This window comes from Glutamicibacter halophytocola (assembly GCF_001302565.1).
GTDB lineage: Bacteria > Actinomycetota > Actinomycetes > Actinomycetales > Micrococcaceae > Glutamicibacter > Glutamicibacter halophytocola.
This window is the reverse complement of sequence record NZ_CP012750.1, coordinates 1,487,042-1,602,384: the sequence shown is the minus strand read 5'-3', so window position 1 is coordinate 1,602,384 and position 115,343 is coordinate 1,487,042. Positions and strand designations below refer to the sequence as shown.

General features: G+C 58.0%; 85 protein-coding genes, 4 tRNA genes and 1 pseudogene (2 of these 90 running past the window's edge). 40 read left to right on the top strand and 50 right to left on the bottom strand.

The window, feature by feature from the left end:
• Both AOZ07_RS07370 and AOZ07_RS07365 read left to right on the top strand, forming a co-directional pair.
• On the top strand, positions 1-467 hold the 3' end of the coding sequence (locus AOZ07_RS07370) for a glycosyltransferase (RefSeq protein WP_075972443.1). Its footprint begins 1,945 nt before the window's first position; the window shows 467 of its 2,412 coding nt (coding positions 1,946-2,412); its start codon lies off the left edge, out of view; its stop codon occupies positions 465-467.
• Between the two features lie 22 nt (positions 468-489).
• Entirely contained in the window at positions 490-4,080 is a 3,591-nt protein-coding gene (locus AOZ07_RS07365; protein ID WP_060701415.1) for a bifunctional glycosyltransferase/CDP-glycerol:glycerophosphate glycerophosphotransferase, read from the top strand.
• 470 nt (positions 4,081-4,550) lie between these two features.
• On the opposite strand, the gene AOZ07_RS07360 is transcribed toward AOZ07_RS07365, so the two are convergent.
• The 3 genes and pseudogenes from AOZ07_RS07360 to AOZ07_RS07350 form a co-directional block, all read right to left on the bottom strand.
• Positions 4,551-5,297 carry an ATP-binding protein gene (locus AOZ07_RS07360; RefSeq protein ID WP_060701414.1) on the bottom strand — a complete coding sequence of 249 codons (747 nt, stop codon included), beginning with the start codon at positions 5,295-5,297 and terminating at the stop codon, positions 4,551-4,553.
• 5 nt (positions 5,298-5,302) lie between these two features.
• Positions 5,303-6,856 (bottom strand): annotated as a pseudogene (gene istA, locus AOZ07_RS07355) (IS21 family transposase).
• 910 nt (positions 6,857-7,766) lie between these two features.
• The gene (locus AOZ07_RS07350) at positions 7,767-10,160 is read right to left on the bottom strand and encodes a polysaccharide pyruvyl transferase family protein (RefSeq protein ID WP_084793168.1); all 2,394 of its coding nucleotides are present in this window, start codon (positions 10,158-10,160) and stop codon (positions 7,767-7,769) included.
• A 1,608-nt stretch (positions 10,161-11,768) separates the two neighbouring features.
• Here AOZ07_RS07350 and AOZ07_RS07345 point away from each other — a divergent pair.
• Positions 11,769-12,944: an alpha/beta hydrolase gene (locus AOZ07_RS07345; RefSeq protein WP_060701412.1), complete on the top strand. Its 1,176-nt coding sequence runs from the start codon at positions 11,769-11,771 to the stop codon at positions 12,942-12,944.
• Between the two features lie 339 nt (positions 12,945-13,283).
• Here AOZ07_RS07345 and AOZ07_RS07340 read toward each other — a convergent pair whose 3' ends face one another.
• Both AOZ07_RS07340 and AOZ07_RS07335 read right to left on the bottom strand, forming a co-directional pair.
• Positions 13,284-15,107, bottom strand: a complete 1,824-nt coding sequence (locus AOZ07_RS07340; protein WP_060701411.1) for a glycosyltransferase family protein — start codon at positions 15,105-15,107, stop codon at positions 13,284-13,286.
• Between the two features lie 35 nt (positions 15,108-15,142).
• Positions 15,143-17,746, bottom strand: a complete 2,604-nt coding sequence (locus AOZ07_RS07335) for a polysaccharide pyruvyl transferase family protein (protein WP_207758472.1) — start codon at positions 17,744-17,746, stop codon at positions 15,143-15,145.
• A 266-nt stretch (positions 17,747-18,012) separates the two neighbouring features.
• Between AOZ07_RS07335 and glf the strand changes: the two genes are divergently transcribed.
• A complete protein-coding gene (gene glf / locus AOZ07_RS07330; RefSeq protein WP_060701409.1) occupies positions 18,013-19,185 on the top strand; it encodes a UDP-galactopyranose mutase in 1,173 nt (390 codons plus the stop codon).
• 408 nt (positions 19,186-19,593) lie between these two features.
• Here glf and AOZ07_RS07325 read toward each other — a convergent pair whose 3' ends face one another.
• The 4 genes from AOZ07_RS07325 to AOZ07_RS07305 all read right to left on the bottom strand — a co-directional run bounded on the left by AOZ07_RS07325 (position 19,594) and on the right by AOZ07_RS07305 (position 26,156).
• A complete protein-coding gene (locus AOZ07_RS07325) occupies positions 19,594-20,568 on the bottom strand; it encodes a glycosyltransferase family 2 protein (RefSeq protein WP_060703358.1) in 975 nt (324 codons plus the stop codon).
• Between the two features lie 1,416 nt (positions 20,569-21,984).
• Positions 21,985-23,580 carry a phosphoglycerate dehydrogenase gene (gene serA / locus AOZ07_RS07315; protein WP_060701407.1) on the bottom strand — a complete coding sequence of 532 codons (1,596 nt, stop codon included), beginning with the start codon at positions 23,578-23,580 and terminating at the stop codon, positions 21,985-21,987.
• A gap of 265 nt (positions 23,581-23,845) precedes the next feature.
• Positions 23,846-24,655 (bottom strand): class I SAM-dependent methyltransferase, encoded by an 810-nt coding sequence (locus AOZ07_RS07310; RefSeq protein ID WP_335334228.1) that lies wholly within the window; start codon positions 24,653-24,655, stop codon positions 23,846-23,848.
• A gap of 1,252 nt (positions 24,656-25,907) precedes the next feature.
• On the bottom strand, positions 25,908-26,156 hold the full coding sequence (locus AOZ07_RS07305) for a hypothetical protein (protein WP_194943831.1): 249 nt from the start codon (positions 26,154-26,156) through the stop codon (positions 25,908-25,910).
• Here AOZ07_RS07305 and AOZ07_RS07300 point away from each other — a divergent pair.
• The 4 genes from AOZ07_RS07300 (at position 26,137) to AOZ07_RS07285 (ending at position 31,946) form a co-directional block, all read left to right on the top strand.
• Positions 26,137-28,647, top strand: a complete 2,511-nt coding sequence (locus AOZ07_RS07300) for a SpaA isopeptide-forming pilin-related protein (protein ID WP_060701404.1) — start codon at positions 26,137-26,139, stop codon at positions 28,645-28,647. The two genes, AOZ07_RS07305 and AOZ07_RS07300, sit on opposite strands and share 20 nt — an antisense overlap.
• An 87-nt stretch (positions 28,648-28,734) precedes the next feature.
• On the top strand, positions 28,735-30,141 hold the full coding sequence (locus AOZ07_RS07295) for a SpaH/EbpB family LPXTG-anchored major pilin (protein ID WP_060701403.1): 1,407 nt from the start codon (positions 28,735-28,737) through the stop codon (positions 30,139-30,141).
• Positions 30,142-30,286: 145 nt separating this feature from the next.
• Entirely contained in the window at positions 30,287-31,189 is a 903-nt protein-coding gene (locus AOZ07_RS07290; protein ID WP_060701402.1) for a class C sortase, read from the top strand.
• Positions 31,190-31,457: 268 nt separating this feature from the next.
• Complete coding sequence (locus AOZ07_RS07285) at positions 31,458-31,946, top strand: sunset domain-containing protein (protein ID WP_236995289.1); 489 nt, start codon at positions 31,458-31,460, stop codon at positions 31,944-31,946.
• 191 nt (positions 31,947-32,137) lie between these two features.
• On the opposite strand, the gene ilvC is transcribed toward AOZ07_RS07285, so the two are convergent.
• From ilvC to ilvD (AOZ07_RS07265), 4 genes are all read right to left on the bottom strand, one after another.
• Complete coding sequence (ilvC, locus tag AOZ07_RS07280) at positions 32,138-33,169, bottom strand: ketol-acid reductoisomerase (protein ID WP_060701400.1); 1,032 nt, start codon at positions 33,167-33,169, stop codon at positions 32,138-32,140.
• Positions 33,170-33,273: 104 nt separating this feature from the next.
• On the bottom strand, positions 33,274-33,792 hold the full coding sequence (gene ilvN / locus AOZ07_RS07275; protein WP_060701399.1) for an acetolactate synthase small subunit: 519 nt from the start codon (positions 33,790-33,792) through the stop codon (positions 33,274-33,276).
• A 3-nt stretch (positions 33,793-33,795) separates the two neighbouring features.
• Positions 33,796-35,679 (bottom strand): acetolactate synthase large subunit, encoded by a 1,884-nt coding sequence (locus tag AOZ07_RS07270; protein ID WP_060701398.1) that lies wholly within the window; start codon positions 35,677-35,679, stop codon positions 33,796-33,798.
• Positions 35,680-35,967: 288 nt separating this feature from the next.
• A complete protein-coding gene (gene ilvD / locus AOZ07_RS07265; RefSeq protein WP_417935212.1) occupies positions 35,968-37,680 on the bottom strand; it encodes a dihydroxy-acid dehydratase in 1,713 nt (570 codons plus the stop codon).
• A gap of 108 nt (positions 37,681-37,788) precedes the next feature.
• Here ilvD (AOZ07_RS07265) and AOZ07_RS07260 point away from each other — a divergent pair, with 108 nt between their 5' ends.
• On the top strand, positions 37,789-38,250 hold the full coding sequence (locus AOZ07_RS07260) for a hypothetical protein (RefSeq protein ID WP_060701396.1): 462 nt from the start codon (positions 37,789-37,791) through the stop codon (positions 38,248-38,250).
• 114 nt (positions 38,251-38,364) lie between these two features.
• Here AOZ07_RS07260 and idi read toward each other — a convergent pair whose 3' ends face one another.
• The 8 genes from idi to AOZ07_RS07220 are packed head-to-tail and all read right to left on the bottom strand — an operon-like array spanning position 38,365 to position 44,602.
• A complete protein-coding gene (idi, locus tag AOZ07_RS07255; RefSeq protein WP_060701395.1) occupies positions 38,365-38,883 on the bottom strand; it encodes an isopentenyl-diphosphate Delta-isomerase in 519 nt (172 codons plus the stop codon).
• 25 nt (positions 38,884-38,908) lie between these two features.
• Positions 38,909-39,772, bottom strand: a complete 864-nt coding sequence (locus tag AOZ07_RS07250) for a prenyltransferase (protein ID WP_060701394.1) — start codon at positions 39,770-39,772, stop codon at positions 38,909-38,911.
• 2 nt (positions 39,773-39,774) lie between these two features.
• On the bottom strand, positions 39,775-40,113 hold the full coding sequence (locus AOZ07_RS07245; RefSeq protein WP_060701393.1) for a lycopene cyclase domain-containing protein: 339 nt from the start codon (positions 40,111-40,113) through the stop codon (positions 39,775-39,777).
• 1 nt (position 40,114) lies between these two features.
• Positions 40,115-40,477 (bottom strand): lycopene cyclase domain-containing protein, encoded by a 363-nt coding sequence (locus AOZ07_RS07240; RefSeq protein WP_060701392.1) that lies wholly within the window; start codon positions 40,475-40,477, stop codon positions 40,115-40,117.
• Positions 40,474-42,066 carry a phytoene desaturase family protein gene (crtI, locus tag AOZ07_RS07235; RefSeq protein WP_060701391.1) on the bottom strand — a complete coding sequence of 531 codons (1,593 nt, stop codon included), beginning with the start codon at positions 42,064-42,066 and terminating at the stop codon, positions 40,474-40,476. Before crtI ends, AOZ07_RS07240 begins: the two co-directional genes overlap by 4 nt.
• Positions 42,067-43,008, bottom strand: coding sequence for a phytoene/squalene synthase family protein (locus AOZ07_RS07230; protein WP_075972440.1), 942 nt, complete (start codon positions 43,006-43,008; stop codon positions 42,067-42,069).
• Positions 43,005-44,114 (bottom strand): polyprenyl synthetase family protein, encoded by a 1,110-nt coding sequence (locus AOZ07_RS07225; RefSeq protein WP_060701390.1) that lies wholly within the window; start codon positions 44,112-44,114, stop codon positions 43,005-43,007. Before AOZ07_RS07225 ends, AOZ07_RS07230 begins: the two co-directional genes overlap by 4 nt.
• Positions 44,111-44,602 (bottom strand): MarR family winged helix-turn-helix transcriptional regulator, encoded by a 492-nt coding sequence (locus AOZ07_RS07220; protein WP_194943830.1) that lies wholly within the window; start codon positions 44,600-44,602, stop codon positions 44,111-44,113. Before AOZ07_RS07220 ends, AOZ07_RS07225 begins: the two co-directional genes overlap by 4 nt.
• Positions 44,603-44,717: 115 nt before the next feature.
• Between AOZ07_RS07220 and AOZ07_RS07215 the strand changes: the two genes are divergently transcribed.
• Positions 44,718-45,557: a tryptophan-rich sensory protein gene (locus tag AOZ07_RS07215; protein WP_060701388.1), complete on the top strand. Its 840-nt coding sequence runs from the start codon at positions 44,718-44,720 to the stop codon at positions 45,555-45,557.
• The gene (locus AOZ07_RS07210; RefSeq protein ID WP_060701387.1) at positions 45,554-47,026 is read left to right on the top strand and encodes an SDR family oxidoreductase; all 1,473 of its coding nucleotides are present in this window, start codon (positions 45,554-45,556) and stop codon (positions 47,024-47,026) included. The genes AOZ07_RS07215 and AOZ07_RS07210 overlap by 4 nt, the downstream gene beginning before the upstream one ends.
• Before the next feature lie 6 nt (positions 47,027-47,032).
• On the opposite strand, the gene AOZ07_RS07205 is transcribed toward AOZ07_RS07210, so the two are convergent.
• From AOZ07_RS07205 to AOZ07_RS07180, 6 genes are all read right to left on the bottom strand, one after another.
• Entirely contained in the window at positions 47,033-47,590 is a 558-nt protein-coding gene (locus AOZ07_RS07205) for a MarR family winged helix-turn-helix transcriptional regulator (protein ID WP_060701386.1), read from the bottom strand.
• A 139-nt stretch (positions 47,591-47,729) separates the two neighbouring features.
• A tRNA-Leu gene (locus tag AOZ07_RS07200) sits at positions 47,730-47,811 on the bottom strand.
• Between the two features lie 91 nt (positions 47,812-47,902).
• Positions 47,903-48,394 carry a thioredoxin-dependent thiol peroxidase gene (gene bcp, locus AOZ07_RS07195; protein WP_060701385.1) on the bottom strand — a complete coding sequence of 164 codons (492 nt, stop codon included), beginning with the start codon at positions 48,392-48,394 and terminating at the stop codon, positions 47,903-47,905.
• 65 nt (positions 48,395-48,459) lie between these two features.
• Positions 48,460-48,532 (bottom strand) — tRNA-Lys (locus AOZ07_RS07190).
• 437 nt (positions 48,533-48,969) lie between these two features.
• A tRNA-Lys gene (locus tag AOZ07_RS07185) sits at positions 48,970-49,045 on the bottom strand.
• Between the two features lie 47 nt (positions 49,046-49,092).
• A tRNA-Lys gene (locus AOZ07_RS07180) sits at positions 49,093-49,168 on the bottom strand.
• A gap of 173 nt (positions 49,169-49,341) precedes the next feature.
• Here AOZ07_RS07180 and AOZ07_RS07175 point away from each other — a divergent pair.
• From AOZ07_RS07175 to AOZ07_RS07165, 3 genes are all read left to right on the top strand, one after another.
• On the top strand, positions 49,342-50,274 hold the full coding sequence (locus AOZ07_RS07175; RefSeq protein WP_060701384.1) for a 2-hydroxyacid dehydrogenase: 933 nt from the start codon (positions 49,342-49,344) through the stop codon (positions 50,272-50,274).
• Between the two features lie 151 nt (positions 50,275-50,425).
• Positions 50,426-52,270 carry an ABC transporter substrate-binding protein gene (locus tag AOZ07_RS07170; protein WP_194943829.1) on the top strand — a complete coding sequence of 615 codons (1,845 nt, stop codon included), beginning with the start codon at positions 50,426-50,428 and terminating at the stop codon, positions 52,268-52,270.
• A gap of 78 nt (positions 52,271-52,348) precedes the next feature.
• Positions 52,349-53,839 (top strand): malate:quinone oxidoreductase, encoded by a 1,491-nt coding sequence (locus AOZ07_RS07165; protein ID WP_194943828.1) that lies wholly within the window; start codon positions 52,349-52,351, stop codon positions 53,837-53,839.
• Between the two features lie 137 nt (positions 53,840-53,976).
• Here the strand turns inward: AOZ07_RS07165 and AOZ07_RS07160 are convergent, their stop codons facing one another.
• Positions 53,977-55,011, bottom strand: a complete 1,035-nt coding sequence (locus AOZ07_RS07160; protein ID WP_236995288.1) for an Ltp family lipoprotein — start codon at positions 55,009-55,011, stop codon at positions 53,977-53,979.
• A gap of 518 nt (positions 55,012-55,529) precedes the next feature.
• Between AOZ07_RS07160 and mgrA the strand changes: the two genes are divergently transcribed.
• The 5 genes from mgrA (at position 55,530) to AOZ07_RS07135 (ending at position 61,608) form a co-directional block, all read left to right on the top strand.
• Entirely contained in the window at positions 55,530-56,561 is a 1,032-nt protein-coding gene (gene mgrA / locus AOZ07_RS07155; protein WP_060701381.1) for an L-glyceraldehyde 3-phosphate reductase, read from the top strand.
• A gap of 196 nt (positions 56,562-56,757) precedes the next feature.
• Positions 56,758-60,105 carry an efflux RND transporter permease subunit gene (locus tag AOZ07_RS07150; protein ID WP_060701380.1) on the top strand — a complete coding sequence of 1,116 codons (3,348 nt, stop codon included), beginning with the start codon at positions 56,758-56,760 and terminating at the stop codon, positions 60,103-60,105.
• 180 nt (positions 60,106-60,285) lie between these two features.
• Positions 60,286-60,726, top strand: coding sequence for a MarR family winged helix-turn-helix transcriptional regulator (locus AOZ07_RS07145; protein ID WP_194943827.1), 441 nt, complete (start codon positions 60,286-60,288; stop codon positions 60,724-60,726).
• 47 nt (positions 60,727-60,773) lie between these two features.
• On the top strand, positions 60,774-61,193 hold the full coding sequence (locus AOZ07_RS07140; protein WP_060701379.1) for an organic hydroperoxide resistance protein: 420 nt from the start codon (positions 60,774-60,776) through the stop codon (positions 61,191-61,193).
• Positions 61,186-61,608 carry a DoxX family protein gene (locus AOZ07_RS07135; RefSeq protein ID WP_060701378.1) on the top strand — a complete coding sequence of 141 codons (423 nt, stop codon included), beginning with the start codon at positions 61,186-61,188 and terminating at the stop codon, positions 61,606-61,608. Before AOZ07_RS07140 ends, AOZ07_RS07135 begins: the two co-directional genes overlap by 8 nt.
• Before the next feature lie 91 nt (positions 61,609-61,699).
• Here AOZ07_RS07135 and AOZ07_RS07130 read toward each other — a convergent pair whose 3' ends face one another.
• From AOZ07_RS07130 to AOZ07_RS07115, 4 genes are all read right to left on the bottom strand, one after another.
• The gene (locus AOZ07_RS07130) at positions 61,700-62,314 is read right to left on the bottom strand and encodes a DUF305 domain-containing protein (RefSeq protein ID WP_060701377.1); all 615 of its coding nucleotides are present in this window, start codon (positions 62,312-62,314) and stop codon (positions 61,700-61,702) included.
• A gap of 91 nt (positions 62,315-62,405) precedes the next feature.
• Positions 62,406-62,858, bottom strand: a complete 453-nt coding sequence (locus AOZ07_RS07125; protein ID WP_060701376.1) for a DUF6153 family protein — start codon at positions 62,856-62,858, stop codon at positions 62,406-62,408.
• A gap of 53 nt (positions 62,859-62,911) precedes the next feature.
• Positions 62,912-63,706, bottom strand: coding sequence for an ABC transporter permease subunit (locus AOZ07_RS07120; protein ID WP_060701375.1), 795 nt, complete (start codon positions 63,704-63,706; stop codon positions 62,912-62,914).
• A 4-nt stretch (positions 63,707-63,710) separates the two neighbouring features.
• Positions 63,711-64,628: an ATP-binding cassette domain-containing protein gene (locus AOZ07_RS07115; protein WP_060701374.1), complete on the bottom strand. Its 918-nt coding sequence runs from the start codon at positions 64,626-64,628 to the stop codon at positions 63,711-63,713.
• A 137-nt stretch (positions 64,629-64,765) separates the two neighbouring features.
• Between AOZ07_RS07115 and AOZ07_RS07110 the strand changes: the two genes are divergently transcribed.
• The 6 genes from AOZ07_RS07110 (at position 64,766) to AOZ07_RS07085 (ending at position 70,081) form a co-directional block, all read left to right on the top strand.
• Positions 64,766-66,115: a sensor histidine kinase gene (locus AOZ07_RS07110; protein WP_194943826.1), complete on the top strand. Its 1,350-nt coding sequence runs from the start codon at positions 64,766-64,768 to the stop codon at positions 66,113-66,115.
• 9 nt (positions 66,116-66,124) lie between these two features.
• Complete coding sequence (locus tag AOZ07_RS07105) at positions 66,125-66,799, top strand: response regulator (RefSeq protein WP_060701372.1); 675 nt, start codon at positions 66,125-66,127, stop codon at positions 66,797-66,799.
• A 205-nt stretch (positions 66,800-67,004) separates the two neighbouring features.
• Positions 67,005-68,138 (top strand): LLM class flavin-dependent oxidoreductase, encoded by a 1,134-nt coding sequence (locus AOZ07_RS07100; protein ID WP_060701371.1) that lies wholly within the window; start codon positions 67,005-67,007, stop codon positions 68,136-68,138.
• Entirely contained in the window at positions 68,122-68,580 is a 459-nt protein-coding gene (locus AOZ07_RS07095) for a MarR family winged helix-turn-helix transcriptional regulator (RefSeq protein ID WP_060701370.1), read from the top strand. The genes AOZ07_RS07100 and AOZ07_RS07095 overlap by 17 nt, the downstream gene beginning before the upstream one ends.
• Positions 68,581-68,698: 118 nt before the next feature.
• Positions 68,699-69,391 carry a hypothetical protein gene (locus AOZ07_RS07090; protein ID WP_060701369.1) on the top strand — a complete coding sequence of 231 codons (693 nt, stop codon included), beginning with the start codon at positions 68,699-68,701 and terminating at the stop codon, positions 69,389-69,391.
• 96 nt (positions 69,392-69,487) lie between these two features.
• A complete protein-coding gene (locus AOZ07_RS07085) occupies positions 69,488-70,081 on the top strand; it encodes a dihydrofolate reductase family protein (protein WP_060701368.1) in 594 nt (197 codons plus the stop codon).
• A 13-nt stretch (positions 70,082-70,094) separates the two neighbouring features.
• On the opposite strand, the gene AOZ07_RS07080 is transcribed toward AOZ07_RS07085, so the two are convergent.
• Both AOZ07_RS07080 and AOZ07_RS07075 read right to left on the bottom strand, forming a co-directional pair.
• Positions 70,095-70,571, bottom strand: a complete 477-nt coding sequence (locus tag AOZ07_RS07080) for an SRPBCC domain-containing protein (protein ID WP_060701367.1) — start codon at positions 70,569-70,571, stop codon at positions 70,095-70,097.
• Between the two features lie 68 nt (positions 70,572-70,639).
• Positions 70,640-71,149: a GNAT family N-acetyltransferase gene (locus tag AOZ07_RS07075; protein WP_075972439.1), complete on the bottom strand. Its 510-nt coding sequence runs from the start codon at positions 71,147-71,149 to the stop codon at positions 70,640-70,642.
• Between the two features lie 519 nt (positions 71,150-71,668).
• On the opposite strand from AOZ07_RS07075, the gene AOZ07_RS18135 reads away from it, so the two are divergent.
• Positions 71,669-73,045 carry a D-alanyl-D-alanine carboxypeptidase family protein gene (locus AOZ07_RS18135; protein WP_194943825.1) on the top strand — a complete coding sequence of 459 codons (1,377 nt, stop codon included), beginning with the start codon at positions 71,669-71,671 and terminating at the stop codon, positions 73,043-73,045.
• Positions 73,046-73,155: 110 nt separating this feature from the next.
• Here AOZ07_RS18135 and AOZ07_RS07065 read toward each other — a convergent pair whose 3' ends face one another.
• The 4 genes from AOZ07_RS07065 to AOZ07_RS07050 all read right to left on the bottom strand — a co-directional run bounded on the left by AOZ07_RS07065 (position 73,156) and on the right by AOZ07_RS07050 (position 78,560).
• The gene (locus AOZ07_RS07065; protein ID WP_060701365.1) at positions 73,156-74,562 is read right to left on the bottom strand and encodes an SH3 domain-containing protein; all 1,407 of its coding nucleotides are present in this window, start codon (positions 74,560-74,562) and stop codon (positions 73,156-73,158) included.
• 441 nt (positions 74,563-75,003) lie between these two features.
• Positions 75,004-76,482: an MFS transporter gene (locus AOZ07_RS07060; RefSeq protein WP_060701364.1), complete on the bottom strand. Its 1,479-nt coding sequence runs from the start codon at positions 76,480-76,482 to the stop codon at positions 75,004-75,006.
• Positions 76,483-76,683: 201 nt separating this feature from the next.
• Complete coding sequence (locus tag AOZ07_RS07055) at positions 76,684-77,502, bottom strand: IclR family transcriptional regulator (RefSeq protein WP_060701363.1); 819 nt, start codon at positions 77,500-77,502, stop codon at positions 76,684-76,686.
• On the bottom strand, positions 77,502-78,560 hold the full coding sequence (locus AOZ07_RS07050) for a D-2-hydroxyacid dehydrogenase (protein WP_236995286.1): 1,059 nt from the start codon (positions 78,558-78,560) through the stop codon (positions 77,502-77,504). The genes AOZ07_RS07055 and AOZ07_RS07050 overlap by 1 nt, the downstream gene beginning before the upstream one ends.
• A gap of 124 nt (positions 78,561-78,684) precedes the next feature.
• Between AOZ07_RS07050 and AOZ07_RS07045 the strand changes: the two genes are divergently transcribed.
• Positions 78,685-79,629: an NAD(P)-dependent oxidoreductase gene (locus AOZ07_RS07045; RefSeq protein WP_060701361.1), complete on the top strand. Its 945-nt coding sequence runs from the start codon at positions 78,685-78,687 to the stop codon at positions 79,627-79,629.
• 244 nt (positions 79,630-79,873) lie between these two features.
• Positions 79,874-81,007 (top strand): hypothetical protein, encoded by a 1,134-nt coding sequence (locus AOZ07_RS07040; protein WP_060701360.1) that lies wholly within the window; start codon positions 79,874-79,876, stop codon positions 81,005-81,007.
• 43 nt (positions 81,008-81,050) lie between these two features.
• Here the strand turns inward: AOZ07_RS07040 and AOZ07_RS07035 are convergent, their stop codons facing one another.
• From AOZ07_RS07035 to AOZ07_RS07015, 5 genes are read right to left on the bottom strand one after another with little or no spacing between them, the layout of a single operon-like run.
• Complete coding sequence (locus AOZ07_RS07035; RefSeq protein ID WP_060701359.1) at positions 81,051-82,199, bottom strand: cysteine desulfurase family protein; 1,149 nt, start codon at positions 82,197-82,199, stop codon at positions 81,051-81,053.
• Positions 82,196-83,062, bottom strand: coding sequence for a carboxylating nicotinate-nucleotide diphosphorylase (gene nadC / locus AOZ07_RS07030; protein ID WP_236995285.1), 867 nt, complete (start codon positions 83,060-83,062; stop codon positions 82,196-82,198). Before nadC ends, AOZ07_RS07035 begins: the two co-directional genes overlap by 4 nt.
• Positions 83,059-84,666: an L-aspartate oxidase gene (locus tag AOZ07_RS07025; RefSeq protein ID WP_060701358.1), complete on the bottom strand. Its 1,608-nt coding sequence runs from the start codon at positions 84,664-84,666 to the stop codon at positions 83,059-83,061. The genes nadC and AOZ07_RS07025 overlap by 4 nt, the downstream gene beginning before the upstream one ends.
• Positions 84,663-85,943, bottom strand: coding sequence for a quinolinate synthase NadA (gene nadA, locus AOZ07_RS07020; RefSeq protein ID WP_084793164.1), 1,281 nt, complete (start codon positions 85,941-85,943; stop codon positions 84,663-84,665). Before nadA ends, AOZ07_RS07025 begins: the two co-directional genes overlap by 4 nt.
• A gap of 46 nt (positions 85,944-85,989) precedes the next feature.
• A complete protein-coding gene (locus tag AOZ07_RS07015; RefSeq protein ID WP_060701357.1) occupies positions 85,990-86,715 on the bottom strand; it encodes an NUDIX hydrolase in 726 nt (241 codons plus the stop codon).
• 117 nt (positions 86,716-86,832) lie between these two features.
• On the opposite strand from AOZ07_RS07015, the gene AOZ07_RS07010 reads away from it, so the two are divergent.
• Positions 86,833-87,582 (top strand): alpha/beta fold hydrolase, encoded by a 750-nt coding sequence (locus tag AOZ07_RS07010; protein ID WP_060701356.1) that lies wholly within the window; start codon positions 86,833-86,835, stop codon positions 87,580-87,582.
• Positions 87,583-87,615: 33 nt separating this feature from the next.
• On the opposite strand, the gene AOZ07_RS07005 is transcribed toward AOZ07_RS07010, so the two are convergent.
• Positions 87,616-88,395 (bottom strand): helix-turn-helix transcriptional regulator, encoded by a 780-nt coding sequence (locus AOZ07_RS07005; protein WP_060701355.1) that lies wholly within the window; start codon positions 88,393-88,395, stop codon positions 87,616-87,618.
• Positions 88,396-88,479: 84 nt separating this feature from the next.
• Here AOZ07_RS07005 and ilvD (AOZ07_RS07000) point away from each other — a divergent pair, with 84 nt between their 5' ends.
• The gene (gene ilvD, locus AOZ07_RS07000; RefSeq protein ID WP_060701354.1) at positions 88,480-90,402 is read left to right on the top strand and encodes a dihydroxy-acid dehydratase; all 1,923 of its coding nucleotides are present in this window, start codon (positions 88,480-88,482) and stop codon (positions 90,400-90,402) included.
• Positions 90,403-90,487: 85 nt separating this feature from the next.
• Here ilvD (AOZ07_RS07000) and AOZ07_RS06995 read toward each other — a convergent pair whose 3' ends face one another.
• Positions 90,488-97,795: a prealbumin-like fold domain-containing protein gene (locus AOZ07_RS06995; protein ID WP_194943824.1), complete on the bottom strand. Its 7,308-nt coding sequence runs from the start codon at positions 97,793-97,795 to the stop codon at positions 90,488-90,490.
• Between the two features lie 103 nt (positions 97,796-97,898).
• On the opposite strand from AOZ07_RS06995, the gene AOZ07_RS18755 reads away from it, so the two are divergent.
• Positions 97,899-98,360 (top strand): hypothetical protein, encoded by a 462-nt coding sequence (locus tag AOZ07_RS18755; protein WP_194943823.1) that lies wholly within the window; start codon positions 97,899-97,901, stop codon positions 98,358-98,360.
• Between the two features lie 801 nt (positions 98,361-99,161).
• On the opposite strand, the gene AOZ07_RS06990 is transcribed toward AOZ07_RS18755, so the two are convergent.
• The 5 genes from AOZ07_RS06990 to AOZ07_RS06970 are packed head-to-tail and all read right to left on the bottom strand — an operon-like array spanning position 99,162 to position 104,284.
• Positions 99,162-100,043, bottom strand: a complete 882-nt coding sequence (locus tag AOZ07_RS06990) for an ABC transporter ATP-binding protein (protein WP_060701352.1) — start codon at positions 100,041-100,043, stop codon at positions 99,162-99,164.
• The gene (locus AOZ07_RS06985) at positions 100,040-101,140 is read right to left on the bottom strand and encodes a FecCD family ABC transporter permease (protein WP_236995284.1); all 1,101 of its coding nucleotides are present in this window, start codon (positions 101,138-101,140) and stop codon (positions 100,040-100,042) included. The genes AOZ07_RS06990 and AOZ07_RS06985 overlap by 4 nt, the downstream gene beginning before the upstream one ends.
• Complete coding sequence (locus tag AOZ07_RS06980; protein ID WP_084793384.1) at positions 101,137-102,261, bottom strand: FecCD family ABC transporter permease; 1,125 nt, start codon at positions 102,259-102,261, stop codon at positions 101,137-101,139. The genes AOZ07_RS06985 and AOZ07_RS06980 overlap by 4 nt, the downstream gene beginning before the upstream one ends.
• 2 nt (positions 102,262-102,263) lie before the next feature.
• Entirely contained in the window at positions 102,264-103,280 is a 1,017-nt protein-coding gene (locus AOZ07_RS06975) for a siderophore-interacting protein (protein ID WP_194943822.1), read from the bottom strand.
• Between the two features lie 14 nt (positions 103,281-103,294).
• A complete protein-coding gene (locus tag AOZ07_RS06970) occupies positions 103,295-104,284 on the bottom strand; it encodes an ABC transporter substrate-binding protein (protein WP_060701350.1) in 990 nt (329 codons plus the stop codon).
• Positions 104,285-104,409: 125 nt separating this feature from the next.
• Here AOZ07_RS06970 and AOZ07_RS06965 point away from each other — a divergent pair, with 125 nt between their 5' ends.
• The 9 genes from AOZ07_RS06965 to hpaE form a co-directional block, all read left to right on the top strand.
• Entirely contained in the window at positions 104,410-106,146 is a 1,737-nt protein-coding gene (locus AOZ07_RS06965; protein WP_060701349.1) for an ABC transporter transmembrane domain-containing protein, read from the top strand.
• Entirely contained in the window at positions 106,143-107,924 is a 1,782-nt protein-coding gene (locus AOZ07_RS06960; protein WP_075972436.1) for an ABC transporter ATP-binding protein, read from the top strand. Before AOZ07_RS06965 ends, AOZ07_RS06960 begins: the two co-directional genes overlap by 4 nt.
• A 486-nt stretch (positions 107,925-108,410) precedes the next feature.
• Positions 108,411-109,145 (top strand): hypothetical protein, encoded by a 735-nt coding sequence (locus AOZ07_RS06955; protein WP_060701347.1) that lies wholly within the window; start codon positions 108,411-108,413, stop codon positions 109,143-109,145.
• 317 nt (positions 109,146-109,462) lie between these two features.
• Positions 109,463-110,542, top strand: a complete 1,080-nt coding sequence (locus AOZ07_RS06950) for an efflux RND transporter periplasmic adaptor subunit (RefSeq protein ID WP_060701346.1) — start codon at positions 109,463-109,465, stop codon at positions 110,540-110,542.
• Complete coding sequence (locus AOZ07_RS06945) at positions 110,542-111,249, top strand: ABC transporter ATP-binding protein (RefSeq protein WP_060701345.1); 708 nt, start codon at positions 110,542-110,544, stop codon at positions 111,247-111,249. Before AOZ07_RS06950 ends, AOZ07_RS06945 begins: the two co-directional genes overlap by 1 nt.
• Positions 111,246-112,481, top strand: a complete 1,236-nt coding sequence (locus tag AOZ07_RS06940) for an ABC transporter permease (RefSeq protein WP_060701344.1) — start codon at positions 111,246-111,248, stop codon at positions 112,479-112,481. The genes AOZ07_RS06945 and AOZ07_RS06940 overlap by 4 nt, the downstream gene beginning before the upstream one ends.
• Positions 112,482-112,689: 208 nt before the next feature.
• Positions 112,690-114,216: a fumarylacetoacetate hydrolase family protein gene (locus tag AOZ07_RS06935; protein WP_060701343.1), complete on the top strand. Its 1,527-nt coding sequence runs from the start codon at positions 112,690-112,692 to the stop codon at positions 114,214-114,216.
• On the top strand, positions 114,204-114,875 hold the full coding sequence (locus AOZ07_RS06930; RefSeq protein ID WP_060701342.1) for a GntR family transcriptional regulator: 672 nt from the start codon (positions 114,204-114,206) through the stop codon (positions 114,873-114,875). The genes AOZ07_RS06935 and AOZ07_RS06930 overlap by 13 nt, the downstream gene beginning before the upstream one ends.
• Before the next feature lie 75 nt (positions 114,876-114,950).
• Positions 114,951-115,343, top strand: the 5' portion of a protein-coding gene (gene hpaE / locus AOZ07_RS06925) for a 5-carboxymethyl-2-hydroxymuconate semialdehyde dehydrogenase (protein WP_060701341.1). The gene runs 1,104 nt beyond the window's last position; only the first 393 of its 1,497 coding nucleotides appear in the window; the start codon lies at positions 114,951-114,953; its stop codon lies beyond the right edge, outside the window.

Here is a 115,343-nt window from a genome sequence, read left to right as displayed (position 1 = left end):
TGTCACCTGAGAAAAACCAGGCACGAATGATTCGCGCAATGAAGCAAGTGGTATCTAAGTTTGAAAATGTTCATCTATATATTGTTGGTGATGGACCACTTTTCAATAGTTTAGATGCACTCATTTCTAACCTGAATCTAAAGTCAAATATTCACCTTCTCGGATACCATCGAAACCCTCACGCTCTCGTTGCTAAGTGTGATTATTTCCTTTTTTCAAGCATCTACGAAGGACAAGGGCTGGCCGTGATTGAGGCTATGGTTCTAGGAAAACCCATCGTCACCACGCGGTATAACGTCGTCGAAAGCGTTGTTGGCAATGACGATGGAATTATTACGGAAAATTCTGATGATGCTCTGGCTCAAGGCATGCTGAAGATGATTGATTCCCAGCATCCGGGCCCTAAATTTAGTGCTGAGCTACACAACCAGGCAGCATTACTCGAACTCCGAGATCTCATTAGCTGATCATTCTACAAAGGGAACAATAATGATTAGAACCTTCATAAGTAAGTTCAACGCCAAACAAGAACCGGCATCGTTGGACACAGATATTGCGCAAAACACTGACGCCCTCGTTTCACCAATAGAGAAAACTAATAGTGTGCCTATATTGAGTGTCGTCGTACCGTGCTACAAGGTCGAATCCTACCTTCGCGGAACCTTAGACACCATACTGGCCCAGAATGAAATACCTATCGAAGTAATCGTGGTCGATGATGGTTCTCCAGACCGTTCTGGCGATATAGCTAGAGAATATGCTGCGAACGATCACAGAATCATCGTAATTACTCAGCCCAATTCTGGCTTAGGTGCTGCGCGAAATACCGGAATACAAGCAGCAACCGCAAAGTATCTTACTTTTGCCGATTCTGACGACTATATTCCACGCGGTGCCTACAAAGCCATGGTCTCCCAACTTGAGCAATCCGGTTCTGATTTCGTTGTGGGTTCGGTCGAACGCAAGCGTGGCATGAAGACCTGGATCCCCGAGTGGGCGCAAAATGTCCATGCTGTTGATCGTATCGGTGGAAGTCTAGGTGACGATCCTGAACTCCTGAAGGATGTCTTCGCATGGAACAAGGTTTTCCGCAGGACATTCTGGGACGAAAATATTCGAGAATTCCCGGTAGATATTCGATATGAGGATCAGACCCCTACGGCGATCGCCTACACCACATCCACCAAGTTTGATGTTCTAAAACGCGTTGTGTATACGTGGGTTATTCGTGACGATGGAACCTCGATCACGCAGCAAAAAGCGAAAATTGAAGACCTTCAGGATCGCCTCAAGGTCATGAGGTCTGTTGCTCGGGTTCTCCAAGACAACTCAACCGAAGAAATCTTTGATCAGTGGCTATTAAAATCCGTAGGTTTTGACCTTAAGCCGTATTACGAACAAATACCACGCACTGATCACGATTATTGGTCCGAACTCGCAGCTGGTATTCGATTCCTAAATGAATTTATGGATCAAGGCCACTGGAACGAAATTCCATTCTGGGAGCGCACCATTGCTTTGTCGTTACTCAACGGCACACAAGAAGATGTCACGCTAATCCTGCAGAAGAAGCAAGAAGACGGGGCAGGTTATCAAATTACCGCTCACCCTGAGCTTGGGCTGACCTGTGCAACAGATTTCTTAGAATCGCTTTCGTATGTCCCGGAAAAGAGTCTGCTCACGCCTGCCGATTCTTCTTTACGTCTTCGTGCTGAGTTGATTAGTTTCAATTGGGATGATCAGTCATTTGTAGCCAACGCAACCGTAGCTACCTGGATTTCCGGCTTGTCTCCTAATAATTTCGACTATGAAGTTTCGGCAGAATTGATCGGAATAAACGACGATCTCATCGCTCTGCCGGCGGAAGTCAAGAGCATACGAATCAAGCCTGAGTTAGTCCCGTCAGGTGACGCGTACAACACATACGAAAACTCGACATATTCCGTTCGAATAGATACTCGCAAGCTTGCCGTGCCAGAAGGTGTCCAAAGCGAAGACCTAAAGTGGGCTCTGCAATTACATGTACGTGCTGATGACATTTCCCGCGATGGACAAATCACGGCTAGGGCTCCGCTCGGATCAGCAGTCGCTTTTTCTCATGGAACCCCCGTTGATGGCGTACGTTTCGCAATCCACTACGACGATAAGTTCGGCCTGGTAGTCAACGTCCCAACGCCAAAACCCGTTGCAACATCGATTTCCTTGGATGGTCGGAGTTTCGTTTTACGAGTCGACAAGCGTTCGTCCGGCGATTTCAATCATCTAGTACTGAGGTCCAAGCACAAGAAGGACCTTTCCTTCTTGGCAAGTGAAATCACCGATGATGAATTAGTTTTCCGTGTAAGCCTTCCGCTCTTTGAAGAAACGCTCGTTGGCTCTGCTCTGTGGGAGCTGCGTCTAGCGAATAGGCATTCCTCTGCGCTAATCCAATCCGGACAGAGCTCAGCGTCCCTTCAAGAATTGCTTTCCTTCGGTAGGAGGCTCCGTGTATCACTCTCGCCGAACGGCTTCCTCCGCTTAGAGGAACGAGATTTCGGAATATCCGTAAATGGTGCCTACGTTGATGAAGACAACCACGATCTCGTTATTGCGGGCCGGTACAGATCCCCACATGGATCTGAGACCCGTCTATTCTTCGAAAATTCGGCTAAAGCACGAATCCTGCCTCACACATACCGTTTTGACGAGGCTTCAGGAGAGTTCGAAATTCGTTTCAGTCTTGAACAGACCGGATCAAACGGACAGAAGATTGCTTTTGCAGAGGGCGGTTACGCACTCATTGCTAGCCGTGCAGGCACGCAAATTGGTGACAAGAATCATTGGGTGCCGGTGGATTTGTCGCTGCATCAGCAACTTCCAATCCATAGCCTCGTCGAGAAGTCGCGTATTAGATTGTCGCGTACAGTCAAGGCGGGTGCATTGTGGCTAAACATTTATCCGCGGATCGCTCACTCTGACGCGACCAAAAATGGACAGAAGCAGCTAATACTGTCGTCCTCAGAAAAACGACAGCTCGTCGACGCAACGCTATTTGAATCCTTCGCTGGTTCCGCAATCGCCGATTCGCCTCTAGCTCTGTTCAGGGAAGCGATCAAGAGAGGCGTAGGAGGTAAGCTCTACTGGACTGTCAAGGATCATGGCGTTCCGGTTCCAGCTGGCGCCACACCTGTAGTACTGCACTCCGCCGAATATCATGAAATTCTATCCACTGCGAAATGGTTAGTTAACAACAACAACTTCCCGTACTACTTCAGTAAGCAACCCGGTCAGCTTTATGTGCAAACGTGGCACGGTACGCCCCTGAAAAAAATTGGCAACGACGTTCCATCAGGTAATCTGTCAATCTCGTACCGAGAATTGATGAAACGAGAAGCTCTACAGTGGGACTTCTTAATCGCGCAGAATGAATATGCCAGTGAGCGATTGGCAAATGCATTTGGATACGACGGCCGCGTATTGGAACTTGGATACCCGAGAAATGACTCCCTCGTAACCGGTCAAGTTGCCGAATCCAGTGGCGATCTTCGATCACGGCTAGGTATCTCTCCTGATCAGCACGTCGTTCTATATGCGCCTACTTGGCGAGATAATATTCGGACTGCTTCAAATCACTACGATCTAGTTAGCTATCTGGATTTTAATGCTCTCGCAAAGGCATTCGGGGATTCCGTAGTCGTCCTACTTCGCGGCCACTCAAATACAGTTGCCGCAAACCGCCGATTCAGCAACACCAACGTAATTGACGTGAGCCGGCATCCTGACATCAATGAAGTCATGCTAGCCTCCGATTCGCTAGTGACGGACTATTCGTCAATCATGTTCGACTACGCAACGCTGAAGCGACCGATTTATGTCCTAGCTCCCGACATTGAAGACTATGCGTCCTCGACTCGCGGTTTCTACTATGAATTCGAGCAGAATCTTCCAGGCCCACTCTTGAAGAACACCGGTGAACTGATTAAGCTCCTCAAAAAGGATCCGGTAGCTTATCTATACCGAGTCCGGAATTACGCAAACCAATTTGCACCCAAGGATGATGGCCTGGCTAGTTCGCGTGTGGCTGATAATATTTGGGGTTAGCTAGTTCGATCTCCTTATATGGAAAGACCATATGTAGTAATGAACTTCTAATTCGAAGTGCACCAGATTAGTAATTACTGATTCCTCCCGAACATTGTTCGGGAGGAATCAGTCTACTCAGCGGTGCTGCGCGCTTCAAAGATCAAGTTGATTCATCCGCTATTGGGCAAGCTCGAACCAAACATCTTGCTCATTAGGGCCGGTTTCTTCTGGCCACCGGGTACCGTTGTTCCGGCTCTTTGGTGTGAAATCTCGGGACATCTCTAATGGTTCGTGACAGGTCGTGGACAACCGACCTCGATACTTTGTACACAGCTGAATATTTGTCTCTTTCAGAGCCATCGATATTCCGAGGGAGAACCACCCGTTATTCCAGTTCAGAGCCACCGAATATTGTCATTCAGAGCCACCCCTGAATGTGAGCTCGAGGGTGGCTCCGAACAACTGATCAGCGATACTCGGGGTCCTGCTTACCGTTCAGCTTGCGCTATTGATTCACGCATGTTGAACCCGCCGGTCTCCACCCAAATCGTGTTGTGAACGATCCGGTCCATAATCGCATCCGCCAACGCACCAGCCCCCAACCTGGCATGCCAGTCCGCCTGCTTGTACTGGGTGCAGAAAATCGTTGATGCGGCCTCGTAGCGCCGCTCCATCAGCTCGAAGACGAACTTCAAGAACCCGCCGGCCGGGGGATCCAGCAGCCACTCATCAAGCACCAATACGATGTAATTCGAGTACTTGTTCAGCAGCTTCAGCTGGCCAAGCTGCTTGGCTGTGGCTTGTTGCCATTCCTCCTCCAAATCCGGCAACCGCACGTAACCGGTCCGGTAGCTGTTGACGCAGGCCTGCTTGGCAACCGCGCACGCCAGATAAGATTTCCCTGAGCCAGTGAAACCTTGGAAGACAAGATTCCTGTTCAGCTCGATGAAGTGGCAGGTCGCCAATTGGGCCAGCAGCGACTGGTTCAGGCCACGTTCTTCGACCCGATCTACTCGGCGCAGGTCAGCGGCTGGGTAGCGCAGCTTCGCCCGGCGAATCAGGCCGTTGGCCTTGGCATTGACGAATAAGCCGTGGGCTTGGTCCACGGCCATCTCGATACGCTGTTCAACGCTCAGGGACATGCTCAGCACATCGTCTTGGGCGTCGAAGGCGGTGAGCAGGTCGCTGGCAGACATTTCGCGCAGCTTGCGCTTGGTTTCAGTATTCAGGTTCATGAATTCTACCTTGCGTAGTAGTCGCTGCCGCGCACGTATCCGCTACTGGCTTCAGAATCTGGCAGGAGGGTTGATTCCTTCCAGTGCTCGTCGTGCCTGTTGAGCAAGATCGGATGCAGATGCGCATAGCGCGGGGATCTGATCTTGGACTGCAAGGCGACGAAGCAGGCGTTCTCCAAGCGCTGGGCACCGTATTTCGAGGACAAGCGCAATACCGCCAGCACGGGGCTGATCCCCTGCTCGGGCACCGGGACCGAAATGAAAATCTTGTCGATGACATCCACCGTGTTCGCACCGATGCGGTAGGCCCAGCCGCGCAAGCGCTTGGCATCCCACGCCCGGTACTTTCGTTCGGGCGGGATATCGGCGTAGTTGGTCCGGTACTGGTTCACCATGGTGGTTGAGAAGATCGGGTGGCTGCCCAGGCGTTGGGACTGCAGATACACTTCCAGCATGGTGGAGGTGATGCGCAGGTCAACGGTCGCTCCAACATGCTTGAGCGGGACGGAGTAGAAGTTCTACTTCCACGTCACGTAGCTGTTCTTGGCGACCTTCCGGCCGTAGATCCAGGTGCTGATCTCATACGGGACTGATGGCAGATCCCATAGCAGGGGCAGCTCTTCTTCCGTGAACACGCTGCGGCGGGAACCGGCGCGCTTCTGGAAGGGCTGGGCGTTGTATGCGGCGACCTGGCGATAGATCGCGGCCCTCAATGCGCCGAGGCTGGTGAACTTTTCCTGGCGCAGCGAGGCGATCACCCAGGTCGCGACGTGCCCCACGGTATTCTCGACGCTGGACTTGTCTTTGGGTTTGCGCACGCGTCTTGGCAGAATGGCCGAGCTGTAATGCTCGGCCAGGTGCCGGTAGGCGTCGTTGAGGATGATCTCCCCGTCGGCTGGATGCTTGATGACCCCGATTTTCAGGTTGTCGCACACGATCCGCGGGACGCTGCCACCCAAGGCGGTGAACATCGCTGAATGCGCGTGCAGCCAGGAACCCTTGCGCATATCGGTGCAGGGCTCCACGAACGCGTACCGGCTGAATGGCAGGCACGTGACGAACAAATACACCTTGGAAGGTACCCCGGTCAACGGATCTGTGAGGGTCATGGTAGGTCCTGACCAGTCCACTTCGATGCTGACTCCGGCCTTGTGCTCGACGCGCGAGGTGGCACCGTGTTCCAGGACGTAGCGCTGGTAGGACTTGCAGAACCTGTCATAGCCCATGAACGCGGCAACTGTTGCTTTGGCCTTGTCAGCGTATTCGGCGAGCAAGAGCTTGAGGTTGGTTCCGACTTTGGCTAGTTCCTTATGGACGGTGGGCCAGTTTGGTTGGGTGAACACGGTCTCGTGTTCGCTGCGGCCAGGGAACAGCAGTTGGTAGACCTGCTCTTCGTGCAGGTCTTTGAGCTCGTACCAGGTGCGGGATAACGCGTCGGCTGCAGTGATGACTTCGGCGACGCTGTTGCGGGAGATGCCTTGGGTGGACGCGATGGCGCGCCCGGAGAAACCCACGGTGCGAAGCTGGGGTATTCGCTTCGCTTTGATCTTTCGTACCATTGGAAATGGCTCCTTCCACCACACAGGCTGATGCATGGTGGGAGGAGTTTATACAGGGTGGCTCTGATCGAGAATATTGCTGTTTACGCGTGGTGGCTCTGAACCGCAATTCTGGTGGCTCTCAAAGAGTCAAATATTCTTCCTTTTCCGGATGGTGGCCGTTTGGTTGGCGCCAGTCCGGGTGGAGCACTTGGCAAGCGGATCTCTAACGAGTCACAGGTCCCAAGAAGGGGCATGGACGACCTTCTATGAAGCCATATCAAGTGGCTGGATTGGCGCCACCCGTCAAGACGGACGAGTCGTTGAAAAGTCATCCAGAAATCAGTGAAGACAATGTGTCGATGAGTCACATCTTGGTGGGTGGCATCAATCTTGCCAGCGGATCCCAGACCTGCCAATAATCATTAGAGATGTGATGAGATGGTGTGTCCACAAAGTGTCGAGATCCGCTGCCTACGATCTCCCGCGATTTCGCACTAGGTGACTGGAAGGTATTGGTACCGGTTAATCAGAAAGCAGTACCGGATCATCCTATTCGGCACGTTAATTATGCCTCTTGCCGGACGTTGTTTGTACAGGTTTGTATCGGTGATCGCAGGTGAGTTTACAACTTGAACTGGCAGCGATCGCCCTTTTTCTCTTGCGCTGAAAGAACTCAGTTCGTCCCGCCTAGTTGAAGCCAGTTACCAAACGTAGTTGTTTTGGTGTTCTTTGTCGTCGGCGGTATCAAAACGGCCACCAATAATCCTGACTAGCGGATTATGGTGGCCGTCGAACCCTCGAAAAAGATCAGGATTAAACAAATCAAATCATTTTCAAAAAGTTGTTAGCAGCTGAAGACAAGTAGTCTCGGAAGCGTTAACCATGGCATGCATAGGCGCCCTTGCGACAAACAACAATCATCTAGATTCTACCTATTACCAGGAAATTCCCCAGGGAATGCATCAAGCAGGGAATTAAAATCAAATTTATTCTTAGGAAGGCTCGCCCTACGAGCAGCCAAATTGAGTGTGTCTTCAGTCAATTCGGTTAATTCGATTGACAACTCAGAAACCTTAGAACGATCAAGGACGGAGAAGAAGTCTTCAAATTTGAACTGATCACCTGCAAGTGTCGAGTTTTTGATTCGCAGCCAAGTCCACGGAACTCCATAGGCCTGTGCAACTATGATTCCATGTAATGAAGTTGAAATCACTACATTCGAGTTAGCAATATCAGAAACTACATCTTCCGCGGATCGCATAACATCCAAAATAGAGTGAGAACCAGCAAGACCCGCAAAGTGCTGCGCATGCATGTAATGTGGAATCACTGAAACATCGAAATGTCTTGACGGAATCGGATTGAAGAACCTGGGCAAAAGCAACGCTGGGTCACCGTACACTTTTGGTACGTGCCACCCCATCTTCTCAGTTAACTCTTTGTATGTCTTCCAACCCCTTACGGCATGAATCTTTGCCGGTTTATGCGAGGCTAACCGCTCTATACTTTTAGCATGCAGCGGAGCGATTAAACCACTACCCCAAACTTCGAATCTCTTTCGCTCCATCAGGTTAAGTACTGATCCAACCGTCACAAGTGTCGAGTCATCAAGTGCGGAGTCTTTCATATTGACTACGTCACGACCTGAGATATTTCGAACTAAAAGTGGACCGATAAGGTCGCCGAAATTCTTTCGACCATTCCACCAGTAAGTGGGCAATGCATCTTTGCGGCTATCAAGTCGATTCAGTTTTGGGTAGTTTATCGATTTTGCATGATGATCTAGCCATTCGAGCTGTTCAATTATCCTAGTGAAAACGAAATCAATGTGGTTCTCGAGTCCGGCCTCTAGGACCAGATACGCGTTTTCAATCTGGACAAAATCAGCAGGACGACATGCATAGATCAACGAAAGCCACTCGTTCGCCCCAGGACCAAAGCCCGACAAATAAACGCGTACCTTATCGTTCATAAAACGAGTCTCAATACGCAATTCGTAGCCTTCTTTTAACAGCCCTGTTTCAACTACTGAGTCTGAAAGCTTTGTTGAATATCTGATTCCATCTTCACCAAGGCGAGCGGATAGCAATTCTAGAAGTCGATTAATCACCCTATCCTTTTCACCTTGATTAGCTGAAAGCATAGTGGATGAAATGATAAACTGACGACGATCATTCAACATATTCTCGTCGGCTAGATTAGTCTGAATTAAAGCGTTCACCAATTTTTCATCGAAGAGATGCTTGGATGGGTCAAATGATATTTGATTGGTACGCATTGTTTTCCAGTTGGAATTTATTCCAAGAAAATGCCGATGTTTTACATCGGTAGTGCGAAATAGATTTGCCCCTGGAACGAGATGTGTTTGCCATTGCTTCGCTGAAGCGCATCGCAAGGGTCGAATCGCCCATTTCTGAGTCGTTAGAGACGTTGAAGGGTCATAGTATGGAAAATTCTTGAATCTAACAATTGATTCTTGTGACAAACTCCCAAATGGTGCAGTTGTCATCCAACGCCCCGTATAAACCAACCCGCCGCATTCTTTTTCATCCATAATCGTGACGAGATCTCGGCCATCATCAGACATAACTAACTCGTCAATATCAGCGCTTATAACTAAATCGGCGGTCTTAAGGAATCGGTGCCTGGCATGCTCAAGAATACCGTATTCAGTAAAATCGGAGTCCCATGGAGCGTTACGCACTCCACCCCAATTCCCGCCCTGAGGACCAAACTTAAATGGCCACTCGACCACTACAGCAACGTCGAGCCCTTCTACTTCGTTCAAGGCGTCCATAAGTTCAGCAGATCCGTACGTCGTTGACATATTGTCATATAAAAGTACGGCGTTTACACCTTGAATGGTTACATGGAACTGAATCCAATCCTTGATCCAGCGCAGATCATTATCTTTAGATTTGGTAACGAGTGCGCGTTTACCCTCAAATAGGCCCACAAAAGAATCACCAATTTTTGCCGCGCGAAGATTTGATCCGTCTTCGATAGTTATCGAATCCATGTTCGAGTCAAATTCTATCCACGAATTTTGAGTTCTGTCGAGATCTTCAAGATGTACTTTTTTAGCGATCTGACCGTCACCTTTAAATGTTGATTGGCTAAGGAAATCTTTAAGGTTGAGCAAGGATGGTCCTGCAAGCCTTATCTTCTCACCGTCGCGAAAAACATCGTAGAAAAGAGTATCGTCATCATATTTATCTGCGTAGTCAACTTGCCTTAAACCTTCAGGTCGAGGCATTTTCCGGCGTGGATCGTTCGGGCAATCGAGTTTTACCGAAGATAAGGTGACAATCGTCGAAATCATTTATTCTACGAGTCCTTTGAGTTGGATGATTGAATCAGGCGAGAACAATACTTTGTGCCGATTTAGCTACTGATGTTATTCAAGCTGCGATAGCATCCGTAGCGTCGGTGGCAAGGTTCTTCCACCTTAGGGATATTCAGTACTATAGTTTATTGCTGACAGCAAAGTCATGCTAGGGGCTTACCCAAGTACAGTCGGTCATGGCCCTAAGCGGGCAACGTCAAAGCCGTGCCTCACCCAAAACTTCTTGCCGACTAGGCAACAACGTCCTTGAATGTCTACGCTCGTCAGAATAACCGCTCCAGATAGTTTTGTAATTGCGAAACAAGTTCATCTTGCGGATGTTCAGTGCGCTGATTGACGTCTGCTACTCATCTACTCCAGCATTGTTCGTTTGACACTCGCCTAAGCTTAACTCTTCCATACCGGCAAGGTACTTGCAGTAGCCTAAACGTCAATCAGTAAACGTAGCCAGCTCCGCCACGATTACTCATCGCCATAGTTACTTCCGAACGCAAGGTAACCCAACAAAGTTGTTTCCAAACGCATGGATGCTTGGTTCAATTGCTTGGAATCAGCACCCCTCTGGCGTATGAATCACGACCGTTGCTGGATAATCGTGAACTCTCGAGCGGCCAGATGTTGCCGGCCCCGACGAGTCCAGTTTCCAGTTCGCGAGTAATCGATTTTATTAATATGTGCGAAGGATTACACCGATTTCTCACTGCGCAGTGACTTGCTTGACAAGTACGCCGCTTTGACTGAGTGTCACGCTTAAACGTTTGATAATTAATTCGGCATTCGGTCTTCGCCCAGGTCGCTTGCGGCATGAAATCCAAGGAAATCCGGTGCTTCAAGAAGATCTTCTAAATAATCGAGAAGCACAAGACCAACCTTCTTCGAGGCGCAGCACTCGGCATGAACAATTTACGTGCTCACCAAAAACTGTTGGAAGTGATCCGTGGGTCTGCTCGCGCGCATACGAAGGAAGGTGACAGAGAATCAGACATCCAATACCGGTAGACTGGATGTGACGCGTTAGCGAGAGACAAGAACAAGCAGAGGCACGATTGAGGAACGACTACACGGCCGGAACGCGTACCGATAGTATTCCGTAAACTTGATGACCACACTTCAGCCTTCGTCTTTTCAGTTGAATAGCTAGCTGTTAGCGAGACTTAGTCCAGTGACGAGACGCGAATAGTTTTTGCAAAAGTGATAGCGTCGGTCTCTGTTTGAAAGGTTACGTTGCAGAACGTAGACGTAGTTCATAGGGGCCGGACTTGTGCCACGGTTTTACTACCCAATCGAGCTTCGCTTATGTGTAAGGCTCTAAACTCGCACCATTAAACAAGTTGGGTCGTGTTAAATAAGTGAACGCTAAACAATATCCACGGAGCTAACCTGAGAGAATGTTGAGTGTAGCTCAAGTTTGGTACCCTTCGTCCACTTGGCAAAAGGTTCAGTGGGACAACTGTCTCATGGTTCGCATATGATCGTGATGATCTATTAATACGAGTTAGTTTATGATTCATTAGAGAATACTATTGAGGGTAAGTTGCAATATGCCCTTTGCACTAAAGACAACTTTACTCAAAGGAAGATAACATGTGGGGATATACAAATAACTCTAACCCTGATTTGCTAGAATTGCATCTAAAATTGGCAAACAAGCTTGCATATTTATCCTGGAAAAGAGTGCAAATCTGGAACAGCTCGACGAGTGTACACGAGTGGTCTGTTGGTAAAAGCGCATTTGCTTTCGACGTTACTTTGTCCAAAGGGGCTATAACTTTAACGCTTGTAGCTCGCGACAAGAGCCTGGCAGCGGAGCTAAAACGTGGCCTCGTCTTGGAATCAATCAAGTTTAAACAAGATATGAAACGTTTAGAGCGCTTTAGTTTGGGAACATTTCAAGTTCTCGACAAGAGTGACCACGAGGGCCAGATTGCGGATATGATAAAAAAGGTTCGCCGCTCTGTCGATTTGACACTTCATGAATCATTTCAATACTTGGATAAAATTTCTGGATTGACTATAAATTATTCTGTCAAATCTGAACGAAAATCAAATCAGCGTCTAATTATAATTTTCACGTCAATTCGCTCAAAACAACATTGGATTGATTTTGATGGTCCTTTAGGCCGCACTCTCCAATCAAATAGAGCCAGAATCGTGTTTATAAACGATGATGCCGCATCTGAATATTGCTACCACATGGCCTTAAATGGGAATACAAGCGTAAATGATGCGACTCTTCGCTTCATCAATGATTACGTAGGCGAAAATGGCTATAGTTGGGATAACGTTACTTTAGCCGGCATGTCGAAAGGTGGGACTGCCGCACTAGTACTCGGATGCCAGCTTCCCAGCTGCGATGTAGTCGCTTTGGCTCCCCAGCTCAGGTTGGGTGAGTATCTCTTAGACTCGAAGAGAGATGCAATAATTTCTACCTTAACCGGAAAGCAATTAAATGAAGGAGCATTCGCGGTTGATAACATAATGTGGGACCTTATAGAAGGTAAGCAAAGCAAAATCGATATTGGCTACTGCTACGTACTAACATCGCTAAAGGACACGCATTGCGTAGAGGGTCTTGACCGATTGCGTGAATTGTTTACAGATCGAAATAAAGGCAACCTGGAAGTTCACGTTGATGACAGCAACTTCACAACAAATCACATCGAAACTGTACTTCATCTCATGCCACTATTCGTGTCATTGCTCGGGATTATCTCGTCAGGGATAAAACCCGCGCTTTCAACGGTCCTGATTTCGGAATGACAGTTTAGCGACAACAATCTGTAGCAATAAAGTTTCGAAAATTATCGATTCCACTACAAAATTGATGGTTCGCAATTGATTCTACTCATAATCTACACGCTTCCGGCGTTGCAGATTGCATAAAACGGTTTATACAATCACGCTCATTTTCGATCCAGTCACTTTGACTAGTCAAGGACAAAACTTTTTACAGATCCAAGGTCTTCTAGGCGGACTTGTCGTCGTAAAATCGACAAGCCTCTATTGGGCTAAGTCCACCCGCCCATTGTCGGACGGGTGGACTTCTCAGTTGAGTTGCGCCTATTCGATGGTCAGCCTTTTAGCGGCCTAACTTTTCTCCTACTTCTCAAGATTCAGCTTGCCAGTCCAGTACGAGTCCGAAGTCAGCTGATCGTAGCCGTCGCGCCAAAGTTGGATATTCTCCTCGTAGGCCGAACGCAGGCGCATGGTGTTTCGTACCAAGCGCAGCGATTCGCGCCAGAACTTTTTCTGGTTGCGACGAACGACGTAGGCCGAGGACTGGTCACCGTTGAGATAGGTGATTTCCTTAGCCCCATAAACCTTGCGGTAGTCATCACGGAATGGCGAAGACAACGTCAGATTTGCATCAGCTTCCTTGCCCAGCGGAAGCAAGTGGCCGTTCAAGGTGGCCAACATTAGCGCGCGTGAATAGCGTGGCTTCTCCCCATGCAGTTCATCTGGCCGTTCCTGGACGGGCTTCCACGCTTCATCCTTGGTCAGTGCCTTCAGGTCGGCACGCCTTCTCGACATGTCTGCATGCTTGTCGAAGAACTTCGGGCCCCGAAGCACATCTTCGAATGCCAGGTTGATGGCAGCAAGCGTGTCGTAATGGAAGCGCATGACATTGCGCATGTAGAAGCTGGCCACCATTTGCTGCAGCTCTGCCCAAGAACGGCGCTTCTCAGGAAGCGACAAGTGGTGAACCAGATGGCTTCGGAAGTCCAGGTACCAAGTCGTTGGCGAAGCCTTGTCAGTGAAGTTCTCCTGAACCGAAGCGACGCCTGGCAGCGAAACGATGTCAAAGTCATTGACTAGCGAGAAGCTCACGTCATCGCCACGCACGAAGAACGGGAATGGCAGGTGCTCAACCTGGTCAACCGGGAAAGCGAAGAACCACCAGCCGGCATAAAGGTCATCTGGTGCGGGTGCAGTGGTCTCGTATTCCATATTGAACACTGCATCGCGGGAACGAAGATCCAGGCCATGGTAGCGAGGCTTGCAGCCAAGCTCGAATTCCGCGCCGTTCTCCCAGATCTGCCACCGGTGCGATGCGTTGATCATCGATCCTGCAACTGCTGTGCGCGGATCCTTCGCGAAGGCCAGCAGCCACCAGGTGCGTGAGAGTGCTTCCATCTGGATCGATGCGTCGTCATCCATGAAGAGGCAGTGGGTTGCTCCGATTTCACGGGCCCGCAGCAAGCCGCGGGTGAAGCCGCCGGCTCCGCCGAGGTTTTCGTTGGCAATGATTTCGACGCCGTCGCCGTCTTTGACCTTCAGCGAATTACCGTTATCAACCACGGTCATGCTGATGTGGTCCTTGAGTTCCGAACCCGCACGGAATTCGCGGAAACGCGAGACAGTGCTTTCAACTTCGGCTTCGCGGCGGAAGGTGGTGACCGAGAGCATCAGCTCAGGTGTCCGCACTGGCTTTGCGGTGGTAGCCCACGCAAAGTCCTCCAGTTCACCGTCCTGCAGGGCCATCAGGTCGAAGAACAGCAGGGATTCATCGGAAGTCGATTCGTCGACGGCAACTGGATGGCTGTACAGGCCATCGATGGTGACAACCTCGCTGACAATCTTGTGCCATGACTTGTGACGGTCAGCCTGGAAGACATTCAGCTGGTAGCGTCCTCGGCCCTTGAGCTGGAGCTCCAAGGGGAGATCGCCGCAGATCCTTTTCCACTTACCGTAGTTGAATACGTTGTAGTAGGTGCTCGTGGAGAGCAGTCCGCCCGGTGCGAACTCCGCCACTCCCCTGCTCAATGAAATGCCGACGGGACCATAAATATGGAAGTGCGCTTCTTGTTCCGTGGAAATCCCTGCTTGCAGCCAGATGCCTGGCTGCACGGGATAAGCGGTGCTTGACTCGGTCATGTCTGGTCCTTCGATCTGTTCCTGCGCAATTGCTGTTGGCGTCGTCATACTCTTGTTGCGTTCCTTACCGGTTTAACTAAGTTCTATGCGTGTCGCTTGAGAATGCTGTCCGATTCGACTCGCTTTGAGCGAGGAACCAAAACATTCTTGTCGAAATTGCCGACGGCTACGAATGCGATGAAGACTTCATTCTCTGGAATATCCACGATGTTGCGGATCTTCTGTTCCTTCTCGACACCCATAGCGGTGTTCAGCAGGCACGAGCCGAGCTCCATCTGGGTTAGGCCCAGGAGCAGGGACATCATAAACAGTCCGCCGTCAACGAACGGCTGATTCCGTTCTGGAGCAAAAAGGAATGCGTCCAGGTCTGCCGTCACCAACAGCAAGCGCGGTGGGGCATTGAATCCGTAGAATCCACCCTGGACGTCCAGGAGCTGCTTGATGGTCTCCGGATCATCGAACTGGTGCACGCGGGCACCCTGGCGGCTGCACACCGATGGGGATTGCATGGCAATCTGCACTGCCGCCGAAATGGCTGCATCGTCCACTGGAGTGTCTATGAATTCGCGAACGCTTCGGCGCCCGTACATGACGTCCATGAATGCGCGGTCATCGTTGGGGGTTTCCACTGGGTCTTCGCGGTGGTTCGCCGCAGGGAATGCGCCGCCCTCCCCTACCCGGCCATTGGCAATGACTTCCAGTGCCTCGTCCGAGAACAGCTTGCGGAAGTGCGAGACATCCGTATTGGTCTCTTCGTTGCGCGCGAAGTACGCCTTCATGACCGAAGCAGAGCTCTGCACGATGGTGTCGTCGGTCTCGAGACCGCGAGTCAGCCAGGCATTCATTTCCTTGGCAAGGCCTGGAATTGCGATGCGGCCGAACCCTGGGCGGAAGTTGCTGTGGGTCAGGCCCTTTTCAATGGCGTGTGCATGGAAGAACATCCGTGCGCGGATTCCGGTCACCGAATCTGCCGAGCGGCCACGGCTAAAGGAACGGACCTGGGATTCAAAGTCGTGCAGCGCCAATCGGCGTGCCTGCTTCGAGAAGCCCTCAACGATTTCGTCATCAGACTTCACAACCGGAGCAGGGGCTGCAGGTGCCTTCGATTTCACTTCCGTAATGGAGATCTCGTGGACCTGGGCGCCAGCCTTCGGGCCGGTGAAGTGCAGTGCACCGAGCATGACTTGGCTGAGGCCGGCTTCGGCCACTGAGAATTCGAATTCATCGGTACGCAGGTTTCCCGAGCTCTCAGCGACGCTTGCCTTGCCGATGACCTTGAATGCCCCGGACTCAGGATTCCTCAGGTGGACGTTGATGCTCTTGGTCTTGGTGGTGGGTGCCCATTGGATCTTGAGTCGTTTTCTCGTGCCTGGAGTCAGCGGTTCTGGAAGGTCCGTCCACACGTGCTTCCCGCGCAAGTCCTTGTCCGCGCCGACACTCAGCGATACGCCCTTGGTTCCCTTGGCAATTGACCAGATGTCGCTGTTGGCCGAGAAGTCCAGATCCAACGTGTGGCTTTGCGACGGGAAGTTCGCCGCGGCGGCGACAGCCTTGCCGTTATCAAGGGCGGCTGAAGACTTCACTGAGGGGTCAAGTGCCGATTCGAGCCATTGCAATGAGTACTGACGGCCCTCCGTGATGTACTTGCGCGCTTTGGCGAAGCTGATTGAACGGGTGACGTTTTTATTCTTGGTGATGGTCTCAACCGTGTCGCTCTCGTAGACCCGGCGAGTGTCGCCGAGTCCCAAGGAGGAGAGCAAGTTCTTGAAGCGGTCAGCTCCGCGCTTGTTGTTGTAGATGGAAGAGAATGGCTTCTCGAAGATTACAGAGAATGCGGTGCCGTGGAAGCTATCGGTAACAACGTAGCTAGCGTCCTGGTAGCCGCGCAGGAAGTTCTCCGGTGCGTCGCTGGCAATGAGTTCTGCCCGAGGTTCGTCAGCCCAGATTTCCTGTGCCGCCTTGCGGCCTTCATCCGGGTTGCAGATCACCAGGATCTTATCCAGCCCTACCTTGTCGGCGATGGCCATCGCCGTGGACTTCTTGTCCGGTGTCGGGTCGAGGAAGAAGACGGCCAAGTATTCGCCCTCAGGAGAGATTGATGCCTTGGCTGCCAGTTCCTTGTAGTGGTCCTGGTCCAGCAGGAATACTGGATCAACTACAAGGTCCGCCTTGGTGCCAAAGATGTCGCGAGCCGTGTCTACCGCGTAGTTTTCGCGGACGGAGATGGCTTTGAACTTCTGGAGGTTCTGCGAGTGCTTGGCGATGAAGCTCGGCTTGAATTTCTCGGTTCCGCGGTTTCCAAAAGAGGTGCCGTACGCAACGCGATTGCGATCAGGCGCAACGAAGTCGAGGAAAAGATCATCGTTCACTCGTCCGATGAGCGGATTCCACAACTGATCGCTTCCGACAACAAACGTGTCAGCCAGTTCGTTGAGCGTGTTGAGCTCCGAGTAATGCAACTGCTTGGTGTACTCGTATCCGGTTCGGCGCGCAAAATCCATGGAGAGGATAGCGTCAGGCCATTGAACTCGGTACCCGTTGTAGCCCACAGGCTCATGAACCATGAGTACCGAGCGGCCTAAGTTTTCGATGGCACGGTTCAAACCGTAATAAGTCAGAATCGATCCGTAATTTTTGCCGTACCACCATCCGAGGACAGCCACATCATACTTTTTCTTCGGATCCACCAAGGGGAATTTCCTCATTCCTTGTCTTACGCATCATGCATGAACTAGTGCGTAACCGCCTTGCGGCTCCGCGGGCTCGCCTGCCGATCGGCCCATTTTGACGAGCCGATTGCAGGTGAAATTTTGGTCTCGGGGAACCACGTTATCAACAAAACTATTCTCAATCCTTTAGACAATATCTGAATGACAATTTGTTTACGTTAAGTACACCTCTCGTTAACCTGGCTTTTATGGCCCGTTGCAGGGGTGTGGTTAGACTGCTTTACATGGATACAGATCTATTAGTTGTTGGGTCCGGTTTCTTCGGGCTAACCATCGCAGAGCGTGCAGCAGACGCAGGCCTCAAGGTCACTGTCATCGACCGGCGCTCACATATTGGCGGAAACGCCTACAGCGAACCAGAGCCAAAAACCGGCATTGAGGTGCACCGATACGGAGCCCACCTCTTCCACACGTCCAATGAACGAGTATGGGAGTACGTGAATCGCTTCACTAGCTTCACCAACTACGTTCACCGCGTTTACTCGACGCATAACAAACAAACCTTCGCGCTTCCTGTTAATCTGCACACGATCAATCAGTTCTTCAACGCCGCATACACTCCTGACGAAGCACGTACTTTAGTAAAGGAGCAAGCTGGAGAATTTAATGTAGAAAATGCTAAAAACTTTTACGAAAAGGGAATCGCCCTCGTAGGCCGACCATTGTTCGAGGCCTTCTTTGCACACTACACGGCCAAGCAATGGCAAACATCCCCTGAGAAGCTTTCAGGGGATATTGTCAGCCGACTTCCAGTTCGCTATAACTATGACAACCGCTACTTCAATGACAAGTACGAAGGCCTGCCAGTCGACGGCTACACGGCCTGGATTGAAAGAATGGCGGATCACCCGAACATTACTGTTCAGCTGAATACTGATTTCTTTGATTCGAGCCAGCCATTCAACAAGAACGACATGGTGGGGCAGGTTCCGATTGTTTACACCGGTCCAATTGATCGCTATTTCGATTACAGCGAAGGCTCGTTGTCCTGGAGGACGTTGGACTTTGAAGAAGAAGTATTAGATGTCGGTGACTATCAGGGAACTCCGGTGATGAATTACCCGGACGCCGATGTCGAATTCACCCGTATTCACGAGTTCAAGCACTTCCACCCGGAACGCAAGGACAGCTACCCGGATGACAAGACCGTCATCATGCGGGAGTTCTCTCGTTTTGCAAGCCACGACGACGAGCCTTACTACCCGGTGAACACGCCAGAAGATAGGACTGGGCTTCTCGCATACCGCGAACTGGCAAAGAAGGAAGAGAACGTCTTCTTCGGCGGCCGGCTGGGCACCTATCAGTACTTGGACATGCATATGGCCATCGGCTCTGCCCTTTCGATGTGGGACAACCAGATTTCGAAGATTGCAGAGACCTTGAAGGTGTCGCAGTAAAGTACAACTAAATGTGGGTGTGCCCGCAGCTAGCAATGTATTGCATGCCAGCTGCGGCCACACCCACATTTGCTGTTTAAAGACGTTCTCCGGCACTCACGCTCTGAACTTAAAAGACGCCCCCGACGCCTTGACCTCGGGATGCAACGGGTTGAGTCCTGCGTTCCCGCGACAAGTGGTATGCCCAGATTAAGGATTTCAAGCCGGAGGCCGAAACATTGGAAATGCTTCTGAAGTTGACGAAAATTGCAGGGCAGCCGAAGCCGTAAACGCATTGTTCGCCCACAAGGAAACGGAAGACTGCGCACGCAAATCAGCATCGGTATTCCAACGCTTAAGAATGCATCGAATCACTGCATAACAGGTCAGGCGATTGATACTGCTACAAGGCGGGTATTTGTCCTTGGCCTAGTGCCTACGCGGCTTCGTCTTGAGTGGAGCCATCGGTTTCCACGAATTATCATTAGCAATTCGTTGACCGTCGCGAAGGCCTTTAAAGAGGTTCGACGTCCCTCGGATAGTTTTTTCAACCAAGATCAGGCGCAGTATTTCTTTGGCGAAGGTGAGCGCCGTACCGAGCGCAAAGGCACCCGGATACCACATCCCGTGGAAACGATAGTATTTCTTGAGTATTGCTCGATTTCGCATGATGTAATAGCGATACGGATCGCTTGAAGCGTTGAAATGGCGAATGCCCAGATCAAGTTGCCTGATGTCGCGCGTACGCCGCAGCACGAATTCATTGACGATAACGGCGGTAGTGACCCGCGATGCCAACCAGCCGTAGAGCTGGTCATCCCAGTAGATGAAGAACCGTGGGTCAGGCAGTCCAATACGACGGACCACATCACGGTGGATGAACATCCCTTCGAAACATCCGGAATTCATCTCTCGATACCCGGTGGCATCAAAGTCGCTTGGCGCAAAAGGAATCGGGATGGCAAGCCGATCAGAGATTCTGTACTGCCAATAGAACTCGCTGCCGTCATAGTCGTAGCGTCGACCCTGGATGACCTGGAAACGTTCTGCCCATTTTCCCATTTTTCCAAGTCCATCTGAAATGACTTCGACATCGTCATCCATCATCCAGATCCATGAAGCGCCTAGTTCATAGGCTTTCTTCACACCGGTGTGGAATCCGCCAGCGCCGCCGGTATTCGTCGGAAGCTTCTCGTAGACGACTTCGGCATCAAGATTATCTGCATGTTTCTGCACGATCTCATGCGTATCGTCGGCAGATGCATTGTCGATAATGACGAGGTGGCCGGGCGCAGGATCCATTGTCTGAATGCTTGCCAGAAGGCGGTCGAGTAGATGCGATCGGTTGTACGTAACGATCACGATAGCAGTGTCAGACGGGGCGAAACTCGTCTTTTCGGTCATCGCCTGGTCTCTCGAATCATCCTTCATAGCAAACCAAGATTATCCCAATTAGTAGATCACAGCGACTTCATGAACTACCTGTGATTAGTAATAACGTAGAATCAACCAAATATTAACCTAGCGTTCACTTGAACGTTTCATGAAATTCGCCTGTGAATTTTCAAACAGTAGCGAAGCTTACCATCGCAAGCTTGAGATTAGCCGAATGTACACCACCAATGATTCCAGCGGATAGCACGTGCTAAAGCTGAACAGTTTCGAGCAGGTCTCCATCGTTAATGAAAGCTCGCTTGCGATCATCGCCCCTACCAGCGGACAGGCGCGCACTGCGCAGCGGACGACTGAGGCACCGCTTTTAGCTTTGCAGTGCCGCCACTCCATCCAGATTCTCACCAGCACCCTTTGGGCTGGCGGCCATCTAGGGCGCTGCATGACAGCAGGGTTCGAACTAGCGCCATAGGGGTGGACAACGCCTGCTCACTACGCCTAGCCGCTGTTTGCTACACCACAGGTGCTGTCCATGACAGGTTGTACCGTGGCAATAATGGCACACCAGCCCAGCAGTGATTCACGGGAAAACTATGCTGGACGCAACCAATCGCGAGGCAAGGACTGCGGAGATTCCAGCGTGGTTTCCCGCCCCGATATGACCGCGAAAACCGAGTTCCCCAGCTTCGCTCGTTGATCGACCGGAAGACACAGCATCTTTGAACGAGCTACTCGCCGGCGCTCCCTCTTCTGGTGCTGGCGAGTACAACCACGCCTCGAGCAAGTCTGAGACCAAAATCGAGCAGCAAGTCTGTGACCGCGGAAGGTCCGCGTCATGGATCCACCGAATCCAGCGCATGATTCCCCCGCCGGTCGCGGTCATCGGCCGTAACGGTGCCCGGAATCCGCGATCACCGGGGTCTGGCATCAGGCGAGGATCGAGTCTTGCTTCCTCCAATTGCGCCACGCGATGATCAAGCACCCCGGACTGGGCTCCTTCGCCTTTCAAGGCCAACAGCTGCACCCCTAGCAAGGAGAATAATGAAAGTAGCCACGACGAGATATGGCAGGGTACCGGAGGAAGCACCGGCAACTCGCACGGCGCTTGACGTCGCGGCGCCACATAACGCTCTAGCGCTGGCATGCCTATCCATAGACCGATCACCTGGAAAACCCTTGGCTGATCGTGCAACGGAGTGCACATGGTGCGGGAGGAAGACTGCGAGTCCTCTTCGGTTCGTCATCTGTACACCTTTTCGGCGCAATACCCGGAAGCTCTGGTGCAGATGTTAAACGAGACAACCCGCCTGCTTGACCTGGCAGTCAGCAGACGGGTTGAGAGGGGCCAGATAATCAATCGCTCATGTTGGACACCGCATCACCAATCGGTTGAGGCGGTCCATGAACAACTTGGCCTATAGCGCAACTCTAGTCTTCGAGGTTGATCTCGCGAGCTACGCTCGCGCCAATGGCAGCGCCGACAACATCGAGAACGCCGGCTGGCAGAGCCGAGTCGATGCTGATGACAGCCAAGGCCTCGGACTTCTTCTCGTCGCGGGAAACCTGCATACCGGCAATGTTCACGCCCTGCTCGCCCAGTACGTTGCCCAGCGAACCGACAACACCTGGACGATCCGCATACCGAACAACGATCATGTGGTCCGAGATTGGGATTTCGATCTCATGACCGTTGATTCCGACAAGCTTCTCAATCTGCTTAGGGCCGGTCAGGGTGCCGGCCACGGCAAGCTGGGTTCCCTCATTGGTGGAGCCCTTGATGGTCAGCTGGTTGCGGTACTCAGGCGAATCCGGGGTGGTGATCAGGCGGGTAGCCACTCCACGCTGTTCTGCGAGCACCGGAGCGTTCACGTAGGAGACCTGCTCCGACACGACATCCATGAAGACACCCTTGAGTGCCGAGAGCTCCAGGGCCTTGACATCAAGTTCGGCGATCTCGCCAGCTACCTCGACGTCAATGCTGGTCAGGGATCCAATGGCCAATGCGTTGAAGATTCGACCCAGCTTTTCAATCAGCGGGATGCCCGGGCGTACATTTTCATCGATGATGCCGCCGGCAACGTTGACTGCGTCTGGCACCAATTCGCCGGACAGCGCCAGGCGAACTGACTTGGCGACGGATACTCCGGCCTTTTCCTGGGCTTCATCGGTCGATGCACCCAAGTGAGGAGTAACGGTGACGTTGTCGAACTCGAAGAATGGAAGATCGGTGCTCGGTTCCTTGACGAATACGTCAATGCCGGCGCCAGCAATTTCCTTGTTCTTCAATGCTTCGTAAAGTGCCGCTTCATCAACCAGTCCACCGCGGGCAACGTTGACCACGTAAGCGGTGTCCTTCATCTTTGCGAAAGCATCCTTGCCCAGCATGCCCACGGTTTCCGGGGTTCTTGGCATGTGGATGGTGATGAAATCTGCTTCAGCCAAGAGCTCGTCAAGCGGCAGCAGGGTGACACCAAGCTGTGCAGCGCGTGCTGGGGTGACGTATGGGTCATAAGCGACGATTTCCATGCCGAAGCCCTGCAGGCGAGCTGCGACGAGGGCGCCAATGCGGCCCAGGCCGATGATGCCGGCCTTCTTCTCGAAGAGTTCAACACCGGTGAAGGAGCTGCGCTTCCATTCGCCGTTCTTCAGCGAAGCGTTGGCTGCTGGAATTCGGCGAGCCAGTGAAACAATATGCCCGACTGTCAGCTCGGCTGCCGAGATGATATTCGAGGTAGGAGCGTTCACCACCATGACACCTGCCTGGGTGGCAGCCTTGATGTCGACGTTGTCCAAGCCAACACCTGCGCGTGCGATGACCTTCAAGTTCTTCGCTGCATCAATTGCTTCTGCATCCACCTGGGTTGCAGAGCGAACCAGGATTGCATCTACATCGGCAATGGCTTCGAGGAGCTGAGAGCGGTCCGCACCGTCAGTCTGACGAATTTCAAAGTCGGGACCGAGTGCAGCAACGGTTGCAGGGGAAAGTTGCTCGGCCAAAAGTACGATGGGCTTAATGTCAGACACGGGTGTGGCACCTTTGCGATTTCATTGGGCTGATGCTTGCAAGACAGCAGCTTCAATAGCCTGCCGTCGAATCAAGCGTAACCCTATGCATCCTTCGTTTTGGTGCGAAATCACGCATGTTACGCAGTGAAAACCCTACTTTGTGAAAACTTTCACTTATTACATAGAATGTGACGAGCCTAGCTTCAGCTCACCAGTTTCCCCGCACTCCTGTCCTGCTTCTGAATGCCCTCAAGCCCGCAAATTCCTCAAACCCAGTAGGCTCTCAATTGGCCCTGAGGACGAAAAATATGAAGCTCAGGAACTCCTCCCTTTCGCGCAGCGCATCCGGGACAATCTCCTGCGGCGCGTCCTTGGAATAGGGCGGTTCCCAGATGCGCTCAATGGAGTACCCCGCATCAATCATCGATGAAACCATGACGTGCAAGGGATGATGCCAATACGTCAGTTCAGCCGCATGCCCATTCAAAGTCACTTCGTCACAGTATTCGGTGACCTTGAAGTAGTCGGAGCCCTTATGGTTCCACGGATAGAGAATTGGATGATTGACCGACAAGATCAATCGGCCCTTGGGTTTCAGAACGCGTCGAACCTCTTCAAGGGCGAATGACCAGTCAGGCAGATAGTGAAACACCAAGGAAGAGACGGCATCGTCAAAAGAATCTTCTCCATAGGGAAGCGGCTCCCCCAGCCGGGCCGCTCGCAGATCGACTGATGCGCCGAGCCGTTCCCGTGCCAATTCCAGCATTTCAACACTGGCATCAAATCCTGTCACCGATGCCCCGCGGGATATCAATTCCCCGGCCAATGGGCCAGCACCACACCCAATGTCCAGGATCTCGCGGCCTGCGACGTCAGCGGCCAATTCCAGCATGGCTGGCCGTTCATAGTAGGCATTAAGCAAACTGGATTCATTTTCCATGGCGTATTCCTTGGCGAACGAATCATAATTGCTGGCTGCCATCTTTATATCCCTTGTTTGGATTACTTTTCGCCGAGTGTAACAACAATCGAGGCGCATAATACACCATTGAATACCGCCTCTCGACGACGTGTCCAGCCCCAGATGCTGCACTGAATGACCCATCGAGGCTGTAGCCGACGACTCGCTACTTTGGACTTTTCCTAACCGTCTCCTGCCCAGTGCTCACACTGCTGGTTAGAGAGGCTGGAAGCTGATTCAGAAAGGTTCATCTCAGCACCCCACCGGTGAGCGCAGCCATAGCAGAACTCCCGTTCAGCAATTCACGTCGATTCCTTTTACCCAATGAAGGAATTGCTCCCTAGAAATGACCCGCCGCCAGCGCGCCTGGAAGGCCATAGATTCACAGCCTAAGAACATTGAATTACCCGTTTCATAATTTCACCTAGGGCAACTTTTGCGCATAAAATTCCACCCAATAATATCGCTAAAAATAATCCACCTCGCGAATCAGATAATCACCCAATACCACGATTCATTACGAAGATATCCACCGGAAAATATTGTGGTGAATTGAAAACGATGATGATTGCCTCAGAACGAGTACCGACGTCGCAACAGCGCAGTCCATCCACTGGTCCGCCAACTTGGAAGAACGTGCAAACCTCGACCAGAGGCTTGGCACCATGTCTTGAACATGCCGATGAAGCCGGTGTCAAATCTGACATGGAGCATCCGGACACCTTCCGCTCAACAAGTGGCACAAGGCGATCAAGAGCTGGATTCAAAAAACCGGTACTTCCACCAAAAAGAATTCTCTAGTTACTCAAAAGTAAGAACGGGTAATCGACCGGCCCATTGAATACGGTGTAGTTCATAACTGCCAAACGGCTCGATGTTGAGCAATTCAGGTCGCAATATATAGGATTTAAAACTTTGTTGACGAAACCTATTCGTGTGTATACGCTGACGGTTACAACACTCGCATAGAAGCTGGGTAGAACAGCAAAAACTTGGGGCACGTCGTTCTCTCTTGGGGATTGAACGACAAGTATTACCGGACGTTTCATTAATGATGAACAGTTCGGCGGCAGGTCACGCTTAAACGCGCTCTCAAGAACTAGTCTTCCCAGCTTCACACTAAAATTTGGGGAAATCTAGTGTTTGGCAATCCTGTTGGGGACAGAATTGCGCGCCGACGTAGACGTCGCCGTGACCAATTAATGAGGACCGTTCTGCGTTCAAAAACGTACAGGACATCATCCGTCGCGATTCTCGCATTCACTCTGATCGCTGCTTCAGGCGCGGCCGCTTCACCAGTACCTGCAAAGCAATCAACTGCGGCACAGGTTTCGAGCGAAACGACTTCCTCGACGGAAGCCAGGCCGTCCGATCCGGCCACGGTTCAAAGCACATCCAGCTCCGACGAGCCAGAAATGCCGATGCCAACCGCGGAGGAAACCTTGCGGCTGGCTGAACCAACGGCCAGTGCATCGGGCACGCCTGATTCTGCTACCGTCCCTTCTGAAAATCCTGACCCGACGTTGGCCACGACCGCACCGGTCGAGCCGTCGGCGACGCCATCGCTGACGCCATCGGCAACATCATCGGCAACCGCCAAAAGCCAAAAATCGGTGACCCGGGTCGAGATCACGAAGGAATCCTCGACTCAATCCCCCACCGCGACCGCTGCAGCTTCGCCGAGCGCCTCGGCTACGGCTGAACCCAGCCCGTCCTCGGCGGCCAAAGAGAAGCAATTAAGCGTCGGTGCGGCTGCAGCCACATGCAACGACGCCCAATTCGGCAATTCAGTCATCGGAAATTTTGAAATCGATGGGAATCTCTGCTCGAACCTTGTAGATGACTGGACCACAACCCTTACGGGTCCGACGGCCAACGACGGGGTTTCTGACTCTACGCAATTCACCAACGGTGTCAGCGAAGGAGACTGGCCCTGGAGCACGAGCCAAACCAGTGGCGTCAACACCGCAGGTGACAAGTCCGACGTGCACAATGTCTACGCCTTGCAGCGCACCGTTGGCAATCAAGTCTATGCATACCTCGGCTTCGAACGAGCCACAGGCAATGGAACCGCGCAGCTCGTTGTGGAACTCAATGCCCTGGGCAATTCGCCGAGCACGTCTCCGTCCCCGCAACGAAGCACCGGCGACCTGCGGCTTCTGGTTAACCAGAATGGGCAGAACGATCTGGTTCTGACCCGTGCCGATGTCTGGGCATCCACCGGGGCAACCAGCGGTACATGGAACGCCTTGCCAAACCTGGCCGGATTCACCGGTAAGGCAAACAACGGCATCATCAAGAATTTCGCCGGAACAGCCAATCTTGAAAAAGGGCTCTTTGCGGAATTTGCGCTGAATTTGACCGCGCTGTTCGGCCAGGCGGATTGCAGCGGAAACTACGGGACACTGAACATTCGCTCCAGTGCTTCTGGCGACACCTCGGCCCTCAAGGATTGGGTCAAGCCGATCTCCCTGGCCATCCCGAGCACCTGCTCAAGCGTCGTTGTTGACAAGACCTGGGTCATTGACGGACAAAGCTACGACAATGGCGAGCAACCGGAGGGATTCAACGCAACACTGGGACTTACCGGGCAGAACTCGGCACAATTTGGCACTGAGTATTCCAAGAAGAGCAACAACACGCGCTATCAGGCGGGAGAGTCCGTTACGGTGGCCGAGTCTGATGTTCAGCTCCCCCAAGGATGCGATTACCAAGCATCCGGGGATCTCGGGCAGCATGCTCTTGCCGTTGGCAAGAACAGCTACTTGGTGACAAATACGGTGACCTGCACGCAACTGACATTGATCAAGAAAGTCATTGGCGACGCCGAGGCTGATAGCTGGACGCTGAAGGCCATAGGTCCCACTGCCCTGGCAGGCAGTTCCGGAAGCGACTCGGTAACAGAAGCACCGGTTTCACCCGGCGACTACACCTTGTCGGAGTCAGGTGGAACACCCGGCTACCAGCTCACCAATATCGACTGCGGAAGTTCGCATCCTGTTTCGGAGGCCCACGGTGTGAGCATCGCTGCGGGAGACAAGGTCACGTGCACCTTCACGAATACCGCCGAAGTCGCATTGACCGTAACAAAGACCTGGATAGTCAATGGCGAGGAATACGCAAACGGGGAGCAGCCCGTTGGCACAGCGCAGCTCAGCGTTGATGGGGCCGAGAAGGAATTCGGCACGGAGATCAACGGCTACCTCGTCGGCGACGACGTGGTTGTCGAGGAAACCGTCTCAGATCTTCCGGACTTGTGTTCCGTCCTGACATCCATCGACGGTGTCGAGACCGACCAAGCAACGCACACGATGACGGTTTCGCCAGATCCAAACGTCGTTGAGGTTGTCAATACGGTGGACTGCGTGCAACAGCTGACACTGCTCAAGGAGCTGGATAATGACGACTTCTCCGGCACCTCGAAGGTCTCTGATTGGACGCTGGCTGCAACCAATACCGCAGATCCTGCCATCTCGGCTTCAGGCGTGACAGGCCAACCGGCCATCACCGAGGCACAGGTGCCTGCGGGAAGCTATGCACTGGCCGAGTCCGGTCCCGCCGGATACGAGGCAGGCGCATGGAATTGCACCGGAACCGGTGAGCAAACCGGAGAAACCATCTCATTGGAACTGGGCCAGCAAGCCACCTGCACCATCGTCAACACCGCCAAGCCAGGCTCAGTGACGTGGACCAAGACCGACGCGCAGGATCGCCTTCTGGCCGGCGCCACGTGGACGCTCACCGGCCCGGTTGGCGACGACTCTCAGTCAGTGGAAGTCGCTGACTGCACCGAGGATCCCTGCACGGGAGCGGACCGGGACTCAGCTGCAGGCAAGTTCTCCATCGAGAAGTTGGCCTGGGGCAATTACACCCTGGTCGAATTGTTGGCACCTCCTGGTTATCAGCGAGATGACACCATCAATGAATTCACTGTTCAAGGCACGGCATTGCAGGTTGAACTTGCTGCCGTAGTCAATGAGCAGCAGGTTGGTCCGGTTCTACCGCTCACCGGCGGTTTCGGACGTGACCACGTTTATCTTCTAGGCGCGGCGATCCTGATCTTGGGGTTGAGCGTACTAGGAGGCAGGTTCTGGAAGGCTCGGCGCGATCGCTTGATCCGCTAGTTGAAAGAACCGCCGCATAAGCCGCGGTACCGGTATTACTTGGGGGCCGGTACCGCAATCATTCGCAATTCGTTATGAGGAGTAATTGTGTTCAGCGAACAACGACTCGGCAAGTTGATTGCCGGAGCAAGCGCGCTAGCGCTGGCTGGGGCGGGGTTATTGGGGGCCACCGCCGCTGCTGCCGACGATGCACCGGGCATTGATTCGGGCATGACCGGTTCCATTAGCATCCACAAGTCCTCGGCTACGCCGGGCGAGGCGGGCGATGGTAATGAAATCACTCCTGATCCAGGCTTGGACAAGGAACTGGCCGGGGTTGAGTTCACCTTGCAGCAGGTGCTGCATGATGGATCACCCATTGATTTGAGCACCGCCGAAGGCTGGGAGCTCTCGGAGGCAGTGACATCTGCCGGAAGCGCGCCATCGCTTCCCTCCGCTGAATACACGCTGGGAGCAAGCACAGCGACGACAACGGATGCCTCGGGGGTGGCCACATTCTCCGGCTTGAATTTGGGACTGTACCTGGTCACCGAAACCAAGTCCGGCGATAACCTGATCAGCCAGAAACATGATCCGTTCTGGGTAACTGTTCCATATCCCAATGAGGATGGGTCATGGAACTACAACGTTCACGTGTATCCGAAGAACCTGCTCAATGAAATCAACCTGAGCAAGACGGTGGACGACACCGCTCAGCTGCTGGGCGACAACGTCACGTGGACGCTGGAAACGACTGTTCCCGCTTCTGATCTTCCCTACGAGTCATTCACCCTCGCTGACGTGCTTCCTGCGCAATTGACCTTCGTCTCCTGGGGCGCGCTTTCGCTCAATGGCGCACCTCTGGATGCGGCCGATTACGTAATCTCAGCCGACAATACCGAGATTTCGTTGACCGCTTCCGGACTGGCAAAGCTTGATAGCGCCGGGGAAGCCACCTTCAGTATCGACTTGGTTACCACGGTCAACGCCATCCCCGAGGACGGGAAGGTCGTCAACGAGGCAAGCCTGACCATCAACGGGACTACCGTCAAGGATCCAGCCAACACCAACTTGGGCACCATCAAGCTCATCAAGACGGATGAAGGCGACCAGATTCTGGCCGGCGCAAAGTTCGAGCTCTACGCCGAAGCACCAGTAGATGGTGAACCGACTGGTGATCCGATCGCCACTGCCACGACCAATGACAGCGGCGAAATCGTCTGGCAGGTCCACGTGGGTATCGATGATGATCTCACCGAAACCTATTGGGTGCGGGAGACCGTTGCTCCGGCAGGATTTGTTCTTCCTGCCAATCCGTGGTCCGAGGTCCCCGCAGTGGATGCAGGTGCCACCGCCGAGCTCACAGTAACCAACCACAAAGCCGACGGACCGGATCTTCCACTGACCGGTGCACAAGGCACCTTGCTATTCACGCTGGCAGGTATCGGCCTCATGGCTGTAGCCGGTGGTGCTGTATTGGTACAGCGGCGAGCACGCCAGCGCCGCGCTGAGTAAACCACGACCAGCAAATTCATGCTGGCAGGCCGCAGAAGTGGGAGGACGAGGATTAATCGTTCTCCCGCTTCTGCGGTTTAACTCCCGGCAAGAGCTTGCCAAGTTCGCCATGATCATAGTCCGCACCTGAGAAGAGGAGCATTCCATGTCCGCAGTGGACCAGAAGGACACGAACACCACGAAGGCTCCCCGGGGCTGGAAAGTGCCAGTCGCGACCTTGGCTATTGCGAGCGTATTTCTTCTTGGCGCGCTGACACTGCTTTATCCATCCACTGCCAGTTGGTTTGCCCAGTACAACCAGTCCAAGACCATTGGCATGATCTCCTCCGAAATATCAGAAGATGAACCGGATTGGTTGCAGGCAGAGCTGGACAAGGCACACGAGTACAACCAGCAACTTGTCGGAGGCGCGCTGCTCTCCCCCGCCAGCAATGTGCCGACCAGCGACGGGCGCCAAGGCGATAGCCAGTCCTACGATGAGCTGCTCAAGGTATCTGATGATGGCCTGATGGGACGCTTGAGAATTCCAGCGATCAACGTGGACCTGCCCATCTACCACGGCACCGATGCCGCAACCTTGGAGCGCGGAGTCGGGCATCTCGAAGGAACAGCTCTGCCCGTGGGCGGCATCTCCCAGCATTCGGTGCTCACAGCACACCGGGGCCTTCCAGATGCAACGCTGTTCAATGATCTTCCAAAGCTGAAAATCGGGGATACCTTCACCATTGAAGTGCTCGGAGAAGTCCTCTCCTATCAAGTAATCGAAACCCAAACTGTGCTCCCGGATGAAACCAAATCCTTGGTTCCCCAATACGGGAAAGACCTCACCACGCTGGTAACTTGCACTCCGCTAGGCATCAATTCACATCGAATGCTCGTCACAGCCGAACGCATTCTGCCCACGCCAATTGAAGATCTCAACGCCCTGGGCAAGGCGCCCGACATTCCAGGTTTCCCCTGGTGGTCCGTGTTTGACGGGGCCGCCGTGCTGGCAGCCGCAGCCTGGGTCTATTTCGCCGGACGCAATCCTGGTGTGAAGCGGCCATGAGCATTCATGATGAGAATCAATCTTGGCAAGGCCCGCTTTTTCCATTTATCCGGTGGCGTGGATATTCACGAGTGAAGAATTGATCCTTTCGTATTAGAATCAATACTGGAACATTCAAGTTCTTCACTCGTACTCTGAATCATGAGGAAAAATGACAAACATTGTTAGGCGCTTGCTTGCTGTCATCGCAGCCTGCGCGCTCGCTTTCTCAGGTGTCGCAGTAGCATCGGCAACACCGCTACCGGCGTCAGCGCCGAGCATCGGTATCGTGGCAGCAAAAAAGTCTGCACCGGTCACCATCAAAAAAATCGGCAACAAGACCGTCAAGGGCAATGCCAAGGCAACTATCAAGCCAAGCTACGCCAAGGCCAAGAACGTCAAGATCAAATCAGCTGTCCTGACAGTCACCAAGGGCAAGAAAACCGTTGCCAAGAATAAGAAGTCAGCCAAGGTAGCTGCGGGGACTTACAAGGTCAAGACCACCGTAAAGTACCAGCTCAAGGGCAAGACCTCAACGGTATCCAAAACGCAGACCTTGACTGTGAAAAAGGCAGCTGCCAAGCGCTCGGTCAAGATGAGCGGAAAGTCCTACAGCTGCCCCTCAGGATTCCCGGTCAAGGGAAACCGGACAGGTAGCAAGAATGAGTGGAAGTACCACGTACGCGGCGGAGCGTACTACGAACGGACAAAGCCTGAAGAGTGCTTCAAGACTACTGCCGATGCGCGCAAGGCAGGCTACCGGGCTTCGAAGCGCTAGCCATATAAACAAAGTCCGCTAATACCAGCACCCCGCAAGAAAGCATGCCGATTTGTCCCCAAGCTTCGGAGGCAAACCGGAATGTTTTTCGCATTACACGGTCGCGACGAAAGGTCCGGTTCACTACCCCATATGGGGGTAGTAAACCGGACCTTTTGTCAGCTATCGCAAACTAGAGCGAGCGCCGGAGATTAGCGGGCGACGGAGCCGTCCACGTAGTCATCTGCGGATGAGTCCGAGATCCAGGAGAACAGCGAACGCAGTTCGCGGCCGGTGGTCTCGATTGGGTGGGATTCACCCTTGGCACGCAGTGCCTTGAACTCCGGGGCGCCAGCCTTCTGGTCTTCCATGAAGCGGTTGGCGAAGGCGCCGGACTGGATGTCGGCCAGGACAGCCTTCATGTTTTCCTTCACCTCAGGGGTGATCACGCGTGGGCCGGAAACGTAGTCGCCGTACTCAGCGGTGTCCGAGATGGACCAGCGCTGCTTGGCGATGCCACCTTCCCACATCAGGTCGACGATCAGCTTCAGCTCGTGCAGCACCTCGAAGTAGGCGATTTCTGGCTTGTAGCCAGCTTCGGTCAGAACTTCGAAGCCGTACTGGACCAGCTGCGAGGTACCGCCGCAGAGCACAGCCTGCTCGCCGAACAGGTCGGTTTCGGTCTCTTCGGTGAAGGTGGTCTCGATCACGCCGGCACGGGTGCCGCCGATGCCTGCTGCGTAGGACAGGGCCAGTTCCTTGGCGCCGCCGGTGAAGTTCTGCTCCACAGCGATCAGGTCAGGGATGCCACGGCCGGCTTCGAATTCGCGGCGCACGGTGTGGCCTGGAGCCTTAGGGGCAACCAGCGCAACGTCAACGTTGGCTGGTGGCTGGATGAAGCCGAAGCGGATGTTGAAGCCGTGGCCGAAGAACAGGGCGTTGCCCTCTTCCAGGTGCTCCGCGATCGACTCGGTGTATACCTGGGCCTGGACCTGGTCCGGGGTCAGGATCATGATGACGTCGGCCCAGGCGGCAGCCTCGGCAACGGTGGCGACCTTCAGGCCCTCGGCTTCGGCCTTGGCGCGGGACTTGGAGCCCTCGGCCAGGCCGACAACAACCTCGACACCCGAGTCGCGCAGGCTCAGTGCGTGCGCGTGGCCCTGGGAACCGTAGCCAATGACGGCTACCTTCTTGCCCTGGATGATCGAGAGGTCTGCGTCGTCTTCGTAATACAGATCAGCCACTGTAGTTCTCCTTATTTGTGCTCTGGCTTTTTAGCTCAATTTCTAAGCTAGGTGCCAAGTATCTAAAATTTGTAGTTCGTGTCCGTAGAAGTCTTCTGTGCGCCCTAGGCGCTCAGGGTCTTCAATGCGCGGTCGCTCATGGACTTGGCGCCGCGGCCTACCGCAAGGGTGCCCGACTGGACGATTTCGCGAATGCCGAAGGGCTCCAGCACCGCCAAAAGCGCCTCGATCTTCGCTGCATTGCCGGTGGCCTCGACCACCAGCGAGTCCGTGGACACATCGATGACGGAGGCACGGAAGAGTTCCGCAGCCTGAGTCACCTGCAGGCGGGTCGCCGCGTCGGCGCGCACCTTGATCATGATGTGGTCGCGCTGCACCGAAGTTTCCGGAAGCAGCTCGACAATCTTGATGACGTTGATCAGCTTGTTCAGCTGCTTGGTCACCTGCTCCAGGGAATCCCCCTCGGCGTCGACCACCACGGTCATGCGGCTGATGCCGTCAATTTCCGTGGGGCCCACAGCCAGCGAGTGGATGTTGAAGGCACGGCGGGCGAAGAGGCTGGCTACTCGGGTGAGTACACCGGGAACGTCTTCAACCAGTACCGACAGAGTGTGCTTTGCCATGTTCTAGTCCTCCTCTTCCCATTCCGGGGTCATGCCCCTGGCGATCTGGATCTGGTCGTTGCTCACGCCCGATGGAACCATAGGCCACACCATCGAGTCGGCCGAGACGACAAAGTCGATCACCACGGGACGGTCATTGATTTCCAATGCCTTGGCAATGGTGGCGTCGATGTCCTCGTCGCGTTCGCAGCGCAGGCCCACGCAACCGTAGGCATCGGCCAGCTTCACGAAGTCGGGAACGCGCGCGGTCCCGTGCCCGGTATTCAAATCGGTGTTCGAGTACCGGGAATCGTAGAACAGCGTCTGCCACTGGCGAACCATGCCCAGCGACGAGTTGTTGATCACCGCGACCTTGATGGGAATATTGTTGATCACGCAGGTGGCCAGTTCCTGGTTGGTCATCTGGAAGCAGCCGTCTCCGTCAATGGCCCAGACCACGCGATCCGGCTGTGCAACCTTGGCACCCATGGCCGCAGGGACCGAGTAGCCCATGGTGCCCAGCCCGGCCGAGTTCAGCCACGAGCGCGGGCGCTCGTACTTGACGAACTGGGCGGCCCACATCTGGTGCTGTCCCACGCCGGCAACGTACACGCCTTCTGGCCCGGTGAGCTCGCCAATGCGCTGGATGACGTGCTGTGGCGCCGAAAGCCCGTCCTGGGTCTCGGTGTAGCCGATCGGGTAGGTCTCGCGCAGGCGATTGAGCAAGCCCCACCAGCTGGAAAGATCCTGCTGCGGCTCATTCTCGAAGCGCGTTGCGCAGGCTTCCTGCAGCTGCGGGATGATTTCATCCAGCGAGCCCACAATCGGCACGTCCGCCACGCGGTTCTTGGAGATTTCCGCAGGGTCGATATCGGCGTGGATCACCTTCGCGTTCGGGGCGAAGGAGGAAAGCACGCCGGTGACCCGGTCATCGAAGCGGGCCCCGAGGGTGATCAGCAGGTCCGACTGCTGCAATGCGGTCACTGCGGACACCGCACCGTGCATGCCCGGCATGCCCACATGCTGTTCGTGAGAATCCGGGAAGGCACCGCGGGCGGTCAGGGTGGTGACCACTGGCGCGTTGATGTATTCCGCGAATTCCTTGAGCTGCTCGTGGGCGTTGGCCTTGATCACGCCACCGCCGACATACAGCACCGGGCGGGTTGCCGCTGCGATCAGCTTGGCTGCTTCTCGCAGCTGCTTGTTGTGGCCGCGGGTCACCACGCGGTAGCCGGGCAGATCCACCTTGGGCGGCCAGGAGAAGGTCATCTCCGACTGCTGCGCGTCCTTGGTGATGTCCACCAGCACCGGACCGGGACGTCCGGTCTGTGCCAGGTAGAAGGCGCTGGCCAGGGTCTTGGGAATATCTTCCGCGTTGGTGACCAGGAAGGCGTGCTTGGTGATCGGCATCGTGATGCCGACAATGTCTGCTTCCTGGAATGCGTCAGAGCCGATAAAGGCGCTGTTGACCTGACCGGTGATTGCCACCATTGGCACCGAGTCCATATTGGCATCGGCCAGTGCGGTGACGAGGTTGGTTGCGCCTGGTCCGGAAGTGGCGATGCATACGCCAACTTCCCCGCTCACCATGGCGAAACCCTGTGCGGCGTGACCTGCACCCTGTTCGTGGCGGACCAAGACGTGGTTGATCTTGGTCGAATCCATCAGTGGATCATAGGTGGGAAGGATGGCCCCACCTGGTAATCCGAAGACATCTTTGACGCCCAGTTCTTCCAGCGAGCGGACGATGGCTTGTGAGCCCGTCATCTGTGTGGGAGCAACAATATTATTCGGACCCTGTACCGGGTTCGAAGCTTCCACGACGGAAGAGACAGCGGCGGCGGCATCCTTAGATCGATTGATTGACTTCGCAACCGACGCCGGATTGGCTGGTGTTGAGTTGCTCATCGGGATCCTTTCCATTTCTATCTCTTCGTTTGCGCATAAAAAACGCCCCGCGGCCGTCACTACTGACGAAAGGGGGCTTGCGCGTTACCGATGTTCTGTCCGCTTAGTGCGACAGCGTCTCAGGCTCCGCGCCTGATAACTAGTAGAACATCGAAGTTTGTTTGCATGTCTCTAGTTTTCTCTACCCAAGGATAAAGTTCAACTAGACACCCCGTTCATCTCATTATATGAGATGGATGTCCAATGAGTGGACGCATTTGGCGCCCACCCATCTGGACCACGGCTTCTTTAGCCGCAATATGCGCCTGTCGAAGCCGAATTTACCAATTTTGCGTACTTGGCCAAGACGCCCGAGGAGAACTTGGCGGGAAGCGGCTTCCAGCCAGCCTTTCGACCTTCCAGTACGGCAGGATCAACCAGCAGGTCGAAGCTGCGGGCGGAAATGTCCACGCGAATCCGGTCCCCGTCGCGCACAAAGGCAATGGGCCCGCCGTCAACGGCTTCAGGGGCCACGTGCCCAATGCACAGCCCGGTAGTACCGCCAGAGAAGCGGCCATCGGTGAGCAGCAGGACGTCCTTGCCAAGGCCGGCACCCTTGATGGCGCCGGTAATGGCCAGCATTTCACGCATGCCAGGTCCGCCCTTGGGACCCTCATAGCGAATGACCACCACATCGCCGGCCTGGATCTGCCCTGCATCCAGCGCTTCGAGGGCGCCTTGCTCCCGCTCGAAGACCCGAGCGGTTCCTTCGAAGACATCCGCATCGAAGCCCGCGGATTTCACCACGGCCCCTTCCGGAGCCAAGGAACCATGCAGCACCGTGACACCACCGGTTTTGTGGATGGGGTTATCCATGGCTCGAAGAATCTTGCCATCAGGATCCGGTGGCGCAATGCTGGCCAGATTTTCAGCGACTGTTTTTCCGGTGACCGTCAAGCAGTCGCCGTGGAGCAGCCCTGCATCGAGCAACGCCTTCATCACTACCGGCACGCCGCCGACGCGATCCAGGTCGTTCATGACGTAGCGGCCGAATGGCTTAAGGTCAGCCAGGTGCGGCACCTTGTCGCCGATGCGATTGAAGTCGCTCAGCGAAAGGTCGACCTCGGCTTCCCGGGCAATGGCCAAGAGGTGCAGCACGGCGTTGGTTGAGCCGCCAAAAGCCATGGTCACGGCGATGGCGTTTTCAAAGGCCTCTTTGGTCAAGATGTCGCGGGCGCGAATTCCCTTGCGCAGCATCTCCACCACGGCTTCGCCCGAGCGGTGCGCGAACATGTCGCGGCGCCGGTCAGCTGATGGTGGCGCGGCAGAACCTGGAAGGCTCATGCCCAGCGCCTCGCCGATGGATGCCATGGTATTTGCGGTGTACATGCCGCCGCAGGCGCCTTCGCCCGGGCAGATGGCTCGCTCAATGGCATCGAGGTCTTTTTCGCTCATGCGTCCTGCGGCGCAAGCGCCGACCGCTTCGAAGGCGTCGATCAGCGTGACGTCTTTTTCCGTGCCGTCCTCCAGCTTCACCCATCCTGGCATGATGGATCCGGCATAGAGGAAGACCGACGAAAGGTTGAGCCGCGCGGCGGCCATGAGCATGCCCGGCAGCGACTTGTCGCAGCCCGCCAAGAGCACCGAGCCGTCCAGGCGTTCAGCCATCATGACCGTTTCAACCGAATCAGCAATGACTTCCCTGGAAACAAGCGAGAAGTGCATGCCCTCATGCCCCATGGAAATGCCATCGGATACCGAAATGGTTCCGAATTGCATCGGGAAACCTCCGCCAGCGTGGACGCCTTCTTTGGCTCCCTGCGCAAGGCGGTTCAACGAAAGATTGCAAGGGGTGATTTCGTTCCACGAGCTGGCAATGCCAATTTGCGGTTTTGCGAAGTCATCATCGCCCATGCCGACAGCGCGCAACATGCCTCGCGCTGGAGCGGCGTGGATACCATCGGTGACCACACGGGAACGTGGTTTGATATCTGGCGTAGCATCCTGGCTCATAAATTTCATTCTAGTTGTCAATATGACCAATCGGATAACCTATGACGCAACCGTGACACATTTCGATAAATGATGTGACTGATCAAATTGTCCAAACTTATCGGTAGAGTAGGAGTCATGGACAACCGCCCAGACGAAAATCCAGCCGAGCAGGTCAAGGCCCGTCTCCACGAGGCCTTCGACTCGCAGATCCCTAATTTCGCCAGCTACAACCTCGTGGCTGGAACCGGAACTGCCGGTTCTGGAGGGCTCAAGGTCATTGGATATCGTCGCCAACCAGCAGAACTCATCATTGCCCCGGTCAACGCGAACGATTTGCGAGCGTCGGAAAACGCCATCAACATCAACAACACCAACGTGAACCAGCTCGCCGAGCTCAGCGATGGCGGCTACGAAGTTGCCACCTCAACGGGCAGGGTTTTCCGGTTCAGCATTCCAGAAAAGCTGAACATCGATTACCACATCGATGATGCCGTCACCGTTGGCGCACAAGTTGACCAGGAATCCGATGCCCACGACTTTGCCGACTTCATGGACCACTTCATGAACACCATCGAAGGCACCGAGAACTTCGTATAGCCGCAAAGCCGGTGTTTCGCACCGGCCCTTCATGCAAAACGGTGGATGCCGCATGGCATCCACCGTTTTCCTATTCCTCCGCGCTATGTGCGCAGCCGGTCTGGCAGGGGCCGGCTACCGGGTCCGATACTGGGTCATTTCGCCGGCTTGCATGACCAGCCATGGGCTGAAGGCCCAAGGAGCTGACTGGACTGCTACAGCAAATTCCGCGGGATCAACCCAGCGGTAATCCATGACTTCGGCCGGATTAGCCGCGATGCCCCCATCGATCACGGCGGTGAAGACCGGACAGATCTCATTTTCAACGACGCCGGAGGCATCGACCGCGCGATAGCGGAAGTCCGGCAGCGCTACCTGGATATCCCGGATTTCCATGCCCAGTTCCCCTGCAGCATGGCGCCGGATCGCGGTTTCCATCTGCTCCCCCGGCTGGGGGTGGCCGCAGAAGGAATTCGTCCATACCCCGGGCCATGTCGCCTTTGACAGCGCCCTGCGCGTCATCAGCACCTGCCCCAAGGAATTCCTGACGTGGCAGGAGAACGCCTGGTGCAAAGGCGTATCCCTGTTATGCACTGTTTCCTTGGGCATGGCGCCAACTGGCTGGCCGTCCTCGGAAAGCAGGATGACATCCATCAAATCCTCGACTTCTCTTTGGTGGTTAGCGGGTGAATACAGCTGCGTAGATCAACAACATCGTCAGCAGGAATCCGCAAAAGTAGTTGATCCACAGAAATCTCTTCCACGCCCGGTTAACCGTACCGGACGTCGAATCCTGCACCCCAAGATGCGGAAGCACATTAAGAATGTAGGCAATGGCGAGCAAGCCGGCCAACGAGCCGATTCCGCGTACTCCGAACAGGACCAGCAGCCCAGCGAGCAGATACGCGCCTGCCACCAAGAAGATCGTTCTCCGCGCGCCGAACGCTACCGCGATCGAGCCGAGCGACGCTTCGCGGTCGGGAAGGATGTCCTGGATGGCGCCCAATGCATGGCTGGCCATGCCCCAGAGAAGGAAGGCGATGAACACCAGCCATTGGGTGGGGTGCACCGGCGCGCCCGCCAGCACCCAGCCGAAGATCGCCGGCGATACAAAATGGACGGCGCTGGTGACGGAGTCCAGTCCAGCGCGTTCCTTGAAACGCAGGACCGGAACGCTGTAGGCAAGCAACGCCGCAACCGACCCTGCCAGCACCGCAGTGGAGATGCCGCTTCCGGCAAAAGCCAAGACAACCAGGAACGGCACGGCCGTGACCGCGCTCGCCAGCAAGATCATCCGATGGCTGCGGCGGGCCAGCAGCGCGCCTTCAATGCCGCCCTTTCTCGGGTTGCGCAGATCCGATTCATAGTCGAAGACGTCGTTGACCCCGTACATCACCAGGTTGTAGGGAAACAGGAAGAAGACGGTGCCAACGACGAATTTCCAATCCATCGATCCTCCTGCCAGGAGGTAGGCGGCGGCAAAGGGGTAGGCGGTGTTCACCCACGACACCGGCCGCGAGGTTGTGATGATTCCATGGAGCATAGTCAGGCCTTGTCGTTGGGAGGAATGGAATGGCCGCTGCCCTTGCGCCGTGAGGCCAGGGCCTCGAAGAGCCACCAGAGGCCGGGCCCCAGGAGCACGGCACAGGCAGCGTAGGCGAAGTCCTCAATGGGAGCCAGCCCGATGCGCAGGCCGGAAAGGGTGTGCGTCCCATAGTCGAAGAGCCCCGCAAAGATCATCAGGTTGTCGAAGATCGCCGTGAGCAGCAGCATCAGCACCATCGCTGCCAGGACCGGCAGCGCGATGGCGGCAGGCTTTTTCCTGCCGGCCAGGGCGCCGAGAAGGAACACGCTGCCCGCTGCGGCGAGAAACCAGAAGCTCATCTCAAGAAACATGGCCATCGCCCTCCCCTGCCTTTGAGCTTCCACGGGTTCGCCGCGCGCGGAACTTGATCAGTGCCTGCGCCCCGGTCACCGCGATCATCGCGCAATAGCACAGGAAAACCAGGAAAAAGACTTCCTCCAAGGGGAATTGCTCGCCGACCATGATCCCGGTCATCAACTCCGATGGCTTATGCAGGAAGATCCCCTGCCCGATGGCCAGGACATCCCAGAGCACAAAAAATCCCGTCCCCAAGACTAGGACCATCAGCCCGCGCAGCGGGTGGCGGAAGACAAAAAGCTTCCACTTGGCATCCAGGAGCGCCATGCAGCCGAGCAGTCCGAGAAGAATACCCAGATAGATCATGCTCCCGCTTCCCTGCTGCTGGCGCTTCGCCGCTCGTGGGGCAAGGGTCCGGGGCCAGTGATGCCCAGTACAGCCTTGGCCGCCAGCTCGCCGCTGATCAAGCACATCGGAACGCCAATCCCGGGGCGCACCGTGCTTCCGGCATAATGCAGTCCCTGCACCTTCTTGCTGTGATTGCCGGGCCGGAGCATGGCGCTTTGGCCCAGGGTATGCGCCAGGCCCAGCGCCCCTCCCCGGTAGGCGCCGTATTGCTGTTCGAAATCCGCCGGACCGATGCTCTGGCGCACCACGATCCTTTGGCGCAGATCCGGGATTCCGGCCCAGTTCGCCAGCTGGTCGATGGCTGCGTCCGCGACCTGCTCGACCATGGCATCCCCGAGCCCGTCCGGGCCGCCTTGCCCCCATTCGAGCAAGGCCGGCGCGGGCACGAGAATGAACAGATTCTCGCAATCGGCGGGAGCGACAAAGGGGTCGGTGGCGCTGGGCTTGCAGACGTAGATGCTGGTTTCCGGCTGCAGTTCGCGGCCCTGGCGGATGCGCGCGAAATTATCCTTCCAGTCCTTGCTGAAAAGCAGATTGTGATGTTCCAGTTCCGGCAATTTCCCCGTGATGCCCAGGCAGACCAGGATGGCGCTCGGGCCCGGATCCCTGCGCGCAAAGCTCTTGGCCGTATGCGTCTGCAGATGCCCTGGCAGCAGGCTGCCGTCGATATGGCGCGCATCGGCGGCACCGATCACCGCCTGCGCCGCGGTGCGTTGCCGCTGCCCCGAGGCATCGGTCCAGTGAACCGCCGCCACCCGCGGCTTCTTTCCCGTGGTGGTCTCGATCGCAGTGGCGGTCGCTCCGACCCTGATGCTGGCTCCCTGCTCGGCTGCCACTTTAGCCATGGCATCGGCAACCGCCGCGAAGCCGCCCATCGGGTACTTGACGCCATCTGCCAAGTCCAGGTGGCTCATCAGCTGATAAAGCGCAGGGGTGCGTTCCGGGCTGGAGCCCAGGAATACGGCAGGATAGCCCAGCAGCTGGCGGATTTCGTTGCTCTGGAAACGCCGGGCGAGATAGCTCTCCAGGCTGGATCCGAGCAAGGCGGCCAGCTGCGGGAGCAGGCGCAGCAGCTGGGGATCCATCAGCGACCGGGGCGAGCTGAAGTCATCATAGAGGAAGTGCTTCAAGGCCAGTTCATAGCCATTGCCAGCGGTGCGCAAGTACTCCTCAAGCGCCGGGGCGCTACCCGGTTCCAGGGATTCGAAGAGCTCGCGGACGCCCGGTCCGGTGCCCACGTCCACCGGGGCCTGCCGGCCCTGGAAGAACGTGCGGTATCCGGTGTCCAGCTCGCGCAGCTCCAGCTGCGCGCCGACGCTGGTTCCCATGAGCTCGAACCAGTGCTCGAAGACCTCCGGCATCAGATACCAGGAGGGCCCGGTATCGAAGCGGAAGCCGGCGCGCTCAATGCGCCCGGACCGGCCGCCCACGCTCGGGTGCTGTTCCAGCAAGGTGACATTGCACCCGCGCGCGGCCAGCAGGCCGGCGCTGGCCAAACCCGAGAATCCCCCTCCGATGACTACAACGTCCCGTGCTTCGCTGGCCATCTAGTGCCGTCCTTCCATGATGTGGCTGGTTTGCGTCTTTCCCTGCCTGGCCAGCAGCACCCGCACCGCGATCATGGCCTTGCGCCCGGGGGAAACCGAGATCCTGGTCCGCAGCAGCGCCTCGGCCGGGGCCTTGGCCAGCTGCCGGTTCAATTCCTGGAACAGGTCGTGGGCCAGGCGCACCGCGCGCGCTGCGGCTGGCGCCAGCAGCGCAAGCCCGGCACGTGCCTTGTCCAGATCCTGATCGATCTGCTCCACCAGGCGCTGCTTGTCCTGCTCATCAAAGGCTTCGGGGTCGATGCCGGGGAAATAGGCCCGTCCCAGTTCCTGGCTGTCCTGCATCAAGTCGCGCAGGAAATTGACCTTCTGGAAGGCCGCGCCCAGGCTGCGGGCTGCCAGTTTCGCCTGGGCTTCTTGCTCCGCGCCCAGTGGCATGGCGCCGGGCATGGCCATGAACACCTGGAGGCACATCAGCCCGATGACCTCGGCGGAGCCATAGATATAGTCTTCGAGGCTGCGCGCATCGTGTTCCCCGGTGGTCAGATCCGCCCGCATCGAGGCGAAGAACGGGGCGGTCAGCTCCGGCCCAATGCCGGTGGAACGCGCGGTGAGCGCAAAGGCGTGCACCACCAGATTGGTGCTGTAGCCGCGTTCCATGGCGCGTTCGGTTTCCGCTTCCAGGTCATCCAGGCACGCGGCGATGGCACGTGGCTCGAGTCCGGCCTGGAGGGCCACCCCGTCGACGATTTCATCGGCGAGGCGCACCAGGGCGTAGATGTTGGCGATGCGGGTCGCGCTGTCAGCGTCGAGCAACCGGCAGGCCAGCGAGAAGGAGGTGGAGTACTGGCGGAGCAGCACCTTCGAGCTGCGTTGCGCGGTGCGCGAATACAGGTGCAGTGCCGGGGTGCGGGGGTCGAGCTCGCGCGGGTCCATGGCGTTCATCGGCTTCGCTCCAGGATGAGGTGGCTGCAGGTGCGCAGCAGCTGCTGGGCACCCTGGGGCAAGTCGCGGAAGGCCGCCGATCCGGTGGCGCGGCTGCACAGCGCTTCGGCCAGCTGCCGGGCGAATTGCTCCGTGCCCTGGCTGGCCAGCTCCTCGCGGATTTGTCCGGCTGGCACCTTGCCGGAGCGGAATTCTTTGAGCATCTGGGCGAATTCGGGCTGTTCAGCGGCCAGGGCCAGCAGGATTGTGCTCTTGAATTCGCGCAGGTCGGACTCGACGGATTTGCCGGTGCGCGACGGGTCCCCGAAGGTCCCGAGCACATCGTCGATGACCTGGTACGCCACCCCGAGCTGGCAGCCCACGGTGCCGATGTTTTCGGCCTGGCCCATGGAAGCCCCTGCCAACAGCGCCCCGGCTTGCAGCGGCAGCTGGAAGGAGTAGGAGGCGGTTTTCAGCTGCTCCATGCGCAGCACCTGGCTGGTGGTCGCCGGCGCCGAGCCCAGGGAGTAGAGCAGGTCTTCCAGTTCTCCTGCCCCGGCCTGCTCGATTGCCTGGAAGAACGCCTGCTCCACGACGGACTCGCTGTCGGTGCCGGCTGCGGCGCGGGCGGCGAGCTTGATCGCCTCGCTGATCAGCAGGTCTCCGGCGATAATCCCCACCGAATTCCCGGCATGCTCGGCATCGGGGAGGCTGCGCCCGCCGGCCAGGGCCTGATCGCGGTAGAGCGCCGAGATGGTGGCTTCTCCGCGGCGCACGAAGTCCTTGTCCACCACGTCATCGTGGATCAGCAGCGCGCTGTGCAGCAGCTCGAAGGCGCAGGCCAAGTCGATGGCGCGGGGCTCATTGCGGCCCGAGAAGGCGCGGTAGCCGAGCATGGCCAAGGCCGGGCGCATCAGCTTGCCGGTAGCCAGGCGGCCGGTGATCTGCGACCACAGCACGGCGCCCTGGCTGGAATAGGCTGCAGTGCGCTGCTGCGCTTGCGAGCCGATCTGCGAAAGCCGCTGGCTGATGGCGGCCTGGGTGGCCTCGTCGATGAGTCCGTTCTCGCCGCCCATCATGCGCGGGCCGGCCGGCGGGGATTGATCGGTGCTGGCGTGCGTTGTCATTGTTCACTGCTCCGGGAATCTGGTGGGGTGGAATGATCGGCTGGCCCAGTGCCGGCGGCCTGCAGCGTGAGCAGGATTTCCCCCAGCAGTGCGCGCAGCGCAAGGCGGGAGGGTTCATCGAGCTGGTCGCAGAACCTGTGCAGGCTGCGCAGCACCGCGATCCCCTCGCCGGTGGTCTCGGGGAAGCCGCTGCCGGGATGGACCACGGTGCGCCGCCGATCCGTCGCATGCTGCTGGCGCTGGATCACGTGGCGCGCTTCGAGCCGATCCAGCACCGCGGTGATGCCGGCCGAGGAAACGCCCAGCTCCTTGGCCAGCTCGCCAGGGCTGGGTGCGCTCAAGCACCGGATGAGGTTCAGGGTCCTCAGATCCGTGTCGTTCAGATTGAGGCGGGCGCGCCATCGGACTTCATAGAGCGCATGGGCCCGCTGAAGCCGCAGGAGAGCGCGGAAAAGATCCGAGCTCCGGAAGGGAGGTGCACTTGCCATGATCATTTATCTCGCTGGGTTGATATTTAGCTTATCTAGATACATCATGGTTTAACTATATAGTTTTGTCGAGCCGGATTCCCAAAAAAGTTTCCACGACCCCAGGAGCAGCCCCATGAGCCGATCACATGAACCCGCACTGCGGCAGGGCGCAGGCCCTGCTGCCAATCCGAGCTGGACCTGGCCGGTGATCACGGCCATCTCGCTGATCACGGCCATCGCCGTATCCTTTATCGGCAGCGGCGCGCTGGGCGGCACCCCGGTGCAGGAGGTGGCCGGGGGCTATCTCAGCGCTGACGCGACATTGCTCGCGCCGGCAGGGCCCGCCTTTTCGATTTGGAGCGTGATCTACGCCGGCCTGGCGGTCTACGGCATTTTCCAGCTCACGCCCTCGGGCCGGCGCTCGGCCTGGGCAGCGTCCCTGCGCGGGCCGGCGATGCTCTCGGCATTGCTCAATGCGGCCTGGATCAGCGTGGTGCAGCTTGGCTGGCTGGGATTCAGCGTTGCCATTATTTTCACCCTCGTCGCCGTGCTGGCGTGGATGATGGCAATCATGCTTGCCGGAACGCCGTCCTCGCGTCTTGAGTACTGGATCATGTGGCTGACCTTCGGCCTCTATCTGGGATGGGTGGTCGTGGCCAGCATCGCCAATACCGCGGCGTGGCTCTTGTCGCTGGGCTTCGGCAGCGATGCCGCATGGGCCCCCGGGCTGGCCGTCGCGCTCCTGGTTGTTGCCGTCCTCATCGCCCTGGCCATCAGCTTCTACGCACGCAATCTCTTTGCCCCTGTGGCCATCTGCTGGGGCCTGGCGTGGATCGGGGTTGGCCGCCTGAGCGGCGCCAACGACTCGGCCTTGGTTGGCTTCGCGGCGCTTGGCTGCGCGGCAGCCGTTTTGGCGGGAGCCGGCGCGATCGCCTGGCACGGCAAATCGGGTGGCAATGGGGGCACGCGATGAGCAGGATCGCCGTCACCGGTGCCACCGGCTACATCGGGGGCCGGCTGGTCCCGCGGCTGCTGAGCCAGGGGCACCAGGTCAAGGTCTTCACCCGCGATGCCCAGCGCTTGCGCGACGTTCCCTGGCATGCCGAAGTGGAAATCATCGAGGGAGACCTGGCGGACCTCGAGGCGGTGTCCCGGCTCTGCTACGGAGCCGAGGTCGTCTACTACCTGGTGCATTCCATGTCCGGAAGCCGCAATTTCGCCGAGCAGGAGAAGAACTGCGCCTCCGTCATGGCACGAGCCGCACTGCAGCAGGGTGTTGGCCAGGTGGTCTATCTCTCCGGACTGCACCCCTCGGGCAAGCTCAGCGAGCATCTGGAATCGCGCGTTGCGGTGGGAGAGATCCTGTCCGCTTCGGTGAACACGCTGGTCCTGCAGGCGGGACTGGTGATCGGGTCGGGATCCGCCAGCTTCGAGATGGTCCGGCACCTGAGCGATGTGCTGCCAGTGATGCCGGCACCGCGCTGGGTGCGCAACCAGGTCCAGCCCATAGCCATTCGCGATGCCCTGCACTACCTGGTGGCCGCGGCGCAGCTTCAGCAGCCAGTCCATGGCGCCTATGACATCGGCGGCCCGCAAGCCTACAGCTATGCCCAGCTGATGCAGATCTATGCCCGCGTGGCAGGGCTGCGCGAACCTGCGGTCTGGGCGCTTCCGCTGCTGACCCCGCGGCTGGCCTCGCATTGGGTTAATCTGGTCACGCCGCTGCCCCGCACCCTGGCCTCGGCGCTGGTCGCGTCCTTGCAGCACGACTGCGTGATGCAATCGCGAAAAATTGATGATCTGATCCCGCCGCCTGAGCAAGGCCTCTGCGACTACCCCAGAGCGGTGCACTTGGCCCTGGAGAAGATCAATGCGGACGCGGTGGAAACCACCTGGGCAACAGCCCATCCGATCTCGGCCCCGGCCGAGCCCTTGCCTTCGGATCCGCAATGGGCCGGGCGCAAAAGCTACACCGATACGCGCAGGATCACCACCACGGCCACCGAGCAGGCGCTATTCAAGGTAGTGCAGCGGCTCGGCGGCGATTCGCCATACTTCGCCTTCCCGACGCTTTGGAGGCTGCGCGGACTGATGGACAAGCTGGCCGGCGGCGTGGGCTCGCGCCGCGGCCGCCGCTCGAACAGCACCCTGGCCCTGGGCGATGTGGTGGACTGGTGGCGCGTCGAGGCGCTGGAGAAGGACCGGTTGCTGCGCTTGCGGGCGGAAATGCGCGTGCCGGGGCAAGCTTGGCTTGAATACTCCATTGGCCGGCAAGCCAACGGGAAGACGGAGCTCATCCAGCGGGCGGTGTTCTTCCCGCGCGGCCTGTGGGGACGCTGCTACTGGTGGGCCGTCTACCCGTTCCACGGAGTCATCTTCCCGGCGACCATCGCCAACATCGCGAAGGACGCAGAACAAGCACGGAGCGATCCCCGGCCCTAGCGGCGGCTAGGACTCCTGGGGGCTTGACTTCTCCAGGCTCCACTCCAGGGCATCAGTAGTCTGCGCCAGGAAGCGGATCACTACCTCGCGCTCTTCGGGGGTCAGGGAATTGGCCACATCGAAGCGCTTGGCATGGTGCCGCCCCATTTGCTCGCGCGCGGCCAGATGCGTCTGCTCGGTGACCTCGATGCACTGGGAACGCCGGTCCGTCGGATGCTGGCTGCGCCGAACGTGCCCATTGGCTTCAAGCCGGTCGATCATTTTTGTCACGGAGGCGCTGGAGATCCCGAGATAAGCGCGCAAATCGCTGGGGGTGGTCACCCTGCCGGCATTCTTTGCGGCAATCAATTGGCGAAGCGCGCGCATGTCGGTCTCGTTCAACTGCATGTAGCGCTGCGAGCTGCGCATGATCTTGCGCTCAACCTGCCGCATGCGGCCCATCTCGGCCATGATCCGCTCGATCTGGGCCAGATCCTCAGGGGCAACGCCCCGCCGGTCAATCAGTACCTGTTCTGGATCCGATTCAGCAAGCCCGTAGGTTGTAGGCAACCGCTCTACTGCCATATCGTCCTCCCCATGCCATTGCCCGGTCCAGAGACACCATCATTCGCTGTCCGTGTCCTTTGATACTACGCCTGACTGGCACGCCATGAGGCATGCAAAAACCCTGCGGTCCAATTGCTTGGACCGCAGGGTTATCAGGTGCGAGTAGAGAGACTTGAACTCTCACGTCCGAAGACACTGGAACCTAAATCCAGCGCGTCTACCAATTCCGCCATACTCGCTGGCGCGACGCCAAGAACCACGATCCTTGAAGGCGACCTCATTTAGTGTAACGGAAGTTCTGCCCGATATGAAATCGGGCACCACCACTACCTACTTTGGATCAATCCCCAAGTCACGGCGCAGCTTTGCAACGTGTCCGGTGGCACGAACGTTGTACTGGGCCAGGGTTACCGCACCCTGTTCATCCAGGACGATCGTCGAACGAATAAGCCCTTCGTAAACGCGGCCGTAGTTCTTCTTTTCACCCCAAGCGCCATAGGCTTCAGCCACTGCGTGGTCCTCGTCGGAAAGCAGCGGGAAATTCAGCTCTTCCTTGGCGACAAACTTTTCGAGCTTGGAGACCTTGTCTGGCGAGATTCCCAGAACTTGATACCCCAACGCCTTCAGCGACTCCAGCGAATCGCGGAAATCGCAGGCCTGCTTGGTGCAGCCAGGCGTTGATGCGGCCGGGTAGAAGTAGATGATGGTCTTCTGGCCGCGGTAATCGGCCAGTGCCACCGCGTTGCCGGCAGCATCACTCAAGGTGAAGTCGGGAGCCTGGTCGCCAACAGCCAGGCGTGCGGTTGCTTCGGAAGTACTCATAGCTGAACCTCTTCTCATCGCGGTATGCAAAAAATCCGATCTGAAGAATCAGATCGGATCAACTGTGCGCCCCCCGGGACTTGAACCCGGAACCTAATGATTAAGAGTCATTTGCTCTGCCAATTGAGCTAGAGGCGCATATCGCTCTGACTAGTTCGTTTTCACAACCCGTCTTTGCAACGTAGATAATCATAGACAGAAACTGCTCAAAATCAAAAATCGGCACCTGCCTGGTCAATTAACGTAAAACAACAGGTCAAAGCCTTTTTTGGACCAACGTCGCGGATATTAGTAATCCAAGACACAAATAATTTTTCCGCGGGCCAACGGCTTGCGGGGAATGCCCGGAAACGGGAGCGCCAACCAGGATTATTCGCAAGCGGTATCCCGGTAAACGATTAGCAGATAGGTCCCGCCACCTCGACGCAGCCACGGCAGTGAATTGGATGCCGCGGATTCCCTTGTGCGCAATAGCACCAGGCCAAGGGCGGCGGGCGTGGGAGAAGTTCGCTTCAAAAGAAAGCAAACAAGGCCCGAACCGCTGCCATGGGTGGCAACTATTCGAACCTTGATTTTGGTGCGCCCCCCGGGACTTGAACCCGGAACCTAATGATTAAGAGTCATTTGCTCTGCCAATTGAGCTAGAGGCGCTTATTTATTTTTTTGAACACACTTATCGGCTTAACCAAGAAATATGTTGGTGCGCCCCCCGGGACTTGAACCCGGAACCTAATGATTAAGAGTCATTTGCTCTGCCAATTGAGCTAGAGGCGCCCGCTGCGATGTTCTAGAAGCTTTTTGAGCTCCGCGCTTTCGCAACGAGATAAAACTTTACCAGCTTTATTCCCCAGCGCAAATTCAATGGGCTCCGATGGGCGGTGACCTTCATTACAGGATATGACTAGGGGTTACTTCTCAAGTCTTGGCGGCATTTGTAGAGTAAATCCATGAGCGCCCAAAGAACCATTTCTTTCCCAAGCCAAGAACTCATCGATGCCGTCGGTTCCTTGCCCGAAAACCTCAAACCCGTGCTTTGGGACCTACAGACCGACCCGCAGGTACCCCTCGAAGACATCGAGATCGCGGTGATGCCATATATGGCAGCCCCCGCGGCCTTGCGCAATGTCCGCAAAGCACCGAACCTGAAAATCGTGCAGACGCAGACCACCGGATACGACGGCATGGTGGAACTCATCGGCGATCGGGCAGATATCAACACCGCGGCAGGTGTCCACGCGGCATCAACAGCAGAGATGGCCATCGGCTTGGCAATCGCCTCGCTGCGCGGATTCCCGCAGGCCGTCCGAGATCAGCGCGACGCGCGCTGGAATCCGCAGCAGTGGCCAGGACTGGCCGATCGGACCGTGGGCCTTGTTGGCGTTGGGGGTATCGGCGAGGAGATCCGCAAGCGGCTGGAACCTTTTGAGGTCAATCTGCTGCGCTTTGGCTCCATGGCCCGCACAGATGACCACGGCGAGATCCTCGCCGTCAGCGACCTTGCTACTCATGCATCAAAGATCGAGGTGCTGATCCTGATCGTTCCATTGAACAATTCCACCCATCACTTGGTGGATGCACAGCTGCTTGCACAACTCCCCGATGGCGCCACTATTGTCAACGTGGCGCGTGGCCCGGTGGTCGACACCCAGGCCCTTGTGGCCGAAGTCGCGTCCGGACGCCTCTGTGTCGCCTCCGATGTTTTCGACCCGGAGCCTTTGCCCGAGGATCATCCGCTGTGGAAATGCCCCAACGCACTGATTATTCCGCACAATGGCGGTAATACGGCGGCTTTCTTCCCTCGCATGGTCAAGCTGCTGCACCGCCAGCTGGCCGCATGGTCGGCCGGGCAGCCCGGCGAGAATCAAGTGCATCGTAGCTAACGATTCGGCGACAGTTCCAGGCCCCGGGAGTTTCAGCCCCCGGGGCCAAAGCTTTGGTGCGCTATCTTTGATAAATACCAATACATCACCACCGGTTCTGGTGGTGCGTGGAATTGCCAACTGCTTGCTAAGAGGAAGATGAGCCATCCCAGTGCCCGATTTGCCACTAGGTTTCGTATCTCGACGCGCGGTGCTGACCGGTACATTAGCGACAACTGCGCTGGCATTAACTGCTTGCACTGGAAACACCGCGGGCACGGCCTCAAGCACCGCTGCAGCTAGCGCGTCCGCCAAGCCGGCTCCTCGCACCCTGAGATTGGCAGCCGCCGCTCCCCCCATCAAGCTCGATCCGGCCATTGTGGCCGACAACGAGTCCTTCCGCATCACGCGCCAGGTCTATGAAACGCTGATCGATATTGATCCGGATACCGGCGGAGCTGTCGCTGGATTGGCCGAATCCTGGACTGAAAGCAATGACGGCCTGACCTACACCTTCACCTTGCGGCAAGGCGTGCATTTTCATGACGGCACCGAACTCAATGCCCAGGCGGTAGTTGCGAACTTCAAGCGGTGGGAATCGCTCCCGGCATCGCTGAGCAGACAGTCAACGCAGGGTTTCTTCGGCGTATTCCACTACGACAACAACATTCCCACACTGCCCAAGGCCAAGGATCTTGAAATCCCGGCCAAGGAAAAAGAGAACGCCACCCCTGAAGAACTCGCAGCAGAGCAGCAGCGCCTCCAGGAACTGGCCGACCTGCAGAAGCAATTCACCACGGATCTTTTCAAAGGCAAATCCGAGGGTGGTTCTGCAAGCCACTTCAGATCCATCAAGGCCACTGATACCTATGTCGTAACCCTGAACTTGCGGCGCCGGCTGCCGGGCCTGATTGAAGCCCTGACGCTTCCGGGCTTGGCGATTGCCGCTCCGAGCGCGCTCACCGGAGGCCCCAAGGACAACCCTGCGCAATCGTTGACTGCCAAGCCCATGGGCACCGGTCCTTATAAATTCGTTTCCCTCGAAAATGACGTTGTCCGGCTGGAGATTTTTGCCGATTACTGGAATCAGGCACGCTTGACCGACAACAAGCAGCATCCTGAAGTCGTTCTCGTCTCTTCCATTCCCTCTCCCTATAATCGAGAAGGCGCCCTGCTGGCCGATGAGATTGACGGTTTTGACATGGTTTCGGTGGACACCATGCGCACCCTGGTGCGAAGCGCCAAGGTCGTCGTGCAGCGTGACCCTTTTTCCGTGCTGTATCTCGGGATGGACCAGCGCAACCATTGGCTGGCCAAGCCAGAATTCCGCCATGCAATAGCCCACGCAGTGAACCGAAGCTCACTGGCCGACAAGTTGTTCATCCAGGGCTCCAAATATGCGGCAACCATCCTGCCTCCATCACTGAGCATTCCGAACCCAGAGGACACCGCAACTCATGATGTGGCCTTGGCCAAGGAGCTGCTGGCCGGGATTGGCTACAAGGGCGAGGAAATCGAGTTCGCCTACCCGCTGCGGGTCTCGCGCAACTACTTGCCGCTGCCTGAACGCACCTTCGCGCAAATCGCTGAAGATCTCGCCCAGGCGGGCATCCGGATCAAGCCCCGTCCCATCGCCTGGACCGACGGCTATGCCAAAACTGTCCTGTCAAGCGAGTTCAACGGGCTGCACCTGCTCGGTTTTTCTGGCGGCTACCGGTCAGCCGACGACTTCCTTTCGGGCATCTTGGCCAACAAGGGCAATGAGTTCGGATACAAGTCCACGTTACTTGACTCACAAATCATGCTCGCTCGATCGATCCCGTCGGGCGAAGAACGCACCGCAGCCTACGCGAGCATCTTGAAAACGCTGGACGAGGACCTCCCCCTGCTGCCGCTGGTATTTCCAATCTCTGCGCTGGCATTTAACGGAAATGTCACCTTCTATCCGCCATCTCCGATGCTCAACGAATGCTTCGCCGACGTCCAGATGACGAATTCTCCAGCCATCTCAAGTTAATGACCGTTAACCCAGTTATGGATTTCTGACCCTAGGGGGGTTAGGTCTACTCTGGGATAGAGCAAAGTATCACTGTCGATGGAGATCCTCGTGCCTTCTGAAACGTCAACCGAATCTTTTGACGTAGTACTAATCGGTGCCGGCATCATGAGTGCCACCCTTGGCACTCTGATCAACCAGCTGGAACCAACTTGGTCTATTGGTCTCTTTGAGAACCTGGACCAGGCAGGGCAGGAATCCTCCTCCCCTTGGAACAACGCTGGAACCGGCCACTCGGCCCTGTGCGAGTTGAACTACGCACCGGCCGCGGCGGACGGTTCAGTTGATCCAGCCAAGGCCATTGGCATCAACGAGCAGTTCCAGATCTCCCGCCAGTTCTTCTCCTGGGCCGTGGAGAACAAGCGCGCAGCTGACAACAGCTTCATCAACGCACTGCCCCACATGTCCTTCGTTATCGGCGAAGACCACTCCAAGTACCTGAAGACCCGCTATGAGGCCTTGAAGCCTAACGCGCTCTTCGAAGACATGGAATTCACCACCGAGCTGGACACCATCAACCAGTGGGCTCCACTGGTTGCCCAGGGACGCGATGCTTCGCAGACCGTAGCGGCCTCGCGCGTTGTGGCAGGAACCGACGTTGACTTCGGCCGGCTGACCAGCGACCTGACCAACTCGCTGAGCGCCGCTGGCGCCTCGGTGAACTACGGGCACAAGGTTCAGAACCTCAAGCGCTCCGGTGCCGGCTGGGAACTGACCGTGAAGGACAAGGCCTCAGGCGCAGTCAAGAACGTCAAGGCCAAGTTCGTCTTCGTTGGCGCCGGTGGCGGCGCCTTGCCGCTGCTGCAGAAGTCCGGCATTGACGAGATCAAGGGCTTCGGCGGCTTCCCAGTCTCCGGCCAGTTCCTGCGTTGCACCGACGAGTCGGTCATCGACCAGCACAACGCCAAGGTCTACGGCCAGGCATCGGTGGGCGCCCCTCCAATGTCGGTGCCTCATTTGGACACCCGCTTTGTTGATGGCAAGCGCTCTTTGATGTTCGGCCCTTATGCCGGCTTCTCCATGAACTTCCTGAAGTCCACCGGCCAGCTGGACCTGCCGCTGTCGCTGCGTGCGCACAACATCATCCCGATGCTGGCTGTCGGCAAGGACAACTTGGACCTGACCACTTACCTGATCAAGGAAGTTCTCAAGTCCCGCGCCAAGAAGGACGAGGCACTGGCCGAGTACTTCCCGGCCGCCGATGGTTCCCAGTGGGAACTGATCACCGCGGGCCAGCGCGTACAGGTCATCAAGAAGGATGCCAAGAAGGGCGGCGTGCTGCAGTTCGGCACCGAGGTCATCACCTCTTCGGACGGCACCATCTCCGGCCTGCTCGGCGCTTCACCTGGAGCCTCCACTGCTACCCCGATCATGATCGGCCTGCTCTCGCGCTGCTTCCCGAAGCAGTTCGCGGGCTGGGAGTCGAAGCTGAAGGACGTCATTCCTTCCTACGGCCAGAAGCTGAACGAAAACCCGGCACTTTACGCCGAGGTCAAGGCAGCCACCGATAAGGTATTGGGCCTGAATTAATATCAGCATCGCTAAGGGCCCGCCCACCGTCAGGTGGGCGGGCCCTTAGCCTTGGGCCCTTGAGTCCTGGAACTATACTAAGATCAATGCATTCAACACATCCGGTTCATCCCTTGGTCGGGCAATGTTGGTTGACACTATAGGCCGGTTGTTCCCACTCCGTATGTCGCTTGCTTCTTTGTAAACCCCTCAAACATCAATTGGTCAATCAAGCCCGATTTTGAGAACGATGAATAGTCCAAGTAATCTGCGGCCTTTATGGCAGCTTGTTCATTCCAATCAACGTCCAATCGTTCCACGGCCCACGTCGCATCACTCTTAGAAAAACCCTCAAATTCAAGCTGGTCAACAAGTCCCGACTTTGAGAACGCGGTGTAATCCAGGTAATCCGCCGCTTTTCCCAGTGCATTCTGTTGGCTAACGGTACCAGATTCCTCTTCCGCTTTGGCTGCCGCCTCGGCTTCGGCCTTTTCTTTAGCCTTTGCTTCTTTTTCTGCTTTTTCCTTTGCTTCAGCTTCCGCTTTCTTATCAGCCTCAGCTTGGGCTTTTTCTTCAGCTGCAGCTTCGGAACTCGCGGCGGCTTTTTCTTCCTCTGCTTTTGCTTCTGCCGCAGCTTTAGCGCTTTCTTCGGCTTGTGAATCTTGAGAAGAAGCAGCAACAGGATCTTCGGAATTTTCCGCGCTCGCAACAGCATCCGAAGGGCTGGCACTGGCGCCCGCAACAGGTGCGATTCCTCCGTCATCTCCGCCTCCACTGAGCGCGGCGATGATCATGATGATGACGATTCCGCTCGCAACGCCTAGCCCAATTTTCTTTCCACGGCTGAGTCGTTTTCTGCCCTCCCCAGCTTCTTGCCCGTTTTGTTTCGCCTCAGTTGATGCGCTCTCTTCAGCTTTCCAATCAGGCATGACTGAGATAAACAAATAGGGATTCTGTGAATATTCGATTGGGGGCTCGGCGGCTTGACCTGTACCGCTATCTATCCACAATGGCCACCCCACTGGTGGAGCACCCCATGACCGCTCAGGAATCCACGCGACATCGGGATTAAAGTCATTTGGAAGGTATGGCCGCCAGGCTGGCGGTGGATTGAAGCGAATAGACAACGCATCCTCCTTGGAACAAATCGCGAATGAACTTGATGGCAAAAATTGCTCCCATTCAAGTAGCACTAAGCGTACGTCCCTTCACGGACATTTTGTAGAACTAAAGAAAAATAAATTCAGTTTCAAAGTACGAACACTTCAATAACACACAAGAAGATCAGCCAACTGCATCTCAATTATTTCCCGGTTTATAGTTGCATTTCAGAATATTCTGGTTCGCGAGACTTTTTCTATTACGTGCGCATTTTAATCAAATACATTCCATTATGGCCTCGACCTGTCTCTATTTATCGGATCATGGACAGAAATAGTTCAGGCCTTGAACGTTCGCATCTGGGTAGGAGCGCATCAGTCCTGAACTGAATAAAATTGCCTTGCAGTGCTCCTAGCGACGTCTTGACTGAGCGAGGTCGACACCGCCTGATGGAACCGCCAGCAATGCTACGGGGTTCACCAATACATGTGCCGGGGTTTCACGAGTCACGACTTGTTCAGGAAGATGGAGTCGCAGGTCACTTATTACCGGTATTCTCGGAAATGCTGTTTGGCACAAAACACGCCAGACGCATTGCTGAAAGGTATCAATGTCTTACTCCGCAGCGGAAAACCGCTATGAATCCATGCCGTACCGCCGCGTTGGACGAAGCGGCCTGAAACTTCCCGCGATTTCACTGGGCCTGTGGCACAACTTCGGTGATGACAAGCGCTTCGACGAGCAGAATGCAATCCTGCGCCGCGCCTTTGACCTTGGCGTCACGCACTTCGATCTGGCAAATAACTACGGTCCCCCGGATGGCACGGCCGAAACCAATTTCGGGCGTCACCTTGCCCAGGACTTCAAGCCCTACCGCGATGAGCTGGTCATCTCCAGCAAGGCCGGGCACCGCATGTGGCCGGGACCCTACGGGGATGGCGGCTCGCGCAAATACTTGCTCTCCAGCCTTGACCAGTCGTTGGAGCGCATGGGACTGGAATATGTGGACATCTTCTACAGCCACCGGCCCGACCCGGAAACCCCAATGGAAGAAACCATGGGGGCGCTTGATCAGGCGGTGCGTTCCGGCAAGGCCCTCTACGCCGGCATTTCGTCGTACTCCCCCGAGCAGACCCTTGAAGCTGCGCGAATCCTCAAGGAGCTGGGAACCCCGCTGCTGATCCACCAGCCGAGCTACTCCATGTTCAACCGGTGGACCGAAGCCGGGGAACCAAATCTGTTCCAAGCCCTGGAACAGGCTGGCGCCGGATCAATCGCGTTCTCCCCGCTGGCCCAGGGCTTGCTCACCAACCGGTACTTGAACGGCATTCCAGAAAACTCCCGCGCCACCAAGGGGCGCTTCCTTTCCGAATCCGCCATTACCGAGCCAATCCTGAACCGCATCCGCGGGCTCAACGGCATCGCGGAACAGCGCGGGCAGACCTTGGCTCAAATGGCGATCTCATGGCTTCTGCGCGACCAGCCGGTCGGCACTCCGGTCACCTCCGCACTGGTGGGCGCTTCCAGCGTGAAGCAGCTGGAAGATTCGCTGGCCGCAGTCGATCATCTCGAGTTCTCGGCCGAAGAATTGGCCGCCATCGACCAGTTCGCCGCAGAATCAGGAGGAAACGTCCGGGCATAATCTGCTTGGCTGCGCACTTCTGACACAGCTGGAACCCCTTGAGCGCGACCGCGTTCAAGGGGTTTTGCTGTAGTACTACTCCTCTCGGATGATCTTTGCCCATTTGGCCTCAGAACGGACAGTTGTGCTTCAACAACCACATAGAATTAATGCCAAGCCCTCTTCCGTACTGCGACCTAGCTAGGACTACACCCGCATGCAACGCTTGGCCATCTTGTCATTGAAGAACCGGGCGCTCATTGCGCTGGTCACGATCTTCGCCGCTGTGTTCGGTGTGATCTCCATGGGATCACTGAAACAGGAACTGATCCCGTCCCTGGAGTTCCCCCAGATCTCGGTCATGGCCACCCAGATGGGTGCCAGCCCCGAGGTCATCGATGAACAGGTCGCTGCCCCGCTGGAAACAGCCTTGCAGGCGGTTGAAGGGCTTGAATCATCCAGCGCTACCTCGCAGGCCGGCTTCACCCGCATCGCATTGACCTTCGAATACGGGACCGACATGGACCGCGCCCGCTCACAGGTGGAGCGCGCCATCTCCAACGCCAAGCAGCAATTGCCAGACGGTGTCGAGCCCACTGCCTTGGCTGGCTCCATTGCCGATCTGCCGGTTCTGATGCTCGCGGTGTCATCCGATGAGTCCCTCGACGCGCTCAATGACGATGTCGAGCGCATTGCGCTTCCCAAGCTCCAGAAAATCGACGGGGTGCGCGAAGCCTCCGTGTCCGGCGGCGCCTCCCAGCACATCGCCGTGATCCCCAAGGACAGCGAGATGACTCGCGCAGGGCTGAATGTCGGAGATCTCAAGGACGGCATTGAAAATGCCGGCTCGCCCATCCCTGTGGGCAATATGGACGTGGACGGATTGGAACTTCCGGTCATTGCCGGATCCACCCCGGATAACTTGGATGCCATCAAGGACATTCCCCTGGTCACCGACAACGGACCGGTGCTGCTCAAGGACGTTGCCGACGTCTCGGTGAAGGCCGATGACGCCACCAGCGTCACTCGCACCAATGGCGAGGAAACGCTGTCCATCTCGGTCACCAAAACCCCGGATGGCGATACTGTCGCGATCTCCCACGCGGTAGCGGCCATGGTCGCCGACCTTGAATCGGAATTAGGCCACAAGGCCACCATGACCACGATTTTCGACCAGGCGCCCTTCATCGAGGACTCGATCAGCCACCTGGCGATCGAAGGCGCCCTCGGCTTGGGCTTTGCTGTCATCATCATCCTGGTCTTCCTCTTCTCGGTACGTTCCACGCTGGTCACCGCCATCTCGATTCCGCTCTCGCTGATGGTCACCTTCATCGGCATGAACGTCTTCGGCTACACGCTGAACATGCTGACCCTCGGTGCGCTGACCATCTCCATCGGCCGAGTGGTTGACGACTCGATTGTGGTCATCGAGAACATCAAGCGGCATTTGTCCTTCGGCGAATCCAAGGCGCAGTCCATCTTGCTGGCCGTCAGGGAAGTTGCCGGGGCTATTACCGCAGCCACGTTGACCACTGTTGCGGTCTTCCTCCCCATTGCCCTGGTCGGCGGCATGGCCGGCGAGCTGTTCAGCCCGTTTGCCTTGACCATGACCATTGCGCTGCTCGCTTCCTTGCTGGTGTCGCTCACGATCGTCCCGGTCCTTGCCTACTGGTTCCTTCCGCATCGCCCGGGAACCGATAAGGCGCGCACGGTTCACGTCGCCGAGGACAAGTCCTGGATGCAGCGCGCGTACCTGCCGGTGCTGAAGTCCACGCAGAAGCATCCGGTGATCACCCTGCTGGCCTCGGTGCTCATTCTTGCCGGCACCGTCGCCATGACGCCCTTGCTCAATACCAACCTGCTGGGTTCCACCGGTGAAAACTCGATCAGCGTGACCGCGAAGATGCCTTCCGGCACGGCCCTGGACACCACGGTGGCAGAAGCGGGAAAGATCGAATCGAAGCTGCGCGAGATCGATGGCGTTGAAGATGTGCAGATGACGGTGGGCACCGCCAGCGGCATGGCTGCCATGTTCGCGTCGGGCTCGGATACCGCCAGCTTCACGGCCATCACCGACCCCGACGATGACCAGGAAGCGCTGGCCAACACGGTGCGCCAGCAGGTTGAGGGACTCGATCTCTCGAAGGACATGAACGTCACCTTTGGCTCCAATTCCTCGGCCATGGCTTCCAGCGATGTCACCGTGCAGATCAAGGCTCCGGACGAGGCACTGCTGCGCGAGGCTACACAGCAGATGCGCGAGGCGTTGAAGGATACCGCCCACGTCACGGGCATCACCGATAACCTTTCGGCAGAACGCGAACAGGTATCTATCGACATCAATGCCGATCAGGCCGCTGCCGCCGGGCTGACCGAGTCGCAGTTGGCTTCCATGGTGGCGGGCCAGGTCTCCCCTGTCCCCGCTGGCACGCTGCGCCTGGATTACACGGATCTGACGGTGCAGATCGGCGAGGGCCTGAAGCTGGACAGCTTGCAGAAGCTGCGCGAGCTGAAGATCCCGACGGCCACCGGCGTGCAAGAGCTGCAGGATCTTGCCAAGGTGGATCGCGCCAACGTGGTCCAGCAGGTCACGACCTCCAACGGAGAACGCATTGCCACGGTGACGCTGACTCCCGAAGAGAACATGCTGGGCAGGGTTTCGACGGCGGTTGCCAAGACCCTGGACACCGTTGAGCTACCCCAGGGTGCCAGCGCAGAGGTTGGCGGCGCGGCCACAGAGCAGGCGGAATCCTTCAACCAGCTGTATCTGGCACTTCTTGCAGCGATTGCCATCGTCTACGTGATCATGGTGGCGACGTTCAAGTCGCTGATCCAGCCGCTGGTTCTGCTGGTATCCATTCCGTTTGCTGCCACCGGCGCCATCGGGCTGCTGCTGATCTCGGGCATCCCGCTGGGCCTGCCGTCGCTGATTGGCATGCTGATGCTGGTGGGCATTGTCGTCACCAACGCCATCGTGCTCATCGACTTGATCAACCAGTACCGCGTGGCAACACCAGAGCGTCCGGCGATGAGCTTGAACGACGCGATCATGCACGGTGCCCGCCAGCGTTTGCGCCCGATTTTGATGACTGCGCTGGCCACCATTTTCGCGCTGATTCCGATGGGCCTTGGACTGACCGGCCAATCCGGATTCATCTCGCAGCCGCTGGCTGTCGTGGTGATCGGCGGCTTGGTTTCCTCTACCCTGCTGACCCTGGTTCTGGTTCCGGTGCTCTACCGCCTGGTCGAGTCGGGCAAGGAAAAGCGCGCTGTGCGCCGTGCCAACCGCAAGCATTCGGCACAACAGGGCACCGACGCTGCAGATCTAGCTGTGGCCATGGATACTGCCAGCGCCAAGATCGCTACGCCCGCCGCGGCTGCCCCGGCGGCACGCGCGGCTTCCAAGGCACCGGAAACCACGGTCCGCAACCCCCAGCCAGATGCGGGGCCCGGCGCTTCGGTGGTCCACCCTTTCACCGGCCAGATTCCCACGACGCGCAAGGAACGGCGGGCTATCGAAGAGATGATCAGTAAGTCGGCCAAGGATTCTGCAGAAGATTCCTGACCGGAACAGGCGAGGCGGAAACCTTTTTGGAGGTTTCCGCCTCGCTTGTTCTTCGCCCTGGGCTATTTTCGACAGGCAATTTCCGTCATTCCCCCGCCGGAATTCAAGGCAAAAACGGAGGCGTGCACTTTCTTGCAATTTTAAGTTGTGCACAATTCAATTGTGTGCAACCATTGTCTCATGGCGATAGTTGATGAGATGGTGTGCTTCTCCCTGTACTCGGCAAGCCGGGCAACCAACAGGGCGTACGCGGAGCTCTTGGCCCCCTGGCAGCTGACCTACACCCAGTACCTGGTGCTGGTCGTGTTGTGGAATGAAGGGCCAAAGCCGGTGCGGGAAATCGGCGATATGCTCCAGCTTGATTCCGGGACGCTCTCTCCGCTGCTGCGGCGCCTGGAAAGCAAAGACTACATCCAGCGGCAGCGCAGCGAAGCCGACAGCCGGGTCGTCAACGTGGCGCTGACCCAATCGGGGACTGATCTGCGCCAGGAATTGGCACATATCCCAGAACAAATCGCCTGCGGCACGGGGCTTCCCGACGTCGAAAGCGCCACAGCGCTCGTGAATTCGCTTCATCGAATCACCCAAACGATGCAAACCCTCCCCCTGGCGGACCGCTGAATCCCGGCGGTCCCCGAAGAACGTCCACCCCTAAGAAAGGCAGAACAATGGAAACCTTGTACACCGCAGAAGCACTATCCACCGGCCAGGGACGCGAGGGCCGCGCCCAGACCCCGGACGGACGTCTTGACCTGGTCCTCACTGCCCCGAAGGAATTGGGCGGCAGCGGCATCGGCACCAACCCGGAGCAGCTCTTTGCCGCAGGCTATTCGGCTTGCTTCCATTCGGCACTGAACACCGTGGCCCGCGCCCGCAAAATCAAGGTTGAGGATTCCAGTGTCGGCGGACGGGTCAGCCTGCACCGCGAAGGCGAAGGCTACAAGCTCTCGGTTGAGCTTGAAGTTGTCATCCCGGGCATGGACCACGAAGCAGCGCAGGAGCTTGCCGACGCAGCCCACGCCGTCTGCCCCTACTCCAACGCCACCCGCGGAAACATCGACGTCACCGTCACAGTCTCCGATGACTAGACAGCTCAGCAACCCGAGGCACGCAGCCCGGCTGGCATTGGGCGCGTTCCTGGCCTACGCCGGCATCAGCCACCTGAGCTTTGCCCGCGAAGAGTTCCAGGCTCAGGTTCCGCCGAGCCTTCCGCTGGATCCGGATCTGGTGGTCATCGTCTCGGGGGTGGCCGAGGTGGGGCTTGGCGTCTCCTTGCTGGCGTTGCTCAAGAAGCGCGTGCACGTCGGCTGGATCGTTGCCTTGTTCTTCGTTGCCGTGTTCCCTGGCAACATTGCCCAGCTGCTTGAGCACCGGGATGCCTTTGGGCTCGACACCGAGGGCAAGCGGCTAGCCCGGCTCTTCTTCCAGCCGGTGCTCATCGCCCTGGCTCTGTGGGGCACCGGCGCATGGCGCGACCGGGATCAGCTCCGGACCAAGAGCTAGGGGCGCTCGGGAGATTTCAGGGGTGTGGGGCGGGTTCCATCTGGAACCCGCCCCACACCCCTGTTCATTCCCCGATGATCCAGCGCTGTGGCTAGAGCGTGCTCAACAGGTCCTTCATCTCCTGGATTTCCTGGGTCTGGGATTCAACAATATTCTTGGACAATTCGATGGCCTCGGGGTACGAGCCATCGGCAATCTCCGTCTCGGCCATCTCGACCGCGCCCTCGTGATGCGCGATCATCTGCTCAAGGAACAGTTTTGCTGCCGTGGGGCCGGTGGCCTCCTTCAACGACGTGATGTCCTCTTGCGAAATCATTCCCTCGTCGTGATTCATCTGCCCGTGGTCCATGCCTTCTGGCATATCCCATCCGGACAGCCAGCGCTCCATCAGCTCGATTTCCGGGGTCTGCGCGGATTTGATCTGTTCCGCCAGCTGCCTGACCTCGCCCGGGATCTGCTCTTTGCCCAGCAGGTCCGTGGACATCTCCAAGGCCTGTTCATGGTGCGCTTTCATGCCGCTGGCGAAGCTCATGTCCGCGGCATTGGCCTCACCGGCAGCCGGCGCCGACGGTGATGGCATCTGGTGTTCCGATCCGTGGGATTCGGATGTGGCCTGGGCTTCCTGGCCTTGATCTGCTGCGCATGAGGTCAGCGCGATAAGGGTGCTCAGCGCCAGGGCGCCAACGCATAAGGTCTTGTGCTTCATGGAATTCTCCTGTGTTGCGTGAAAGATTAAAGTGCCGCTCGAAGTGGGCACAAAAAATGTGCAGGCAAGCGACAAGGCGCTTGCCAGCTCATCACGTTCGACAGATCCCCAAAGCCATCAGGTCCGGCCTGGATGGAAGGAACCGCGGGCGGCAAAGCGTCAAAGCCTCCGGGCTCATCGCCAACTTCTTGCCACGTGACAGAATTCCCGGCGGACGCAGAAACAGCAGCAAAGCCAGCAACGCGAGGACGCATCCGGCAGCCGACATTTCATGATCCATCGGGCACTCTTCACACCCGTGGCCTTCGTCGCCGCCAGCTGGCACCATATCGGAATCATGGGCCAAAGAATGAGCGATCATGCCCTGCCCGGACGAGCTCATCGGTGCCGCCGCTGGCGTCGTCGGAGACATCAAGACATGCATCGAGAGCAATCCGATAAATACGGCGCCAACGAGCAAAGCCAATTGCAACAAGGCCAAAGGAGGAATCCGCCTTTGTCCTTGTTGCATCGCGTTGCTCTTGCTACCCATACCCACAACCATATCGAAATTCGAACCCTGTAGTGGACCAGAATTCCTGTGCAAGCGGTGTGAGCCTAGGCGTCGCGCTTTTTCAAGGCCACCGTGCCAGCACCCAGCAGCGCAGCACTCCACGCTACAAGAATCACGAACGCCATCGCTGGCCCATAAGGTTCGGTGGCACCTGTGGCCATGAAAGTTGCAGCATTCGTCGGCAGGTACTGGATCAGCGTCTGCACCCAGTCCATGGGTATCAGCTGGAGGATTTGCGGCAGGCAAAGCACGAGGGCAATGAGCGAGACAAGGGCTCCGGCCGAATTCCGGCACAGCAGTCCCAGCCCGAGCACCATCAGATTCAGCAGGGCCAAATAGGTTCCTGCCCCCAGGGAAGCCGAGAACAGATCCGCGAAGGCAAATTGTCCGTACTGCCCGGCGCCCAAGGCAGTGGGAATCGTGGCCACCGGAATCAGCACCAGTCCGGTGGCCATGCCGAGTGTGCCCAGGACCAAAGCCTTGGAGCCCACCATGATTCCGCGGCGTGGCACCGCCTGCAAGGTGCTGGTGATGGTGCCGCTGGAGTACTCGCCGGTCATGTGCAGCGCCGCTGCCGCAGCAAAAAACAGCTGCCCGAACTGCAGCGTGGCAAAGACCAGCAATGGCGCGGGTATCGCGGTGTCGAAGCCGTTGTCGCCGCTGGCCTTGGCGCTGGCGCCCAGCAGCCAGCCCAGCGCAATCGTGGCGAGGATTCCTGCTGCGTACAATCCGGTGAGAGAACGCGAGCCGCGGAACTTCGTGATTTCGGCTCGCGTCGCAGCAAGCAACGGGCCAACGCTGGATACCTGGCGCTTCGGAACAAGATCAAGTGTTTTCATGGGTTCAGCTCCTTGCTGGGGATGGTGCGGTGAATTCCATCGAGTCGTGGGTCAGCTGGTTATAAGCCGATTCCAGCGAACCGCGGGCAGCGCTCAATTCGTGCAATTCGATGTGCTGGGCAAAGGCCAGCGCCCCGATTTCTTCCACCGCCAGGCCCGTGACCCGTACTGCTTGAGCTCCCGCGGGCTGCACCTGGACACCTTGTTGCCCGAGCAGCTCGGCGAGCGCCTGGACTTGCGGCGAGCGCACGGTGACAACCTGTTGCGTGAACTCGGTGATGAGCTGCTCGGTGGCGGCATTAGCGATGAGCTGGCCGCGGCCGATGAGGATCAGCTGGTCGGCTACCTGCTGCACTTCGCTCATCAAGTGGCTGGAGACAAAGACTGTTCCCCCGTTTTCGGCCCGGGTGCGCATCATTTGCCGGATCCATGCGATGCCTTGTGCATCCAGCCCGTTCATCGGCTCATCGAGGATGAGGACTTGCGGGTCGCCGAGCAATGCGGCGCTGATGCCAAGGCGCTGGCGCATGCCCAGGGAGAAACCCCCGATGCGCTTGGAGGCCACGGTTGCCAGTCCGGATTCTTCGAGCACCTGGTCGACTCGATTCTTGGAGATGCGGTTGCTTTGGGCCAGCGCCTGCAGGAATGTCCTGGGCGTATGCCCCGGATGCCCGGCCGTGCCGCTGATGTGGGCTCCCACCGTATGCATGGGGTAAGCCAATTGGCCGTAGCGTTGCCCGTTGACCAGGGCTTGGCCGCTGGTAGGAGCGTCCAGGCCGAGAATCATGCGCATGGTGGTGGATTTGCCGGCTCCATTGGGTCCGAGGAAACCGGTGACCCTTCCCGGTTGAATCTCAACGCTCAGTTCGTTGACGGCGCGGGTGTTGCCGTAGTCCTTGGTGAGTGCTTCGAGCTTGATCATGGTGAACTCCTTTTCCTGGGCTCAACTCTGTCATCGCGCAAAGCCGGGCACACCGGCTGATGGTCGGCAGTTCCGGGTCGGGCTCCCCCGACTTTGGTCGGTGTCAGCTTCCACTGGTCTTGCGTAGCATGATCATCATGGCTATCCAGTGGAAGCAGGTCCTGCTGCTCATCGTTCTCGCGCTGAGCGCGTACCTGCTTCCGCTGTCTACCAGCGGAGCGTGGCTGTTCCTGGCTCCGCTAGCCGCCGTCGGCAGCTTTTTTGCGGGGCGCCGCGTGGACTCGGTGGTCCATGGCATCATTGCCTTGGCGGCCGGAGCGCTCGCTGCGGGGATTACGCTTATTTTTTCCACTGATGTCAGCGTGCTGACCTTTGCCTTGAATCTCTCGACCGGGGTGGTCTTGTTCGTCCTATTGCCCTGGTGGGCGGGACGGGCCAGGCGCAATGCATTGTCCTTCCGGGCCCAGGAACGCCACCATGCAGTGATCCAGGCCGGGCTTCGCGAAAGAGCGCGCATTGCCGAGGCGATGCATGACCAATTGGGGCATGACATGGCGCTGTTGGCACTGTCTACCGGTGGGTTGCAGATGGCCCTGGACAGGGAGTCGGAGGCTTACCAGTTCGCCGTGCGCATCCGTGCCCAGGCTGATCAGGCCGTTGAGCACCTGCACGAGATTATTGAAGTGCTTCATGATCCGAATCAGAATGCATCGTTGAGCCCCCAGGAGCATTCCCTGGAAAGGCTGATAGCCCAGGCGCGCAGCCGGGGCATGCAGATCAACTACCAGGTGACAGGTTCGGACCCCGCAGCCCAGCCTGGCTCGCTTACCGGCGCTGTCCTGCATCAGGTGCTGCAGGAGGCGCTGACCAATGCTGCCAAATACGCGCCGCATCATCTGGTGGACGTGGAGCTTGATAGCAGTGCGGATCCCATGACCTTGCGGATCAGCAATCCGCTGGACGGTTCCCCGCCGCCGGCGCGGTCCGGGGCCACGGGCCTGCGCACCCTGCGCGCGGCATTAGCCTTGCATGGCGGATCCTTGCGCGTGAACCGTTCCGATGATTTCTTTGAAGTGGTGGCCACGATCGGCCGGTTCCAGCCGGATTCCGGGTTGCCGCCGGAGCCGGGGTCCGGCAAGGCTTCTTCACGATGGCTGCTGGTTCTTGTGCCCGTCCTTGCGGTTGCGGCCATGGTGCTGGGCCTGTACTTTTTGCAGTTGGCGACCTTCCGGGCCACGGCGTTGAGCCCGGCTGATTTCCAGCAGCTCGCGACGGGGATGACCCGGGAGGAAGTCGCTGAGCATGTCCAGGCCAAGGGTCTGGACCAGCCTCTTCCGGTGATCGATGAATCCCGGCTGCCGGCCAGCGGCCAGTGCCGGTACTACGCTGCGCGCACCGGGGTGCTGGACCTGGGCAGCGAGATGTTCCGGCTCTGCTTCTCGGATGATGTCCTGATATCCGCCGACCACCTCTACCCCGCGTCATAGGATCAATACATGAGCACAGAACATCCGGTAGGGCTACTGCTTGTTGATGATGATCCGCTGATCCGCGCAGGGCTTGGGACCATCCTCGCCAGCGACCCGGGGATCAAGATCCTGGGCGAAGCAGAGAATGGGATCCGCGCTATCGAACTGGCAGCTCGGCTCCGCCCCCAGGTGACCATGATGGATATCCGCATGCCCCAGCTTGATGGGCTCGGTGCGATGGAGCGCATCCTGGCCCAGGACCCGGAGGCCAAGGTGCTGATCCTGACAACTTTTGGCGAGGAAGAGTATATCGATCGCGCCATGGCCGGCGGTGCGGCCGGGTTCATGCTCAAGAGTTCCAGCCCCGAAGAGTTGATCGGGGCGGTCCATTCGGTAGCCGATGGCGCCGCGGCGCTCTCCCCGCGCATCGCCAAGCGCCTGGTCGACAAGGTTCGCAGCCTGGATCATGGGCGGCACACCGTGGCCACTTCGCTGATTGCACAGCTCACGCCGCGTGAACGTGATGTCTTGTCGCTTGTCGGGGCCGGGGATTCAAATGCGGAAATCGCCGGAGAGCTGGTGCTAACTCCTGCCACCGTCAAGGGGCATATGACCTCGATTATGCTCAAGCTCGGTGTGCGCAATCGCGTTGAAGCGGCTTTGATCGCGTATCAGAGCGGCATGGTCAACCAGCAAGACTAGCCGCTGCTGACCACTGCCTCCATGTATTCTCCCCTGCAGCAACCTTGGCCTTCTGCCGTCCATGCCGTGGCCATGGCGGCCTTGTGTCCCATCGCACTACCCACGCCCGGGAATATTTGACGCATCAACTTGTTATTACATGCATACGCATATAAATTGAATATAGGCGCACACCGCAACATCTCAACAACAAGCAGGAGTGGACATGCAGTTCGGAGTATTTTCAGTCAGCGATATCACCCGCGACCCCACCACCGGCCGCATCCCCACCGAAAAAGAACGCATCGACGCATCGGTGGCCATCGCCAAGAAGGTCGAAGAAATCGGCATGGATGTCTATGCCATAGGCGAGCACCACAACCGCCCGTTCTTCTCTTCCTCCCCAACTACCACGCTGGCCTACATCGCCGCGCAAACCGAGCGAATCATCCTCTCCACGGCCACCACGCTGATCACCACCAATGATCCAGTCAAAATTGCCGAAGACTTCGCGATGTTGCAGCACCTGTCTGGCGGGCGCGTGGATCTGGTGCTCGGACGCGGCAACACCGGCCCGGTCTACCCGTGGTTCGGCAAGAACATGCAGGACTCGGTGAACCTGACCGTTGAGAACTACAACCTGCTGCGCCGCCTGTGGGATGAAGATGTCGTGAACTGGGAGGGCAAGTTCCGCACTCCCCTGCAGAACTTCACCTCGACGCCTCGCCCCCTGGATGATGTGGCTCCCTTCGTGTGGCACGGTTCCATCCGCACCCCGCAAGTAGCCGAGATCGCGGCCTACTACGGCGACGGGTTCTTTGCCAACAACATCTTCTGGCCAAAGGAGCACTACCAGCAGCTGATCAACCTCTACCGCGAACGCTACGAGCACTACGGCCACGGCAAGGCCCACCAGGCCGTCGTCGGACTGGGCGGACAGTTCTACATGGCCAAGGACTCGCAGCAGGCGGTCAAGGAATTCCGCCCGTACTTCGATAATGCCCCGGTCTACGGACACGGTCCTTCCTTGGAGGACTTCACAGCCCAGACGCCACTGACCGTTGGGTCGCCGCAGCAGGTACTGGAAAAGACCCTGACCTTCCAGGAATACTTCGGCAGCTATCAGCGCCAGCTCTTCCTCGTTGACCACGCCGGCCTGCCGTTGAAGACGGTGCTGAACCAGCTCGACATGTTTGGCGAATTCGTTCTGCCTGAACTGCGCAAGGAAATGGAGTCGCGGGAACCAGCCGACCTGGCCCCGGCCCCGACGCATGAAGGACTGGTCGCCGCGCGCCGGGCTAAACTGGAAGCTGACGTAGCAGATACCGAGGAGCCAGTAGCAAGTGACCGGGACCAGTAAAGCTGTAGCCTCCTTGAAGGTCACTACCGATGCCTGGGAGTCCCTCTTCCGGGCGCAGGTGGCGGTCATGCGCCAGATCACCGCCATGCCGGAGTTCGGCAAGCTGTCCATGCGCGAATACGACGTGCTGTTCAACTTGCGCACCTGCCCGGGTGGCAAGAGCCGCATGGTTGAGCTGAACAAGCAGCTGCTTATTTCCCAGCCCAGCTTGAGCCGCATGGTCGTGCGGCTGGAAGACCAAGGCCTGGTCGTGCGCGAACCAGACCCGGTGGACCATCGGGCCACCCGGCTCTCGCTGACAGACAAGGGGCTGAAACTGCAGCAAGAGATCGGCCGCGAGCATGTGAAGCATCTGCACGAGCTGCTGGGCACGGCATTATCCGAAGAAGAATTCCTCGAGTTGAACCGCTTGAGCAGCAAATTGCGTCGCGCAGTTCAATAATCCCCGGGAGATCGCCCGGCAGGATTGGGTACAGCACCCTTCCTGCCGGGTATTCTTGCACCATGGGAGCAGGCACGCACGTTGCTTGAAAGTTCAGTTCAAAACAGAAGGAAGATCATTGTTGAAGGACGAGCAGCTGCTGAGCCTCGACGTAGCAGCCAGCCAACTCGGCGTCGAAACCAAGGATCTCCGAAGCTACCTGAGAAAGCATCGCCCCAAGGGCGCGGTGCAAGTCCCCAATAAGCCCGGCGGAAATTGGCATCTGCACCCAAGCCTGTTGCAGCAACTGCAATTTGCTGGGGCGCCCGGCATAGACGCACCGCTGCTCCCCATCGATGATGCCACCCTCGATGCGCTGGAATGGTCCGAGTGGATCCCCTTCGAACAGTCCGCCGAACAAGCGCCAGTTCTGCCCGGAGTCTATGTCGTCCGGGAACGCGGCCAGGAGCAGAGTCCGCCGCTGTACATCGGGCAAGCCGGCGAGCGAAACGGCAAGGGCCTGCGTGGACGCTTGAAGGTCTACTCCAGCGGCATGGGCGCCACCTCGGGCCTTGGAAAGTATGCCATGAATTTGGCGTTGGCCGATTCAGCATGGCTGGCCCAATTCGTCCACGAGGCCGAAGCCGGTCGCCCCGAGAGCGTAGAACGCATGGCGCGTCGAGCCATCGACCGGTTGAATCTGGAAGTGCGGTGGGTGCCGTGCGTCCACCGCAAAGCGGCCATGCTCTTAGAGGCTGCACTCATCAAGAAGCACTCCTCAACGCTGTGGAATGGCTCCAGCGACAATGAACAGGACAGCTCCGAAAAATAATCATCGCCCAATACTGCTTGCTTCTGCGCGGTGACCGGTTCACTGTAGGAATATCTGCAGAACCAGTACTGCGGTTGATGATTTGAGGAGTAGGCGATGGGGCCAGTTACTTGCGATGTGACAGTATCTTCTGATGGATTTTGCGCAGGACCCCATCAGAGCATGCAGTTCCCTCTCGGCGAGGGCGCAGAAGAACTGCACCGCTGGCAATTCGAGCGCACCGAAGAAAATGCCGAGGAAATCGCGGCAATCACCGAAGCCGCCGCGTTCATCATGGGCAGCCACATGTTCGGTCCGCCTCCTGGCCATCATGCAACGGACTGGACCGGCTGGTGGGGAGATAACCCGCCATACCATGCGCCGGTTTTTGTGCTCAGCACCCACCCCCGGCCGCTGATTCGCCTCGACGGCGGGACCAGCTTCCAGTTCGTCACCGAGGGAATCCACGAAGCGCTCTCCGAGGCGCAGGAAGCTGCTGGCGAACAGCCAGTGGCCATCGCCGGTGGCGCCAACACCATCGTGCAGTTCCTGAACGCGGGCCTCATCGACGAGCTGCGGCTTCATATTGCGCCCATCAAGTTGGGGCGAGGCGAAGCCATCACCGTAGAAAATATCGAAACCCACATGGACCGGTACTCGCGTCGCGAAACAACGCTGGCCACTCACGTGTACTACCGGCGTCGGCGCTAGGAACTGCTGGGATTTATTTGTAGAAGCCCTCTCGGAGGTTGATCCCGTGCTCCAGCCAGGCTTTCATCGCGGCCAGCATGCCGGTCCATCCCATGCAATTGCCAAAGGCCGCCTTGGCGCCGGCGGGGTTGGCCTGCCACGAGCTTTCGGTGATCTCCACTTTGGTTCTGGTGCTGTCATCCACCGAGGTGAATTCGAACGTCACCGTGGTCATCTGGTCTTCAGCAGTGGCATGCTCTGCGCCCCACTGCACGACGATCCTGCGGGGAAATTCGGTGTCGACCACCTTCACCGGGAACGCGCCGGGGAAATCGTGGAAGTCCCAGGAGACTGTTGTTCCGGCCTCCAACCGGCCTTCCGCCCCACCGGTCGTGAAGTAGCTCGACAGTTGCGCCGGATCTGCGACGGCCTCATAAACCTGGGTCACCGCCCTGGAAATGAATCCCGAAACGGTAAATGACAGTTGTTCTAGCTCTTCATCTGATGACATGTTCCATGTTTACGCCAGATGCCATATCCATTCAATACCTGCAGAACTTTTCCCAGCTGATTGCTTAGTCAAACACCGAATGGCTTGGCGTAGTGGAATCCGCCTTGAGGCAGTTTTGATTCATTGAATACGCGCACCATGAAGTGCTCGCCCCAGCTGCTATCGCTCGGGGCAATCCCGCGGGCTTCAGCCGGTTCGTACCCGAAACGGCGATAATATCCAGGGGCGCCCAACAGGACGATACCGCTCAGGGATTCCGCCTCGGCCCGGTCATGAATGCTTTGCATCAAGATCGATCCTACACCACGATGCTGGTACTCCGGGGCAACAGCCAGCGGGCCAAGCCCCAGCAGGGGTTCACCGTTGATGATGCCCCAGGTGGCAATGACGTGGCCAATGACCACTGAATCGTCAAGGGCAACCAGGGAGAAGCGCGAGTCATATTCTTCGCAGTCGAACAGATTCTGAAGCAATCCGACTTCCTCGGGCTCAACCATCGGGTCGATTCCAGCAAAAGCAGCATGCGTTACTGCATACACCGCTGCACGGTCATCGAAGACTTCAGGACGGATATGCATGATCGCAAACCTACCAAACCTCGCCGACCGAGGAAAATTCAGCCGGTGTTTTGATCGATTCTTAACTGGCACGAAACCTGAAGTCTTTACGACCAATGCCAACAGGTTAAAAGCACTGAAAGATTGTTCACCTGGGGTTCACTTTTGGCCATGAAATTCGCCGTGAATGCAACGGGGGGCAAGGCGTCGATCCCGTTTATTCGACTTTGAAGCCCGCATCGATCCCGCCACTGCCTCGATCGAGTTGCCTCAGGTGAAGAGCGATTCCAGGGGCAGTTACGGCTTGCCAACGGGGCGATCGCCATAGCCAACGCAAGCCACCGAACCAAATGATGAACAAGCCCAAAACTTGAGCATCTTGGTTAGTCCATTCATCATCAACCAATTGCAGAAACCTTGTATCGGCTTGCAAATGGTGGTGGAATGAGTTTCGCATCGCTCATCACCTGCAGTGGAGGACCAATGAAACAGTCTCATGCCTCAAAGATCACACTGTCCGCAATCTTGTCAGCAGCGCTCATGGCCGCTTTATTGCCACTATCCCCTGCGACAGCTGCTCCGCCGGCGCCTGGCACTGCACAGGTTGCTGCACCAATGGTCGCGGTGGATTCCATCGTGCAGATTGCTTCGAAGAAGATCCAGCGCGATCCAGGCAAAACGGATGTCTTCGTTAATAGGAACTACCCGTTGAGCCCGAAAAAATATGCTCCGAAAACCGTGGCCGTCAAGGGCACCAATGTTCGGCTGAAATCCTCGGCAGCCTCTGCATACTCCAAGATGGTCAAAGCGGCGGCCAGGGATGGCGTGCGCATTCGAGCCGTCAGCGGCTATCGTTCCTACGCCCGCCAGGCTGAGTTGTACAACTACTACACCCGCATCTACGGCCAGAGCTACGCATCCAAAATCTCGGCAATTCCCGGAACCAGCGAGCACCAAACCGGGCTGGCCATCGACGTTGGCAACCACAACCGCGCCTGCGGCCTGCAGGCTTGCTTCGCCAACACTCCAGTGGGCAAGTGGGTCGCCAAGAATGGCCACAAGTACGGCTTCATCCTCCGCTATCCCAAGGGACAAGAATCAGTCACCGGCTACTCCTACGAGCCATGGCATTTCCGCTATCTTGGCACCACGTTGGCCAAGAGCTACAAGAATTCAGGCGCAAAAACTCTCGAGGCCTACTATGGCGTCGCTGGCAACGGGTCCAAGAACAATTCTGGCAAGAAGTCCAAGGGCACCGCAAAAACCACCGCGAACCTGAACATGCGCTCCGGTGCAGGCACGAACAATCGGATTCTGCTCACGATCCCGCGAGGCAAAAGCGTACAGCTGACCGGCTCCAAGAAATCGGGCTGGTACCAGGTGCGGTACAGCTCCAAGACCGGATGGGTATCCGGGACCTACCTGCGCGACGTGTCGATGCCTTCCACTACGAAGAAAAAGGAAAGCTCCAAGGACAACAAGCCCAAAAGCACTCAATCCAAGTCCGCAAAGACCACCGCGAATCTGAACATGCGCACCGGAGTTGGCACGGGAAACCGGGTCATCTTGACGATTCCTCGCGGCAAGCAGGTGGCCATCACCGGATCCAAGAAGTCCAGGTGGTATCCGGTTGCGTACGCAGGCAAGTCAGGATGGGTTTCGGGCCATTACTTGAGCGGCTTCTCCGACTCGGCGCCCAAGTCTAAGAGCCAGAAGCAGAAGTCCAGCTCGAAAACTGCCTCCAAAAAGACCATCGCCAATTTGAATATGCGCACCGGTGCAGGAACAAATCATCGCGTGGTGCTCACCATCCCCAAGGGCAAAAAGGTGGCTTTGACCGGTACCCAGAAGTCTGGCTGGTACAAGGTCAAGTACTCGTCCAAGACGGGCTGGGTGTCGGGCAAGTACCTGCGCTAAACCAGTCATGGGACTACGGCTGTGCCCCCTGGGCATTATTGCCAAGGGGGCACAGCCGCGGTTGAGTTGCCAACTGTTTTCCGGTCACGGCCTGTCGGCCAGAACTAGTACTAGTAGTTCAGCGCCCGGTAATTCAAGGCTCCGCCGGTGGCCGACTCACCATGAGTTTCCACGTGGATGTGGTCCATGTGCTTGGTGGTGTCTGTCCAATTATTGGTGAATTGAGTGCCGTACTTGCCAGAGGTGGAGTAAGGCTCCCAGCCCTTTTTGGCAGACAACCAGATCTTGTCCTGCCAAATCAGGTAGCTGATCCCCAACTGCTGGCGATTATCCAAGAGGAACCGGGCAATGCGGTCGCCAGCTTGAATGCCGGATGCACTCTTGTAGTTCGCCATGACCACGTCCACGGCTCTTCCGGAACTGTGTCCGGTCGAGCCGGCACGAATCGTGCCCAGCGAGGTGAAGTCGCCGGCGAAAAGCCGGCGAACCGTATTCATGACCAGCTGGGTATCGCTGCGCACGCCTTGCAGCTGAGAGGAAGTGAGGTATTTGGAGCTGATGTAGCCACTGCCGATCCGGCTGGAGACCTTGGACCAGCCGTTCGAGGAAGAGCGAACGGTGACCTTCTCGCCCGCCTGGACGACGCCAAGCACCCGGTACCCGGTACCTGCACCGGATCGCAGGTTTACGCCAACGGACGCGTAGGCGACCGTGGAGGACGGACCTTCTGGCTGCGGCTTCTGGCTCACTGGGGCCTTGCCAAGATAGGCCTTGCTGACCCATCCGGTTCCCTTGGACGAGGATACCTGGGCCCAGTTGCCCGAGTAGCGATAAATCTTGATCTTTTCGCCCGCGGGAATCACGCCAACGGAGCGGTAGCTGGTTCCCGCCCCGGTTCGAAGGTGCAGGCTGGCCGTCGTATATCCCGTGGTGGGTGACGATTCAGGGCTAGGCTTCGGTGGGTTAGAGGAGCTGGCTGCGGGCTTGAGGTAGCCAAGGCTGGACCAGCCGGTCCCCTTTGACGATCGGACCTTGGCCCACCCACCTGAAGTTTGCAGGACGGTAACGCGTTCGCCCTTGGGGATGATCCCCACAGTGCGATACCCGGTTCCAGCTCCGGTACGCAGGTTCAGGTTCGCAGTGGTGTAGCGAAGGGTGCCGCTGCTCGAATTTGACGTTGTGGCGACGGCTTCCAAGTATGAATTGGAGGACCAGCCGGTCTTGCCAGCGTATTTGACCTTGCTCCACTTGCCACTGGTCGCCAAGACCGCGAGTTTGGTGCCCTTGGGAATGACAGCCAGGGTGGCCGAAGCGGTCGTCGCCTTGGCACGCATGCGGAGGTTCGCGGTGGAGCGCTTGGCAATAGTGGACTTCGCCGCGACAACGTTCAGTTTGCTCGTAGGCAATGACTTGGGAACCTCAGCATTGGCAGCGGTAGCCACGGTAGCTTGAGCACCCGTTCCAATGGTCATGGTTAGGGCCAGCGCCACAGCGGCGGTGCGTCCAGGAATCCTCATTAGGTCCTTCTTGTCGTGAATCGGGGTGGACTCATTTGCGCATTGCACGCGTGTTGCAGCGTTCCCCGGGCCAGAGTGATGCGAGTTGACTTGGTTTTGGCCTCAGTCACGAGACTGCGCCGGTATCGTGCCCCAAATGGGTCTACGTTCTTGTTGTAACTTTGCCACATCTCGCCCGTCCGCGCACCTGCAATGGGCCAAATCAGCGCCCGATTCTGAGGTTGATGAACAGGATTGCATTCCGCCTGCTACTTTTCAGTAGTCAAAATCCCGCTGAATCAACTGGGCAGAGGCCACGATCCACGATCCGGTTGGCCTTCGCGGTGACGGAGTCTGCATACCTGGGTTGGGGCAGCGACGCGTTGAGCCAATGCAAAAACTCCGGGCAACCGAGTTGCCCGGAGTTCCTGCGTTATTTTTGACGCTTGTCGTTGCTGTGGACTAGTGCTCGTCAGCGGTAATCGAGTCCCGGTCCACGGTGAAAGAGGTTCGCGCGGATACGGCAGAAGCTCCTGTTCCCTGGCTCCCGTTGAGCCACACGTCATCGCCGGCCTCGACCGATGAAATCTTGACGGCGTCATCGGTACGGGTCAGATCCCTGCGCAGGGTTTCAGGAACGAGGAAGGTGGAAGCCACCGTAATGGAAGCCAATACCGTCATGTATAGTCCCAGCACCAGCCAGTTGCCATCAGTGATGGCAATCAGGTACGCACCTAGCACGCCGGCCAGGCCGCCAGCCAGGACGGCCGAGAGTTCGCGAGCCATGGCCACGCCAAGGTAGCGGTGGCGGCTGCCGAACAGTTCCGGAAGCATGGCGCACTGTGGGCCAAGCATCGTGGCCACGGCGAAGCCAATGCCAATCGCGATCACTGCGATAGCCAGGACGTGGTTGCCCAGGGTCAGTGCCCACCATGCCGGCAAGGAGTACACCAGCATGAAGACTGCGCCCGCACGGTAGATGATGCGTCGTCCGAAACGATCGGAAAGCGCGCCAGCCAATGGAACGGTGAACACACCGATCAGCGAACCAATGGTGACACCCCAGGTCAGCAATCCCTTGTCGGCTTCTGGACCGATAACGGTGACGAAGAAGCTCAAGGCCAGCCCCTGGAACATGTAGGAACCGCCGTTTTCGGCCATGCGCAGACCGATTCCCACCAGCACGCCCGGGAAGCCGGTGCGGAAGAGCTCGCGCAGCGGGTGCTCTGAAACCTGTTCCCGCTTTTCCATCTCAACAAAGGTTGGGGTTTCTTCCAGCTTTGAGCGGATGAGCACGGCCAGGATGATCAGCGCAAAGGATGCCAAGAACGGAACTCGCCAGCCCCAGCTCATCAGCGCTTCTTCGGGAAGCATGGTCAGCAATGAGAAGACAATGCCTGCCAGCAGGGTTCCTGCCTGAATACCGATAAATGGCAGTGCCGAGAAGAATCCGCGGCGGGCAGCTGGCGCGTATTCCGCCATCAAGACCGTGGCCCCTGCCTGTTCCGCACCAGCGCCAAAGCCCTGGAGCAGGCGCAGCAGCACCAGCAGGATAGGCGCCCAGATGCCTGCCGTTTCATAGGTCGGAAGCACGCCGATAAGTGTCGATGCTCCGCCCATGAGCATGATGGTGATGATCAGGACAATTTTTCGCCCCAGCCGGTCGCCAAGCATTCCGAAGAACAATCCGCCGAAAGGACGAGCGACAAAGCCGACGCCGAAGGTCGCGAATGCTGCGACCGTGGCCATGGCAGGGTCCCCCTGGGGGAAGAACAGCACATTGAAAATCAGTGCGGTGGCGAGGCCATAAAGAGCAAAGTCGAAATACTCTAATGCGCTGCCGATGCTGGAGGCTAGGGTCGCCCGCTGCAGGTTCTTGGCGTAGTGCGCATCGAGCGCTGCCCCACCGGAGCCAGCGGCCCGTTCTGGTGTTGTATTCATGGAGGTCTCCTTCGACGAGTGAATCGCATCACTACTTCCTGCATTGAAGATACCAGCATAGCGAACGGTGTACAACATAGTGGACGCTTAAATTTAGGGAGAATCCGGAACACGAAAAAGCGCCGCCCCATCGTCCCGCTGTAAGCGGGGCGATGGGGCGGCGCCGTGAACTTCTTATCCGGCTGGCTTCCTCGCGGCGTTTTAGTCGCGTGCCGTGCGCGCCCTCCAGGGATTTTCTAGCCGGGCAGCCACCTCGCGCAAGGCGGTGCCAATCGCGGCCACACGCACCGGATCAGCCTGGTCCGAAGGCATGGCGGTTCCCAGGGCCAAGGGAGGATCCCCAGGAGACCAGGCGGCCAGGGGCACCGCTACGCCGGTCACGCCGCTGGTTGAATGCCCTTCATCCACCGCAAATCCACGCTCGCGAGCAACAGCCAGGCGCTGGCGCAGATCCTTGGCGGTCACTTCAAGGCCGTCAATGCCGCTGCGCATCGGCAGAACGCCATCCATCAGCTCCGCGAGCTGGTCATCACCCAACGACAGGAGCAGCGCATTGCCGGTGGCGCTGAAAGCCGCAGGCAGGCGGGAACCCAAAGGTGCGCCAAAGCGATAAGGGGTGCGCCCTTCATGGCGGGCCAAATACAGTGCATCAGCACCGTCGAGCATGGCAATCTGCACCAGCTCTCCATGCAAGGTCGGCGATGAGGAGATCAGTCCGAAGAATTCGCGCACCTGGTTGAACTGGAGGGAATAAGCTCCGCCGAGTTCTGCATTGCGGCGCCCCAGCCCAAAACCGTCGCCGGTGCGCCGAATCATCTCGCCATCTTCCAATGCCTGACAGAGGTTGGCGCAGGAGGATTTGGCAATGCCCAGAGTGCGCGCAAGCTCGCTGAGCGAAAGGGCGCGGCCATCGGCTTCGGCGAGCAAGCCAAGGATTCCGATTGCGCGCGTCACCGCGGGCGCGGGGTCGCGCGCACTCCGCTCCCCAGCACCATCAGCTACTTCGTTTACGCTTGTCATCAGTAGAATTCTACGGTATCCACCTTGTTGCGCAATACCTGCCCGTCAAGGAAACAGGTGGCATTGTGCGCAAAAAGCCGGGCAATTCGAGTGGTTTCCTGGTTGCTCAATGCGGCGGTATGCGGGCTAATCAAAACGTTCGGGTGATCCCACAAAACACTATTCGGCGCCAAGGGCTCCTGCGCCACTACATCCAAGGCAGCGAATCCGATGCGCCCGGCTTCCAGTGCTGGGATCAGGGCCGATTCATCCACTACTGTTCCGCGGCCGACGTTCACAAAAATCGTTCCTTCGCTAACAGCTTCAAAGACCGCGGAGCCAAGCAGCCCTTCGGTGCTTCCCGTACCTGGAAGGGTTGCGACGATGGCATCTGCCTCGGCGGCTGCGGCAGCAAGCTGCGAGGGATCGATCAGCCGATCCACGCCGGATACCGGTTTGCCGCTGCGCGAGGTGCCCCAGACAGTGGAACCGCAAGCCTTGAATCGTTCAGCCACCGCCTTTCCAATTCCACCCAACCCAACGACGAGAATCGTCATCTCATCAAGATGGCGCATGCGCCAGCGTTCCGAAGGCCAGTTTTTCCGCGCCTGGTCGGCTTCCAGCTTTCGAAGATTCTTCGCGCCAGCCAGCACGCCGAAAAGCGCAAACTCCGCCAGGGTCGAGCCGTGGACACCGGCGCTTGTCGTGAAGGTGACGCGGTCAAGCTCATCGGCATTCAGCCCTGCGGCCTTCACTTGGGCGCCGCCACCGGCGGCAGTGGTATGCACCCAGAGGAGATCCGGATTCTCGCGGACGGTCCTCTGCAATAGCCCGGGATTCACATCCGGGATGCCAAAAAGCGCTTGCGAGGACGCCAGGATCTGGTGGTAGCGTTCCGCTTGCTCCGGCGTGCGGCTGAACGAGGGCTCGCCTTCCCAGTCGCCGTGCCAGCGCTGTGGCCGGTAGAGTCCGGGTTCATAAATGAAATCCAAACGTGGTTCGAGTTCCCGCATCAGCTCCAGGTCCGCAGCCGGCAAATCTACGGCAATTCCCACACGCAGGCGTTGTGTTGTTGGCATCATCGCTTCCTTTTCTTTCCGTCGAGTGACAGCATAGCGCTATGGACAGTATATTGAACAGAGTTCGCTATATTGACCATTGATGTCGTGCTGGCACTGCCACCACCCAACAAAGGAGTTGTCGATGAATTCAGCATCCCCGAATCCCCCATCCATTCTCGGCGTGATCGGATTGGGCGCCATGGGACGCCCCATGGCTCGCCTGCTGGCAGCAGCGCACGGAACGGTCCGCGTGGCATCGAGCCGTCCCAAAGAATCTGTCCTGGCAGATCTGAATTCCGCATTGCCTGCCGGTGCTGGCCCCGGCAGCATTCTTTGGGCAGATGATCCTGCCCAGCTGGCCGCCGAATGCAATGAAATCCTGTTGATGCTCCCGGACTTGCCGCAAATCGCCCAGGCGCTCGAAGCGCCCGACGGCATTTTGGCCGGCCTCGAGCACCGCGATCCCGCGTCCCCGCCTTTGCTGCTGCTGATTGGCTCCACCTGTTCGGCACCCGGCGTGCGGGCCCTGGCAGATAAATTAGAGGCAGGCTACGGCGAGCGCATAGCGGTCGTCGATTCCCCGGTCTCCGGCGGAGAAGACGGAGCTACGCAGGGAACCCTGTCCATCATGCTCGGTGGCACTGGCGAACTATGTGCCCGGGCGGCGCAGGCGCTTGCGCCTTGCGGGACTCCGGTGCGCCTGGGCGAGCTCGGCGCCGGGCAGGTGGCGAAGGCCTGCAACCAGCTGGTGGTGAGCGCCACGATCTTTGCCCTGGGCGAAGCTTCGGTGCTGGCCGAGCGGTCCGGGCTGGATCTTGAATCGATGTGGAACCTGCTGGGCCACGGCTATGCCGCCTCGCGCTTGCTCGAAAGCCGGCAAGATCGGCTGGTCAGCGGGGATGATTCGCCGTCGGGGGCGATTAAGTACATGCGCAAGGATCTGGCGGGGGCTCACGAGATCGCAGAATCCACGGGCACCCATGCCGTCCTGCTTCCGGTGTTGCGCCAGGCGATCGACGAGGTCATTGAGGCCGGGCTGGGCGACCGGGATATTTCGGTCACCAAGCGCTTCATCTCCGGGCGCTAGGGGCTCGCCCTACCAGACTGTCTCGAAAATTTCGGCCTCACGGCTCTCGACAAGGGGACGAAAGTTGAGCGACTAATGGTTTAGGAAACTCCTATTTCCCAAATCATGTAGCGGCGACATTTACTTCACTGAAATACAGAGCTGGTACAACGACTAAGCTAGTGCACAAAGGACCAATTGGCACCTATACGTTTCCAATAACTGGCTCACCAGCAAGGAGACGAAACCACTTGGAAGGACCATTATGACCAGTTCTCCATCGGAAAACCTCAACGAAGACGATGTCATCGAAGACGAACGGAGTACTGTCGAACGTCAGCGAAGTGAGCTCCGGGACTTTGTCTCGTCGCTCAGCCCAGATGACATCAAATCCGGTGGATGGTTCACAAAGTTATGCGCCCAATCCTTGAAGGCATACACAACAAAGGTGGATGCAAAGTATTTCCAAGAAAAGTACCAAGGAGTTCCTGCAATTGCCGTCGTTGATCAGAGAATCAAGATGGCTAGCAGGTACGCCGCCATTGAAGGAGGCCTTTCCGCGGGTGCATACACCACCACGATCGCTGCAACAATCGGGACTTTAGGAGGAGCCTCGCCTGCGACTGTGCCTGCCGCGATTGCGACTGTCATGGTAGACGTAGCCTTTATCACGCAGCTCCAGCTTCGGCTCGCCTATGACATTTCAGTGCTCTACAGAGTTCCGTTAGATATTGCGGATCCTGAAGACATGTGGAAATTAATCCGCGTAGCTTTTACCATCAAGGGCGGTGAAATTGCCCGTGAGGGTGTGGTGAAAATTGTTCCCGCCATGATCCGGCCACTGGTCAAACGTTTTTACTCAAAATCCGTATTAACCGCGGCGAAGAGCCTTCCTATTGTTGGAAAGTTCTTGCTGAAACGCAATGTCATTAAGATTGGCCTTCCACTTGTGGGAGTTCCCCTGGCCGTTATTATCAATCGATACACAACACTGGTTGCAGGCCGTCATGCAGAATCCGTCTTCCGAAATGAAGCTCGAATTATTGAAATCGCCCGGCGTTTAAGCGAGCGCACTACCCACCCACGGTTGCTCTTGTGGGTGGCATGGTTAGTGATAATGGCAGACAATACAGTTTCAGATGATGAGGCAATGTTGATTCGCCATCTTGTGGTATCCATTCGAAAACATCACGACGTCATCGATGAAGGCTTCGCAAACATCGTTGACATCGATCCTGACGACGTCTGGCAGCTCATAGATATTGAAACCGGCGATTTCAGTGACGTCGTTGATGCCGCCACTAAGGTGGCAAATGTCGATTCTTCCATGAACCGTGAAGAGTCAGCGGTAATCGCTAAACTACTCGATCGAATTAGACATACCCAGATTAGCGACTAGTGGTTGCGCTCATTCTTCGTGCTTTGCCGTAAAAGAACGGGCGCTAGGCTCCGGCCACCAAGGCTTTCACGGTGGCCACCACGGCGCTGGCCACCTGGCTGATTTCGTTCTCCTTGGTGCCCCGGGTGAAGGACAAGCGGACCGCGGTGTGCGCGAGCTGCTCGTCGTAACCCATGGCGGTGAGCACCGGCGAGGGGTCGGTGCTCCCCGCAGAGCAGGCCGAGCCTGAAGAGCACAGCACTCCGCGGCGTTCCAGTTCAATGAGCACCGTTTCCCCTGCGGTGCGCGGGAAGACAAAGGAAACAATGCCGCCGATGCGTTGCTCGCGATGGCCGGTGAGCTGGACCAATCCCGGGGCTACCGCCTCCAGCTCCCTGGTGATCCTGTCGATCAGATAGTTCCCATAGCTGTCTCCGGCCCCTTGCTGGCGCTGTTCGGCGCAGAGCTGGAGCGCCCGGGCAATGCCAACGGACGCGGCCGGATTTTCGGTGCCAGAACGCTGGCCTCCTTGCTGCCCGCCGCCGTGCAGCAGCGGGAGGACCTCGCACCGGTGGCTGATGTACAGCGCGCCGCTGCCTTTCAGCGCACCGATCTTGTGCCCCGACAGGCTCAGCACATCCACGTGCGAGGCCAGCTCAGCCAGGTCCAGCCAGCCGGCGGCCTGCACCGCATCGGTGTGCATGAGCGCCCCGGCATCATGCGCCAGTTGGGCCAGTTCCCTGATCGGCTGGATGGTGCCCACTTCATTGTTCACCGACATCACCGAGACCAGGGCGACCTGGTCGTCAATCAGGTCTTTGGCGGCGCGCACATCGACCATGCCATATTCATCGACGGGGATCAGCTTGTGCGTGAAGCCATGGATTGCGGCCAGGTAGGCGCAGGCTTCCATCACCGCAGGATGCTCGATGGCGCTGCTGAGGACCACTTTGCCCCGGGGGTTGGCCAGGGCACCACCGATCACCGCGGTGTTATCCCCTTCGGTTCCGCCAGAGGTGAAGTAGATTTCACCTTCGCCAACACCCAGCTGGCCGGCCACCTGGGCCCGGGCCCAGTCATTGGCCCGTTTGGCTTGATGGCCCAGCTCATGGCGCGACGCGGGATTCCCGAAGTTGCTGGTGAGCAGCGGCGTGACCAGGTCGAGCACTTCCTGGCGGGGCGGGGCGGTGGAGGCCGCGTCCATGTAGATCATGCAATAACCATATCCAAGCCCAGGTCGATGGCCCGCACCGAGTGGGTGATGGCGCCACTGGAAATGATGTCCACGCCGGTTTCGGCAATGGCTCTGGCGGTGCTGGCGCTGACGGTGCCGCTGGCCTCGATGATTGCCTGCCCGCCGATCAGCTCGATGGCGTCCGGGATGTCTGCCAGGTCGAAGTTGTCCAGCATGATGATGTCCACCTTGGCCGCGAGGACCGCGGGGATCTGCTCGATCCGGTCAACTTCAACTTCCATTGCGGTAGTGTGCCCCAGCCGGGCGCGCACTGCCTCCAGGGCGGCGGTGAGCTCTTCGCCTTCCCCGAGCAAGGCCAGGTGGTTGTCCTTGGCCATGAAGGCTTCGGAGAGGTTGTCCCGGTGGTTCACTCCTCCGCCGCAGCGCACCGCATAGCGCTCCAGGACCCGCAGTCCCGGAGTGGTCTTGCGGGTATCGGCAATCCGGGCCTTGGTATGCGACACGAGGTCAACCAGCTCGCGGGTTGCGGTGGCGATGGCGCTCATGCGCTGCAGCAGGTTCAGTGCCACGCGCTCGGCGCTGAGCACCGATGCTGCCGGGCCTTCGACCTTGAGCAGCTCATCTCCCGCCGCGAACTTTTCGCCGTCCGCGACCAGCTGGGTGACTTCGATGTCCTGATTCAGCGTTGCCATGGCCCGGGCAAAGACCAGGCCGCCGGAGAGCACTCCCGGTTCCCGCGCGCTGACCACGGCCGTGGCGCGGGCGTCCACCGGCACGATGGTGTCTGCGGTCAGGTCCCCGCGGGGATGGTCCTCGGCAAAGGCCATCGCCAGGATGCGGTCGATGGCGGCCACAGGCACCGGATGGATTGGCTGGTTCACGCGTGTACTTCCTTGTTTTCAAGCTGGCGGATCATCGGCTGCGCGCTATCGAGCACCCAGCCGTAGCGAACGATGTTCCCGGCATTGTCCTGGCTGGCCGCGTCCACCCGATGGTGGGCGCCCAGGGACTGGGTTCGTTGTTTCGCCGCATAGGCGATCATCCGTGCGCAGGTGTAGAGGTTGTCCAGTTCAACGAGCGCGCGCTGGTCCTGGGCTACCGGCGCACTGGCATCGAGCACCCTGATCAGCTGTTCCGCTCCTTCGCCGGTGCGGTAAACGCCCAGGTGCTCGCTGGCCAGGGATTGGAGCTGCGGCAATTCCAGAGGAGCCTGGGCCTGCACTGCGGGCAGCTGGCCCACCACGAGTTCGCCGATGCCGCAGGCGCGCCCTGGAGCATCGGCCCCCATGGCGTTCACGGCATTGCGGGCGAAGACCATGGCTTCCAGCAACGAATTGCTGGCCAGCCGGTTGGCGCCATGCACCGTGGTGTTCGCGCATTCGCCGGCGGCATAGAGCCCCGGGATGCTGGTGCGCCCGCGGGTGTCGGTGTGGATCCCGCCCATGGCATAGTGCTGGGCGGCCACCACCGGGATCGGGGCCAGGGCCATGTCCAGCCCGGAGGCCTTCAACCGTGCGGTGATTGACGGGAAGCGGCGAGCCAGGAACCCGGCGCCCTTCAGGGTTTCCACCGCTCGGGCGTCGATGAAGACCTGGTGGCCTGCCTGGTACTGGGCGTGGATTGCCCGTGCGACAACATCCCGGGGCGCAAGATCCGCCCGTTCATCCAGCTCGAGCATGAACCGCTGGCCCAGCTCGTTGACCAGCACCGCTCCCTCGCCGCGCACAGCCTCGCTGATCATCCCGGCCTGCGGGTGCAGTTGCGGGTCAACCAGGGTCGGGTGGAACTGGATGAATTCCAGGTCGCTGATCACGGCGCCGGCGCGAGCGGCCAGTCCGATGCCGTCGGCGGTGGCCCCCTGCGGGTTGGTGCTCGCGGCATACAGCGAGCCCAGCCCGCCGGTCGCCAAGAGCACCGCGTCGGCATACAGCTCCAGGGAACGATCCCCCTGTAGATAGTGCACGGTTCGCCGGTGGGCACCGGCAAAGTCCAGATCCACCACCAGCGCGTTCTCGATGACGTCGATCAGCCCGCGGCGCTCGGCCGAGCGCACCGCCGCGGTCAGGGCGGCCACCAGCCCGGCACCGGTGGCATCCCCTCCGGCATGCAGGATGCGGTGGGCGCTGTGCGCCGCTTCGAGGCCCAGCTGGTAGTTCCCGGAGGCGTCCTTGTCGAACTGCACCGCGTGCTCTTCGAGCGTGTTCACCAGGCCTGCTGCCGAAGCGCAGAGTTCCTGGACTGCTTCTGCCCCGCCGTGCCAGGCTCCGGCACGCAGGGTGTCGGCGACATGGCTGGCCACGGCGTCCCCCGCGGCTTCGCCTTGCGCGGTCACGGCTGACAAGCCGCCTTGGGCGCAGGAGCTATTTCCGTCGCCCAGCTGCTGCTTGGTGAGCAGGATGGCCGGCAGGCCGAGGCGCACCGCCTCCAGGGCTGCGCATAATCCAGCGACGCCTGAGCCGATAATTGCCAGCGTTCTTGGGCTCATGGCTTGGCTGCCAGCATGCGCTCCAGGGCAATTTTCGCGTCGCCCTGCTGTTCGGCAGGCACGGTGATCTGGTTGACCACCCGCCCGGCGACCAGTTCCTCGAGCACCCAGGCGAGGTAGCCGGGGTGGATGCGGTACATGGTGGAACAAGGGCAGATCACCGGGTCCAGGCAGAAAATGGTGTGCTGCGGGTACTGGGCTGCCAGGCGGTTGACCATGTTGATCTCGGTGCCAATGGCGAAGACCGTGGGCTCGGTGGCAGCGGCAATGGCCTTCTGGATGTAGTCGGTGGAGCCGGCCGCGTCCGCGGCATCAACCACCTCCATGGGGCATTCAGGGTGCACGATCACCTTGACGCCGGGGAATTCCTCGCGGGCCTTGGTGATTTGCGCCGGGGTGAAGCGCTTGTGGACAGAGCAGAATCCGTGCCACAAGATCACCTTGGCATCCTGCATGGTCTGCGGATCGTTTCCGCCCAGTTCCTTGCGCGGGGTCCACATCGGCATCTGTTCCAGCGGCACGCCCATGGCCTTGGCGGTGTTGCGCCCCAGGTGCTGGTCGGGGAAGAACAGCACCCTCCGCCCGCGCTCAAAAGCCCACTCCAAGACAGTGGCTGCATTCGATGAGGTGCAGACCAATCCCCCGTTGCGGCCGACAAAGGCCTTGAGCTCTGCCGAGCAGTTCATGTAGGTCACCGGGATCACCGGCATGCGGCCGTCGTCTTCTTCATCCGCGTACAGCGCGGTGAGCTCATCCCAGCAAGCCTGGACGCTGGGGCCGTCCGCCATATCAGCCATGGAGCAGCCGGCGGCGAGGTTGGGCAGGATCACCGACTGGTCATCGCGGCTGAGGATATCGGCGGTTTCAGCCATGAAGTGCACACCGCAAAAGACGATGGCTTCGGCTTTGTCGCGGGTCAAGGCGGCATTGGCCAGCTGGAAGGAATCGCCGACGAAGTCCGCGTACTTCACCACTTCATCGCGCTGGTAGAAGTGCCCGAGGATCACTGCCTTGTCGCCGAGGGTTTCCTTGGCTGCCAGGATGCGGGCGTCAAGCTCGGCATCGCCGGCCTTCAAGTACTCTTCCGGGATGGAGCCTTGCACCGGGTAGCCTGCTGGAACTTCGTCTTCCTGGGAGGCACCCGGCCCGTATCCTGCCGGGGTATCCCATGGGTTGGCGGCGAGGTCCGTGGAGCAGGTGGAGCCTGGGGCCAAGAGGTTCAGCCGGGTGATGTTCTGTGCGACAGATTCGTTGCTGCCGGTGAGTTGGGTGCTCATGGGTTGTCCATTTCATGCGAATAAGGGTTGAAGCGGGTGGAAAGTTCTAGGCTTGCGCTGGGTCGACTTCCAGCGGGTCGGGGCCATGGCCTGCGTAGCGATAAAGGCGAGGCGGGCGGTGCTGCCCGCCGGCAAGGTATTCATCGGTGGCCTCGATGGTGGCGGTATTTTTCAGCGTGCGCCGGAAATTTGCCGGGTCCAGCCTCCTGCCCAGGATGGCTTCATAGACGCCACGCAGGGCGGCCAGGGTAAATCGCTCCCCCAAGAGTCGATGCGCGATTTGCCCGTATTCAGTTTTATTGCGCAGCCGCCACAGCGCGTAGTCAACAATCTTGCGGTGATCGAAGGCCAGCTGGGCAATGCCCGGATCATCGATATCGAACCAGGCCACGTTCTCGTCCTGGACCGTCGCCCCGACCTGGTCCGCATTGAGCAATGCGAAGTAGGCGATAGTTACCAGTCGATGGGTGGGCGACCTGTCGATATCCCCGAAGGTGTAGAGCTGCTCGAGGTAGCTCGGCCGCAGGCCGGTGGTCTCGGCCAGGTTCCGCCCGGCTGCCTGGCCCAGGGATTCGCGGGCATCGACCGGCCCTCCGGGCAGTGCCCACAATCCTGCGTGCGGTTGGCGAATTCGGCGCACCAGCGGCAAGCAGAGCTTGTCCGGGCCGCCGTCCTGCCCTTCCCTGATGCCCAGGATGACCGTCGAGACGGCCAGGGCAGGTGGGAGGTTGCGGCGTTCGTTGACGTTCGCCCATCCCGGTGCCGATGACATGTTCTTCCTGCCTCATTTCCACTGCGCCGAATATCGTTAGAGTCATTGTGACATTAAGTCGTTGGCGACACTAACCCCGGTCCTGGAATCAAGTCGTGATGGCCTATGATCTAAGGCATGACACTGGATCTGAATCTTCGAGTGATACGCGCAAACGCCGAGGTGAGTGGCCCATCCGCGCTGTTCATCCACGGCTTCGCCTCATCCGGCGAATTGAATTGGGAGCGTTCTCGATGGCTGAAATATTTCACTGATGCCGGACGCAATGTACTGCTCGTGGATCTCCCGGGACATGGCAACGACCCCCGGCGCAATGTCGGAAGCTGGGCGCCAAGCCAGATTCGCCAGGCACTGGCCGCCATCGTCATGGAATTGGATGAAGGACCCGTGGACGTCATCGGCTATTCGCTGGGATCCCGCCTCGCCTGGGAGTTCGCGGCGTTCAACCCCGACTTGGTGGAGCACCTTGTCATGGGCGGCCCCGGCGCCGCAGACCCGTTGGCCGCGTTCGAGCTGGCCCAGGCCAAGGCCAACGTCGCCACCGGCGAGCCGATCAACGATGACTACACCGCGACCATCATGAAGATCGCTGCCGCGGAGCCGAGCAATGAACTGGCGGCCCTGTTTGACCTGATTGAAGCGATCAAGACTGAACCCTACGATCCCGCTGCGAAAGTCCCCTCCGCGCCAACGCTTTTGGCAGCTGGCGACCAGGACGATCTGGCAACGACGATGCCGCGCTTGCGCCGCCTGCTCAAGGATGCGGGCACGCCCAACGAGGTGCTGTGGCTGGCCGGACGCAATCATGCCAATGCGGTGACCAGCCGCGAATTCAAGGAGAAGGCGCTGGCTTTCATGGAAAGCTGAGACAACCTAATGCAGTTTCCAGACAACAGTCGACTAAAGCGGAACGTACATCAGCAAGGTCAGGTCCGGAGCCTCTGCCGGGGTCAGGTTGTGCTGCTCGTATTTGGTCAGCCCTTTGACGGGGTGGCGGAAGAGCCGCTCTCCCGTTTGGAAGCCCGCGACATCCCGTTCATTCCAAATGGCTGCGAACTGCGTTGAAGCTGCCGAGACTCGCGCGACAATTCCCGTTTCTCCCGAAGGGCTGAGCCATCCTCTTGTTTCGGCACGGAAGCTGCCGACAAATCCGCGGCTCTGCTTCTCCCAGTCGGGAAGCATGTCGCGCAGCTGCGCGTCGGTGAAGACCAGCCACAGCAAGTTCCGGTCCTCGGCTTCCACGGTGCTGATCCGCGGATACAGCTGGGCGTATTCGGCGTTCCAGCCGATGATGGCCCAGTCGGCTGAGAGCAGGAAAGCCGGGAAATCCATCACGTCCAGCAAACGCTGCAAGGCAGGGGTCATGGCACTGGATTCTTCCGGTGCCACTTCGCCGTGCCCGGCCAATGACAAGAGATAGCTGGTTTCTATGGCGCTCAGGCGGAAAAGGCGTGCAAGCGACTGCATCACCTGGCGCGAGGGGTTGATGTCCCGGGCCTGTTCCAGCCACGTGTACCAGGTGGCGGAAACCCCGGCCAGGGTGGCGACTTCTTCGCGGCGCAAACCGCGCACCCGGCTTCGGCCAACCTCCGGCAATCCGTGCGATGCCCTGTCGGCACGTGCACGGCGGTCCTTGAGGAATGCCGCCAATTCCTCGCGACGGCGCTGACCTGCGTTCATAACCAAACCTCATTATCATGGTAGTAGTACTACTAGTATCGTCACCGTCTGGGTTTGGGAACAAAATTGTGGTGAGATTTTAAAATGACCACACTTCGTTCACACACCGTTACCCATGGCCGCAATATGGCCGGCGCCCGCGCACTGTTCCGCGCAGCCGGCGTTAATGGCGCAGATCTTGGCCGCAAGCCAATCATCGCCGTGGCCAACAGCTTCACCGAGTTCGTTCCCGGGCACACCCACCTGCAGCCGGTAGGCCGCATTGTTTCCGAAGCCATCGAGGCTGCCGGCGGCATCCCCCGCGAATTCAACACCATCGCCGTCGATGATGGCATCGCCATGGGCCATGGCGGCATGCTCTATTCGCTGCCCTCCCGCGATCTCATCGCGGACTCCGTGGAATACATGGTCAACGCCCACTGCGCCGACGCGCTGATCTGCATCTCCAACTGCGACAAGATCACCCCGGGCATGCTCATGGCCGCACTGCGCCTGAACATCCCTACCGTCTTCGTCTCCGGTGGTCCGATGGAAGCCGGCCGCGCCACCTTGGTCGATGGCACCGTGCGCACCTTGGACCTGGTGGACGCAATCTCCGAAGCAGTGAACGAAAACGTCTCCGACGCAGACCTGCTGCGCATCGAGGAATCGGCCTGCCCGACCTGCGGCTCCTGCTCCGGCATGTTCACCGCGAACTCGATGAACTGCCTGACCGAAGCCATGGGCCTGTCGCTGCCAGGCAACGGTTCCACGCTGGCCACCCACACCGCCCGCAAGGACCTGTACCAAAACGCCGGCAAGGTGGTGGTGGACATCGCCAACCGCTACTACGGCGAGAACGACAATTCGGTGCTGCCACGCAGCATCGCCACCGTCGAAGCCTTCGGCAACGCCATGGCCCTGGATATCGCCATGGGCGGTTCCACCAACACCATCCTGCACCTGCTGGCCGCGGCCCGCGAGGCCGAAGTGGACTTCGGCCTGGATGAAATCGACGCGGTCTCCCGCCGCGTGCCATGCCTGGCCAAGGTAGCTCCCAACGCTGCCGGAGGCGGCAAGATCTACTACATGGAAGATGTCCACCGCGCCGGTGGCATTCCTGCCATCCTCGGCGAATTGCGCCGTGGCGGACTGCTGGATGAAACCGTCCACACCGTACACGCCGCCACCATGGGCGAATGGCTCGACGAGTGGGATATCCGCGGCGGCAGCGCTAGCGAAGAATCCCGCGCCCTGTGGCATGCTGGCCCAGGCGGAGTGCGTTCTTCCACCGCCTTCTCGCAGTCGGCCCAGTGGGAAACGCTGGACACCGACTCGGAAGCCGGCTGCATCCGTTCAGTCGAGCACGCCTACTCCAAGGACGGCGGCCTGGCCGTGCTGCGCGGCAACATCGCCGTGGACGGCGCCGTGGTGAAGACCGCAGGCGTGGACCCATCGATCTGGACTTTCACCGGCCCGGCAGTGGTCTGCGAATCACAGGATGAAGCAGTGGAGAAGATCCTGAACAAGCAGGTCAAGGAAGGCGACGTAGTTGTCATCCGCTATGAGGGCCCCAAGGGCGGTCCGGGCATGCAGGAAATGCTCTACCCGACGTCATTCCTCAAGGGACGCGGCCTGGGCAAGTCGTGCGCGCTGATCACCGACGGCCGATTCTCCGGCGGCACCTCGGGCCTGTCCATCGGACACGTCTCGCCCGAGGCAGCCTCCGGCGGCATGATCGCGTTGGTGGAAGACGGGGATACCATCTCCATCGACATCCCGACCCGCGAGCTGACCCTGAACGTCTCCGAAGAGGTCTTGGCCGAACGCCGCGAGCGCTTGATCGCGACCACCGGCTACCGCCCTGCAAGCCGCGAGCGCGTGGTCTCCCCTGCGCTGCGTGCCTATGCAGCCATGGCATTGTCCGCAGACAAGGGCGCAGTCCGCGACGTTGACCGCGTGGAGCGCGCACTGCGCGAAGCCGACGAGCGCGAAGCCGCCGCGGCACGGGCTGGCGCTCAAGCCTAGTTCAGTGCCCGCTGGAATACCCAGCACACAGCGAATGCCGGGTCAGCCTTGTGGCTGGCCCGGCATTCGCTGTGTTTACCGAGGGCTAGTGCGTCCTGCGGCGGTAGCGGAGCAACATCAATGCCCCCGCGATGATGACCATCGAAGCTGAACCAACCAGCCACAACAGTCCTTCATCCATGCCCGTTGCTGCCAATGGCGCTGGCCGGGCTGGCGGTGCTGCAGGTGGTGCCGGCGGAGCCGGAGGTGCAGCCTGTGGTGCTTCGGAGCAAACCTCCACGTCCACGGAATCCGAGTTGTTCTCATCTTGCGATGCGGATTCTTCAACGGTGGCGGTATTGGTCCACGTCTGGCACTTGCCGGCGACACCGGCCAGGTCCATGGTGTACGTGAACTTCTTGCTCTTCTCATCGGCGGTTACGGTGCCCAGTTCCCTTGCGTGATCCGGGTTGGCGTAATCGTCGAGAACGGTTACTTTCTCGTCCTGGACCTCAGCGGCTTTGAAGTCCAGCGGTGCAGTGGCGCTGACCGACTGAGCATCCCCATTCTCATCGCTCCAGCTGATATTCACCTTGTTCTCTTGGCCGGTGTAGTCGGCCTCAGCCACAGGTTCGTCGAACGAGCAGCTGTAGTGCAAGGTGATAGTTTCCCCAGCTGGGATGGTCAGCTTGCCGTCGTTCAAACCTTCAACGGTGCAGGTGGACGATTCCAGCGAGATCTTGTCTTCCACAAGGACTTCGGTGTCCTTGAAGTCGTTCGGATTCGCTACGGTAATCTCGCCGCTAACGGTGAATTCTTGATCCTCATATCCCTCCAGCTTGGCCTCAACCGTGTAGTCGGCTTTGGCATGTCCATCGGCTTCGACCTTGAACTGCGTCTGCTTGGCGTCTTTGAGAACTGACCAATCGTAGTCTCGCAGATACTGGGCATTGGCGCTCTTGGCCACCATCAGGCCCTGCTCGATGCACACCTGCAAATCAACACTTGATTCGTCTCTGCCGTTGCCATCCGTGTCCTCGTGGACAGCTGCGGTATTGGTGTAGACCGTGCATGTTCCTTCCTCGGGTTCGACCGTGAGTTCGTAGTCGAATTGTTGTGGCGACTGCAGGACATGAACTTCGCCGAGAACCTTCGGCTCTCCGTCTGGGTTCATCATGTCATCGGTGACGGTGACTGTCTCATCGGTGATTTCATCAGTTTCGAAATCAATCGATGCTTCAGCGCTGACTTCTCGTCCTTCAAAGGTTGCCGTCACGGTATTGACGGCTCCTTCAAAGGCCTCGGTGGTCAGCCAGCTGGCCAGGTCGCATTCATACCGGGCCCCCAAGTTTTCTCCGGCATTGATGACAACTTGCAGGCCAGCTGCGGCTTCATCGGCATCCATTGCGTCAATCCTGCAGGTGACGCCGGCGGTGTTGGCCTGATCAGCCAACGTAGCAGTGATGGAATCAAAATCATTTGGATTCGAAACCAGGACTGTTCCAGATAGCCGCAAGTTCTTTTCGGCTACCCCAGTGTTGCGTGCTTCCACGCTGTAGTGGGCGTTGAGCGTTCCGTCCTCGTTGTATTCGAGGCGGCTTTGATCCAGCTGCTTCACGACGTCCCATTCGTAGTCCAGATCCACCAAAGCCTCGGCGGTCTTTTCCAGTCCCAGGGCCATCTGTCCGCAGAGGGTGACCGTTGTGGAATCATCGGCACCGGTCTGCTCGATCACCGCGGTGTTGGTGAACTCGGTACAGGTGCCAGCCTGTGCCTGGTGACGCAGGGTGTAGTCGAAATCAATTGGAGTGCCTTCGGCATTCCACATTGCTTCGCCCAGGATCACTGGCTCATCAGGGTTGGTCTTGTCATCCATGACGGTGACCTGCTTGTTGGTTTCTTCATCCAACAGGTAGTCAACGGGAACCGTTGCAGCAACCGTGGAATCTTCGCCCCAGGTGGCAGTGACCGTATTGCTGCCGGAGAGTTCTTGCGGTTCTCCGGTGCAGCTATATGGAAGCTGAACTGTGGCGCCATCGCCGTCCTGGCCTACCGGAAGCGGAACCTGCAATCCTTCGGTTTGCGGGTCGCTGTCCTCGGCCTGGATGGTACAGGTGACTCCCTCGATACTGATTTCATCAGCCACGGTTGCCACCGTGGAGGCTGATTCAAACCGGTTCGGGTTGATCAGGGTGATCATGCCGTGAACCTCATGCGCAGAATCTTCTACGCCCTTTGGCACCGCCGACACGGTGTAGGAGAAGTCCGCAGTTCCGTCTTCAGCTACCGTGACTTCCGTGCGGTCCACCTTCTTCTCGAGGTCCCACAAGTAGGTCCTGTCGAAGCTGGCTTCAGCATCCTTGGTCACCATCAAATCAAGCAAGCCGCACACTTCTACGGTGACTTGATCCCGTGGATCCTCGCCTGCTTGGATATCGATCCACGCAGTATTGGTGTAGCTGGCGCATTGGCCGGCTGGTGCGTCATGCTCCACGGTGTACTCGATGGTGACTGGCGAGTCATCCACACTGACGTTCCGCAATAGCACCGGCTCGTCCGGGTTCGATTTGTCGTCCCAGATGCCCACTTCCCGATCGGTTTCGACATCAAGCGCGAACTCGATAGGCACCTGCGTGCTGGACTCCCTTTCATCGCCCCAGCTGACTGTTGCGGTGTTGGTGCCGCCGCTGTAGGAGGAAGAATCCACCCCGGCAGAGACATCACAGCTGTATCCAACATCTATGCTGCCGTTGGCCGGTATGGTGACCGCCGGCTGCGACGTGGTGCAGATGATGCCGTCCAGATCCACGGTGTCCTGGACCGTGGCATCGATGCTGGTGTACTGGTTCGGGTTGGTGATCGTGATGACTCCGTCCAGCATCCATCCCGAATCCTCATATCCAGTGTTTTCCACGTTGATCACGTAATCAATCGGCGCGGCCCCCTCGCCATCAACGGTGACCTTGTCGTCCTGGCCTTCAGCCAGTGACTTCTCAATCGTCCACTGATGGGTGCGGTCGTAGCTGGCCTCAACGCTCTTGCTGATTTGAAGGGCTGCCTCGCGGCAGGCCTGGGCAAGTTCATTGTCCGTGGCGGTGAATCCGTCATCACCGGTGAGGGTGGCGACGTTTTCAAAGACTTGGCAGGTTCCCGCCTCGTCTACGGTCCAAGTCACCGAGTAGTCCCGGCTTTGGACTCCATCTTCAACATTGACCGTCCACTCAGGATCAAATTCATGGCGGCTGTCGGTGATGGTGACAGTGTCGTTCAGCGGTGTCTGGGACCAGTCGTCTTCCGTGATTTCAACCGTGGCCGAGTCATCACCGTTGATGGTATTCAGTGCCTGGGCATCCCAGTCCACCGTTGCGGTGTTATGGCCGTCATAGGCCGGCTGGGACTCGAAGGTGCACGAATAGGTCATGACCCACTGGGTCCCGGCTGGTATCACGGTTTGGAATCCCGGCTCTTGCGCAGACATGTCGGCTACGGCTTCACCTTGGACCGACGTGATGGTGCAGGCTACTTCCCCGCCCACATCAGCAAAATCCTGCACCGTGACTGGCGCGTCTTGCCAGTCGTTAGGGTTGCTGACCGTGATCTCGCCGCTCATTGCCCAATTGCCATCTTCATGGCCTTCAGGAGTAACGGTGACCCGGTACTCGGCAGTGACCTCGCCAGTTTGCGGATTTGCTGCCAGCGGTTCGCCGGAAAGCAGTTCCTTTTCAAGTCCCCAGATGTAGGAACGGTCGAAGGAGGTGACAACGTTCTTGGAGATGTCCATGTCCGCTCCGGCACACACCGTGGTGGTGGCGGTTGCGGTATTTTCTTCCCCTTGCTCCGTTGCCTCGTTGACCACGGCGGTGTTCGTGTAGTCGGTACAAGTGCCGGCCACTCCCTGGAGCTGAACATCGTATTCGAAGGTCACCGGCGAATTCTGGACGGTGGCGGTGCCCAGCGAAACTTCTTCGCCGGGAACTGTCTTGTCATCGATGACCTCGACGCTGTCATCGGTGAGCTTGACCTGCTCGAATTCGAACTCCACAACATCTTGGGCCTGGCGTTCCTGGCCCCAGGTCACGGTAGCCGTGTTGTCGTAGACCGAGCTGATATCGGTACCTGCCGGTATCGAGCACTCGTAATCAAGCACGATGCTTTGCCCGTCTGCGAGCACTACCTGGAAGCCGTCCATGGATTCATCGGCGTCAGCACCGAGTATGGTGCAGCTGGCCGACGGGATGGATACCAAGTCGGTGACCGTACCGGTCAATTCGCCCACCTGGGTATTCGGGTTGGAAATGGTGATGCTTCCCGAAACCTGCTTGGACGAATCCTGCGCGTCTCCAGCGGTGGCTTTCACCGTGTAGTGGGCGGTGACCGTGCCATCTCCGGCCACGGTGAATTGGCTCTGGTCTACCTGCTTCTCAACAGACCAGTCATAATCCCTTTCATAGCTGGCCGTCACATCTTTGGTGATAGTCAGATTCTTCTGATCACAGATGCTGACATCTTGTGAATCGCTGACGTCATCTCCCGTGAGCACCACCCATGCGGTGTTGGTGAAGACCAGGCATTGATCCCGCGGCACTTCGTAGGTGGTCTCGTAGGTGAATGACTTCGGTGCCTCTGCCTGGTTCACGGTTCCCAAGAGCGTGGCTTCGCTTTCAGGGTCCGCATTGTCATCGAAGACTTCGACAGATTCGTCGATGGCCTCATCGAGCATGAACTCAATGGGCACCGGCTGGCTTTCAGCTTGTTGTCCATCGCCCCAGGTAACCACCGCGGTATTGCTATGGCCGCTGTAGTCAGCTTCGGTCACCTCAGATGCGTCGCACGTATAGGCAACAACAACAGAGTCGTTGCGTGGCACAAGTTGCTGTACCCCGGCCAGATCTGGATTGCTGTCCTCGGCATTGATGGTGCATTCGGCAAGCAGCGTGTTCTGATCGCTGACCGTGACCTCGATATCTTCGAAGTCATTGGGGTTGTTGACCGTGATGCTGCCTGAGATCTGCTGATCAGAATCGGTGTAGCCGGTGTTGTCCACGTCAACCGTGTACTTCACCGTAGCTGTGCCGTCTTCTTCTACGACAACGTCAGGTGATTGGCCTTCGGCCAATTTCTTGTCGATGTCCCAGAGGTAGGTTCGATCGTAGGATGCCTGCACGTCCTTGGTAACCGTGAGGCCAGCCTCGTAGCAGCCCTGGACTTCGGCGTCATCGCTTTTGACCAGCTGGTTGCTGCCGGTGATCGTTGCGGTGTTCATGAAGTTCTGGCAAGTTCCTGCGTCCTCCACCGTCCAGGTGTAGGTGTAGGTCTTTGTCTGCACTCCATCCGAATAGTGGATAACCCATGCCGGGTCGAACTCATGCAACGGGTCAGTGACTTCGACCGTGTCGTTGAGTGGAGTCTGCGTCCAGTCATCGGCATTCACCGGAACGACTTCCTGCGCACTGCCCGAAGCGGTGAATGCTTCGTCAGCAGACCAAGTCACTTCGGCAGTGTTGCTGCCCTCGTAATTCGGCTTGGACTCAAAGGTGCAGCTGTAGTCGAAGGCCAGCGTCTGCCCGGCCGCAATCTCGATTTGGAAGCCGGCTGTTCCTGGGTCGGCATCCATGATCTCTGGATGGCCAACGACGCTGACCACGGTGCATGCAGCCCCACCGCCAACATCCACCTGATCGCTGACGGTGGTTGAGACCGACTGCCAATCATTGGGATTTTCCACGGTGATTTGCCCGCTCATGGCCCAGTCGCTATCCGAGTAGCTTTCTGGGGTGACGGTCACCGAGTATTCAGCTGTGAATTCGCCAGTTTCCGGATCCGCGGTATATGGCTGCTCGCCGATGGCGTCCTTGACGATGCTCCAGTCATAGCTCCGGTTGAAGCTGGATACGACGTTCTTGGTGATGTTCAGGTCCTGGCCCAAACAAACTTCCACAGTTGCGTCATCCGTCAAGACCTGGCCGTCGTCCTCAGCCAAGCTTGCCGTATTCACGTAATCGGTGCACTGTCCGAGAACCCCGTCCCAGGTGATGCTGTAGGCAAAGGTTTTCGGGCTGTCCGCGACGGTGACAACATTGCCGCCTTCAACCGATGAGAGGTCGAATTCGCTGTCCGTGACAGTGACTTCGTCATCGGTCACCGTTGGGGTGACTGTGGCGAAATCGTAATCAGCTGATGCGCTCGCCTCGCCGTCGGTGCCGTAATAGGCATCGGCATTCCATGTCGCGCTGACAGTATTGGTGCCAGAGCTCGATGCGCTGGTCCCTTCTGGCAGATCGCATGTGTACGTGTAAACAGTCTCGCCCGGATCTACAGTCACCGGATTGCTGATCGGTGATCCTCCGGCGGAGATGACGCAGTTGGCCCCATCCAGCTGGTCGCTGAGCGTCACGCCGCTGATCGCTGCATCATTGGGGTTATTGACCGTGATGTTCCCGGAGAGCTCGAAGTTGTCGTCCTGGGCGTCGCTGGCGGTGGCTACAACGTTGTAGTCAACCTCGACTCCTGTTTCCGAGGAGTTGACCGTGGCATCTTGTCCGTCGGCCAGCGACTTTTCCAGCTGCCAGTCATAGTCCCGATCGAATGATGCCTTGACGTCCTTCTGAAGGGTCAATTCCTTGTACGTCGTCTTGCTGTTGACAAAGGTACAGGTAACTTCCTCGTTATCGCTCAACTCGAAGCTGATAGCTTGGCCAGTACGGGTGGCACCGCTATCTGTACAAGAGATATCGGACAAGTTCCACCCGGACGGAAGGTCTGCTTCAGTGACGGTTACCGTGGATGGCGTTACCGTATAGGTCACCGAGTCCGGCAGGCTTGCTCCGGTGTCAGAATCAGCACTGTCGTCAAGACTGAATCCGGTTGAATTGCCAAAACGGTTTTCGTGAATCGTGAAGTCAAAATCGGTGCCATCAGCCGGTGTTGCATCTTTGACGATGGTCACCTTGCCAGCCTGGACTGCGCTGGCTTGAATTTGATTATCGCGCTGACCAGCCGATTTGCAATTCAAGGACTCAATATAAACATGGTAGGGAGAACCATTAATTGATGAGGCGCCTGTTCCCGGGCCGTGATCAAGCTCTGATGCAATGTGGGCATCAAAGTACAGGGTCACGTTTGCCTCGTCGCCTTCTTCCCCATCAACCCAGAGGGTGACATAGACAGTGTCCTGGCGGTCATCGCCGGAGCCGGGCACTACGGTCCAGCCAGTAATCTCTGCGCCATCGACGGTTTGGTTCAGCAATTCGTCATAGGCCCACTTCCCCGCCTGTTTGACCTGGTATTTGAGAACGAGCTCGTTCTCGCCTGCGGGCAGGGTCATTTGAATTCGCTGATGGACAACTCCGCCTTCATACAGGCCGTTGTTGATATTGCCGTTGGCGTAGTCGGCCATCACATCGTTCTTTTGCATGAACGTGTTGATCGAGCCCATGTCCTGGTTGTAGTCACAAGTGACAGGCTCGCCTGGTTCCAATGCGGCCGCAGCGACTTCTAAGGCTTTGGCCTCAGCTTTCGTGGATTCGGCAGCCGATTCCTTTGGAGTAGGACTTGGCGCCACTGACACCTTTGTAGCCTTCTTGGTGACCGTTGCTTTTGATTCATCTGCTGGTGGCTCAGCTTTAACGGCCGGCGCCTGGATGGTTTTTGGCTCATCTGCTTTGGCGGGCGCTGATTTCTTCACGGGCGCCGGCGACTCGGATGGCTCTGCTGCTTCGGTTTCCGGTTCCACTGCCGTTGAGCTTGGTTCCGATTTGAGAGCGGGAGTTTCCGCGGATGTCCCCGTGCTTCCTTCGGACTGTTTTGACGCGTCCGCAGTCGTCTCCTCCGGCGTTGCGACCGTCTCTGTTTCCTGGGTTTCGACCCCGGCGGTTGGTTCGGCAGCCACGGCCAAACCTGGAATTGTCACTGCAATACACAACGCAGTTGACGAAATTACCGCTAAAAGTGGCTTTAATAGTTTTTTGGATATTATATGAAAGCGCAAAAATGGCATAAAGGCGCCGCGCCTTTGATGCTTAGACATCTTTCCCCCAACAAGAATGTCTGCGGCAAATCATCCGGCGCAGGAGTGATCTACCAAATGAGCGTACGAAGTAGAGGCCCTGACCTGCATTTTAAGTGGCCAAACCTCAGTGCAGTCACCCCAAGTGACTCAACGGCTCAGGAATAATCCCCAATACATCTAAAGATGCGAAATGAATGCGAGTGTTTCAAAGCGTCTTCAAATCCCCCAATTCGAGACAACGATATGGCGATAGACTACGCTCACACCGTGGCTTTTGCCAGCAAATCTCGGGAAAAACATCAGCAAAGAATTGAAGGATTCATTGGATTTCCCACAACAAGAATTAAGTGCCCATGTCGAACGAGCATTGCCGGCTACGAATCCCATCTGATGGACTGCTTGCAAGTCGCTCCACGCCCTCGATCTTGCTCCGCACCACTGCACTCCGTAGATCCGTTGATGAGCTGCGATTCGCCGGGAGCGCCATCGCTCCTCGGGACTCGAAGCTAACATGCTTCTGGGGTATGCCAAACATTATCCTGCCTATAGTGCCTTGGGGTTTGGCTCGGGCCGGATCAGTGGCCGACGCCATGCCGGAATCGCACCAATCCGCACACGCACCTAGCTGCGCAATTGTTGTCCATTAGGCACCACGTGCCTGCAGAAACTGGATCCTTAACAGCAGTGCGAGTTCGGCAGTATCAACGGGCCCGCACGTGCAACATCAAAGAATACTTCGCGCACCTTATTTTCGAAACGGGAAAGAAACAACTCACATGGACCGACGCGGGGCTGGAACCGTGACCATCATCGGGCCGCCCGTCACCGGATCTGGATGAATCTCGCAGTTAACGCCGAATGCAGCGCCTAGGCTCTCCACAGTGATGACTTCATCCGGAGCACCGCTGGCCAGCACTTTCCCCTCATGCATCAGCACCACAGTATCGGCGTAGCGCATCGCCTGATTGATGTCGTGAAGCACCGCAATCACCGTTTTTCCTGTATCACGTTGCATGGCGAAGAGATCAAGTAGATCTACTTGATGCGCAACGTCCATATACGTGGTCGGCTCATCCAATAGCAAGATTGGCGCTTGCTGGGCCAGAGTGGTGGCCACCCAAACGCGTTGACGTTGACCGCCGGATAGATCAGAAAGTCTCCGTGTCGCCAGGTCCAGAGTCCCAGTAGACAGCAACGCCTGGTGAACTGCCGCCTCATCTTCCTTACTGTGCTGCGCAAGCAGCCCCTGATGAGGAAAACGCCCCCTCGAAACCAGCTGGGCGACCGTGATTCCGGACGGTGCCACCGCCTGTTGACTCAGTAGCGATACCTCACGCGCATACGCCTTGGGTTTAAAGGAATCAATAGCCAGATCACCCAGCAGGATCTGTCCCGAAGTAGGCTTTAGAAGTCGCGCCAGCGCGCTGAGCAATGTCGATTTTCCACAACCATTGGGGCCGATAATCGCTGTGAACTTGCCTGGTTCAAAGGACAAATCCAGTGATTCAATTACAGGTACGCGGTCGTACCCCAAACGAACTGCTCGCACCTCAAGCTTTCCCGCATCCACCGGCTCATGGCTTTTGACGGAGGCCCTAGTCGAGTACGCCGGGCCTGGCACGTGCTCCGCTTGTTCCGTATCTAGTGAACTCATGAACGGCTCTCCCTAACCAACAACCAAATTAAATACACGCCGCCTAGGCAAACCGTCACGATACCGACCGGCAGCTGGACGGGCATGAATGCTACACGGGCAATGGTGTCTGCCGACACCAAGAGCAGCGCTCCCAAGCATCCGGCCGGGAGCAGATCCAACTCTGACCTTCCGGTTAACCGGGCGGCGATCTGCGGAGCAACCAAAGCGACAAAGGCAATGGGTCCTGCTGCCGCAGTAGTCACGGCCACCAAACCGACGCCAACGATGACCATCGAGGCACGCAAACGCCGCGCATTGACGCCTAGCGAAATCGCCAAGGCATCACCGCACTCCAAGATGCGGGCTTGCCGTTGCAGGGATACCGCTGCCACGGCAAATAGTGCGATGCCAACTAAAGATGGCCCCAAGACCGAATTGCTCACCGAGTTCAATGATCCAGATCCCCAGACGGCGGCCGACATGGCCACCTGGCGTTGAGCGGCTAACAGCATAAACGTGTTGGCCGAAGCCAGCATCGCCCCGACACCGATGCCAACCACGATGAGCCGGAAACCGTTGACACCATCTCTGCTTGCGATGATGAACACCAAGGCGGCAGCGAGCAAACCTCCGAGGATAGATCCCATGGCAATCTGTGCAGCACCGGCGGTAGTGAATAACATGAGAGCCAAGGCCACCGTGTACGCTCCGGAGCTGAATCCGATCACGTCCGGGCTGCCTAATGGATTGCGAGTCAAAGACTGGAACATCGCACCGGAAATGCCAAGTGCAAAACCGAAGACCAGAGCCAGGAGCACACGGGTCAATCGCCAATCACGCACGACGACCTCATAACGACGTTCAGAGTCTCCCAACAGGGCAGGCAGGAGCTGGTCAAAAGGCACACGGATGTCGCCCAAAGCCAGCGAGATAAACCCGGTGAGCAAGGCTGCCAATGCCAACACGGAGGCAACCAACGCTGAGGTGCGGTCAACATGCCAAGTCCACCGGCCCAACCCGATTTGGATTTCCCGACGCCCTGTAGGGACAACTATTCCCTGGGCGGCAGCCTGTTCTACAGGCGATGGAAGGCTAATAATGCTTTTGCTATTCACAGCGTGCTCGCCTTCTTTCGGCGAGCCAAGATCAAAAGCATCGGCGCCCCCACGAAGGCCGTGACGATGCCGGCCGAAACCTCTGCATGGGGAAGAATGATCCTGCCAAGGATGTCCGAGCCAAGCAGGAGGACCGGAGCGAGCACCGTGGTGAAAATCAGAATCCACCCCTGCTGGACGCCAAAGAGCCACCGCACCACATGCGGAATCATCAAACCGACAAATCCGATTGGGCCCGCCAAGGCAGTGGCAGCTCCGCACAAAAGCGTCACCGAGGCAATTACAGCAATACGCACCGGGGCGATACGCACGCCCAAGGCCTTGGCCGGAGCATCACCCAAAGCTATCGCATTCAGCGAACCGGCACTGCACAGCGAAATTAGAAGCCCCGCCGCAACGAAGGGCACGATCACCATGACCGTGGAAAGCTCATGTCCATTGAGGTTTCCGGCTGAGTACACCCGCATCATGTCAAAAATTTGTGGCCTGAGTAAGACGAGGGCCGTGGTGACGCCGGAAAGAACTGCGCCAAAAGCGACACCGGCTAGCACCAACGTGGCGGGTTCTGCACTGCGCCCGCGGCGCGACAGGGATAGGCCATACACCGCGAGGGTGGCCACCAAGGCTCCGGCCAGTGCCCACCATATCGAAGCCATGACGGAGAGGGAACCGAGGAAGAAGCTGGCCGCAACCAGTGAAAATTGAGCTCCGGCGTTCACCCCGAGGATGCCTGGATCCGCCAGGGGATTTCGAGTTAGGGCCTGAATCAGCGCTCCGGCTACACCCAACGCGATTCCCGCCAACAAGCCCAATACGGTTCGCGGGATTCTCAATTGCCTGATGACCTGGACTTCTTCTGAATTCAACGATGGCTCCACGATGCTGCGCCAGGCCACCGACAGATCTATATGCCGGCTGCCAAAAGCCAATGAACACAATATGATAAAGGCAAGGAGCAGCAACAGGCCGACTAGCCAGGCGAGTTTAGCCCCGGTGGAATCCACCTGGCTGCCTGCGGCAGCATGTTTAACCGTGCCCTGCGACGCATTCGTCTTCACCTGCAGTACTGAGGCTATGGGCGGTGCATCTTTGGTATTGGCACGTTGCGTGGAGGCCGCCATGATCATAATCCCAAGCGCGCAAGTTCAGATTCGTAGGCAATAAGTGCTTCGTCCTTGTCTTCAAAACTGTCCCACAGTGCGTCCAGGGAGGATTTGGTCGAAGCATCCAAGGCATCCCACCTTTCACGCCATTTTTCTGCCTGCTCCACCCAGTAGCCGATCACCTTGTACTGGGTGTTGGGCCAGCGCAGTTCCCGATGCAGCATCTTGCGAATTTCCCGCAACGCTGCGGATTGACCGGCCACCCACACGTAGGGACGCGGCTCGCCATCGACCAGTTGTTCCACAGCTTTGCGGGCAACCTGAGGAAGTACGCTTGGGGCTACCCCATTGCCTGCCACAATCCACTGGACCACCAGCTGAGGCACGTGCGAGAGATCTAGACGAGACGAATCGTCGGGAATTTCCACTACTAGTTCGGTACGCATCCGGGCATCACTCAGTTCTGCAATGCGCACGGCCGCAGGCAAACCAGTCAGGTCACAGATCAGCACTTGTGATGTAGCATCTGGCGGGCACTCATAGAGGCCCGTGGGCGAATTAAGCCCTATCCGGTCGCCAACTTGCGCGTCAAGCGCCCAGGCGGCTGCAATGCCGCCGTCGTGGACCACAAAGTCAATTTCGATCCATCCGTCGCCGGCTTCGCGGATGGTGTAAGTGCGCATCGGCGCATCGGGCTGTCCCTCGACCGTGCGCCAGCTATCGCCATCAGCGACCGGCAGGCTGAGCAGGTTGCGATCTTTGGTGTGGGGGAAGAAGAGCCTGACGTATTCATCGCCAATGCCGGTGCTGGTAAAACCGTGTACGCCAAAGCGCAATCGCTTCAATGTGGGCGAGAGATGATGAGTGGATTGAACTGTAGCTTCAAAGATTTCCATTGGCTGATCCTGATGATGCGATGCACCAGCGATATTTGGGGTCACTAGTGATTCAGAGGCTGATGTGTGTTGGGGAAGTTTAGCTTGGCGACCGGATGGCCGGAGCGGGCAATGCAAATTTTCAGTACCGCGCCCGGCCACCGGGCACTCCTGGCCTACTTGGCTAGATCGCTGCGTACTTGATCCATGAACGCTACGGCGCCAGAGGGCGAGCCATAGGTCATCTCCATGTTGTACGTGTAGATCCGGTTATTTTTTACAAATGGCAGATTCTTCCAATATGGCGACTTCTCCATGGCGGCAATGGACTTGTCTAGCTCTGCTCTAGCATCGTCGCCTACACCCATGGACATCCATACGGCGTCAACATTCTTGAGCTGGTCCAGCTCCTCCAAGGACAAGCTCAACCCCTTCTGCTTGCTCAGTTTTTCGGTCTTCAAGCCGATCGTGTCGAAGACACCGCACTCCAAGTAGGAATAGCAGTCGACATTGACCTTTCCGTCCCAGTAGCCCAAGGTAGCGACCGTCAGATCCCCATTGCCCGCCGCGTCTATGGACTTCTTGGCTTCTGCGCCGTGTTCTTCATAGGCGTTCAACCATTGGTCGTACTGTTCTTGGCGGCCCAAGTCCTTGGCAGTCCGCTCGAAGTGCGACTGCCAGCTTTCACCATCAAAGGCGTTAGTCGTATAGGTCGGCGCGATCGCTGCGAGCTTTTCGTGGACTTCGGCGTCGTAGCCCAGCCCATTGAGGATGAAATCAGGCCCTGCACCCAATACCCGCTCGTAGTTGAATTCCGGGTAGTTGGCAAAGGGGGTCACCCCACTGAGTGCTTCCTGCGGAAAGTAGTCGGGGAACGTCGTAAACCCGGAATCGCCGCGGATTGGCTGCTCCGCGGCCAGCGGTATCCCAAGAGTGGCCAAGATATCAACGTCGGTGGTGTAGAAGCCCAATGCGGCGGCCGGCTGGTTGTCCAAGCTCACCTCATGGCCCTGCGGGTCCACCGTCTTCAGTGGCGCTTGATCCGCTGATGGCGAGGCGTCTTCGGCGGCTTGGCCCGAAGTTTGTCCGCAACCGGTGAGTGAAAGGGAAGCGAGCGCCAATAGCGCAGCAGGCGCCATGAAGGCTCGCGGGGTAATCCGGGGCATGCGAGTGATCCTTAGGAATGGAGGGGTGAGTGAGCGCGGGGCCAGTAGGCCGCACAGCTGGATGAACTTAACATAGGCTAACCTATGTTAGTTACGAATCATATTTATAACATATTATGAATTGCATGTCCTCATCTCGCCCAGACGGGCCCCTGCTGTTGCGTTCCCTGCTGATCGCGGAACGCACCCGAATCATCGCTGCGGTTGCCCTCCTTTCCTGTTGGACCGCTGGCGAAGCCCTCGTCCCTGCATTGATCGGCGCAACCATCGATCATGCGATAGCCGGTGGTGCACTGATCCACCTAATCCTCTGGCTCATCGCCTTGGGACTGTGTTTCGCCATGCTCTCCTTCGGCTACCGATTTGGCGCCCGACTAGGAAATTCAGGAATGAACCGGCAGGTCTACCTCCTGCGCACACGGATTGCCGAACATGTCCTATCCCCGGGGTATCGGCCACGAACCGCCCGCATGCCAGGAGAAATCGCCACCATCACCTCGGTAGATACCGACGTCTGCGCCTCAGTCATTCGCCAAGCCTCACTGGGCTTCAGCGCACTGGGCGGCCTACTAGTCTGCGCCGTGTACCTGATCTGGGCCAACCTGTGGGTGGGCCTGTCGGTCCTGATCATCACCCCCTTGGGCATGGCGGCACTTCGCTGGCTCACTCCACGGCTGAGCAAGGCCAGCGATAATCTTCAATCCGATATCGCTGCGTCAGGGGCCGCTGCCGCCGATCTCATGGCCGGGGTGCAAGTGCTGCGCGGAATCGGCGGGCACGACCAGGCTGCCGCTCGCTACCGTGATGCCAGCCAACGCGCCGCCACCGCTGGCATTGTTTCAGCATCCGCGTCCGGACGCATCGATGCTGCTCAGGTTCTGGTTTCCGGGACGGTTTTGCTTGCCGCCGCAGGCCTGGGTTCCTGGCAGGTGGCCGCGGGCTCCATGAGCATCGGAGCATTGCTGGGCGTCATGGGCGTCGCACAGTTCCTGTCCACTCCCCTGGGCACCTTGGTCTCCACAGTCGAGGCCCGCACCCGATCGTTGGCCGCAGCCGAACGTGTTGCAGCGTTGCTGGCAGACGGTGCGAATCCATCGGGGAAACAACGCCCGGTGCCTCGTTCAGATTCCACCCTGTCCATCGAATGGCCCGCAATAGCGGAAAGTCCACTCACCTTTATGCCGGGTGGCTTCACAGTGCTGGTTTGCGCAGAAGATTCCCTGCGCGCACAGCTTGCCACGATCTTCAGCCTCGGCTCCTGCGAGCCGAAAATGACTCAATCTTCGTCCGCACCGGGTCCTCGCCTACTGCTCGACGGGATCGACATTTCACTGATCGATCCGGCCTACCTTCCACTCCTGTTGCGCCTCGCCCCGCATCAGTCGCATTTGATTGAAGGCAGCATCAGGGAAAATATTCTTGGCGCAGCGCCGCTTCCGGACCCGCGGACGCTGCAGCTGCTGCTTAGTGCCAGCGGCGTTGACGAACTACTGGAAAACTATCCCGAGGGCATTGAGCATCTGGTAGAGGGACGTGGCTTCAACCTTTCCGGAGGGCAACGACAACGGGTTGCCCTTGCCCGTGCTCTGGCGGGTGGTCCTCTGGTCAGGGTGCTGCAAGAACCCACCAGCGCAGTGGACTCGGTGACCGAAGCGAACATCGCCCAAGGAATACTCCGCTGGAGGGAACATGCCCAAGCGACCGGGACAAGTGCTGGAACCCTGCTCATCCTGAGCACCTCTCCGACCTTGCTGGCCACGGCCGATGAGGTAGTTTTCCTTGACTGCGACGGGTCGATCACCCGCTCCACGCACCTGGATCTCCGTGCGAAACCAAACTACGACAAGGTGGTCAGCCGATGAGCCCAAGGCCTGAGAACACTGATCTGTCACAGCCGGCACTGCCCACCGCCAGTACTGCTACCGCTTGGCGGACTTTGGGCCGCACTCTTCGCCCGCAGAAGTGGCAGATCATATGGGCATCGCTGATCACCTTGGCCTCCTCGGCAGCGGCCATGCTGCCGTCCTTCGCCATCGGCATTCTTGTTGATGCGCTGGGATCCAACGATCCCTACCCCACGGTGGCCAGATGCCTGCTCGCCATAGCAGCCTCATTGGCATGCGGTGCGGCGCTGGCGTGGTATGCCCGAGTGCTCTACGCGAAGATCGCCGAGCCTGCGGTAGCAACCCTGCGCGAAGACGCCGTGGACCATGCACTGAATCTGGAATCAGGGATCCTGGAGCGTGCCGGTGACGGCGAGCTTGTCTCGCGCGTGTCAGATGATTCTCGGTTGATTTCCCAAGCGGTAGCGTGGCTCTTACCGGCCTTCTTGTCTGCAATTACCCTGCTGGTGCTCTCGGTGCCGGGGCTTTTCACTCTTCATTGGGTATTAGGGCTTTCCGGAATGATCGCCATTCCGATGTACTGGCTGTCCTTGCGCTGGTACCTCCCGAGAAGCGCGCCGCTATACCGAGAAGAACGGGAAATCATGGCCCGTCGCACCAACACTTTCCTCAATGCATTCCACGGACGAGTGATGCTGCACTCTCAAGGTTGGGCGCATGCACAGGTTGATGCGCTGGAAAGGGCAAGCTTCGATTCGCGCAGTGTGGCAGACCGAGTATTCCGCATGCTCACCCGATACTTCGCGCGCAATAACCGGGCAGAATTTATCACGATGGCAGCTTTGCTGACTGCTGGGTTCTTCCTCGTGCGGGCCGATGCAACCTCGGTGGGCGCGGTCACCACTGCAGCCCTGCTCTACCATCGGCTGTTCGATCCGATTTCCGAGGTAGTAACGCTCTTTGACATGGTTCAAGAGGCGGGCATCGCACTTCGTCGCGTAACAGGCGTTCTCTTGGCCAAGCGTCGCAAGCCCAGAAGAACCTTGTCGGTTCCCAGCGAGCTCTCGTCCTCCAGGGGGCTAGTTCTTCGCGGAGTCAGCCACCATTTTGAGTCGGGAGCCGCGGTGCTCAGCGGGCTTGACTTGTTCTTGGCAGATGGGCAATGCGTGGCTTTAGTAGGCACCACCGGCGCGGGGAAATCCACGGTGGCACGGATCTTGTCCGGCATCATCGAACCTACAGGTGGCGTGGCCGTGTTAGATGGCAAGCAGCTCATCTCGTACGAGATGACGAGCCTTCGAGAGAACGTAGCACTCATCTCACAAGATGCGCACGTCTTCTCCGGAACAGTGCGGGATAACCTCACTCTCGGAGCACCTGCACCATGTTCCGAAGTTCAGCTTCAAGAGGCGATAGGCACTTGCCATGCCCAATGGATAAACGATCTGCCACAAGGATTGGACTCCATGCTGGGTTCCAATGGCCACCAGCTCACCAGCCATCAACAGCAGCACCTGGCACTGGTGCGTATTGCTGTGCTAAATCCGCGCATCGTCATCATGGATGAGGCCACCGCCGAGGCAGGTTCTCGTAACTCGCGCGAATTAGACAAGGCCGCGAACGCGCTAACAAAGGATCGAACCACGCTCATCATCGCTCACCGCCTATCGCAGGCGAGAAGCGCCGATCGAATCATCGTGATGGACCACGGGGAAATTATCGAAGATGGAACTCATTGGCAGCTACTAGCCGCCAATGGCAAGTACGCCAAACTTTGGAGAGCCTGGGAAGGCTAGGGAACCTTTCTCTGGCGACTGGCCAAGCAGCGCAGCACGAAGTGGTTCCGCCCGAATTCCTGGCGGAACCACTTCTTCTTTGGACGTCGAGGGGCATGCCAGCGATGCGGGCTAGGCGGCAAGAACAGCGCGATCGATGCCGTGGACGGCGCCTGATAATTTCGAGTGGGCCAGATGCCACATAGCTAGAACCAATGACGCGATATTCCATTTTCATGCCAGGCATGCCCCATAAGATCCTCTAGGGGCATTTCTGGCTATAGATCAGCATCAGGTATCAGCGACACTGCAGAATTGGCCCCTGCGCTGGGTGCTGCTCATTTCCCCGCCCTGCCGCTGGGAAGCCGCCCCGCAATCCAGACACACTAGGCAAATACCTTGGGCCTCTTTGGCATTCTTCTAAATAGTCCAACAGATCATTTATAGTTCAAGCATTCAAGGAAACTTCCGTGAATATCCACTCGCACTCACTTCAGGGAGAACTTCATGACACTATCCGCTACTCGCCGGATTCGCAGCGCAACCGCGGGCTTCGCAATCGGCGGCCTGCTACTGGCGGGCACGTCGCCAGCGCAAGCAAGCGAACGGCCGATCGACATCACCGGCTACTCCGTTTCGTCCATCACCGTGGACGATTCGAATTGCCATTATGTCTCAGTCAAAGCATCTTCGAAGGTCAAGAGCGACTACGAAGACGCGTACGCATTCATCGATGTCACCCGAAATGGCGGCCTGGTTGATTCGCTGTGGTTTGAGAACCGCAAGGTGTCGGACCGCGCTTTAATCTGCCCCTCGTGGGACGGACTGGGCACCTACAAAGTGGGACCAGCCGATGTATCAGCTACCTACAGTTACTGGGACTCGTACTTTGGGTACCAGGACACCGATTACGTTGATTACACCGATCGGACCAGCAAGAGCTTCCAGGTTCGCGGCAAGACCAAAAGCACGCTGGCAGTGAAGCGCACCGGCAACAAGGTAACGCTGACAGCCAAGGCCCAAGTGTATTCACCGGAAAAGTACCGCTACGCCCAGTACAACGCCAAGCAGGCCAAATTCCAGGTCAAATCCGGCAACTCATGGAAGACCTTGAAAACGGTCTCGCTCAAAAAAGGAACTGCCAAGTTGACCCTAAAGCAGTCAAAGAAGAAGGCCTACCGGTTGTCCATTCCGACCGCTTCCTGGGCGACTTCCACCAACAGCAAGTCCGTGTCCAAGTAGGAGCCATCAGCATCATGATGGGCACGCCACAATGAATTACTGAATATCTTGAAGCCCGGATCACCGCTGATTCGGGCTTCAAGATTATGAGCCAGCATTTTGCGGGACTGTTCCCCCTAACTACGATCTACTGCCCCTGGGAGCTTGGGACGCGTCAGCACCGCGCCGCCAGAACTCACACCGCACACCCATAAACTAGCACTTGACCTGACGTGTAAAAGTCTAGAAAAACAAATAACAATATGGATACTATCTGCGTACCAGCTTGGTATTACCTGAGCGTTTTGATAAAAAGATAGGATGAATAGAGATGTAGCATGAGCCAACGACGCGTCTTCAGACGCATCATCCTGCCCAGCGCGTGGTTAATCATCGGCGCGCTGATTGCCGTCAGCTTAGTAAAACTAGCCTTCAGCGGGAGCTCTCCAGCAGCCGACGACCAGCTTTATCCTTCTGGTGAAATCCCGGCGGAGACTGTGGTCGTCGAAAAAGAGACGATCAAGAACTCTCTTTCAATTCCGGGAACCATTGAGCTCGTCGAATCCCAGCCCCTGACCGCGCCCTCCACTGGCGTCGTCAATTGGGCCTTTGTGAAGGTTGGCGACAACGTCAGCCAAGGCGACAAGATCTTTCAGATTCGCGTCGAAAGTTCGACGGAGCCGGCAACAACAGAGGAATCCTCAGCCGAAGACCAGCCGCAGGCAGACGCAGACGCAGACTCGGAAGCCCGCTCGCCGGAAACGACCGTCTCCTATCACGACGTTTATTCCCCAGCCACAGGAAAAATTGGAAAGTTCGAAATCGAGATCGGCGATGACGTCGAAAAGGGCGCAAGCCTCGCGGCGGTGCAGCCGCAAGGCTTCCACGCCGTGGGAACGATCAAGGCCCTGGATCGATACCGGATCATGGATGAAACTCTTGAAGCCACCGTCAGCATTGAAGGCGGACCTGAGCCCTTCACCTGCAAAAACCTCAGCATCGGGGACTCTGCATCAAAGAACGTAGAACCTGAAACACCTGGGGAAGACGCTGAAATGGCTGATCCTGCTGTTGATGCGCAGGGCGAATCGAGTTCGGGCAGTGAAATTTCCTGCGATGTCCCCGAAGACGTTGTCGTATTCGACGGCCTGGATATGAACATGGACGTCAATGCGGGTTCCGCTAACGATGTGCTCACCGTGCCGGTGACCAGCGTGCGCGGGCTCGTTGGCAAAGGCGCCGTCTGGATCCTGAACGGCGAAGGCAAGGAGATCCGCACCGAGGTAGAACTCGGCATCACCGACGGCAAGGTGGTGGAGGTCCGCTCCGGCCTCAAGGCAGATGCCGAAGTTCTGCGATATGTCCCGGGATCGGCCCCTGCCGTTGAGATGGATCCGGGCATGGAGATCATTCCCTGATGAGTGATGCCCAGCTGCTAAAGCTCGAAAATGTCACTCGCAGCGTATTGCTGCCCGATGACAGCGAGCTGCACATTTTGAACGGCATCAACTTGTCAGTTTCCGAAGGTGATCACATCGCCATTGTTGGACGCTCGGGCACCGGCAAATCCACCTTGCTCAATATCCTGGGCCTATTGGACCGGCCTACCTCGGGCAGCCTGGCATGGCGTGGACAAGATGCCACCAGGCTCAGTGCCCGGCGTGCAGCCCATGCGCGCGGCCGCGACCTCGGTTTCGTATTCCAGCAGTTCAATCTGCTGCCCGGGCGCACCGCCTTGGAGAATGTCATGGCTCCATTGATGTATGCCTCCGGCCGTGATTTCTGGCGCCGGAGAACCCTCGCGGCCGAGGCCCTGGAAAAGGTGGGGCTCGGTGCCCGCTTGGACTCGATGCCGCAGACCCTCTCGGGCGGTGAGCAGCAGCGCGTGGCCATTGCCAGGGCGCTGGTGCGCCGGCCGCGAGTTGTCCTGGCCGATGAACCGACCGGCGCTTTGGATGTAGCTACCGGCCGGGCAGTTATGGAATTGCTGGACGCCGCTACGGTCGAATCTGGCGCCGCACTGATCACGATCACCCACGACATCAATGTCGCGGCACTGGCCCGCGAGCAATTCCGCCTGGAAGACGGAATGCTCAAGACCATGGCACAGGAGGTGGCGCGGTGAATTCCTTGCCAAGACTCTTCACCGGATTCGTGGCGGCACTGCTGGAAGCTTGGCAGGAACTGCGGATCCACAAGCTGCGCGTCTTGTTGTCACTGGTAGGCGTCACCATCGCCGTGGCATCGTTGACCACGGCAGTTGCCGGAGCCGGCATGGCACAGCAGCTGATGACCGAACAGCTGGAACGCAATGGCCGGCCGGCACTGATCAATACCTACGCCTTTAGCGAGCAGGGCGAGCAGCTCCCTTCGGCCAACGCGCAGGTCGCCAACGCCTTCACGAAAACCGCTGAGCGCTTTGACGTTGACTACGCGTCCGTGGTTTCCCGGACTTACGGCTTCAAAGCCTCCGCTCAAGGTGCCACCATCGACTCCGATGTCATGGTCGTGGATCCTGATTACGCTCCGATTCACCGGATCTTCGCGCAGCATGGCCGTTGGCTGGAATCCGAAGATGCGCAGAACCTGGCTCCGACCGTGGTCGTGGATCGGACCCTGTACCAGGAGCTGGAATTGGACCAGGGGCCACTGCCCGCCTCCATTGAAATGAATGCAGGCGCGCAAAAGGTGTCGGTCACGGTGATTGGGGCGACGTCAACCAGGGATGGCGGACTTGGCGGACAGATGTGGATGCTCCCGCAAACCTATGACCATTGGTTTGCCGCCACCTCGCCATTGGCTGATGCCAGCTATGAAATGTGGGTCCCCATTGAAGGATCCGAGGAGTTGGCTGCGCATTTCGCCGTGCAAATGCAGGCCGAGCTTCCCGGATACTCTGTCGAGTCCATGCGCTCCGACTATTTGTCCTGGGGCGGGGATGAGAGCCTCCAGCAATTGGCCATGGTGGCCGGCGGGATTGCCGGGATCATTCTCCTGCTTGGATCCTTGAGCCTGCTGAACGTGGCCATGGTGACCATGAAGCAGCGCATTCGAGAGGTGGGCATCCGTCGCAGCTTTGGCGCCACGACCGGCAGGGTCTTCTTCTCGGTGATGATGGAAAGCGTTGTCGCCACCGCCGTTGCCGGCGGCCTGGGCGTGCTGATTTCCGTGGCCGTGGTGACCAACCCGAAGGTAATCAATATGATCGTCGGCTCTGGCATCGATCAGATGCCCGCGTTCCCCATCGGGGCTGCCCTGGCCGGCATCGCGGTTTCGATCGCCGTTGGCGCGCTGACCGGTGTTCTCCCGGCGCTCGTGGCCGCGAGGGTGCGGATTGTCGATGCGATTCGCGTGTGACCGAACGTGATGTGAAGCGAATCGGCCGCACCGGCTGAAGGCGCCGTTCAAAGTATTCCACTTTGGACGGCGCCTTTGTTTTACCCCGCCGTTCCGCGGATTGCCCGTCAACGGCGGTCAATCGATCAAGAACTTTCCTTGGCCTTCTTGACAGCGGATGAGATTGGGAGCACACTGATCGTATACGATTTGATGTACGAGATGATGTATGACGAAAGCAGGACGATCAACGGTGACCACTACTGTCCCAGTAACCGAAGAGACCTTCGCCCAGGCAGGCAAAGTTCTGGCCGTGCACCTGAGCTACTCCTCCCGCGCGGCACAGCGCGGCCGTACCCCCAAATTCCCGAGCTACTTCATGAAGGCCAGCAGCTCCCTGGCTGCCACCAATGGCACGGTTGAGCGTCCAGCCGGCACCGAGCTGCTGGCCTTCGAGGGCGAAATCGCGCTGATCATTCGCACCGCCGCCCGCCGCGTCACGGTAGAAGAGGCCTGGAGCCACGTCGGCTCGGTCACCGCCTCCAACGACCTGGGCGTGCATGACATGAAGTACGCGGACAAGGGATCGAACATCCGCTCCAAGTCCGGAGACGGCTACACCCCGCTGGGCCCGAACGCGCTGGACGCCGCCGCCTTGGACCCCGCCAAGCTGCGCGTGCAGGCCTGGGTCAACGGCCAGCTCGCCCAGGACGCCACCACGTCCGAGCTGCTGTTCTCCTTCGCGCAGATCATTGCAGACCTCTCCCAGCAGATGACCCTGCAGCCCGGCGACATCATCCTCACCGGAACCCCCGCCGGCTCCACCGTCTTCTTCCCCGGCGACGTCGTGGAAGTCGAAGTCACCGACCTGATCACCGGCACCACCACCGGCAAGCTGAAAACCACGGCCACCGAGGGAACGGCCGCCTTCGGCTCCTTCGGAAACCAGCCCAAGGCCAGCGACAAGGACAAGGAAGATGCCTACGGCGACCGTGCTTCGGCCGGCCTGCCTCCGGTGGTCACCGGCAAGGACGTGCTCACCGACAAGGTCCGCGAGCAGCTGGCCTCGGTAGCCACCGCCACCCTGTCCGCCACCCTGCGCAAGCGCGGGCTGAACAACGTCAACATCGAAGTGCCCGGCGCGACCAAGGGCATGCAGCGCGTCATCGGCACCGCCCGCACCCTGCGCTACATCCCCAACCGAGAAGATCTCTTCAAGGCCCACGGCGGCGGATACAACACCCAGAAGCAGTCCATCGACTCGCTGGAGAACGGTGAAATCCTCGTCATGGAAGCCCGCGGCGAAACCGGCTCCGCCACCCTGGGCGACATCCTGGCACTGCGCTCCCAGCAGCTCGGCGCGGCCGGCATCATCTCCGATGGCGGCGTGCGCGACCTCGACGCGGTCTCCAACTTGGAGATTCCGGTCTTCTATAACGGAGCCCACCCGGCAGTCCTCGGGCGCAAGCATGTGGCCTGGGACAAGGACATCACCGTGGCCTGCGGCGGCGTTTCGGTCCAGCCCGGGGATGTGATCGTGGCCGACTCGGATGGCATCGTGGTCATCCCGCCAGCGCTGGTGGAAGAAGTCGCCGCTGAAGCGGTGATCACCGAATCCAATGACGAATTCATCTTCGCCATGGTCAAGCGCGGCTACGGCATCGAGGGCCTGTTCCCGATGAACGCGCAGTGGAAAGCCAAGTACCACGCGTGGAAAGACGCCGGCAGCCCGGAGCTGGACTCATGGGCACTGTAACCTCAGCCTCGAAGTCCGAGGCCGCCTACCAGCTGGTCTCCGAGCGCATCACCAACGGCGCCTACTCCCCGGGCTACCGCCTGGTGCTGGGGACCATCGCCGATGAGCTGGGCTGCTCGGTCGTCCCGGTTCGCGAGGCCATCCGCCGGCTCGAAGCCGAGGGCCTGGTCCACTTCACCCGCAACGTCGGGGCGACCGTGGCCCATGTGGATTCGACCCTGTACCTGCACACCATGCAGACGCTGATGATCATCGAACCGGCAGCCACCGCACTGGCCGCCGGCTCCATGGATGCCGCATGGCTGGCCAAGGCCCGGGAGCTGAACGAGAAGATGCGCCAATGCCTGGAGGACTTCGATCCGGTGGCATTCACCCGGATGAACACCGAATTCCACCAGCTGCTCTATGGGCAGTGCCCCAACCCGCACATCCTGGATCTGGTGCAGCGCGGCTGGCGCCGGCTGGCTGCCATGCGGGCCAGCAGCTTCACGCATATCCCCTACCGCGCCCGTGAATCCGTCAAGGAGCACGACGCGCTGCTGGATTTGATCGCGGATCACGCCACCCCGGCCCAGATCGAGGCCGCCTGCCGCGAACACCGCGCCCACACCCTGAACAGCTATTTGAAAGCCGCTGGCATGGAACCCAGCGCGATCTAGGCAACCCGCATTTTTCACGACACACCGGCATCCACGCCGGAATCAACAACACTAGCGAGCACGAGAGGAATTGCCATGAGCAAGCACTTCGTACCAGAAAACCTGCCAACTCACCTGCAGCACTTCATCAACGGCGAATTCGTGGACTCCATTGGCGGAGAAACCTTCGACGTCCAGGAACCGGTCACCAACACGAACTACGCCACCGCTGCATCGGCGCAGCCAGCGGACGTGGATCTGGCCGTGGCCGCAGCAAGCAAGGCCTTCAAGAAAGGCCCATGGTCCAAGATGCTGCCCCGCGAGCGTTCCCGGGTGCTGCACAAGATCGCTGACATCGTCGAATCCCGCGACGACGAGCTGGCACTGCTCGAGTCCTACGACTCCGGCCTGCCAATCACCCAGGCCAAGGGCCAGGCCCGCCGCGCCGCCGAGAACTTCCGCTTCTTCGCCGACCTGATCGTGGCACAG

Excerpts from the sequence above, each read along its gene's own strand:
- AOZ07_RS07365 (WP_060701415.1), top strand. The coding sequence starts at position 490 with ATGATTAGAACCTTCATAAGTAAGTTCAACGCCAAACAAGAACCGGCA.
- AOZ07_RS07360 (WP_060701414.1), bottom strand. The coding sequence starts at position 5,297 with ATGAACCTGAATACTGAAACCAAGCGCAAGCTGCGCGAAATGTCTGCC.
- AOZ07_RS07350 (WP_084793168.1), bottom strand. The coding sequence starts at position 10,160 with ATGATTTCGACGATTGTCACCTTATCTTCGGTAAAACTCGATTGCCCG.
- AOZ07_RS07345 (WP_060701412.1), top strand. The coding sequence starts at position 11,769 with ATGTGGGGATATACAAATAACTCTAACCCTGATTTGCTAGAATTGCAT.
- AOZ07_RS07340 (WP_060701411.1), bottom strand. The coding sequence starts at position 15,107 with ATGACGACGCCAACAGCAATTGCGCAGGAACAGATCGAAGGACCAGAC.
- glf (WP_060701409.1), top strand. The coding sequence starts at position 18,013 with ATGGATACAGATCTATTAGTTGTTGGGTCCGGTTTCTTCGGGCTAACC.
- AOZ07_RS07325 (WP_060703358.1), bottom strand. The coding sequence starts at position 20,568 with ATGACCGAAAAGACGAGTTTCGCCCCGTCTGACACTGCTATCGTGATC.
- AOZ07_RS07290 (WP_060701402.1), top strand. The coding sequence starts at position 30,287 with ATGTCCGCAGTGGACCAGAAGGACACGAACACCACGAAGGCTCCCCGG.
- ilvN (WP_060701399.1), bottom strand. The coding sequence starts at position 33,792 with ATGGCAAAGCACACTCTGTCGGTACTGGTTGAAGACGTTCCCGGTGTA.
- AOZ07_RS07270 (WP_060701398.1), bottom strand. The coding sequence starts at position 35,679 with ATGAGCAACTCAACACCAGCCAATCCGGCGTCGGTTGCGAAGTCAATC.
- ilvD (WP_417935212.1), bottom strand. The coding sequence starts at position 37,680 with ATGAAATTTATGAGCCAGGATGCTACGCCAGATATCAAACCACGTTCC.
- AOZ07_RS07260 (WP_060701396.1), top strand. The coding sequence starts at position 37,789 with ATGGACAACCGCCCAGACGAAAATCCAGCCGAGCAGGTCAAGGCCCGT.
- idi (WP_060701395.1), bottom strand. The coding sequence starts at position 38,883 with ATGGATGTCATCCTGCTTTCCGAGGACGGCCAGCCAGTTGGCGCCATG.
- AOZ07_RS07250 (WP_060701394.1), bottom strand. The coding sequence starts at position 39,772 with ATGCTCCATGGAATCATCACAACCTCGCGGCCGGTGTCGTGGGTGAAC.
- AOZ07_RS07245 (WP_060701393.1), bottom strand. The coding sequence starts at position 40,113 with ATGAGCTTCTGGTTTCTCGCCGCAGCGGGCAGCGTGTTCCTTCTCGGC.
- AOZ07_RS07240 (WP_060701392.1), bottom strand. The coding sequence starts at position 40,477 with ATGATCTATCTGGGTATTCTTCTCGGACTGCTCGGCTGCATGGCGCTC.
- crtI (WP_060701391.1), bottom strand. The coding sequence starts at position 42,066 with ATGGCCAGCGAAGCACGGGACGTTGTAGTCATCGGAGGGGGATTCTCG.
- AOZ07_RS07230 (WP_075972440.1), bottom strand. The coding sequence starts at position 43,008 with ATGAACGCCATGGACCCGCGCGAGCTCGACCCCCGCACCCCGGCACTG.
- AOZ07_RS07225 (WP_060701390.1), bottom strand. The coding sequence starts at position 44,114 with ATGACAACGCACGCCAGCACCGATCAATCCCCGCCGGCCGGCCCGCGC.
- AOZ07_RS07220 (WP_194943830.1), bottom strand. The coding sequence starts at position 44,602 with ATGGCAAGTGCACCTCCCTTCCGGAGCTCGGATCTTTTCCGCGCTCTC.
- AOZ07_RS07215 (WP_060701388.1), top strand. The coding sequence starts at position 44,718 with ATGAGCCGATCACATGAACCCGCACTGCGGCAGGGCGCAGGCCCTGCT.
- AOZ07_RS07210 (WP_060701387.1), top strand. The coding sequence starts at position 45,554 with ATGAGCAGGATCGCCGTCACCGGTGCCACCGGCTACATCGGGGGCCGG.
- AOZ07_RS07205 (WP_060701386.1), bottom strand. The coding sequence starts at position 47,590 with ATGGCAGTAGAGCGGTTGCCTACAACCTACGGGCTTGCTGAATCGGAT.
- bcp (WP_060701385.1), bottom strand. The coding sequence starts at position 48,394 with ATGAGTACTTCCGAAGCAACCGCACGCCTGGCTGTTGGCGACCAGGCT.
- AOZ07_RS07175 (WP_060701384.1), top strand. The coding sequence starts at position 49,342 with ATGAGCGCCCAAAGAACCATTTCTTTCCCAAGCCAAGAACTCATCGAT.
- AOZ07_RS07165 (WP_194943828.1), top strand. The coding sequence starts at position 52,349 with ATGGAGATCCTCGTGCCTTCTGAAACGTCAACCGAATCTTTTGACGTA.
- mgrA (WP_060701381.1), top strand. The coding sequence starts at position 55,530 with ATGTCTTACTCCGCAGCGGAAAACCGCTATGAATCCATGCCGTACCGC.
- AOZ07_RS07150 (WP_060701380.1), top strand. The coding sequence starts at position 56,758 with ATGCAACGCTTGGCCATCTTGTCATTGAAGAACCGGGCGCTCATTGCG.
- AOZ07_RS07145 (WP_194943827.1), top strand. The coding sequence starts at position 60,286 with ATGGCGATAGTTGATGAGATGGTGTGCTTCTCCCTGTACTCGGCAAGC.
- AOZ07_RS07140 (WP_060701379.1), top strand. The coding sequence starts at position 60,774 with ATGGAAACCTTGTACACCGCAGAAGCACTATCCACCGGCCAGGGACGC.
- AOZ07_RS07135 (WP_060701378.1), top strand. The coding sequence starts at position 61,186 with ATGACTAGACAGCTCAGCAACCCGAGGCACGCAGCCCGGCTGGCATTG.
- AOZ07_RS07130 (WP_060701377.1), bottom strand. The coding sequence starts at position 62,314 with ATGAAGCACAAGACCTTATGCGTTGGCGCCCTGGCGCTGAGCACCCTT.
- AOZ07_RS07125 (WP_060701376.1), bottom strand. The coding sequence starts at position 62,858 with ATGGTTGTGGGTATGGGTAGCAAGAGCAACGCGATGCAACAAGGACAA.
- AOZ07_RS07120 (WP_060701375.1), bottom strand. The coding sequence starts at position 63,706 with ATGAAAACACTTGATCTTGTTCCGAAGCGCCAGGTATCCAGCGTTGGC.
- AOZ07_RS07115 (WP_060701374.1), bottom strand. The coding sequence starts at position 64,628 with ATGATCAAGCTCGAAGCACTCACCAAGGACTACGGCAACACCCGCGCC.
- AOZ07_RS07110 (WP_194943826.1), top strand. The coding sequence starts at position 64,766 with ATGGCTATCCAGTGGAAGCAGGTCCTGCTGCTCATCGTTCTCGCGCTG.
- AOZ07_RS07105 (WP_060701372.1), top strand. The coding sequence starts at position 66,125 with ATGAGCACAGAACATCCGGTAGGGCTACTGCTTGTTGATGATGATCCG.
- AOZ07_RS07100 (WP_060701371.1), top strand. The coding sequence starts at position 67,005 with ATGCAGTTCGGAGTATTTTCAGTCAGCGATATCACCCGCGACCCCACC.
- AOZ07_RS07085 (WP_060701368.1), top strand. The coding sequence starts at position 69,488 with ATGGGGCCAGTTACTTGCGATGTGACAGTATCTTCTGATGGATTTTGC.
- AOZ07_RS07080 (WP_060701367.1), bottom strand. The coding sequence starts at position 70,571 with ATGTCATCAGATGAAGAGCTAGAACAACTGTCATTTACCGTTTCGGGA.
- AOZ07_RS07075 (WP_075972439.1), bottom strand. The coding sequence starts at position 71,149 with ATGCATATCCGTCCTGAAGTCTTCGATGACCGTGCAGCGGTGTATGCA.
- AOZ07_RS18135 (WP_194943825.1), top strand. The coding sequence starts at position 71,669 with ATGGCCGCTTTATTGCCACTATCCCCTGCGACAGCTGCTCCGCCGGCG.
- AOZ07_RS07065 (WP_060701365.1), bottom strand. The coding sequence starts at position 74,562 with ATGAGGATTCCTGGACGCACCGCCGCTGTGGCGCTGGCCCTAACCATG.
- AOZ07_RS07060 (WP_060701364.1), bottom strand. The coding sequence starts at position 76,482 with ATGAATACAACACCAGAACGGGCCGCTGGCTCCGGTGGGGCAGCGCTC.
- AOZ07_RS07055 (WP_060701363.1), bottom strand. The coding sequence starts at position 77,502 with ATGACAAGCGTAAACGAAGTAGCTGATGGTGCTGGGGAGCGGAGTGCG.
- AOZ07_RS07050 (WP_236995286.1), bottom strand. The coding sequence starts at position 78,560 with ATGCCAACAACACAACGCCTGCGTGTGGGAATTGCCGTAGATTTGCCG.
- AOZ07_RS07045 (WP_060701361.1), top strand. The coding sequence starts at position 78,685 with ATGAATTCAGCATCCCCGAATCCCCCATCCATTCTCGGCGTGATCGGA.
- AOZ07_RS07040 (WP_060701360.1), top strand. The coding sequence starts at position 79,874 with ATGACCAGTTCTCCATCGGAAAACCTCAACGAAGACGATGTCATCGAA.
- AOZ07_RS07035 (WP_060701359.1), bottom strand. The coding sequence starts at position 82,199 with ATGATCTACATGGACGCGGCCTCCACCGCCCCGCCCCGCCAGGAAGTG.
- AOZ07_RS07025 (WP_060701358.1), bottom strand. The coding sequence starts at position 84,666 with ATGAGCCCAAGAACGCTGGCAATTATCGGCTCAGGCGTCGCTGGATTA.
- nadA (WP_084793164.1), bottom strand. The coding sequence starts at position 85,943 with ATGAGCACCCAACTCACCGGCAGCAACGAATCTGTCGCACAGAACATC.
- AOZ07_RS07015 (WP_060701357.1), bottom strand. The coding sequence starts at position 86,715 with ATGTCATCGGCACCGGGATGGGCGAACGTCAACGAACGCCGCAACCTC.
- AOZ07_RS07010 (WP_060701356.1), top strand. The coding sequence starts at position 86,833 with ATGACACTGGATCTGAATCTTCGAGTGATACGCGCAAACGCCGAGGTG.
- AOZ07_RS07005 (WP_060701355.1), bottom strand. The coding sequence starts at position 88,395 with ATGAACGCAGGTCAGCGCCGTCGCGAGGAATTGGCGGCATTCCTCAAG.
- ilvD (WP_060701354.1), top strand. The coding sequence starts at position 88,480 with ATGACCACACTTCGTTCACACACCGTTACCCATGGCCGCAATATGGCC.
- AOZ07_RS06995 (WP_194943824.1), bottom strand. The coding sequence starts at position 97,795 with ATGCAAAAGAACGATGTGATGGCCGACTACGCCAACGGCAATATCAAC.
- AOZ07_RS06990 (WP_060701352.1), bottom strand. The coding sequence starts at position 100,043 with ATGAGTTCACTAGATACGGAACAAGCGGAGCACGTGCCAGGCCCGGCG.
- AOZ07_RS06980 (WP_084793384.1), bottom strand. The coding sequence starts at position 102,261 with ATGGCGGCCTCCACGCAACGTGCCAATACCAAAGATGCACCGCCCATA.
- AOZ07_RS06970 (WP_060701350.1), bottom strand. The coding sequence starts at position 104,284 with ATGCCCCGGATTACCCCGCGAGCCTTCATGGCGCCTGCTGCGCTATTG.
- AOZ07_RS06965 (WP_060701349.1), top strand. The coding sequence starts at position 104,410 with ATGTCCTCATCTCGCCCAGACGGGCCCCTGCTGTTGCGTTCCCTGCTG.
- AOZ07_RS06960 (WP_075972436.1), top strand. The coding sequence starts at position 106,143 with ATGAGCCCAAGGCCTGAGAACACTGATCTGTCACAGCCGGCACTGCCC.
- AOZ07_RS06955 (WP_060701347.1), top strand. The coding sequence starts at position 108,411 with ATGACACTATCCGCTACTCGCCGGATTCGCAGCGCAACCGCGGGCTTC.
- AOZ07_RS06950 (WP_060701346.1), top strand. The coding sequence starts at position 109,463 with ATGAGCCAACGACGCGTCTTCAGACGCATCATCCTGCCCAGCGCGTGG.
- AOZ07_RS06945 (WP_060701345.1), top strand. The coding sequence starts at position 110,542 with ATGAGTGATGCCCAGCTGCTAAAGCTCGAAAATGTCACTCGCAGCGTA.
- AOZ07_RS06935 (WP_060701343.1), top strand. The coding sequence starts at position 112,690 with ATGACGAAAGCAGGACGATCAACGGTGACCACTACTGTCCCAGTAACC.
- AOZ07_RS06930 (WP_060701342.1), top strand. The coding sequence starts at position 114,204 with ATGGGCACTGTAACCTCAGCCTCGAAGTCCGAGGCCGCCTACCAGCTG.